The 113145-nt window shown below is 49.0% G+C and carries 117 protein-coding genes, 1 pseudogene and 2 riboswitches (1 of these 120 only partly in view); of the genes and pseudogenes, 42 read left to right on the top strand and 76 right to left on the bottom strand.

The window, feature by feature from the left end; all coding sequences use genetic code 11:
* Window positions 1-211 precede the first annotated feature (211 nt).
* Window positions 212-577: a winged helix-turn-helix transcriptional regulator gene (locus AC6R1A_RS07975; RefSeq protein ID WP_334553241.1), complete on the top strand. Its 366-nt coding sequence runs from the start codon at window positions 212-214 to the stop codon at window positions 575-577.
* Between the two features lie 102 nt (window positions 578-679).
* Here AC6R1A_RS07975 and AC6R1A_RS07980 read toward each other — a convergent pair whose 3' ends face one another.
* From AC6R1A_RS07980 to AC6R1A_RS07990, 3 genes are all read right to left on the bottom strand, one after another.
* Window positions 680-1219, bottom strand: a complete 540-nt coding sequence (locus tag AC6R1A_RS07980) for a redoxin domain-containing protein (RefSeq protein WP_500633408.1) — start codon at window positions 1217-1219, stop codon at window positions 680-682.
* Between the two features lie 87 nt (window positions 1220-1306).
* Window positions 1307-1963: a DsbA family oxidoreductase gene (locus tag AC6R1A_RS07985; protein ID WP_500633407.1), complete on the bottom strand. Its 657-nt coding sequence runs from the start codon at window positions 1961-1963 to the stop codon at window positions 1307-1309.
* Between the two features lie 41 nt (window positions 1964-2004).
* A complete protein-coding gene (locus AC6R1A_RS07990) occupies window positions 2005-2589 on the bottom strand; it encodes an NAD(P)H-dependent oxidoreductase (protein ID WP_500633406.1) in 585 nt (194 codons plus the stop codon).
* 650 nt (window positions 2590-3239) lie between these two features.
* Here AC6R1A_RS07990 and AC6R1A_RS07995 point away from each other — a divergent pair.
* From AC6R1A_RS07995 to AC6R1A_RS08005, 3 genes are all read left to right on the top strand, one after another.
* Window positions 3240-3578, top strand: coding sequence for a hypothetical protein (locus AC6R1A_RS07995; RefSeq protein WP_500633405.1), 339 nt, complete (start codon window positions 3240-3242; stop codon window positions 3576-3578).
* Window positions 3579-3974: 396 nt separating this feature from the next.
* The gene (locus tag AC6R1A_RS08000; protein ID WP_005448240.1) at window positions 3975-4232 is read left to right on the top strand and encodes a type II toxin-antitoxin system Phd/YefM family antitoxin; all 258 of its coding nucleotides are present in this window, start codon (window positions 3975-3977) and stop codon (window positions 4230-4232) included.
* Window positions 4220-4522 carry a type II toxin-antitoxin system RelE/ParE family toxin gene (locus AC6R1A_RS08005; protein WP_086495638.1) on the top strand — a complete coding sequence of 101 codons (303 nt, stop codon included), beginning with the start codon at window positions 4220-4222 and terminating at the stop codon, window positions 4520-4522. The genes AC6R1A_RS08000 and AC6R1A_RS08005 overlap by 13 nt, the downstream gene beginning before the upstream one ends.
* Window positions 4523-4704: 182 nt before the next feature.
* On the opposite strand, the gene AC6R1A_RS08010 is transcribed toward AC6R1A_RS08005, so the two are convergent.
* The 8 genes from AC6R1A_RS08010 to AC6R1A_RS08045 all read right to left on the bottom strand — a co-directional run bounded on the left by AC6R1A_RS08010 (window position 4705) and on the right by AC6R1A_RS08045 (window position 11526).
* The gene (locus AC6R1A_RS08010; RefSeq protein ID WP_500633404.1) at window positions 4705-5043 is read right to left on the bottom strand and encodes a cytosolic protein; all 339 of its coding nucleotides are present in this window, start codon (window positions 5041-5043) and stop codon (window positions 4705-4707) included.
* Between the two features lie 165 nt (window positions 5044-5208).
* On the bottom strand, window positions 5209-6063 hold the full coding sequence (locus AC6R1A_RS08015) for a DMT family transporter (RefSeq protein WP_500633403.1): 855 nt from the start codon (window positions 6061-6063) through the stop codon (window positions 5209-5211).
* Window positions 6064-6183: 120 nt separating this feature from the next.
* Entirely contained in the window at window positions 6184-7941 is a 1758-nt protein-coding gene (locus AC6R1A_RS08020; RefSeq protein ID WP_500633402.1) for a bifunctional lysophospholipid acyltransferase family protein/GNAT family N-acetyltransferase, read from the bottom strand.
* 49 nt (window positions 7942-7990) lie between these two features.
* Window positions 7991-8431, bottom strand: coding sequence for a YHS domain-containing (seleno)protein (locus AC6R1A_RS08025; protein WP_500633401.1), 441 nt, complete (start codon window positions 8429-8431; stop codon window positions 7991-7993).
* A 1-nt stretch (window position 8432) separates the two neighbouring features.
* Entirely contained in the window at window positions 8433-9191 is a 759-nt protein-coding gene (locus tag AC6R1A_RS08030; protein WP_500633400.1) for an NRDE family protein, read from the bottom strand.
* A 1-nt stretch (window position 9192) separates the two neighbouring features.
* Window positions 9193-9756 carry a hypothetical protein gene (locus AC6R1A_RS08035; protein ID WP_500633440.1) on the bottom strand — a complete coding sequence of 188 codons (564 nt, stop codon included), beginning with the start codon at window positions 9754-9756 and terminating at the stop codon, window positions 9193-9195.
* 59 nt (window positions 9757-9815) lie between these two features.
* Entirely contained in the window at window positions 9816-10943 is a 1128-nt protein-coding gene (locus tag AC6R1A_RS08040; protein WP_500633399.1) for an ATP-grasp domain-containing protein, read from the bottom strand.
* Window positions 10930-11526, bottom strand: a complete 597-nt coding sequence (locus AC6R1A_RS08045) for a DedA family protein (RefSeq protein WP_500638886.1) — start codon at window positions 11524-11526, stop codon at window positions 10930-10932. The genes AC6R1A_RS08040 and AC6R1A_RS08045 overlap by 14 nt, the downstream gene beginning before the upstream one ends.
* 246 nt (window positions 11527-11772) lie before the next feature.
* Here AC6R1A_RS08045 and AC6R1A_RS08050 point away from each other — a divergent pair, with 246 nt between their 5' ends.
* The gene (locus AC6R1A_RS08050; RefSeq protein ID WP_334553205.1) at window positions 11773-12102 is read left to right on the top strand and encodes a DMT family transporter; all 330 of its coding nucleotides are present in this window, start codon (window positions 11773-11775) and stop codon (window positions 12100-12102) included.
* A 120-nt stretch (window positions 12103-12222) separates the two neighbouring features.
* Here the strand turns inward: AC6R1A_RS08050 and ribB are convergent, their stop codons facing one another.
* Window positions 12223-12879, bottom strand: a complete 657-nt coding sequence (gene ribB / locus AC6R1A_RS08055) for a 3,4-dihydroxy-2-butanone-4-phosphate synthase (protein ID WP_500630916.1) — start codon at window positions 12877-12879, stop codon at window positions 12223-12225.
* Between the two features lie 95 nt (window positions 12880-12974).
* Window positions 12975-13115, bottom strand: a riboswitch (FMN riboswitch).
* A 110-nt stretch (window positions 13116-13225) separates the two neighbouring features.
* On the opposite strand from ribB, the gene AC6R1A_RS08060 reads away from it, so the two are divergent.
* Window positions 13226-13582, top strand: coding sequence for a VOC family protein (locus AC6R1A_RS08060; RefSeq protein ID WP_500634186.1), 357 nt, complete (start codon window positions 13226-13228; stop codon window positions 13580-13582).
* Between the two features lie 47 nt (window positions 13583-13629).
* On the opposite strand, the gene AC6R1A_RS08065 is transcribed toward AC6R1A_RS08060, so the two are convergent.
* Window positions 13630-14796 carry an OmpP1/FadL family transporter gene (locus tag AC6R1A_RS08065; protein ID WP_500634191.1) on the bottom strand — a complete coding sequence of 389 codons (1167 nt, stop codon included), beginning with the start codon at window positions 14794-14796 and terminating at the stop codon, window positions 13630-13632.
* A gap of 214 nt (window positions 14797-15010) precedes the next feature.
* On the opposite strand from AC6R1A_RS08065, the gene AC6R1A_RS08070 reads away from it, so the two are divergent.
* On the top strand, window positions 15011-15715 hold the full coding sequence (locus tag AC6R1A_RS08070; RefSeq protein WP_500634190.1) for a DUF445 domain-containing protein: 705 nt from the start codon (window positions 15011-15013) through the stop codon (window positions 15713-15715).
* A gap of 105 nt (window positions 15716-15820) precedes the next feature.
* Here the strand turns inward: AC6R1A_RS08070 and AC6R1A_RS08075 are convergent, their stop codons facing one another.
* A complete protein-coding gene (locus tag AC6R1A_RS08075; protein WP_500634185.1) occupies window positions 15821-16735 on the bottom strand; it encodes a DMT family transporter in 915 nt (304 codons plus the stop codon).
* Between the two features lie 85 nt (window positions 16736-16820).
* Here AC6R1A_RS08075 and AC6R1A_RS08080 point away from each other — a divergent pair, with 85 nt between their 5' ends.
* The 3 genes from AC6R1A_RS08080 to AC6R1A_RS08090 all read left to right on the top strand — a co-directional run bounded on the left by AC6R1A_RS08080 (window position 16821) and on the right by AC6R1A_RS08090 (window position 20332).
* Window positions 16821-17732 (top strand): LysR family transcriptional regulator, encoded by a 912-nt coding sequence (locus tag AC6R1A_RS08080; protein ID WP_500634184.1) that lies wholly within the window; start codon window positions 16821-16823, stop codon window positions 17730-17732.
* 179 nt (window positions 17733-17911) lie between these two features.
* Window positions 17912-19867, top strand: a complete 1956-nt coding sequence (locus tag AC6R1A_RS08085; RefSeq protein WP_500634183.1) for an alkyl/aryl-sulfatase — start codon at window positions 17912-17914, stop codon at window positions 19865-19867.
* Window positions 19868-19876: 9 nt separating this feature from the next.
* Window positions 19877-20332 (top strand): hypothetical protein, encoded by a 456-nt coding sequence (locus tag AC6R1A_RS08090; RefSeq protein WP_487903001.1) that lies wholly within the window; start codon window positions 19877-19879, stop codon window positions 20330-20332.
* A gap of 191 nt (window positions 20333-20523) precedes the next feature.
* Here AC6R1A_RS08090 and AC6R1A_RS08095 read toward each other — a convergent pair whose 3' ends face one another.
* Window positions 20524-21372: a pirin family protein gene (locus tag AC6R1A_RS08095; protein WP_500630920.1), complete on the bottom strand. Its 849-nt coding sequence runs from the start codon at window positions 21370-21372 to the stop codon at window positions 20524-20526.
* Between the two features lie 176 nt (window positions 21373-21548).
* Between AC6R1A_RS08095 and AC6R1A_RS08100 the strand changes: the two genes are divergently transcribed.
* Both AC6R1A_RS08100 and arfB read left to right on the top strand, forming a co-directional pair.
* Entirely contained in the window at window positions 21549-21788 is a 240-nt protein-coding gene (locus AC6R1A_RS08100; protein WP_500630921.1) for a hypothetical protein, read from the top strand.
* Between the two features lie 38 nt (window positions 21789-21826).
* A complete protein-coding gene (arfB, locus tag AC6R1A_RS08105; RefSeq protein ID WP_500634182.1) occupies window positions 21827-22240 on the top strand; it encodes an alternative ribosome rescue aminoacyl-tRNA hydrolase ArfB in 414 nt (137 codons plus the stop codon).
* Window positions 22241-22389: 149 nt separating this feature from the next.
* Here arfB and AC6R1A_RS08110 read toward each other — a convergent pair whose 3' ends face one another.
* A complete protein-coding gene (locus tag AC6R1A_RS08110) occupies window positions 22390-22626 on the bottom strand; it encodes an HP1242/YdcH family protein (protein ID WP_334553188.1) in 237 nt (78 codons plus the stop codon).
* A 143-nt stretch (window positions 22627-22769) separates the two neighbouring features.
* Entirely contained in the window at window positions 22770-23075 is a 306-nt protein-coding gene (locus AC6R1A_RS08115) for a DUF6482 family protein (protein ID WP_500634189.1), read from the bottom strand.
* Between the two features lie 179 nt (window positions 23076-23254).
* On the opposite strand from AC6R1A_RS08115, the gene AC6R1A_RS08120 reads away from it, so the two are divergent.
* On the top strand, window positions 23255-23734 hold the full coding sequence (locus AC6R1A_RS08120) for a fasciclin domain-containing protein (RefSeq protein ID WP_500628207.1): 480 nt from the start codon (window positions 23255-23257) through the stop codon (window positions 23732-23734).
* Between the two features lie 202 nt (window positions 23735-23936).
* The gene (locus tag AC6R1A_RS08125) at window positions 23937-24746 is read left to right on the top strand and encodes an SDR family NAD(P)-dependent oxidoreductase (RefSeq protein WP_500634181.1); all 810 of its coding nucleotides are present in this window, start codon (window positions 23937-23939) and stop codon (window positions 24744-24746) included.
* 3 nt (window positions 24747-24749) lie between these two features.
* Here AC6R1A_RS08125 and AC6R1A_RS08130 read toward each other — a convergent pair whose 3' ends face one another.
* The 6 genes from AC6R1A_RS08130 to yegS form a co-directional block, all read right to left on the bottom strand.
* Entirely contained in the window at window positions 24750-25706 is a 957-nt protein-coding gene (locus AC6R1A_RS08130) for a LysR family transcriptional regulator (RefSeq protein WP_500630925.1), read from the bottom strand.
* Between the two features lie 48 nt (window positions 25707-25754).
* Complete coding sequence (locus AC6R1A_RS08135) at window positions 25755-26228, bottom strand: YaiI/YqxD family protein (protein WP_334553165.1); 474 nt, start codon at window positions 26226-26228, stop codon at window positions 25755-25757.
* Window positions 26229-26281: 53 nt separating this feature from the next.
* Entirely contained in the window at window positions 26282-26605 is a 324-nt protein-coding gene (locus tag AC6R1A_RS08140) for a heavy metal-binding domain-containing protein (RefSeq protein ID WP_334553164.1), read from the bottom strand.
* A 55-nt stretch (window positions 26606-26660) separates the two neighbouring features.
* Complete coding sequence (locus AC6R1A_RS08145) at window positions 26661-27542, bottom strand: LysR family transcriptional regulator (protein ID WP_500634180.1); 882 nt, start codon at window positions 27540-27542, stop codon at window positions 26661-26663.
* 96 nt (window positions 27543-27638) lie between these two features.
* On the bottom strand, window positions 27639-29765 hold the full coding sequence (locus AC6R1A_RS08150) for an alpha-galactosidase (protein WP_500634188.1): 2127 nt from the start codon (window positions 29763-29765) through the stop codon (window positions 27639-27641).
* 117 nt (window positions 29766-29882) lie between these two features.
* Window positions 29883-30800, bottom strand: a complete 918-nt coding sequence (yegS, locus tag AC6R1A_RS08155; protein ID WP_500634179.1) for a lipid kinase YegS — start codon at window positions 30798-30800, stop codon at window positions 29883-29885.
* 218 nt (window positions 30801-31018) lie between these two features.
* Between yegS and AC6R1A_RS08160 the strand changes: the two genes are divergently transcribed.
* Window positions 31019-32194, top strand: coding sequence for an MFS transporter (locus AC6R1A_RS08160; protein WP_500625561.1), 1176 nt, complete (start codon window positions 31019-31021; stop codon window positions 32192-32194).
* 94 nt (window positions 32195-32288) lie between these two features.
* On the opposite strand, the gene AC6R1A_RS08165 is transcribed toward AC6R1A_RS08160, so the two are convergent.
* Both AC6R1A_RS08165 and AC6R1A_RS08170 read right to left on the bottom strand, forming a co-directional pair.
* On the bottom strand, window positions 32289-32567 hold the full coding sequence (locus AC6R1A_RS08165; RefSeq protein WP_334553157.1) for a hypothetical protein: 279 nt from the start codon (window positions 32565-32567) through the stop codon (window positions 32289-32291).
* Window positions 32568-32581: 14 nt separating this feature from the next.
* Window positions 32582-33205, bottom strand: a complete 624-nt coding sequence (locus AC6R1A_RS08170) for a LysE family translocator (protein ID WP_500625560.1) — start codon at window positions 33203-33205, stop codon at window positions 32582-32584.
* Between the two features lie 431 nt (window positions 33206-33636).
* Here AC6R1A_RS08170 and AC6R1A_RS08175 point away from each other — a divergent pair, with 431 nt between their 5' ends.
* The gene (locus tag AC6R1A_RS08175) at window positions 33637-34941 is read left to right on the top strand and encodes a dicarboxylate/amino acid:cation symporter (protein ID WP_500634178.1); all 1305 of its coding nucleotides are present in this window, start codon (window positions 33637-33639) and stop codon (window positions 34939-34941) included.
* A gap of 225 nt (window positions 34942-35166) precedes the next feature.
* On the top strand, window positions 35167-36597 hold the full coding sequence (gene nhaD, locus AC6R1A_RS08180; protein ID WP_500625430.1) for a sodium:proton antiporter NhaD: 1431 nt from the start codon (window positions 35167-35169) through the stop codon (window positions 36595-36597).
* A gap of 43 nt (window positions 36598-36640) precedes the next feature.
* Here nhaD and AC6R1A_RS08185 read toward each other — a convergent pair whose 3' ends face one another.
* From AC6R1A_RS08185 to AC6R1A_RS08195, 3 genes are read right to left on the bottom strand one after another with little or no spacing between them, the layout of a single operon-like run.
* Window positions 36641-37036 (bottom strand): hypothetical protein, encoded by a 396-nt coding sequence (locus AC6R1A_RS08185; RefSeq protein WP_500634177.1) that lies wholly within the window; start codon window positions 37034-37036, stop codon window positions 36641-36643.
* 4 nt (window positions 37037-37040) lie between these two features.
* Complete coding sequence (locus AC6R1A_RS08190; protein WP_500634176.1) at window positions 37041-37538, bottom strand: methylated-DNA--[protein]-cysteine S-methyltransferase; 498 nt, start codon at window positions 37536-37538, stop codon at window positions 37041-37043.
* On the bottom strand, window positions 37535-38935 hold the full coding sequence (locus AC6R1A_RS08195; RefSeq protein WP_500634175.1) for an AlkA N-terminal domain-containing protein: 1401 nt from the start codon (window positions 38933-38935) through the stop codon (window positions 37535-37537). Before AC6R1A_RS08195 ends, AC6R1A_RS08190 begins: the two co-directional genes overlap by 4 nt.
* A gap of 183 nt (window positions 38936-39118) precedes the next feature.
* Between AC6R1A_RS08195 and AC6R1A_RS08200 the strand changes: the two genes are divergently transcribed.
* Window positions 39119-39322: a hypothetical protein gene (locus tag AC6R1A_RS08200; RefSeq protein ID WP_334553147.1), complete on the top strand. Its 204-nt coding sequence runs from the start codon at window positions 39119-39121 to the stop codon at window positions 39320-39322.
* Between the two features lie 181 nt (window positions 39323-39503).
* A complete protein-coding gene (locus AC6R1A_RS08205; RefSeq protein ID WP_500630934.1) occupies window positions 39504-40085 on the top strand; it encodes an FMN-dependent NADH-azoreductase in 582 nt (193 codons plus the stop codon).
* 147 nt (window positions 40086-40232) lie between these two features.
* Here AC6R1A_RS08205 and AC6R1A_RS08210 read toward each other — a convergent pair whose 3' ends face one another.
* Entirely contained in the window at window positions 40233-41126 is an 894-nt protein-coding gene (locus AC6R1A_RS08210) for a LysR family transcriptional regulator (RefSeq protein ID WP_500634174.1), read from the bottom strand.
* Window positions 41127-41333: 207 nt separating this feature from the next.
* Here AC6R1A_RS08210 and AC6R1A_RS08215 point away from each other — a divergent pair, with 207 nt between their 5' ends.
* Window positions 41334-41693 (top strand): MaoP family protein, encoded by a 360-nt coding sequence (locus AC6R1A_RS08215; protein WP_334553142.1) that lies wholly within the window; start codon window positions 41334-41336, stop codon window positions 41691-41693.
* 73 nt (window positions 41694-41766) lie between these two features.
* Here AC6R1A_RS08215 and AC6R1A_RS08220 read toward each other — a convergent pair whose 3' ends face one another.
* Together AC6R1A_RS08220 and AC6R1A_RS08225 are read right to left on the bottom strand one after the other, a co-directional pair.
* Entirely contained in the window at window positions 41767-42018 is a 252-nt protein-coding gene (locus AC6R1A_RS08220; RefSeq protein ID WP_487902985.1) for a DUF3081 domain-containing protein, read from the bottom strand.
* A 107-nt stretch (window positions 42019-42125) separates the two neighbouring features.
* The gene (locus AC6R1A_RS08225; RefSeq protein ID WP_500630936.1) at window positions 42126-42821 is read right to left on the bottom strand and encodes a pirin family protein; all 696 of its coding nucleotides are present in this window, start codon (window positions 42819-42821) and stop codon (window positions 42126-42128) included.
* Between the two features lie 258 nt (window positions 42822-43079).
* Between AC6R1A_RS08225 and speA the strand changes: the two genes are divergently transcribed.
* The gene (gene speA, locus AC6R1A_RS08230; RefSeq protein WP_500632694.1) at window positions 43080-45002 is read left to right on the top strand and encodes a biosynthetic arginine decarboxylase; all 1923 of its coding nucleotides are present in this window, start codon (window positions 43080-43082) and stop codon (window positions 45000-45002) included.
* Complete coding sequence (gene speB, locus AC6R1A_RS08235; RefSeq protein ID WP_500632695.1) at window positions 45003-45929, top strand: agmatinase; 927 nt, start codon at window positions 45003-45005, stop codon at window positions 45927-45929.
* Between the two features lie 68 nt (window positions 45930-45997).
* Here the strand turns inward: speB and AC6R1A_RS08240 are convergent, their stop codons facing one another.
* The 3 genes from AC6R1A_RS08240 to AC6R1A_RS08250 are packed head-to-tail and all read right to left on the bottom strand — an operon-like array spanning window position 45998 to window position 47721.
* Entirely contained in the window at window positions 45998-46315 is a 318-nt protein-coding gene (locus AC6R1A_RS08240) for a DUF4144 family protein (protein ID WP_500632696.1), read from the bottom strand.
* A gap of 26 nt (window positions 46316-46341) precedes the next feature.
* Complete coding sequence (locus tag AC6R1A_RS08245) at window positions 46342-47292, bottom strand: endonuclease/exonuclease/phosphatase family protein (RefSeq protein WP_500632697.1); 951 nt, start codon at window positions 47290-47292, stop codon at window positions 46342-46344.
* Window positions 47293-47352: 60 nt separating this feature from the next.
* Entirely contained in the window at window positions 47353-47721 is a 369-nt protein-coding gene (locus tag AC6R1A_RS08250) for an MmcQ/YjbR family DNA-binding protein (RefSeq protein ID WP_500627295.1), read from the bottom strand.
* 131 nt (window positions 47722-47852) lie between these two features.
* On the opposite strand from AC6R1A_RS08250, the gene AC6R1A_RS08255 reads away from it, so the two are divergent.
* A complete protein-coding gene (locus tag AC6R1A_RS08255; protein WP_500632698.1) occupies window positions 47853-48224 on the top strand; it encodes a hypothetical protein in 372 nt (123 codons plus the stop codon).
* Window positions 48225-48238: 14 nt separating this feature from the next.
* Here the strand turns inward: AC6R1A_RS08255 and AC6R1A_RS08260 are convergent, their stop codons facing one another.
* The 3 genes from AC6R1A_RS08260 to AC6R1A_RS08270 form a co-directional block, all read right to left on the bottom strand.
* Window positions 48239-49627 carry an SLC13 family permease gene (locus AC6R1A_RS08260; RefSeq protein WP_500632699.1) on the bottom strand — a complete coding sequence of 463 codons (1389 nt, stop codon included), beginning with the start codon at window positions 49625-49627 and terminating at the stop codon, window positions 48239-48241.
* Window positions 49628-49776: 149 nt separating this feature from the next.
* On the bottom strand, window positions 49777-50625 hold the full coding sequence (locus tag AC6R1A_RS08265) for an alpha/beta fold hydrolase (RefSeq protein WP_500632700.1): 849 nt from the start codon (window positions 50623-50625) through the stop codon (window positions 49777-49779).
* Between the two features lie 96 nt (window positions 50626-50721).
* Window positions 50722-51318 carry a TetR/AcrR family transcriptional regulator gene (locus AC6R1A_RS08270; protein WP_500632701.1) on the bottom strand — a complete coding sequence of 199 codons (597 nt, stop codon included), beginning with the start codon at window positions 51316-51318 and terminating at the stop codon, window positions 50722-50724.
* A gap of 224 nt (window positions 51319-51542) precedes the next feature.
* On the opposite strand from AC6R1A_RS08270, the gene AC6R1A_RS08275 reads away from it, so the two are divergent.
* On the top strand, window positions 51543-52919 hold the full coding sequence (locus AC6R1A_RS08275) for an HD-GYP domain-containing protein (protein ID WP_500632702.1): 1377 nt from the start codon (window positions 51543-51545) through the stop codon (window positions 52917-52919).
* A gap of 241 nt (window positions 52920-53160) precedes the next feature.
* Here the strand turns inward: AC6R1A_RS08275 and AC6R1A_RS08280 are convergent, their stop codons facing one another.
* The gene (locus AC6R1A_RS08280; RefSeq protein WP_500638661.1) at window positions 53161-53958 is read right to left on the bottom strand and encodes an AraC family ligand binding domain-containing protein; all 798 of its coding nucleotides are present in this window, start codon (window positions 53956-53958) and stop codon (window positions 53161-53163) included.
* A 125-nt stretch (window positions 53959-54083) separates the two neighbouring features.
* Between AC6R1A_RS08280 and AC6R1A_RS08285 the strand changes: the two genes are divergently transcribed.
* Complete coding sequence (locus tag AC6R1A_RS08285) at window positions 54084-55481, top strand: SLC13 family permease (protein WP_500632493.1); 1398 nt, start codon at window positions 54084-54086, stop codon at window positions 55479-55481.
* Window positions 55482-55562: 81 nt separating this feature from the next.
* Here the strand turns inward: AC6R1A_RS08285 and AC6R1A_RS08290 are convergent, their stop codons facing one another.
* The 6 genes from AC6R1A_RS08290 to AC6R1A_RS08315 form a co-directional block, all read right to left on the bottom strand.
* Complete coding sequence (locus AC6R1A_RS08290; RefSeq protein WP_500632494.1) at window positions 55563-55769, bottom strand: rhodanese-like domain-containing protein; 207 nt, start codon at window positions 55767-55769, stop codon at window positions 55563-55565.
* A 175-nt stretch (window positions 55770-55944) separates the two neighbouring features.
* Window positions 55945-57261: an NAD(P)/FAD-dependent oxidoreductase gene (locus tag AC6R1A_RS08295; RefSeq protein ID WP_500632496.1), complete on the bottom strand. Its 1317-nt coding sequence runs from the start codon at window positions 57259-57261 to the stop codon at window positions 55945-55947.
* 83 nt (window positions 57262-57344) lie between these two features.
* Window positions 57345-59072, bottom strand: a complete 1728-nt coding sequence (locus AC6R1A_RS08300) for a SulP family inorganic anion transporter (RefSeq protein WP_500632497.1) — start codon at window positions 59070-59072, stop codon at window positions 57345-57347.
* Window positions 59073-59107: 35 nt separating this feature from the next.
* Window positions 59108-59518: a protein tyrosine phosphatase family protein gene (locus tag AC6R1A_RS08305; RefSeq protein ID WP_500630949.1), complete on the bottom strand. Its 411-nt coding sequence runs from the start codon at window positions 59516-59518 to the stop codon at window positions 59108-59110.
* A 15-nt stretch (window positions 59519-59533) separates the two neighbouring features.
* Window positions 59534-60397, bottom strand: a complete 864-nt coding sequence (locus AC6R1A_RS08310) for an MBL fold metallo-hydrolase (protein ID WP_500630950.1) — start codon at window positions 60395-60397, stop codon at window positions 59534-59536.
* 107 nt (window positions 60398-60504) lie between these two features.
* Window positions 60505-61155 (bottom strand): peroxiredoxin, encoded by a 651-nt coding sequence (locus AC6R1A_RS08315; protein ID WP_500630951.1) that lies wholly within the window; start codon window positions 61153-61155, stop codon window positions 60505-60507.
* 206 nt (window positions 61156-61361) lie between these two features.
* Here AC6R1A_RS08315 and AC6R1A_RS08320 point away from each other — a divergent pair, with 206 nt between their 5' ends.
* Window positions 61362-62168: an AraC family transcriptional regulator gene (locus AC6R1A_RS08320; protein WP_500632498.1), complete on the top strand. Its 807-nt coding sequence runs from the start codon at window positions 61362-61364 to the stop codon at window positions 62166-62168.
* Window positions 62169-62215: 47 nt separating this feature from the next.
* Here the strand turns inward: AC6R1A_RS08320 and AC6R1A_RS08325 are convergent, their stop codons facing one another.
* Together AC6R1A_RS08325 and AC6R1A_RS08330 are read right to left on the bottom strand one after the other, a co-directional pair.
* A complete protein-coding gene (locus tag AC6R1A_RS08325) occupies window positions 62216-62557 on the bottom strand; it encodes a carboxymuconolactone decarboxylase family protein (RefSeq protein WP_500632499.1) in 342 nt (113 codons plus the stop codon).
* Window positions 62558-62588: 31 nt separating this feature from the next.
* Window positions 62589-63569: an SLAC1 anion channel family protein gene (locus tag AC6R1A_RS08330; RefSeq protein ID WP_500632500.1), complete on the bottom strand. Its 981-nt coding sequence runs from the start codon at window positions 63567-63569 to the stop codon at window positions 62589-62591.
* 245 nt (window positions 63570-63814) lie between these two features.
* Between AC6R1A_RS08330 and AC6R1A_RS08335 the strand changes: the two genes are divergently transcribed.
* From AC6R1A_RS08335 to nqrM, 6 genes are all read left to right on the top strand, one after another.
* Window positions 63815-64288: a Dps family protein gene (locus AC6R1A_RS08335; protein ID WP_500630955.1), complete on the top strand. Its 474-nt coding sequence runs from the start codon at window positions 63815-63817 to the stop codon at window positions 64286-64288.
* A gap of 131 nt (window positions 64289-64419) precedes the next feature.
* The gene (locus AC6R1A_RS08340) at window positions 64420-66006 is read left to right on the top strand and encodes a cytochrome ubiquinol oxidase subunit I (RefSeq protein WP_500632501.1); all 1587 of its coding nucleotides are present in this window, start codon (window positions 64420-64422) and stop codon (window positions 66004-66006) included.
* A 15-nt stretch (window positions 66007-66021) separates the two neighbouring features.
* A complete protein-coding gene (gene cydB, locus AC6R1A_RS08345) occupies window positions 66022-67158 on the top strand; it encodes a cytochrome d ubiquinol oxidase subunit II (protein ID WP_500630957.1) in 1137 nt (378 codons plus the stop codon).
* 12 nt (window positions 67159-67170) lie between these two features.
* Entirely contained in the window at window positions 67171-67278 is a 108-nt protein-coding gene (gene cydX, locus AC6R1A_RS08350; RefSeq protein ID WP_203514106.1) for a cytochrome bd-I oxidase subunit CydX, read from the top strand.
* A 410-nt stretch (window positions 67279-67688) separates the two neighbouring features.
* Window positions 67689-68207: a NifB/NifX family molybdenum-iron cluster-binding protein gene (locus AC6R1A_RS08355; protein ID WP_500632502.1), complete on the top strand. Its 519-nt coding sequence runs from the start codon at window positions 67689-67691 to the stop codon at window positions 68205-68207.
* Window positions 68207-68437 carry a (Na+)-NQR maturation NqrM gene (gene nqrM / locus AC6R1A_RS08360; protein ID WP_500632503.1) on the top strand — a complete coding sequence of 77 codons (231 nt, stop codon included), beginning with the start codon at window positions 68207-68209 and terminating at the stop codon, window positions 68435-68437. Before AC6R1A_RS08355 ends, nqrM begins: the two co-directional genes overlap by 1 nt.
* Here the strand turns inward: nqrM and AC6R1A_RS08365 are convergent.
* Window positions 68424-68702, bottom strand: coding sequence for a DUF134 domain-containing protein (locus AC6R1A_RS08365; RefSeq protein WP_372068609.1), 279 nt, complete (start codon window positions 68700-68702; stop codon window positions 68424-68426). The two genes, nqrM and AC6R1A_RS08365, sit on opposite strands and share 14 nt — an antisense overlap.
* Window positions 68703-68751: 49 nt before the next feature.
* Here AC6R1A_RS08365 and AC6R1A_RS08370 point away from each other — a divergent pair, with 49 nt between their 5' ends.
* Window positions 68752-69147 (top strand): PaaI family thioesterase, encoded by a 396-nt coding sequence (locus tag AC6R1A_RS08370; protein ID WP_500632504.1) that lies wholly within the window; start codon window positions 68752-68754, stop codon window positions 69145-69147.
* Between the two features lie 383 nt (window positions 69148-69530).
* Here the strand turns inward: AC6R1A_RS08370 and AC6R1A_RS08375 are convergent, their stop codons facing one another.
* The 3 genes from AC6R1A_RS08375 to AC6R1A_RS08385 all read right to left on the bottom strand — a co-directional run bounded on the left by AC6R1A_RS08375 (window position 69531) and on the right by AC6R1A_RS08385 (window position 74348).
* Window positions 69531-72635: an efflux RND transporter permease subunit gene (locus AC6R1A_RS08375; protein WP_500632505.1), complete on the bottom strand. Its 3105-nt coding sequence runs from the start codon at window positions 72633-72635 to the stop codon at window positions 69531-69533.
* On the bottom strand, window positions 72632-73954 hold the full coding sequence (locus tag AC6R1A_RS08380; protein WP_500631001.1) for an efflux RND transporter periplasmic adaptor subunit: 1323 nt from the start codon (window positions 73952-73954) through the stop codon (window positions 72632-72634). The genes AC6R1A_RS08375 and AC6R1A_RS08380 overlap by 4 nt, the downstream gene beginning before the upstream one ends.
* A 124-nt stretch (window positions 73955-74078) precedes the next feature.
* Window positions 74079-74348 carry an EF-hand domain-containing protein gene (locus AC6R1A_RS08385; protein WP_500633139.1) on the bottom strand — a complete coding sequence of 90 codons (270 nt, stop codon included), beginning with the start codon at window positions 74346-74348 and terminating at the stop codon, window positions 74079-74081.
* 468 nt (window positions 74349-74816) lie between these two features.
* Between AC6R1A_RS08385 and AC6R1A_RS08390 the strand changes: the two genes are divergently transcribed.
* Window positions 74817-75839, top strand: a complete 1023-nt coding sequence (locus tag AC6R1A_RS08390; RefSeq protein WP_500633140.1) for an acyltransferase — start codon at window positions 74817-74819, stop codon at window positions 75837-75839.
* Window positions 75840-75875: 36 nt separating this feature from the next.
* Here the strand turns inward: AC6R1A_RS08390 and AC6R1A_RS08395 are convergent, their stop codons facing one another.
* The 10 genes and pseudogenes from AC6R1A_RS08395 to kduD form a co-directional block, all read right to left on the bottom strand.
* A complete protein-coding gene (locus tag AC6R1A_RS08395) occupies window positions 75876-76265 on the bottom strand; it encodes an MAPEG family protein (RefSeq protein ID WP_500630998.1) in 390 nt (129 codons plus the stop codon).
* Window positions 76266-76444: 179 nt separating this feature from the next.
* Window positions 76445-78439, bottom strand: a complete 1995-nt coding sequence (locus tag AC6R1A_RS08400; RefSeq protein WP_500633141.1) for a heparinase II/III domain-containing protein — start codon at window positions 78437-78439, stop codon at window positions 76445-76447.
* Window positions 78436-79869, bottom strand: coding sequence for a glucuronate isomerase (gene uxaC, locus AC6R1A_RS08405; RefSeq protein WP_500633142.1), 1434 nt, complete (start codon window positions 79867-79869; stop codon window positions 78436-78438). Before uxaC ends, AC6R1A_RS08400 begins: the two co-directional genes overlap by 4 nt.
* Window positions 79870-79990: 121 nt before the next feature.
* Complete coding sequence (locus AC6R1A_RS08410) at window positions 79991-81157, bottom strand: oligogalacturonate lyase family protein (protein WP_500630995.1); 1167 nt, start codon at window positions 81155-81157, stop codon at window positions 79991-79993.
* Between the two features lie 71 nt (window positions 81158-81228).
* Window positions 81229-82995 (bottom strand): sodium:solute symporter family transporter, encoded by a 1767-nt coding sequence (locus AC6R1A_RS08415; protein WP_500627916.1) that lies wholly within the window; start codon window positions 82993-82995, stop codon window positions 81229-81231.
* Between the two features lie 202 nt (window positions 82996-83197).
* Window positions 83198-83500: pseudogene (locus AC6R1A_RS08420) on the bottom strand (right-handed parallel beta-helix repeat-containing protein); the annotation flags it as partial.
* A gap of 322 nt (window positions 83501-83822) precedes the next feature.
* Window positions 83823-84458 carry an RpiB/LacA/LacB family sugar-phosphate isomerase gene (locus AC6R1A_RS08425; RefSeq protein WP_334553081.1) on the bottom strand — a complete coding sequence of 212 codons (636 nt, stop codon included), beginning with the start codon at window positions 84456-84458 and terminating at the stop codon, window positions 83823-83825.
* Window positions 84459-84498: 40 nt separating this feature from the next.
* Window positions 84499-84819: a cupin domain-containing protein gene (locus AC6R1A_RS08430; protein WP_487902490.1), complete on the bottom strand. Its 321-nt coding sequence runs from the start codon at window positions 84817-84819 to the stop codon at window positions 84499-84501.
* A complete protein-coding gene (locus tag AC6R1A_RS08435; RefSeq protein ID WP_500633143.1) occupies window positions 84789-85349 on the bottom strand; it encodes a YgjV family protein in 561 nt (186 codons plus the stop codon). Before AC6R1A_RS08435 ends, AC6R1A_RS08430 begins: the two co-directional genes overlap by 31 nt.
* A 52-nt stretch (window positions 85350-85401) precedes the next feature.
* On the bottom strand, window positions 85402-86163 hold the full coding sequence (gene kduD / locus AC6R1A_RS08440) for a 2-dehydro-3-deoxy-D-gluconate 5-dehydrogenase KduD (RefSeq protein ID WP_500627913.1): 762 nt from the start codon (window positions 86161-86163) through the stop codon (window positions 85402-85404).
* Window positions 86164-86418: 255 nt separating this feature from the next.
* Between kduD and kdgR the strand changes: the two genes are divergently transcribed.
* Entirely contained in the window at window positions 86419-87204 is a 786-nt protein-coding gene (kdgR, locus tag AC6R1A_RS08445) for a DNA-binding transcriptional regulator KdgR (protein WP_487902488.1), read from the top strand.
* Window positions 87205-87257: 53 nt separating this feature from the next.
* Here the strand turns inward: kdgR and AC6R1A_RS08450 are convergent, their stop codons facing one another.
* Both AC6R1A_RS08450 and AC6R1A_RS08455 read right to left on the bottom strand, forming a co-directional pair.
* Window positions 87258-87557, bottom strand: coding sequence for an ArsR/SmtB family transcription factor (locus AC6R1A_RS08450; RefSeq protein WP_500630993.1), 300 nt, complete (start codon window positions 87555-87557; stop codon window positions 87258-87260).
* Window positions 87558-87662: 105 nt separating this feature from the next.
* Window positions 87663-88652, bottom strand: a complete 990-nt coding sequence (locus AC6R1A_RS08455) for an arginine deiminase-related protein (protein ID WP_500630992.1) — start codon at window positions 88650-88652, stop codon at window positions 87663-87665.
* A gap of 278 nt (window positions 88653-88930) precedes the next feature.
* Between AC6R1A_RS08455 and AC6R1A_RS08460 the strand changes: the two genes are divergently transcribed.
* On the top strand, window positions 88931-90790 hold the full coding sequence (locus tag AC6R1A_RS08460; protein ID WP_500633144.1) for an ABC transporter ATP-binding protein: 1860 nt from the start codon (window positions 88931-88933) through the stop codon (window positions 90788-90790).
* 64 nt (window positions 90791-90854) lie between these two features.
* Here AC6R1A_RS08460 and AC6R1A_RS08465 read toward each other — a convergent pair whose 3' ends face one another.
* The 3 genes from AC6R1A_RS08465 to AC6R1A_RS08475 form a co-directional block, all read right to left on the bottom strand.
* Entirely contained in the window at window positions 90855-91817 is a 963-nt protein-coding gene (locus AC6R1A_RS08465) for a GGDEF domain-containing protein (RefSeq protein WP_500633145.1), read from the bottom strand.
* Between the two features lie 107 nt (window positions 91818-91924).
* Window positions 91925-92767 (bottom strand): phosphatase PAP2 family protein, encoded by an 843-nt coding sequence (locus tag AC6R1A_RS08470; RefSeq protein ID WP_500633146.1) that lies wholly within the window; start codon window positions 92765-92767, stop codon window positions 91925-91927.
* A gap of 140 nt (window positions 92768-92907) precedes the next feature.
* Window positions 92908-94914, bottom strand: a complete 2007-nt coding sequence (locus AC6R1A_RS08475; RefSeq protein ID WP_500638917.1) for a putative bifunctional diguanylate cyclase/phosphodiesterase — start codon at window positions 94912-94914, stop codon at window positions 92908-92910.
* 220 nt (window positions 94915-95134) lie between these two features.
* On the opposite strand from AC6R1A_RS08475, the gene AC6R1A_RS08480 reads away from it, so the two are divergent.
* On the top strand, window positions 95135-96085 hold the full coding sequence (locus tag AC6R1A_RS08480) for a PstS family phosphate ABC transporter substrate-binding protein (RefSeq protein ID WP_500633148.1): 951 nt from the start codon (window positions 95135-95137) through the stop codon (window positions 96083-96085).
* A 33-nt stretch (window positions 96086-96118) separates the two neighbouring features.
* On the opposite strand, the gene thiD is transcribed toward AC6R1A_RS08480, so the two are convergent.
* Window positions 96119-96955: a bifunctional hydroxymethylpyrimidine kinase/phosphomethylpyrimidine kinase gene (gene thiD / locus AC6R1A_RS08485; protein WP_500633149.1), complete on the bottom strand. Its 837-nt coding sequence runs from the start codon at window positions 96953-96955 to the stop codon at window positions 96119-96121.
* A gap of 91 nt (window positions 96956-97046) precedes the next feature.
* Window positions 97047-97204: riboswitch (TPP riboswitch) on the bottom strand.
* A 156-nt stretch (window positions 97205-97360) separates the two neighbouring features.
* Here thiD and AC6R1A_RS08490 point away from each other — a divergent pair.
* The gene (locus AC6R1A_RS08490) at window positions 97361-98248 is read left to right on the top strand and encodes a LysR family transcriptional regulator (protein WP_500627323.1); all 888 of its coding nucleotides are present in this window, start codon (window positions 97361-97363) and stop codon (window positions 98246-98248) included.
* A 109-nt stretch (window positions 98249-98357) separates the two neighbouring features.
* On the opposite strand, the gene AC6R1A_RS08495 is transcribed toward AC6R1A_RS08490, so the two are convergent.
* From AC6R1A_RS08495 to AC6R1A_RS08510, 4 genes are all read right to left on the bottom strand, one after another.
* Complete coding sequence (locus AC6R1A_RS08495; RefSeq protein ID WP_334553060.1) at window positions 98358-98510, bottom strand: hypothetical protein; 153 nt, start codon at window positions 98508-98510, stop codon at window positions 98358-98360.
* 394 nt (window positions 98511-98904) lie between these two features.
* Window positions 98905-100782 (bottom strand): PhoX family protein, encoded by a 1878-nt coding sequence (locus AC6R1A_RS08500; protein ID WP_500629169.1) that lies wholly within the window; start codon window positions 100780-100782, stop codon window positions 98905-98907.
* A gap of 474 nt (window positions 100783-101256) precedes the next feature.
* On the bottom strand, window positions 101257-102090 hold the full coding sequence (locus AC6R1A_RS08505; protein ID WP_500629170.1) for an arginase: 834 nt from the start codon (window positions 102088-102090) through the stop codon (window positions 101257-101259).
* A gap of 5 nt (window positions 102091-102095) precedes the next feature.
* Window positions 102096-102821: an IclR family transcriptional regulator gene (locus tag AC6R1A_RS08510; protein ID WP_500630968.1), complete on the bottom strand. Its 726-nt coding sequence runs from the start codon at window positions 102819-102821 to the stop codon at window positions 102096-102098.
* Between the two features lie 248 nt (window positions 102822-103069).
* Here AC6R1A_RS08510 and AC6R1A_RS08515 point away from each other — a divergent pair, with 248 nt between their 5' ends.
* Both AC6R1A_RS08515 and AC6R1A_RS08520 read left to right on the top strand, forming a co-directional pair.
* Window positions 103070-104161: an efflux RND transporter periplasmic adaptor subunit gene (locus AC6R1A_RS08515; protein ID WP_500630969.1), complete on the top strand. Its 1092-nt coding sequence runs from the start codon at window positions 103070-103072 to the stop codon at window positions 104159-104161.
* A 134-nt stretch (window positions 104162-104295) separates the two neighbouring features.
* Window positions 104296-104901, top strand: a complete 606-nt coding sequence (locus AC6R1A_RS08520; RefSeq protein ID WP_334568186.1) for a TetR/AcrR family transcriptional regulator — start codon at window positions 104296-104298, stop codon at window positions 104899-104901.
* A gap of 125 nt (window positions 104902-105026) precedes the next feature.
* Here AC6R1A_RS08520 and AC6R1A_RS08525 read toward each other — a convergent pair whose 3' ends face one another.
* Window positions 105027-106421 carry a glycoside hydrolase family 1 protein gene (locus tag AC6R1A_RS08525; protein WP_500630970.1) on the bottom strand — a complete coding sequence of 465 codons (1395 nt, stop codon included), beginning with the start codon at window positions 106419-106421 and terminating at the stop codon, window positions 105027-105029.
* A gap of 237 nt (window positions 106422-106658) precedes the next feature.
* Here AC6R1A_RS08525 and AC6R1A_RS08530 point away from each other — a divergent pair, with 237 nt between their 5' ends.
* Window positions 106659-107084 carry a universal stress protein gene (locus AC6R1A_RS08530; protein WP_500633150.1) on the top strand — a complete coding sequence of 142 codons (426 nt, stop codon included), beginning with the start codon at window positions 106659-106661 and terminating at the stop codon, window positions 107082-107084.
* Window positions 107085-107115: 31 nt separating this feature from the next.
* Here AC6R1A_RS08530 and AC6R1A_RS08535 read toward each other — a convergent pair whose 3' ends face one another.
* Entirely contained in the window at window positions 107116-107763 is a 648-nt protein-coding gene (locus AC6R1A_RS08535; RefSeq protein ID WP_500630972.1) for a haloacid dehalogenase type II, read from the bottom strand.
* 103 nt (window positions 107764-107866) lie between these two features.
* Between AC6R1A_RS08535 and AC6R1A_RS08540 the strand changes: the two genes are divergently transcribed.
* Window positions 107867-108139 carry a nitrogenase-stabilizing/protective protein NifW gene (locus AC6R1A_RS08540; RefSeq protein WP_487902471.1) on the top strand — a complete coding sequence of 91 codons (273 nt, stop codon included), beginning with the start codon at window positions 107867-107869 and terminating at the stop codon, window positions 108137-108139.
* Here the strand turns inward: AC6R1A_RS08540 and AC6R1A_RS08545 are convergent.
* The 4 genes from AC6R1A_RS08545 to AC6R1A_RS08560 form a co-directional block, all read right to left on the bottom strand.
* Window positions 108136-109818 (bottom strand): flagellar assembly protein A, encoded by a 1683-nt coding sequence (locus tag AC6R1A_RS08545; RefSeq protein ID WP_500633151.1) that lies wholly within the window; start codon window positions 109816-109818, stop codon window positions 108136-108138. The genes AC6R1A_RS08540 and AC6R1A_RS08545 overlap by 4 nt on opposite strands.
* 245 nt (window positions 109819-110063) lie before the next feature.
* A complete protein-coding gene (locus AC6R1A_RS08550) occupies window positions 110064-111758 on the bottom strand; it encodes a SpoIIE family protein phosphatase (RefSeq protein WP_500633152.1) in 1695 nt (564 codons plus the stop codon).
* Window positions 111759-111767: 9 nt separating this feature from the next.
* On the bottom strand, window positions 111768-112067 hold the full coding sequence (locus AC6R1A_RS08555) for an STAS domain-containing protein (protein ID WP_334553042.1): 300 nt from the start codon (window positions 112065-112067) through the stop codon (window positions 111768-111770).
* Window positions 112068-112084: 17 nt separating this feature from the next.
* Window positions 112085-113145, bottom strand: partial view of a methyl-accepting chemotaxis protein gene (locus AC6R1A_RS08560; protein WP_500633153.1) — the 3' portion only. The gene runs 112 nt beyond the window's last position; the window shows 1061 of its 1173 coding nt (coding positions 113-1173); the start codon falls outside the window, past its right edge; it ends in the stop codon at window positions 112085-112087.

Here is a 113145-nt window from a genome sequence, read left to right on the forward strand (position 1 = left end):
AAGGTTAAGTGCAACTTTCCCACAGGTAGTTCCAGCACCTATACTGATTGCATTCAATCTCTAGGTAACTAATATATACCGGAATAGACTTGCAATTAGGTGCCCACTCGTTCACCTATTCGATGTGGGTCTTCAATCACTATGAGTGACGTTTTTATTATCAATGCTGATAAATGACGTTATGTCGCTTCTTAAAATGACGCGGTGCTATATGAAAGCAAAAGTTGAAGTTGACCCAAAAGGGCGTAAGAGCGTTGTTGATGCCTGTTCCGAACCTTGTGCGATCGAAAAAGGTATGAGGATTTTGGGCTCCAAATGGAAGGGCTCCATCATCTACCATCTCAAAGATGGCCCAGTGAGGTTTAATGATCTGTCCAGAATGTTGGGCGGCGCTAGCAAGAAGATGGTCGATCAGCGTCTAAAAGAGCTAGAAAGTGAAAACATGGTAATACGTCGTGTGCTCAATGAAAAACCCCTGGCAGTCAGCTACGAACTTACTGAGTTTGGCCGCAGTGCGTTATCGATTCTTGATGAGTTGAGAAAATGGTCTGAAAGCAACAATGTGCAACTCAAATAATGAATGTTCCGCTGAAATAGCGTGCGTAACCTTCATCGCTTCCCTCTATAACGTAACAAGGCAACCAAAACTGTTGCCTTGTTGTATCTCGAACCTAGCGGCTCAGTCGTCTAGCGTGCCACGAATAGGGTAATGGTTGTCTGGATTGCGAATCCATGCCAAACCTCGAGTCAGTGCTCCAAGTTCTGGCCTGACAAACGGGTTATTGGATAGATCAACCACGTGTAGGTTGCCGTGTTCATTGACAACAAACAACGCCGGCTCTCCAAAGTTATGGTCGGTTTCAGCTTCGGAGCGTGGTAGCGATATGTAAAGCCCTAATGTCTTCATTTGTTGCTCAGTAAGACCGTAGGCGATTGGGAAACTGATATCGAGCTTGTCTAGGTGTTGCTCCAATTGTTGCTTCGAGTCAGCAGAGACAGCCAGAATATCAACGCCCGCCTCACTAAAGGCTTGTTTATAGGTATCAATTTCATTCAGATACTTAGTGCAAAGTGGGCAATGTTTACCACGATAGACAAACACCGCTTGCCATGTTGCATCACCTTGAGGCTGGCCTAGCTTGACTGTGGTTCCATCCAGCTTTGTTGCCTCTAATGTAGGAAAAGCGTCACCCGCTTTGAGTTTTTGTGAGTAAGTCATCTCGGCTCCTGGGATTGAAGTCATTACTAACTAGAAAAAACGATAAGATACTAATAGACCAGTTGCAACCAGTATACTTTTAGTAACCTAGCTTTGATTCGTCTGAGCCATTAACTCAGTTAAGATCTGTTTGTAACCTTCCACTGGATGCGCACCAGACACCGCATGTTCTCTGTTGAAAATCACCGTTGGCACACTCGATATGCCCAGTTCTTGCCATTGTTTCTCAGTACTGCGGATTGAGTTACGTCGCTGAACATCATCTAGCCAGCGCATCCCTTCTTCAGGATCTAGGCCTACAGTGATGAGCTCTTGCTTGAGAATCTCACGGTCAGAGACATCTTTCTGTTCACTGAAAAATGCGCTAAATAAACGTAATTTTAGCTCAGTCTGCTTGCCTAAGCTCTTGGCGTAATCGAGTAAAAGGTGTGCATCAAACGTATTTACCATCTTCATGTCATCAAAGTAGTTAAACTTGAAGCCATGTTCAGCGCCAATGCTGGCGATACGAAGGCGCGCGTTGTGACTTTCCTCTGCGGTACTGCCATATTTACGAGCAACGTGATCTCGAAGGTTTTCACCGTCAGCAGGCATATCCGGGTTCAACTCAAAAGGCTGCCACTCGATCTCGATGCGATCTTCAATGCCGAGTTGTTTGATCGCCGCTGTTAAATGGTTGTATCCGATGATGCACCACGGACAGACAACATCACTAACAATGTCGAGCTTAATTGTATTATTCATATGGGTCCCCTACTTAAAGCACTGTGCTCAAAACAATCTTCTCAAAAGTGTGCGTCTAAGTGCGCTTCAAAGCGAGCAAAATCGTTCTCAATGTCGGCGTTTTTCATCACGTCGTAGCAAGCAAAGGTTGGCAGTGCAGACATACCAAAGAAGCGGAAGTTTGCGTGCATGTGGAACATCAAGTCATCGACACTACGACCTTGGAACAGGTACTCGCTATAATCATTAAATGACTCTTCTGGTGCATTGAATGTGAAAGACAGCATGTATTTTGTATTGGTACGAGTGCCGCCTGTTCCATAATTTTTCTTTGGCTCTTCCGGCGTTCGACCATCAAAGGCACACAGCGAACCGCCCATCCCCGCCGTGAAGACATCATCCATGTATTTTTTGAAAGACCACGGAATCGTCATCCAGTTGACAGGCGATTGGAGTATTACTCGGTCTGCCCACTCAAAGTTCGCCAGTTGTTCATCCACTACGATGTCATCTTGCATTGTGACAACGCGAACTTCATGACCCTTTGATTCTAACTGGGTGCGAGCTTTCTCTACTAAAGCCGCATTGAGTTTGCCTTCAGAAAATGGAGATGGCTCGTGTGCGTTAATGATTAGAACGTGACTCATGATATTAACCCTTCAATAATTGGCTGTATGACAAAGCGAGCAATAATCTCGCTGTGTTGCGGTTTATTATGGTTACCTACATTGCGAGTGCAATTAGTTAACTTTTAGTAACCACCCTGAAGGTTGATAAAAATTACATTAACCCAATGTTTAATATAACTTTAATTTTTTGCATTGGAGCAGACATATGAGGGGAAAGGCGAGTCTAGGTTACCAAAAGTAGACTAGTTGAATTCTTGGTCAGGTTGCCGCGGGTTTAGCGTCGGGAGATGCAAGCAGTGCTAAAACAGAGAATAGAAAGAAATGGGTAGTCTGTTATCTTGCGACTAGACATCTCCTGCTGAACATTATTCATGGGCTGTAACTGTGAAATTTTTCGTCGCTCATTGTTGCCTCGCTCCTTCTCAGGACCTGCGAACAGAATACCTGATCAGCACACCAATAGGCCAAGTCAATCTAATCCGTATTTTGATCTCTTATACTACGAAATTTTCCGTAGCTCGCCCCCAAAATTACACGTCGATTCACACAACAGGCTGATATTAACTTGGTTTCATAACAAATGGCAGAAAAATATACGGAATTCAAAGGCTGAAAAAGTCCGCCTATAAAGCGTTAGCTGACACCTACATAATTGAGATAGGAGTATTATGAAAGAGGATTTGAGAATATATGCCAAAGGCTTGGCATTTACTGGAGGTAGTTTTAGCCTGCGCTCTCTCGATGTATTTATTTCAAATTATCGATACATTCTATATCAACTCATAGCTGTTAGTTTAGGAAAGTCTAAAGCGGATAGACATATACGTGAACAAATTGACTATCAAGTAGAAATTAAAGAAGGTTCTATTGAGCTGTTGGTTGATTTCTTTATGAACAACAAGGCGCTTTTTGCGCCTCTTGCCGACGACGGTGGCTATCAACTATCCAATACAATTGTTTCATTGTACAAAGACGCTATTGCGTTAAGGGATGCTGTTGCAACCTGAATGATGGTTCGATCTTAATTGGTGACCCGAAGATTTTACTAGCTGCGCAAACGACCAAATCTGCCGTTGATAATGTCATAAAATCTATAGATGGCTCAAATGTAGAATATGTCGACTTTGGTTCGGGTGTAAATGATCTTCGATTACATGAAAAAATAAGAACTTACTAGGTCGTCGCAAAGAGGAAATACCCACGACACTCAATATTATCGGTCGATTGGATATGATTTCCGTGACAAAGAAATTGGTTTCCATATCGTCGACTGTTCGCAGTTGCAAATTGACTCAAACGTTTAAGTTAATCAGCTAACAAGTTACTCAAGTGGCCGTCATGGAGCTTGCTATACTCAAAGTGATAGAATAGTATCACTTTTGTATTCCTTTGGAGCAGCTCTCATGAAAGTAGAACTAGTTACATCACTCAAGCGTCAAGCAACTAAGATCCTCGCAGATCTCCACGACACAAAAGAACCAGTGTTAATTACTGAACATGGTAAGCCATCCGCGTATTTAGTTGATGTTGATGATTACGAGTTTATGCAAAATCGTTTGGCTATTCTGGAGGGTATTGCGCGAGGTGAGCGCGCACTAGCTGACGGCAAAGTGGTGAGTCATGATGAAGCCAAGGACAAAATGTCAAAATGGCTGAAATAATCTGGACTGAGCCAGCGTTATCTGACCTCAATGATATCGCTGAATACATAGCACTTGAAAATGTCGTAGCGGCAAAGCAGTTAGTACAAACGATTTTCTCTAAAGTCGAACGCCTAGAAACTTTCCCTGAATCAGGTCGTATTCCGCCAGAATTAGAACATTTAAGTTATCGTGAAGTTGTCGTTAATCCATGTCGTGTTTTCTATAAACAGGACAGTGACAAAGTCTATATTCTGTTTGTTATGCGTGCTGAGCGAGATTTGCGTAAGTTCCTGTTGAGTAAGCAATAACCTTTGGGGGTGAGCGCCATACAAGTGTTTAAGGCTACAAGATACTTTTCCTCATCTGACCTGATAGCTTTGGGCAGATGAGCTAAGAAGGTGTTGTCCAAATACGCGTTAACCCAATACAACCCGGCATTGAGATAACCGCAGTGATGGAAAGTCAGTGATTTCAGTGCCCTGATCAAGGCTCAATCTATCCGAGTAATAAACGTCTGCTCGTCTTCCACAAACGCGACAAAGCCGCCGTGATAGATAAACACTCGGCCACGTCCCTCTACGAGACAAGCGAGCTGTGGGTTCAGATCTTCTTGGTTGCCTTGGCTTTGAAAAGTCCCCGTGTCGGTGATAACGCCACTGAGCCTAGGCAAATAACCGTACGTGCGCTTAGCTTGATCAATCAAACTCAATTCGCTTGCGGTAGAAAAGCAACGGGGTATCGCACCTGCGTCTTCAATAAATAACGTTTTAAACTCTTCAAAAGCGGTAATCACCAGCCAGTCGATACCGTTTACATGATGGATGAACATAGTGTTTCTCGTTGATTTTGACGCGGGGATCTTATCACTATCAGGGGCAGCACCTCTATACATAGGTGTTCTTGTTTCAGGTGGAGCGTACGCTTGACTCGGATGACATGGCTTTCGAACCAAGAAGAGTCGAACATCGACATCTGCAAATAGTCTTCACCGCTTTCACTCCGCCTTCGCCACAAAAATCACCGCAATCCCGCCAAGCACCAAAGCCGAAGCCAATACAGCACTAAAGGTGATGGTCTCACCAAGCCCAATAGAACCGGCGAGAAAGGCGATCACCGGAACGGCGAGTTGTGCGATGGAGGCCTTGAGCACGGTGATCTGCTTGAGCACTTGATACCAAAGGATATAACCCAATCCTGAGGCGGCGATACCCGAGGCAAGCGCCCACATCACGCCCGAAGAGGTTAGGGTGACATCCATAAGCAGCGCGGGGCTGGCGAGCAGTGCGAGGAGGCTGGCGAGAATAAATCCGTGGGTAATCGCAACGGATGCGACACCGCTTTTTTTGCCAAGCACGGTAAACATCGCCCATGCAACGCCAGAGGCCAACATCAAACTCGCTGCGCCAAGGCTCGGTGATTGCGCGGAGGGCAGCATCAGAACCACAAAACCCGTCACCGAGGCCAAAATACCGACTTTCTCCAGCTTAGTCAGCGCATTGCCTGAGACTACGTGATAGGCAATTAACGTCATTTGCACCATACCAAACAGCAGTAGCGCGCCCGTCCCTGTGCTGAGTTCGGTATAGGCGTACGAGAAACACACCGCATACACAAACAGAGCGATAGCAGACCACCAACTGAGCGGCGAACGGAGAAAACCGAGCGACGCCTTACCGTGAAAGTGACCGCGCATAAACAGTAAAAGGGCTAAAGTGACCGCACCGGAGAAGAGACGCAGCAAGGTGAAGCTGCCCGGGTCAATCGCGCCGCTTGCCAATGCAAGACGACAAAAGAAGGAGTTGGCGGCAAAGGCGATAAGCGCCAAGCACAAGGTCATCATGTGGGGCATAATGCGAGAAAATCCAATCTAAGAGGGTATGAGCGTCCGTTACGTGAAGCGCCAGTATACCCCAGCACTTAGCGTGCGCGAGCCAATAAGCCCGCGCGGTTTAGTCGAATCGTTTATGACTCATGCCTTTCGGTTATGGTGGCTTAAATACGCCTGCGCGCACTCTCTGCCCATATATTTGCCCAAAGTTCTGGCGGGTAATGACGTCAGTTCAACCACAATCAAACCATCTAAAGCAAAATGAAAAGCAGGGTCAACATTGAAGCAGACCAGTTTGCCATTTAGCCCCAGATATTGCCGCAACAGGACCGGCAACCCTACCCCACGCTCTAAGCGCTGCAACACTTTCGACAATAATGGCAGTTCGGCCAATGAACTGAGCATGTCGGGTCGCCAGAAGGTGTTGCCGCTCTCTTTCAGTGGCGTGGTGGGTCGAACCAGTTTCGCCTTGTCTTGATCGTAATGATGCACCGTCATCACCGATGCGATGAGCTGGCGCGCCACCGGGCTGTAATCGTTGCTAATGCTGACAGGTCCAAACAAATGAGTATAGCGAGGGTGGCGCGCCACAAACACCGCAATCCCTTTCCAAAGGAGCAGCAAGGAGTGCAGATTTTTTTGGTATTGCTCGGCGACCACTGAGCGGCCAAGTTCGATGGATTGCCCCAACTGGCTAACAAACGCGTGATCGTACTCGAACAGGCTGCGAGAATAGAGCGCCTCAATGCCGCCTTGCGCGGTGAGCTCATCCACCAAACCGAGTCGATAAGCGCCCACCAACGCGCGATCGCCGCGATGCCACACAAAGAGTTGATGGTATTTGGGGTCGAAATCATCGACATCACAGCCGCGTCCTGAGCCTTCACCGACGGCGCGAAAACTCTCCTCTCGTACTCGCCCGATCTCTTGCATCATGCGCGGCATCCTCGCGGTGGGCACGCAGTAGACCACAAACTCGCCCTGTTCGAGCAGTTGAAAGTCGCTGAGCGTCGCCATCTCTTGCTCGAGTTCTGCTACTGCAATGGGGGCGATGATCGGCTGCTGGGCACTTTCAGGAGATCGCCGAGTTGCTGTATTCTCCTCTCGACTGCCCATCAAATAGGTGTTCAGCCGCAGATAGTGGGTCAGTTGCTGATCATCATCGAAATGTTGCAGTTCAGAAAACGGGATCGGCGCTCCGACTGAAACAGAAATCGTCTGCCCGGATTTATTGAGCAGCTCACGCCCAAGCATGGCCGTTCTCAATAGCGGATGCACACGACCGGCTTGATAGAACCATTTGCTGTTCATGCCTTGAATAAAAATAGGTACGGTTGTCGCCTCGGCATGGCGGACAAACTTCGCCACCGACTGGCTCCACGCTTTATCGGTGATTTGCTTCGCATCGGCTTGCCATGCCGACACTTCTCCCGCAGGAAAGAGAATCAGCACTCCGCCCTCTTTTAAGTGCTGATTGGCCTCAGCAATCGCGCGCCGATTGGTGGTTCTTGCCCGCTCACCGCCGAACACATCCACGCCGATGAACAGTGAATCGAGCTCTGGTATCCGCTTAAGCAACTCATTGGCCAGCACTTTGACATCTTTGCGTACTTGCGCCACCAGCGAGGCTAAAATAATGCCCTCAATACCGCCAAATGGATGATTCGCGACAATCACCACAGGGCCTTCCTGTGGAATGGACGACACACTGCCGTGATCAACTGAATACTGAGTGCCGATTCTCGCCAGCGCTTCATGCATAAACTCAAAACTGTCTTGTGGCAGCGCCGCTTGTTGATACAAGGCATCCAACTGCGACAAACCGGTCGCCCATTCAAGCGCTCTTTCGCCAACACCGAACGGGGTTTTACGTGGTAAACGAAATGGACTGGCGTACATAATCACATCCTCTTGATGAACAAACGTGGCGCGTCAACTCGCCGCTGGTCTATTGAGCAATCAAACCTGGCCAGTTTTGGTCGGCTTGTTGAATGTGCAGAGTGCGCGCGCTGTCCCATCGCCCTTTGATGTCCGCGTTGTAATTGAGGTACAACTTGCCGTCGTCAATCGCCCACTGCTCAGGATCGGAAGGGGCAAAGTCGCTCTTCTCAGACACCGCCCAAGCACAGTAGCCACCATACTGCGGAGCGTACTTTTCCGGCTCTGCTTCAAACATCGCTAAGTGCTCAGCGGATGAGAACAGCCATTGCGCGCCTTGGTATTCGGTTGTCCATTGGCTGTCACCTTTGACCGCTTGGCCTTGAGTGAAATACGCCACGGTATCGTAACCGCTGACCGCCTTATTACTAAAAAACGAGGTGGAGATAAGATCCGCCGCGTTGGCGGAGACGCTGACCAAAAGCAGCGCAAATAGACGTAGTAGTTTCATGTCATGACTCCTTGATACTGGTGGGTAGGTCAATACTGGTTGGCACGCGGTAGTGGCGTGCATTTAGGGATAAATCGGCCAAAGGGCCTACGTCGAGCGCTTGATAGCCCATGATTTTGTCGGTAGGACTGACATGGACGGTCGTAATACTGACGGTGCGCGCGTCCTCTCTGGCCATCAATGGCGAGAGATGAGGCCGCTGGGTATCGTGTCGGGTATGAAAACGCTCACCGAGCGTGTCATCATTCGACTGAGAGGCCAAGTCAGCAAACAGGCTAGTGCGATAGTCGAGCGCGTCATAAAAGAACCGACCAGACGAGACAATCGGCGCCACCGCACGATGATGGCTGAGCGCTTGGCCATCCCATGTCCACATCACGGTTTCATTCGCGTTGCGACGGGTATCGAACGAGACCACAGTAAACGGGGCATAGTGACTCAAGTTCAGCGCCAACATTCTTCTGTCCACTTCTTGACTCGATACACTGCTGGCAAGCTGCTTAACGATTTGCCCGCGACTTGTCAGTGGTCCTTGGGGCATCTGCCCTTGGTAGAAGTTGAGCAGACACACAGTCACGCCATACTCATTGGTCGCGATCCAACTGCCACCGCCTTCTGGATCAAGTGGCATCAGGCAGTTAACCTCCTCCAACTGCATGGCTTGGGGCTCAGTGGCGGGCTGCCTAGTTCGCTGCTCATCACGGTTAAAGTATACGCGGTAATGACTCACGCCCTGATAGGTCCAAGATAAGGTGCACATGTTATTGAGCCCTCTGATAAGTCGCGGTCGCCGGAGCCACGCCAAAACCCGATTCCACTTCGATGCCGCGCAGAGACGCCACCACTTTCGCCATCGCAAAGTGATGAGTGGCGTGCAACGCGGCAAAGGTAATCTCGCGTGCCAAGGTGGATTCCACCTCTTCGACTTGACGCTGAGACATCATCACTTCCGATTCCACACTCACTCGCGCTTGGAGTGCATCTGGCGACAGTTGGCATAGCCAATCCACCAGCTGCGCTATCTCTCGCTCGGCCACGCGGCAATCTCGCTCGACGGGATGGCCGCGCCGACGCACGTTGTAATCGATTTTGCTCATTTCGCCATGTGGTGGCGCTTGGTCTTGCCCCTGTGCATGGCGAATCGCATGAAACAGATCCAACCAATGGCGAAAATGCTCACCAATCGAGCTCGATACATGGGGCGCGGCTAACGCAACGTAGTCGTCATTGCTGAGCACACTGAGAAACCGTTGACCTTGGTGCAAGGTTTCAATGCCGCCTAGCACCGCGCCAGAGAGGCTCGCCCTATGTTTATCGCTGAGCATCGCTCTCGCGGTGAGAGTGGCGGGAGAAGTCATCGCTTTTTTCATCATCATTCCTTTGATCAATCCGTCATGGGGTAGCGCTGCGTTAACGCTTTCTCCTCTCGCCAAGCGTTGAATAACGCCGCCAGAGAAGGTGTGTTCACCCCGCGTTGCTTATGCTGAGAGCCAATTCGGTACAACAAGCGGTACTGTGTCAGTAAGGTGCTAAAGATGTGCAGCAATGGGGTATCGCTATCCCAGATGTGCGCGGCTTCACTGCTCGCACCATTGATTTCCAAAATATCAAAGCGCTTGCCCTGCATCAGCGCGGTGATGGTGTCGAACTTGACGTCAAGACGGCCGTAGTGAAACCCTTCAAACTCACCCAACACGTCATCGAGCGTCGCTTCCAACTCCGGTGTGATAAAGGCGTTGCCGTTGCGAAAAATCGCGCCTCGAGAATGACTGCCCGCAAACGCCAGCGGATACTCTTCGCCCTTTTTCACCACGCTCTCTAACTTGGCCTCATGACGCGGCAAATAGAGATGTTGCAGTCGCCCAGCGCGCGGGCAGCGGGCGATCAATTCTCTAAGCGTCGAAACACCATCGCCTTCCACAAAGGGGGAGTATTTGAGTGTCATCGAGATGACTCTGCCGCGCTTCTCCCCTGGCTGGCGCACGTAAAAGAGCCCGGCTTCTGCGCGGTAACGGGATTTTTGTTGCAAAAGAAAACGACCACCGGCAGGAAAATGCGCTAAGTAACACGCCAAATCGTCCGAGTCATTGATGAGCTTGACCCCAGCGCCGCGACAACCCAAATCAGGCTTGGCCACCAGCGGGAAATCGAGCCCGGCATCATGCAGCGCCATCATCGCGTTATTGAGAGCTTCGGAGTTTGACGAGTCGCCCACCTCGACAGTGATGTAGGGCAAAATCCACTGGCGAGTTTTCCCTCCTGCACTGGCGAAAATGTCGCTTTTTGACTCGCCCACCATGCCGCTTAACTTGATGGTAGGGTTAGCGATAAGTGGCAGTGCCCAATCTAGGTGCCTTGCGCTGAGGAGCGCGCTTTGCACCACAACCGGCGCATAAAAAAACCACGCAGGCAGAAACTCAAACGGCGAAATCACTCGTTTTGGTTTGCTCAGTACGGGCATCCCTGCATTGACCTTCCCTTGCGGGACCACTTCCACATCACGATTGTGCATTCTGTTCACTTCTCCAATACTGTTGCGCTGCGCGGTTTAATGCCCACAGCGCGAGCAATCCTACAGGTATCATCAACCAGCGAGTCCATGCATCCTCACTGCCTATCCAACCGCCCACTTGATAGAAAGAGGTAAAGATCAGTGCCGTCCACATGGCTGTGGCGATAAAAACGGCCAAAAGAAACACCGGCAACGCTATGCCTAGAAACCCACTGACGGTGTAACTCACGCTGCGCATTCCCGGTACAAAGCGGACGATGAACAAGGTTACAAAAGCATTGGCATTGAGCGTTTTACACAGCCGACGGGCTCTATGATGTCGAAAACAGCGAACCTTCAACCAACCGATGCGCTGTGCTAATCGCCCGAGGGCATAGAGCGCCAAATCGCCGCTGGCAATACCGATAAAAATCGCCAGCAGCGCCCACTCCACCGCCATCACTTGATTAACCGACAAGGTCGCTGCCGTCACCAAAGCGAGATCTTCAAGTAAATAGGAAAGGAGGATCAGCGCGATCATCATCCACCCCAGTGAATGGGAATGAGACAAAATCCAAGCGTTGAGTGTGTGTGCCATGTCCATCTGCCTTCTCTGCTCCATGATAACCACCGCCACTAACGGGGGAGAATCACAGTGAAAACGACTGTGAACCCCGCGATGCAACGATGTCTTATTGAACAAGATAGGGAATAGACGAAGAAAATTTCATTACAGGGTAGATTTGTGTCGGACAAGAAGCATCGACCTCTTAGTCAGACTTGCCGCCATCGATAGGAAATGGCACCATCCCTTGCGGTTTACAGGCGTTCGTAAAGTAGAGGAATGAGTATGGGTTATTGGTATCTAACCATTGCGATTGTGGCAGAAGTGATCGCGACGGGCGCGCTGAAAGCTTCAGACGGGTTTTCCAAGCTCACGCCCAGTCTCTTGGTCGTGGTGGGGTATGGCGTGGCGTTCTATTTTCTCGCCATGGTATTGAAGACCATTCCCGTTGGCATTGCATATGCGATTTGGTCGGGGCTCGGCATTGTGTTGATCACCGCTGTCGGTGCGGTGGCGTTCGGTCAAAAGCTCGATTGGGCGGCAGTGATTGGCATGTTATTGATCATCAGTGGCGTGATTGTGATGAACGTCTTTTCTCAATCGGTCAGTCATTAAAAGGGTAGTGATTGACTCAATCAGGCAACAATGTGTCAAAAAAAAATAGAAAGGTGTGGTTTTGAGGCCACACCTTTTTGCTTATCTATTGGTATTGTAGCTTCGCTTATCGCAGGCGAATTACGCCAGTTTCAACTCGTGTTGCTGGCGATAGAGCACCATATCTTCAATGGTCAGAACTGGCATCGAGTGCAATTTCCCAAACGCGACAATCTCCGGCGTTTTACACATGGTGCCATCCGGGTTCATCACCTCACACAATACGCCAGCAGGTTGCAAACCCGCCATTTGCATTAAGTCGATGGTGCCTTCAGTATGGCCACGACGAGTCATCACCCCACCTTTGCGCGCGCGCAGCGGAAATACGTGTCCTGGGCGCGCTAAATCGTCAGGCTTCGCATTAAGGTTAGCGGCGGTTTTGATGGTGGTGACGCGATCTTGCGCCGACACGCCCGTTGTCACGCCCACTTTGGCCTCAATAGAGACGGTAAACGCGGTTTGATTGGCACTATTGTTGTTTTCAACCATCGGTGGCAAGGCCAATTTGTCAGCTTGCTCTTCGGTCAAGCACAAGCAAACAATACCGCTGCATTCGCGGATCATCAGCGCCATCTGCGCATCCGTGAGGTGCTCAACCGAGTAAATGATATCCCCTTCGTTTTCACGATCTTCATCATCGAGTAACAACACACCTCGACCTTCACGTAAGGCCGTCAATGCGCGTTCAACGCGGGTAATTGGGTCGCCGAATTCGGCAAGTAGTGATGACTGATTCATGGTTAACTCCTAAATTTCACCAGAATCAGGGCATAGAAGAGTTCTGGCGTCAGCGCCAGATAAACGAAATCGCCCCCACGACGGTGGCGGCTTGGTTTCATTCTCTCTCATCCGGACTGTAACCGTCGGCTCTGGCTTCTCACCAGATCTGCTGACCTCGACGTATCGAGCGCTCGCGGGCTCACCCATTCGGGCATACCGCCGGTGGGGAATTTCGCCCCGCCCTGAGAATAAAGTAATCGCTGCTTGTGCAGCGCGCTGATTGTAGCGCGGCAAATGATAAATGCCAACGCTCCGCACGGGGTTTGCGCTAAGATAAAGCCATACACCCTGCAAGGAGCACAGCATGCCTCAACACGAGAAACTCAATTACGTCGAATTGGCCGCCCACGATTTTGAAGCCACCAAAGCCTTTTTTAGCCAAGCGTTTGATTGGCGCTTCACCGATTACGGCCCCGACTACACGGCGTTTGCCGACCAAGGGCTCGACGGCGGGTTCTTCAGAGCCGACGCCAAGAGCCAAACTGCATCCGGCGGCGCGCTGTTGGTGTTCTATAGCCAAGACATAGAAGCAACACTGGCCAAAGTGATCGCCAGTGGCGGCGATGTCATCAAACCCATTTTCGATTTCCCCGGGGGCTGTCGATTCCACTTTCTAGAGCCCAGCGGCAATGAGTTTGCGGTGTGGTCTGAGGGCCGATAAACAGCAAAGCCCTCACGAGGAGGGCTTTGTCATCAATCACAGGCGACTTAGAACGTCACGTTTAGACCAACAAAGTGAATACGGCCGTCGAAGGTGCCTTTGATGCCTGCACGTTCAATGTCTACTTCACCTAAATCAGCGTATTCGTAGAACATGTCAAACGTGTACCCATTCCACTCGGTTGCTGCACCCACTGAGTAGCGCCATTGCTCGCCTACTGGCACGTCAACCCATTGTAGTGAGGCGTCGTTTTGCGGTGAACTTTCGTAAGAGATACCCGCTTTTAGACGCCAGTCCGCGTTGAGGCGGTAATCTGCGCCCAATGCTAGTTTCCAAACGTCGCTCCAATCGCGTTTGATCGGATCTGGGCTAACCACAGTACCATCAGCCATCACAAAATCTAGCGGTAGCTCTTTCCACTCACTCCAACGGTGCCATTGTGCACTGGCTAATAAGTTTAGCTCCGAGTTAACTCCCAAACGGGCACTGATATCGTAGATTGCTGGTAGAGCAACTTCTGTCGAAGCTCCAACTAATGGTAAAACATCGCTCGTGGCTTTCGCGTCGATATTATGTTTCACCTTAGAACGGTAGCTAAAACCAAAATCTAGGTCGTCATTGTGACGGTACATCGCACCAAACGTTACGCCCATTGCCCAATCGGTTTCTTGCTCGATAGACATAGCCGACGTCTCTTGCTCAAACGACACATAGTTGATTTGAGCGCCTGCACCTACAGACCATTGTTCGTTAAGTTGATACGAAATTGTTGGGTTGATTTGCAGCAGCATCAAAGTAGTACTTTCTAGCAAAGCGCTCGCGTACCAATCATTTCCGTAATCTAAGCTAGAACCACCTGCGGCGCCAAAACCAATACCAAAATGCATCTCATCTGTAATCTGACGAGCGTGGAAAACAGCAAGAGCAGGCTGTGTAGAATGACTCGAACCATCTTTATCTTCAATGTCATCACTATAATTGAGTTTGAGATCAAACCCCATCGCGTTCACTGTCGTCTTGCTCTCACCCATAAATGACATCGTCGCTGGGTTGGTCCACATTGCAGCAGCAGAACCGGTGTAAACACCGTCACCTGCACCTGTAGTACCTGCATTCGCCACCACAGCTTCTTGAAGTAGAATACCGCTGGCACTTGCCATCGCAGAGGAGAACGCCACTGCCGTCATAAATGGCCATTTCATTGAACGAGCAATTGAGTTGGGTTTGAACATAAAAAAGTCTCACTGAAAGTGTGCAATTTAAAAACTGCTACTAGTGTAGAGAGAGTTCCCCTTTTTTTCGGAATACCGATTATTCCAACCCTTGCTGTGACGCTTATCACGCACTGGTTGATTGAATCCGCCTTGGTGTATACTGCGCTCCACCCATTAACACCTTGACTGTTATCCTCTTATGAACAAGCAACCTATCAACAAAAGTCTACTCACCAACCTCATCGCCCTTGCACTGCTTGCTGGCGGGATTCAATCCGGTCATCAGATCGCGTTTTATGCGGGTCTGTTTGCCTTTTCAGGCGCCATTACCAATTGGTTAGCTGTCCACATGTTGTTTGAAAAGGTGCCGGGACTGTATGGCTCGGGTGTAATACCTGCGCGTTTTGAAGAGTTTAAAGCCGCCATCAAACAGCTGATGATGAGTCAGTTCTTTACCGATGAAAACATCGACAAGTTCCTCAACAAAGAGATGGCCGGTGAGCACACGCTCAATCTGCAACCTGTAATAGAGACCATCGACTTTAACCCCACGTTCGATTCTTTGGTTGAGGTGATCGCCAACTCATCCTTCGGCGGCATGTTGGCGATGTTTGGTGGCAGTGACGCGCTGGCACCACTTAAGCAGCCTTTCGTTGAAAAAATGCAGCAATCGGTGATTGAAATCAGCCAGAGCGATAACGTCAAGCAAGCGATCAAAGCGCAGCTTGAAGCGCCTGCCATGATGGATGAGATCAAACAGAACATTGAACAAATCATCGATCAACGCTTGAATGAATTGACACCTGCGCTAGTCAAAGAGATGGTGCAAACCATGATCAAACAGCACCTAGGCTGGTTGGTGGTGTGGGGCGGTGTATTTGGCGGCTTGATTGGTGTGGTGTCGTCGTTTTTTGCCTAACTGACACGCCTTTCTACTCCCTATATTGAGCGCCAGCAACACTGGCGCTTTTTTGATCCTCAGTTATTTTGTGTGGAGGCTTGGGCTGGATTTGAAGCGCCAACGCTAGTGCTGCCCAGACTCCCTTCGCAGCGAAGTCAGCATCACACTGAGCAAAATTAACCCCGCGCCGAGACTTTGCGCGAAGGTAAACGTCTCTTGCAACCACAACATGGCAAACAGAGCACCGAAAAGTGGCTCGCTGCCCATCAACAGCGCGACACGAGTGGGAGAGGTGCGGCGCACCGCGTAATTCTGTACATAGAAAGCAAAGAGCGTGCAAAACGCGACCAGATACAGCAGCGTCACCCAGAAGATGGACTCAGTGGGCAGGTGCCATTGAGACTGGGGCAACGTGCTCAAGACCAAGAGAGCGGCAACGCCAGCAACAACCGCTGATTGAATCGCGGTGAGTGTGGTGGTCGTCACGGCGCGACCGAGGCTGAATCGCTTGGTGGTGGTCACCATCAGTGCCCGTAGCAGCGCCGCAATTAGAATCAGATAATCCCCCAGCGTGAAATCGACACGCGCCCCATCGCTACCGGTCAGCAGCAGTACGCCAACCACGCTGGCGACACACAACAATACCAGAGACCAGGCGACCTTCTGGCGGTTCACCAACACTTCAGCCAGCGCAGTGAACAATACGCAAAGACTGATTAAAAACGCCGCGTTCGACGCTGTGGTATGCGCAACACCAAACACTTCACACAGGAAAATAGCACTTAAAATTGCTCCGGTTGGCAGCGCAACCACCCAATCTTTGTTGAGCCCTGCTTTGAAATCTCTCACCACCAATGGCAACAACACCAAGGCAGTGATGGAAAAACGTAACGTAATGAACATTAACGCCGAGGTGTAAAGCAGCGCACTTTTAGTTAACCCGTAGCTGGTGCCCCAAAAGATCGCCACCAGCAGCAGTAATCCTTCGGTAATGGGTAGCCGCTGTGCGAGCCGCAGAGTTTGCGTTCCTTGCATCATTTTCTCCCAGAGTGGTTGACCCTCCCAGTATCCACAAGTAACTTAAATGAAACAATTGGTCGATTTTGCAAAGGATAATTGCACCATGGACACGAATAAACTTATCCCCTTACTGGCTGAAATGGCGGTGTTTGTTACTGTGGTGGAAGAAGGAAGCTTCGCCAATGCGGCGGTGAAATTGGGTGTGGCGCCCTCATCGGTCAGCCGCTCACTGCGGCGCCTTGAGACAGCGCTGAAAGAGCAGCTCTTGGAGCGCACCACGCGTCAGATGCGATTAACCGCCACAGGGCAAGAGGTGTTCCACCTTTGTCAAACCATGCTAGGGCAAGCCAAACTTGCGGTGAGCGCAGCACACGCCAACAAAGAGGCGATCGCAGGGCCGCTTCGCGTTGCCGTGCCGAAAGCGCTTGCCAAGCAAGTGCTTATGTCACCCATATTGACGTTTGCTAAACAGTACCCCAACGTCAATCTGACCCTTAAAGTGGAAGACCGCTATCTCGATCCCATTCATGACGATGTCGATGTGGTCATCCACATCACACCGAATCCTGTGGAAGGTTTAGTCGCGGTAACGCTTGCCCCTTGCCAACTTGTACTGTGCGCCAGCCCAGAGTACCTAGCGAAGCATGGTACGCCCGCACACCCCAATGACCTGCGCCATCATCAATGTCTCTGTTTGGGTGAATCCCCCAAAGATCGCATCTGGCGGATGACTCAAGGAACACAAACGGTAGCTGTCCCTGTCAGCGGTCATCTTGCCGTGAATCACAGTGAGATCCGTCGCCAAGCCGTACTCGAAGGGCTGGGTATTTCGTTGTTCCCTGAATTTGTGGTCAGAAATGAGTGCCAACAAGGCGTTTTACAACCTATTTTGAGCGACTGGCAATTAGCGGGCAGCTATCAAGGTCAAATCATCGCCCAATATCCACAATCGCCCTTTATCCCTTCTCAGGTCAAAGCGTTCGTCACGCACCTGAAATCAGCGCTCGCGCTCTGATCAGCGAGTCAATAACAAGGTAAAGGTGAAATACCATTCCAAAAATTAGGGATATAGAGGTTCACAAATGTGAGATCTTCACAGAAATTTCACATTGAGGTGGCATTTGTAGTGTGAATTGTATCACTCTTCACGTATGCTTAACTTGCTCATAAAAGTGCATATACAAGGAGAGTGCTATGAAGCGAATGGGAGTATTAGCCATGGCGATACTAGTGGCCACCAATGCCACTGCGTCAGAGCCCAAACCCGCGACACAGGCAACGATTGATGCGAACAACCAACTCAAGCAAAGTCTGCCATTCAGTGACACCAAAGATTTCGATAACGCGCAAAAAGGGCTTATCGCGACTCAGGATGTCGTTACCATTAAAAACCAAAACGGCGATGTTGTTTGGGATTTAGAAGCCTACAAAAAGTACATCGGCCTTGATAAGCCATCACCCGATACCGTCAACCCAAGTTTGTGGCGTAATGCGCAATTAAACATGATCAACGGCCTGTTTAAGGTCACCGATGGTATTTACCAAGTTCGCGGCTACGATTTGTCGAACATCACCTTTATTCAAGGGGATACAGGCTGGATCGTATTCGACCCACTCATCTCTCAAGAAACCGCAAAAGCGGCACTCGACTTCATTAACAGTGAACTCGGCGAGCGTCCTGTTGTGGGTGTCTTCTACAGCCACAGCCACATTGACCACTTTGGTGGGGTGCGCGGTATCGTCGATGAGCAAGATGTCATCGACGGAAAAGTGACCATTATGGCCTCCCCTGGCTTTACCGAGCATGCCGTATCTGAAAACGTGATTGCAGGTAATGCGATGGGTCGACGCGCAGTGTACATGTATGGCGCCCTGCTTCCACGTAACGAAAAAGGCGGCGTCAATGGTGGCTTGGGTCAAACGACGTCAACCGGTCTTGCGACCATGATTGCCCCAACCGACACCATTGAGAAAACCGGTGACGAACGCGTGGTCGATGGCGTGAAAATGGTCTTCCAATACACACCAGGCACAGAAGCACCGACTGAGATGAACGTCTGGTTCCCTCAGAAAAAAGCGTTGTGGATGGCGGAAAACACCACCAACACCATGCACAACATCCTTACACTCCGTGGCGCTCAAGTGCGTGATGCGCTGAAATGGTCAAGCTACTTGCAAGAGACCATTGAACTATGGGGTGATGATGTCGAAGTGAAATTCCAAAGTCACCACTGGCCAATGTGGGGCCAAGGCGACATCGTCAAATACTTTAAGAAACAGCGTGATATGTACAAGTACACGCATGACCAAACGGTCCGTTTGATGAACCAAGGTTATGTGGGTTCTGAGATTTCTGAAATCATCCAATTCCCAGAAGAAATCGACAAGACCTGGAGCAACCGCGGTTACTACGGCACCCTACGCCATAACAGCCGTGCGGTTTATCAACGTTACATGGGCTGGTACACCGGTAACCCATCGGATCTGAACAACCTGCCGCCAACCAATGCTGCTGTGAAGTACGTTGAGTACATGGGCGGCGAACGCGAAGCGATCAAAAAAGCACAAGCCGACTTTGACGCGGGTAACTATCGCTGGGTCGCGGAAGTGATGAAACACGTGGTGTTTGCTAATCCACAGAGCAAAAACGGTAAAGCACTCCTCGCTGATGCCTATGAGCAGTTGGGTTACCAAGCGGAATCTGGCCCTTGGCGTTCTGTCTACTTGCAAGGCGCTTACGAGCTGCGTAACGGCACACCAAGTACGGGCGGTACCAACACTGCATCGCCAGATATTATCAAGAACATGCCACCAGAAATGCTGTTTGATTATCTCGCGGTACGTTTGTTACCAGAAAAAGCGGCTGGGAAGAACTACGCCATCAACATTAACTTCACTGACCTAGATGAGAAGTACACCTTGTACGTTGAGAACTCTGTGCTCAATCACACTCATAAGCAAGCAGAGAAGCCGGATGTGGCGTTGACGCTGACCAAAGCGACACTGGATGACGTCCAATTGGGTAACATCACTCTTGAGCAAGCCATTGCTGATGGTTCTATCACGCTCGACGGTGACGGCGATGTGTTCAAAGACTTTGTCGGTATGCTTGATACCTTCAACTTCTGGTTCAACATTGTGACACCTTAAGGAGGCGTTATGATGAAACAGGTCGCGACGTTGCTCACCTGCTCAGTCATCACGCTGGCAAGCCCAATCAGTTGGGCTTGCTCTTACGATGGGTTGTTCAGCAACCCATTTAGTGAGAGCTATCCTGGGGCACTGGATGTCTCCATCGCCACGCAAAAAGCGTTACGTGCACAGTCTATCCAATTGCCTGAAAAGCTTGATGGCGCCCAAGGCCTAAGACGCGCCAGTTGGTGGCTCAATCTGATGGTCGACATCTACCCAGAGTTACCGTCTGGTACGTATGTGTATCTGGTCGACAGACAGTTGTGGTCGCAGCGCAGTGAGCAAAGCATGGTCGTCCATGTCACGCCACCACCGCAGGGTGTTAACGTTGTTCAGTTAAGCGAAGCCGCTTTACATAACTTGATTTCTAACCAGATCTCACTTGAGCAGGCGCGTGAATTAGGCTTGCTGACCGAAAGCTAAGCAACGCATTATCAAAAATAAAAAGCCACACCCTAGGGTGTGGCACAAACAAAAAGTAAGGCAGTGGATTATTCACTTTTTGCACTGACCAGTCGCCAATTCGGCAACCGAAATTCTTCGATTCATTTCGACTCGATTTTGCCTAGCAGGCGCCATTTCTGCCCCTCTCAGCCATGAGCTTTACGACCTAATCAATAGGTCTCAAATACACCCTGATTGTAGTCGCGTACTGCTTGTTCAATCTCTGCCATGCTGTTCATCACAAAGGGACCATAATGCACGACCGGTTCGTTGATGGGCTCACCGACGAACAACAAAACGCCAGAATCTTTGTTGGCGATCAAGGATGCCGAGTCGCCAAGAGTCAACAGAGCCATTTCACCTTGGTTTACGCACTGGCCACCCAATTGGATCTCTCCTTGATAGACAAACAGCATCATATTGTGATGTGCCGGTGTGCCAATGGTGACCTGCTGACCAGCTTGGGTGCGCCAGTCTGTCACGGACAGGGGTACACCCGTATCGGTCAGTGGCCCTCGCTGCACCTCATCGTCAATCTCAATCTCACCCGCTAAGATACGAAACAGACCTGAATCCTTGCCGACATACTCGGTAATGGTTTCTGGCTGAAAATCAAAGTACTTGGCAGGCTGCATTTTGTTCTTGGCGGGCTGGTTGATCCAGATTTGAAAACCATGCAGATCGCCCTCTTCCATAATCGGCATCTCACTGTGGATCACACCACGGCCTGCGGCCATCCACTGAGCACCACCACTGCGTAGCTCTCCAACGTTGCCCATGTGGTCACGGTGCTGGAAGTGCCCTTTCATCATGTAAGTCAGGGTTTCAATACCACGGTGCGGATGAGGTGGAAACCCACCGACATAATCGGCTTTTTGATCAGATTTCAGTTCATCCATCATCAAAAATGGAGAAAATGCCGTGTTGTTAAATCCAGCGACACGCTGAATTTTCACACCATCGCCGTCAGAGGTGGCGTGGGCAGGGATCAGTTGGCGAATTTGTCGTTGGGTGGTCATCACAGGTCTCCTGTTAGGCGATGAAAACAGTGTATCGCCTCTTATCACTAAAGAAGACTCGGTCAGGTTGAGCTAGATATTCGAAATTTTTGAATAATGAGAGATCTCTCGCCACTGCCATCGCAATAAGTCGTTACTATCCAGCCAGTTAGCATAGGGAATAGGGAGCGACCGATATGAGTCTTCGATTCTGCCCGCAATGTCAGAGTGAAACCGAGTACAAAGAGTGCATCAAGCAAAAGCCCTCGCCGTATGGAAAAAGCCGAAAAGAAACCGTAAAAGCCTTTTTCTCTGGCTTTTTTAGCGGTATGGTCGTGGGCCCGGCGTTGGCCTCGTTAGAATTGATTGATCGTTACGAGCAGTGCCAAACGTGCGGGCATCTGACACTTGATAACCACGGAGAAGAATTTAAGTAGCCACAACAGCTTCTGCGCTGTCGGTTCACTGTATTGTCATGTTAGTTATATCCAATACCGTCACCTTGAGTGACTGGGAAATCCAATTAACCGCCATTCGCGCTCAAGGCTCTGGCGGCCAGAACGTGAATAAGGTGTCATCGGCCATTCACTTGCAGTTTGACATCAAACGCTCTACCTTGCCCGATGTCTACAAACAGCGTCTGTTGACGCTTTCGGACTCTCGCATTTCAAAAGAGGGCGTGATTACCATTAAGGCGCAGCAGTATCGCACCCAAGAACAAAATCGTGAGGATGCCCTGACCCGCCTAGCCGACCTGATCCGCAGCGCGATGGTGGTACAAAAGAAACGCCGCCCAACCAAACCGACCCGCGCCTCCAAAGAGCGCCGTCTGAAAGCCAAAGGCATCAAGGCCAGTACCAAGGCGCTACGCGGTAAACCCTCGTTCTAGCGCACCGTAACATCGCTTATACAAACGGTGACTCGGAGAAAGACAGGCCTACGGATCAACAAAGCTCCACGCATGACATGGAGCTTAGATCTACCCAAGTCGGAGCAATACGCAATGCCGCTCGCTCACATCATCAGGTATGGGCGGCTTTATTTATGAAGTTGTTGGAATAAATCGTCTTTCATTTGCGCGCGACGCAATTTGAGAGTGTGCATTTCTTCGTCGCTGATAGGAGAGTCTCGGAGTTCGAGGGTACGTATTTGTTTGTCGATGGCGTTGTATTCTTTCATCTGGTCGTTGAAGTTTAGGTCGGTTTCTGCGAGCGATAAAATGTCATCCTTATGCTCTGGAAACTCTTTGAGTAGAGAATGGTCTTCACCTAGCATATTTGCACCTCGTCCTGTCGGTTGTGTTGTACATTTTTTAACCTTAGCACCTCTTACCGATCAGAAATGGGACATTCATCGATTTGTCAGGATCCGATCCATTATCACTCGGTGATAAACTCGGGTTTAACCGCAAAGACGCCTTAGTAGAGTTGATGATCTTTGAGTGGCACCTCGAGTGCATTGGTCGATCCTTTCTCAGGCCCACCCACCATCTCATCATACGCACTCTCGTGTTTGAGAACCTGCTGCGTCGCATTGAGTTTTCGACAGCGCTTTTGCATCTCCACTAATGAGTGTGTCACTAAGCGCTTGCCAGAATTGTCCATCACAGAGTATCGCTCGCCATCCACTTCGACACTGGCTTGATAAAGTGCCAGATCCAGTGAGTGAATAATCAGTTTATCGAGATAAAAAAACTGCTCCAACTTGCTCAATGGCATCTCCATGTCCACCTCTTTTACCGACTTTACTTGCATGCGATTAAACTAGTCTTTACGTCGGTCACGAGAAAAAGTTCAGCTTAGAAAAATTTAAAAAATAATCCTGATCGGTGCCAAACTGCACACGTATCAACCAGCGAATCCAACACAACACAGGGACATTCGTTATGATTCGCAAAACACTAATGACGTTCGTTATCGCTATGAGCAGCCTTTTGATGATGTCGACTGCAAACGCTAACCACCACGGCATGAAAAAAGACATTGTCGATGTCGCCGTAGAGAATGGTAGCTTCACCACACTGGTCGCCGCTGTCCAAGCAGCAGGACTGGTAGAGACATTGAAAGGGGACGGTCCTTTCACGGTACTTGCGCCCACCGACGACGCGTTCGCCAAACTGCCTGAAGGTACAGTAGAGATGCTTCTCAAGCCTGAGAACAAAGACAAACTCGTATCTATTTTGACCTACCACGTCATTCCAGCGAAAGCGATGGCTGCCGATGTCGTCAAAATGGATAAAGCCACCACCGTCCAAGGCCAAGATGTGATGATTAAAGTGATGGGTGACAAAGTGATGGTCAATAACGCTAACGTTGTCATGACTGACGTCAAGGCAAGCAACGGCGTCATTCATGTGATTGATACGGTCATTATGCCAAAATAGGTAACCAGAAGATTTTATTCAAAGCGGCGCTCTGCGCCGTTTTTTTGTGCCTTTTGAATCACGTAGGCCACAGCTATATTCATCACTGCTGGTTGCTCATTTTGGAACAAACTGTCCATAATGATTGGGCGCCTCGGCTAATGCATCTAACACCGCCTTTGTGCACAATAGCACTGTCATCACTTACCTTCGGAGCACAATCATGAACGAACAAAAAGTTATTCTAATCACAGGCGCGACCGATGGTATTGGTCTATTGACTGCAAGCCAACTTGTAAAGCAAGGGCATCGCGTATTGGTTCATGGCCGCAACCCTGACAAGCTCGCCAAAGTGGTTGAAACGCTTAATCAAGAACATAACACCACACTCACAGCCTTTATCGCCGATCTTTCTGTCCTCAGCGATGTGCAGCGATTGATTGAACAAGTGAGCGCCACACTGGGAGAGACACCACTTGACGTGTTGATCAACAACGCAGGTATCTTCAACGCGCCAGCGGACAAAACGCCCGATGGCCTCGATATTCGCTTTGCCGTCAATACGGTCGCACCTTATCTGCTGACCCAAGGATTGTTGCCACTCATTCCTGCCCATGGGCGCGTAGTGAACCTCTCTTCTGCAGCGCAAGCCAGTGTGAGCATTGAAGCCCTGCAAGGAAAAGGTCACTTGTCTGACAGAGAGGCTTACGCGCAAAGCAAGCTAGCGATTACCATGTGGTCTCGCGCACTGGGTGAAGCACATCGACACTCGGGGCCAATGATTGTCTCGGTTAACCCGAAATCACTGCTCGGTAGCAAAATGGTCAAAGAGGCGTTTGGTATTGCAGGTGGCGATCTCTCCCTTGGCGCCGACATTCTCGTTAGCGCCAGCCTAGATGACGCCTTCAGAGGCGCAGGCGGACGCTACTACGACAACGATATTGAAGCCTTTGCGCAGCCTCATCCAGATGCACTAGATGATAGAAAGGTGCAGGCGGTGATCGATGCGATAGAAGGGATAGTCGAGCGTTAACAGTCACCCCTTACCAAGATACATCCCCTCAAAGCCTTCAATATGCTGCTCCCAAATCGGTGGCAGGCCGATAAAGGCTTTGACGGCTTGAATAAACTCGCGCACTAATACCGTTTGTTTGCGATGGGGATAGAGGGCATACAGCGCTGTGCCTTGGTTACATAGCCGGTAATCGGTCAGCAACGGGGTGAGGTTCATGGTTTCGACAGACTGGGTTAAGTTACTGGATGAGATCATCACGTAACCGAGCCCCGCTTGCACGGCATCGAGTAGAGTGCGGACGTCGTTAACCTTGTATCGCCCTTGCATTTTGTAACTGTGCAGATCGGAGGCGTCGGACATTGCCCCTAAGCGCACTGTGTCAATGGTCACTGAGCCGTTGCTGTAGACCACAGAAGGCAGGCGCACCAACTCTTGTGGTGAGCAAGGCTCGCCATGCTGGGCAATGAAGTCATGAGAGGCGAGGATCACCGGGCGAATCTCTGCGATTTTACTGGCGATCAAGCTTGAGTCTTGCAAGATTCCGAGACGAAATGCGACATCAAAATGCTCAGAGATAATGTCTGAGCGTTTGTCGTCCATCAGCAGCGTCACTTCCACCTCTGGGTAACGGCGCATGAACGCGTTGATCACCGGTTGCAAATATTGCTGACCAATGTGCAAAGGCGCCGTAATACGAATGCGTCCTTTGGGCTCAGCATGGTAGGTGTCGGCAATCAGTTTGACGTCTTCTACCGTTTTACGCAGATTATGCGCTTGCTCTAGGATCTCCTCCCCCGCCGGCGTCAACGAAAAGGAACGCGTGGAGCGATTGAGTAACTGCACACCGAGCTCACTCTCAAGCTTTTTAATTTGCTTGGAGAGCGAGGAGTTATCCATATTATGAAGCGCCGCCGCTTTGGTAAATGAGCCTTGCTGCACCACATCGATAAACAGCGCCAATTGATTGACCAGAGACATCCCCCCTCCTCTTGATGTTGAGTAAACTGATTGTTGGGTAAGCAAAGCCTACTCGGGTTTTGTGGCCTTGACCGAACGTTGCCAATGGACCAGCCATTTGTCGAGATGGTTAGCAAATTGCTGCCTATCCGCCTGACTAAGTGGCGGTGGCCCGCCCATCTGGACGCCGCTGCTGCGCATGGTGTCCATAAAATCGCGCATGTTCAAGCGCGCTTTAATGTTTTCTTTGCTGTACATTTCACCGCGCGAGTTGAGCGCCTGTGCGCCTTTAGTGATCACTTCGTCGGCCAAAGGGATGTCACTGGTGATGACCAAATCGCCCGCTTGGCAACGCTTAACAATCTCATTGTCTGCCACATCAAACCCTTGCTGAACTTGCAACATGTTCACCTTTGGTGACGCTGGCGTGCGTATAAACTGGTTCGCGACGAGCGTCACTTCGACGCCAGTGCGTTGCGACGCGCGGTAAAGCACATCGCGGATCACCACAGGACACGCATCCGCATCCACCCATATTTTCATCAAATTGATTGCCTCATTAATTTACGTTATCGCGAATAAAAAGTTATCGCGCGTTATTGGCGAAATTTAACGGCGGTACCGCTAACACTGACCATCATCATACTGCCGCCGCTGCCAATCACTTCGTAATCGATGTCGATACCGACAATACCATCGGCGCCCAGAGACTGCGCGTGTTGCTCCATCTCGGCAAAAGCGATTTCTCGAGCGCGGCCCATTTCTCGCTCGTAAGCACCAGAGCGACCGCCTACGACGTCTCGAATGGCACCAAACATATCTTTGAAGATGTTGGCACCTAATATTGCCTCTCCGACCACAACGCCAAGATAGGCGTCAACAGGTTTGCCCTCAACCACTGAGGTAGTAGTTTTGATCATACGGTTCTCCTTACCTTGCTTAAGTGCCCTTCGCTGACATCAATGGCGCTGCCGCCTAAAGTGTCAAACGGGGTTTGATAAATTCAATGAACGCCGAAATGCGCTTGGCGACGTGGGAAGATTTGTAATACACCGCGTTGACCTGCTCGCGCGCGGTATTTTCCACTCGCCATTCCTCCAACAAAGACACCAAGGCGCCATTCGCCAAATCTTGATTGACCATAAAACCGGAGAGACACGCAATGCCATTCCCCGCGAGTACCAACTGACGCACCGTCTCTCCGTTCGCACTACGAAGCGTCGGCGCGATGGGCTCTAGTCCTTTCAGTGGCCAATGGTTGAGCACTTTCGGCGCCGTAAAACCAATGATCTGGTGAGAGGATAAGTGTGAGACGCGAGTGGGCGTGCCATAACGCGCGAGATAATCTGGCGAAGCGACTATATAGAGTCGGCTTTTGCCGAGCGGACTGGCGTGTAAAGTGGAGTCTTTAAGGTGGCCGATACGAATCGCAACGTCCGTGCGTTTTTCCAGTAAGTCGACATAACCTTCATTGGACGTCAGTTCGAGCTCGATATCGGGATACGCGACTTTAAACGATTGAATCAACGGCACAAGTTGGTGAAACACAAACGGGCTGGCCGCATCAACGCGCAATGGCCCTTTGGGCAACTCACCGCGAGACATCAAATCCGCTTCGGCTTGACCAATCAGCTGTAACCCTTGGCGAACCGAATCGACGAACAGTTTGCCTTCTACCGTAAGCTCAACACGGCGCGTCGTGCGATTAAGGATGGACACACCAAGTTGCTGCTCGATCTTGCTCACCGCACGAGAGACACGCGCCACTTGGATGTTGAGCGCGTCAGCCGCCGCTGAAAAACCGCCGCTATCGACGACACTGAGCAATATTTGTAAATCATCGGAGCGTGTCAGCATGTCAGACCTAAAGTGGTGACTACGAATGCCCAGAGTATAGCGAAGTCCGCGCTGGCTTTACACTGTAAACCCACCACGAACTTGACACGTAGAACGCTAGTCCACCCGCGTGAGCGCAATCAAAATCGCACTTTCAGGATCCAATATCGGCACTGCTAAACCCACTTGATGTAACCACGCGCCGGACAGGGTACAACCTTGTGCTGTCCAAGGGGGCTGACGGCACACCATGGTGTCAAAGTTGAGGGGCTTATCAAGCAAACTGACATGGTATTGAGCACTGTCGTCCAGCCCTGCAAATCTTAATTGGCCGCTCAGTGCATAAGTAGGCATAGCCAGTTGCGCCACTACGGCCACCGCTTGCGATTGATCGTCTGCAACAACGCAGTAGGCTTGGTGCGCACTATCTTCGGTGGGTAAACGCCAGTTAACGCCATGGTGAAGCAGCGGACGAAGCTGCTTATGCAGCGCCACATAACGGGCAAATCCCGCTTTCTCTTGCTCAGGTTCAGAAACGGGATCAAGCTCTATCCCCATGTGACCAAACAGCGCGGTGAGGCCGCGAAACTCGATACTGTGCCTGCGGCGGGTACTGTGACAGTGGCCAGATCCAATATGGCTCCCCATCACTTCTGGCGGGAACAACAAGCTCATGCCGCGTTGAATGGTTTGTCGCTCGAGCGCGTCGTTGTTGTCAGACGTCCAGAATCGATGGGTGCGCTTGAGCACTTCAAAATCAATCCGCCCACCGCCTGCAGCGCAAGATTCGATCTCCACCTGCGGATGGGCAGCGCGCACTTTATCAACCAGTTGATAATACCGCTCGACCTGCTTATGCCCAGCGGCGCGGTCGTGATGAGCCGGTTGGACCACTTCTCGGTTCATGTCCCATTTGATGTAGGCAATCGCATAGTTGGAGAGAAAATGATCCAAACGCTCAAATAGGTAATCAAACGCCTCAGGGTTTTGTAAATCAATCACATATTGATGACGGCCGGTGGGCTGATGATAGCCCTCCACCGCCAGTAACCACTCGGGGTGGCGACGATAGAGATCCGAGTCTTTGTTGATCATTTCAGGTTCAAACCAAAGACCAAACTCCATGCCTAGTTCGTTGACGTGCTTGACGATGTCCGTCAGCCCTTCGGGGTATTTACGCTCATCCAACACCCAATCGCCTAATGCGGCTTTGTCGTTGTTGCGCCCTTTGAACCAACCGTCGTCAATGATGAAACGCTCAACGCCCATACGTGCCGCTTCAGTCGCCATCTGTTTGATGTATTGGGGATCATGATCGAAATAGATCCCCTCCCACGTATTGAGATGGATAGGCCGAGACTGTTGTGTGACTGAACGGGCGACAATCTGCTCTCTCACATGGCGATGGAACTGCTGACTCATGCGGCTCAGCCCTTGCTCACTGTAGGTAGCATAGAGCCAAGGGGTGGATATCGACTCTCCTTCAGCCAGTGCGATTTCGCCCGGTAAATAGAGCGCTTCGGTCTGCATTACGCGCCGCCCATCCGCTTTGACGTCCACTCGCAGGCGGTGATTGCCACTCCATGCCAGATGAAAGCCCCATACGTCACCCGAAAGCTCACCAAAGCCTGGTGTGCCCGCGATTAGCGCCGGGTAGTGCTCATGCGAGGTGCGCCCGCGTCGATTCTCTTGTTGGTAACCACCGTGATGGAGCGTAAGGCGCTCGGTTTGAAATTCATTAACCCAGCGACCATGAAAGGTGAGCAGTTCTTCAGCGCGCCTATCGAGTGGTAAGGTATGAGCAAAGCGCGTCACCCAATAGGGGCCCTGCGCTAAATTAGTGACCGTTTGACGAGTTTTGAGCACGTCATCCTCACCAAGATGCACGTCAATGGTTAAACGCAGCTCAACCTGTGCGTCTTGGTAGATGAGTGTCAGTGAATGTAAGTCATGTTCGCAGTGGGTAAGAGAGAAAACCGGCGCCCACGCTAGACCATGACGGTGTCCTTCAAGGCCAGGCGAGCCAAACGATCCGCGCCCCAGTTCGGGATGCAAAGAGACCGGCACATCCTTATCAAGACGGCCAAACGGCACCGGGCGTTGCAGCGCCAAAGAGGCGTTAGGCAACCCATGCTCTGGACTTAGCAGACGTTTACCCCAGTGCAAGACTTCGGCGACCTCACCGATCTCCACCAGCAGTTGCGTGCGCGACCCGACTAATTCTATGCGTTGCGTTGGCTCCATCATGACATCCTTTGTATGAATTGAGCCGAATATCATAACGCAACCACGCTGTGATTCTGTGAGCAGAGGCAAAAAGATGGAAACGTTTACATTCGCATCCATCCCCTCCTATTTAGCCTAGGCGTTATTACGCTTTTGATGACGGCTTAATACCGGCGTGCTCTCTGGTAGTACAAGGGCGAGGGCTTGCGGTAACACTTCCATCACCACTTCGGGGCAAGAGAGTGGCTCACCATCGAGGTTGATCGGCATAACTTGGCTGGAGAGCCATTCAATGCGCTTGACCTGTTTACGATGAATAAATTGCGTCTCGCCATCGCCTTGCTGCTGAAGCTCACTGAGCACGACAGGGATGTCGGCCGCGCTAAAGGCTTCAATCGATACCGCTTCGAGCAACCCATCATCAATATAGGCATTGGGTGCCAGCTCTTGGCCGCCACCGGCTAGGCGACCGTTGCACACCGCCCCCACCACGACACCGGCTTCGCGCGTATTGTCATCAAAACGAATTGTGCCTTCAAAAGGCTGAAAATTGATCGCCTGCAACAACCCCGACAGCGTGTACGCGCCGCCGCCCAAGAAGTTTTTCAGCGCCACCGGCGTATTGGCGGTCACCTGCGCGCCAAAACCCGCGGTCGCAATATTAATGAAGTGACGCTCGTTGGCTTTGGCGGCATCCACACGGTAACTCTCTCCACTAAGCGCCAGCTTGAGGGCTTGATACGGGGAATCGGTCGGAATATGACAGGCCGTGGCAAAATCATTGGCCGTGCCAAGTGGTAACACCGCCACCTCCAACGCCAGTTGATGTTTGAGAAGTGCATCGACCACTTCATTCACCGTCCCATCACCGCCTCCTGCAATCACCCGGGTGACCTGCTGCTCAGCGGCTTCGCACACGAGGCGCTCAATATCTCCTGCTTCCCATGTTGGCCGTACTTCGAGCGTGTGGCCTTCTTTGCGCAGGGCCATCACCGCATCGCGAATATCTTGTTGCGCCGCTTTTTTTCCGTTGAGTAGTAGTCGAGTGGTCATGTCAGTGTCCTGTAGTTGTCTTGGCAGAGGTGACGCTAAATCCGTAGGCTTATGGCTCGATTATAGAGAATAACATCGCCGACGAAAAAGCCTCACCGGTCAGTTCACCGTTAATTACCCATAATTTTGACAAAAGTTATTTGCAAAAGGTGCTGTTTTTCACAAAAGAATTCAGCTCGATAATGGCCGCCACTGAACACATCATTGAGAATGAAAGTATGCCTATTGCTCTTTTTGCTCTAACCCTCAGTGCGTTTGCCATCGGCACCACTGAATTTGTCATCGTCGGGTTGATCCCAACCATGGCCGCTGACCTATCGGTCTCGCTGCCCTCAGCCGGTCTGCTGGTCAGCTTATACGCCCTTGGCGTTGCCGTCGGCGCACCTGTGCTGACCGCGCTGACGGGAAACTGGCCCCGTAAGACGGTACTATTGACCGTCATGGCCCTGTTTGTCGCGGGTAACCTACTGGCTTGGCAAGCGCCAGGTTACAACACCCTGGTGGCAGCTCGGATCCTAACGGGTCTTGCTCACGGCGTGTTTTTCTCGATTGGCTCGACCATCGCCACAGGTTTGGTGTCCAAAGAGAAAGCCGCCAGCGCCATCGCGATCATGTTTACTGGCCTCACGGTCGCCTTGGTGACGGGAGTGCCTCTTGGCACCTACATCGGTCAGACGTTTGGCTGGCAAGCGACCTTCTTGATCGTCGCCATCTTGGGTCTCATCGCTTGGGTAGGAAGTGCGCTTTTGGTGCCCAGTAATCTGAAACAGCCTCCGGCGACCAAACTCTCCGCACAACTGAGCGTACTGACTCAGCCTCGCTTACTGCTGGTCTATGCGATCACGGCACTGGGTTATGGCGGCACCTTTACCGCGTTCACCTACCTTGCGCCCATTTTGCAGGAAGTGTCCGGCTTTGAAGCCAGCTCTGTCGGCCTCATCATGTTGGTGTATGGCGTGTCTGTCGCGTTTGGCAACATTTGGGGTGGAAAGATGGCCGATACCATGGGGCCCATCAAAGCGCTAACGATCATTTTCACTGGCCTTGGCGCCGTACTTTTGGTGTTCAACTTTGCCGCTTACGAACCGATTGCCGCGGTGGTGACAATTCTTATCTGGGGTGCGTTTGCGTTTGGTAACGTCCCGGGGCTACAAGTGTACGTGGTGAACTTAGCCGAGCGTTATACGCCTGATGCCGTAGACGTCGCCTCCGGACTCAACATCGCGGCCTTTAACGTCGGTATCGCTCTGGGCTCTTGGGGTGGGGGTTTAGTCGTTGAACAAACTGGGCTGATGAACACACCTTGGGTCGGCGCTATTGTTGTCGCTCTGGCACTCCTGCTGACTCGCTTTAGCGGCGCGCTAGACCGCCGAACTCAATGGGCAAAAATCTAACGCCCTCTCGATAACCAAGAGGCTCCACTCTCTTGGCGAGCCATAATGACCAACCAAAAACCAATCAGGCCAGCGTTACGCTGGCCTGATTGGTTTACTTTACTCGCATCACGCGATGTTTAACGTTCGAGAGTTCTATCTCAAGCACCTGAGAGCGCTTCATCTCACTCACTCTCGCTAACTGCTCGCTAGGGTAACCTTTGCGTTTCATCCATTGCATTGGCTCGTTAAAGCTGTCTTCATTGACGATAAACGCCTCACCTTTGTTGCGCCCTGAGAACACATTCACCACCCAGACACGGGACTGGAACTCCAGCACCTCACGCAATTCGGATTTGGTCGACGTCCACCACTGACCGATTGATCCCAACATATGGCTCCTTTGTCCTAGCTCACCCATAACCAAACACCGACACCCATCATTAAGGTGCCCGCTATTCGGTTCATCAATCGGACATTATGCGATTGACCTAGCATGCGTTTCAAGCCTTTACCACCTGTGGCGTAGAGCGTCATGCAAACAAACTCAAACAGCAGAATGATCGATACCAGCACCACCAATTGCGGTGTCAGCGCCACCGATTGATCGATAAAAGGAGGCAGCAGAGAAATCATAAACGCCCAGCCTTTCGGGTTGGCAATCGCGGTCACAAAACCTTGTACCACCAAATCCCAGTCACTGTGAGGGGCTGATTCGACCGTCTCATCAAGATTTAAAGCGAGCTTGCCTCTCGAACGCCACATCTGAATCCCTAAATAGAACAAATAACCGCCCCCGAGCACCTTGAGCGCGGTAAATAGCCATGGGTAATTGAGCATCACCGCGGCGATACCGAGCACCGCCGCCACTGCCACCAAGCCCACGCCGATCAACTCGCCCACCATCATCCACAAGGTACGACGATAACCAATACTCATCCCCAGCGTCAGCGCCAATGTCATGCACATGCCGGGCGTAATAGAGACAAAAAAGAAAGTGGGAATAAACATCCCTAATAAAGCGGTGTTGATCATGAAAAAAGCCTGATGATGTCATTCTATAGGGGTGAGAGTAACAAGATTTTTCTTGCGAGGCTCGACAAAAATGCACCTAAGGTCGCTGTTCACGGCGATTACGCCGACATAGGCAATAAAGTGAATAAAATATGCTTATCTATGCATTTTCTAAATCAATCAAGTGGACACATCGTCTCTATTCCCATGCGGTGAGAAGAAGCCAAGTATTAATGGTCGGGATTTTAACTGTTAAAAACAATAAAAATACGTCAATTAATTTACATTAAGACGTTAACCTGGCGTTAAATACTGACAAATAGCAGTGACCCAGGTCACATCTCCTTATCGTCAGCGCTTTTTCGCTTTCTGATTTTTCATCCTGCCTGCTAACCTCCCTGCCCGCCTTAAAGTGAATTTTAGGCGCATAACTATAAGGAGTGTTCACTATGAATACCAAGAAACCCATGTCGCTAACCGGCCGAGTGATTTTCGGTATGGTTGCAGGTATCTTGACAGGATTTGCAATTCGCACCCTCTTTGCCGACAACGGATTTGTCGACACATACATCGTCAATGGACTGTTTGAAGTTGGTGGCCAAATATTTGTTGCCAGCTTAAAAATGCTTGTTGTTCCTCTCGTTTTTGTTTCACTGGTGTGTGGCACAAGCTCACTGAAAGATCTTTCTACACTGGGCCGCATGGGCGGCAAAACCTTAGGGTTTTACATTGTCACCACGGCGGTTGCCATCACGCTTGCGCTGACCATGGGTAACCTGTTCCAACCAGGTGCAGGCGCTGATCTTACGGCAGCAAGCTCATTCCAGTCCGCCGAAGCACCATCACTGGGCCAGGTGATCATTAACATGTTCCCGACCAACCCAATCAGCGCAATGGCAGAAGGTAAAACTCTGCAAGTGATCGTGTTTGCGGTGTTATTTGGCGTTGCCATCAGCGCGGCGGGCAAGCCAGGTGAGCGCATTGCGGCGTTCTTCTCTGATCTCAATGAAGTGATCATGAAACTGGTGGCGATTTTGATGAACTTGGCGCCGTTTGGCGTGTTCTTCTTGATGGCGAAACTGTTTACTGGTCTGGGCCTTAGCGCCATCATCAATTTGGCGGAGTACTTCCTTGTCCTTGCTGGCACCTTGATTTTGCACGGTTTAGTCACTTACAGCGTGATGCTGAAAGGCTTCACCGGTCTGAGTCCAATCACCTTCTTGAAGAAGATGGAAGACGCGGTCATGTTTGCGTTTTCGACCGCATCGTCAAATGCCACCATTCCGGTCACGATGGAAACGGTGAAAAACCGCATGGGCGTGGAAAACCGCGTCTCCTCATTCACGGTGCCGCTAGGCGCGACAGTGAACATGGATGGTACGGCCATCATGCAAGGTGTCGCGACAGCCTTTATCGCACAAGCCTTTAACATCGACCTCACCATGGGTGACTACTTGATGGTAATCATGACCGCAACACTGGCGTCTATCGGCACAGCAGGCGTACCAGGTGTTGGTCTCGTGATGCTGGCGATGGTCCTTAACCAAGTCGGTCTGCCGCTGGAAGGTATCGCCCTTATCATGGGTGTCGACCGCTTGCTGGATATGATCCGTACCGCCGTCAACATTACCGGTGATAGCGCAGTGACGGTCATCGTCGCGAAATCGGAAGACGCACTGGATGAGACACGCTTTAACGACCCTCAAGCGGGCGTAAAAGAGGAAGAGGTTCATCTCAAGCAGGTTGAAGCCTAACCGCTCATCTCGCGGACCTTGGGCAATGAAAGTACGCCAAAAGCCTCAAACCTCGGTTTGAGGCTTTTGCTTTCTCATCTACCCATTTAGTCAAACGTCGACAATAACTCATTCAAATTCAGGCATATCCAATCTATCTCACACATCCCCATCTGATAACTCTTTAAAATAGGGACTCAACATTCTCGCTATCTTTCTATAACAACTCTTTCAAGGAGTGAAAGTATGAAATTGCATTGGTCAGCCCTATTTGCCCTTTTGTTGCTCCCTTTTCCGACCCTTGCTTCCACCGCCCATGACACACTGCCTCTTACCCAATCGACCATAGGTTACGCCGCGCTGCTGATCTTTGCGATGGCCTATACCTTGGTGATGCTCGAAGAGTACTTGCAGCTGAGAAAGTCCAAACCGGTCTTGTTGGCTGCGGGTATCATTTGGGCCATGATTGGCTACGTCTATTCTCAGCACGATCAGATAGAGGTCGCCAAAGCCGCGCTGGAACATAACCTGCTCGAATACGCTGAGCTGTTACTGTTCTTATTGGTCGCCATGACCTACATCAGCGCGATGGAAGAACGTCGACTGTTTGATGCGCTGCAAGCATGGATGGTGGGCAAAGGCTTTAATTTCCGCGCGCTGTTTTGGCTGACCGGGATACTCGCCTTCTTTATCTCACCGATTGCCGATAACTTAACCACCGCACTGCTAATGTGCGCCGTTGTACTGAAAGTGGCGGGCAATAACCCTAAATTCATCAATTTAGCCTGTATTAATATCGTTATTGCCGCCAACGCAGGCGGCGCTTTTAGCCCATTTGGTGACATTACCACCCTGATGGTGTGGCAGGCGGGGCATGTCTCCTTTGCTGAGTTTATGCCGCTGTTTGTCCCTTCACTGATCAACTACATTATTCCGGCATTCATCATGTCGCTGTTTGTGCCCAATAGTAAGCCAAACGTGGTACATGAGCACATTGAGCTCAAACGCGGCGCGCGCCGTATTGTCGGGCTGTTTATTCTGACGATCGCGACGGCAGTGGCCTTTCATGCGGTGCTGCACTTCCCACCGGTGATGGGCATGATGATGGGGCTCGCCTATTTGCAGTTTTTTGGCTTTTTTCTTCGAAAAACCCTCAAGACCTCGTTACACAAAAAAGCCGCGCGCGCGATTGCGAACCGTGATGATTACGCACTCAAGCGCCTCGGGTCTGTCGTCCCGTTTGATGTGTTTCGCCGCGTCTCTCACGCGGAGTGGGACACCTTATTGTTCTTCTACGGCGTCGTGATGTGTGTGGGAGGGCTAAGTTTGCTCGGCTACTTAGGCGTGATTTCTGAGGTGATGTACACCCAGTGGGATCCCATGTGGGCCAACGTCATGGTGGGGATTCTCTCAGCCATCGTCGATAACATTCCTGTGATGTTCGCGGTACTCACCATGGAGCCGAGTATGTCGATGGGTAACTGGCTACTGGTCACACTGACCGCCGGTGTCGGTGGTAGCTTACTCTCAATAGGGTCTGCGGCGGGGGTAGCCTTGATGGGGGCGGCGCACGGTAAGTACACCTTCTTTGGTCACCTCAAATGGATGCCGGTTATTGCGCTTGGTTATATCGCGAGTATCGTCTGCCACATGGCGCTCAATGGGGGCTTGTTCTAACGTTTTAACGTTCTAAACGCTCTAGCGCGCGTAACAGACAAAATTAAGGCTTCACTGGCAAAGGCTGCGCACCGCGCTTTTGCCAGATGCTCGCCAACTGATATTTCGCGCACACGCTGCACGTCAGCAATTCATTGTTGCCGTGGATACGCATCACGATGTCTTCTCGCTGCTCTTTTGAGTTGTTGCGCATTTGGATGAACAACTGATTGCCCTCGACATTAAAACTCTTTTCTAAGTTCGGTTGCCCCGCTTTAATAAAGGTCACCATCGCATTATTAAAGCGCAGCACGTCGTCGTTGTACTGGTTTTCGTATTCACCGACAAACTCATAGGTTTGCTTGTTGAGGTAACGCTCAGCGTCATCTTCTGAACAGCCGACAAGAACCAGTGACGCCAGCAGTACCCTCATCCCCCAATTGCATTGTCGACCAACCATAACCTTACCTCGTACTTTCCAATTTCAAGAGAGACGCCTTACGCTCCACGCCCCCCGCATAACCCGTTAATTTGCCACTCTTACCTATTACGCGATGACAAGGCACAATGATCGAAATAGGGTTTTTCCCGTTCGCCGCCCCCACCGCGCGCACCGCTTTAGGGTTGCCTATGGCATCGGCGAGTTGCTGATAGCTCCACGTTTTACCAAAAGGTATCGTCGTTAGCGCTTGCCAAACTTGACGTTGAAATGGCGTGCCCTGCGCGGCGAGAGGCAGGTCAAAACTGTCACGCTGATTGGCAAAGTACTGCTCTAACTGTTTGATTGCTTTAGTCAGTATAGGATCAGAATCGCTGCGCTGGCCTAAATTTTCTGGCTGAGTAGTCTGTGTTTCAAACCACGCTCCAGTCAACCCCTCACGAGTGGCTTGTAAAACCATCTCACCGAGAGGACTGGTCATGGTGGTGTAGACGTATTGAGTTTGCTCGTTGTGCGTGGTCATGCATGGCTCCAACAATGAAAAGTGGCGTAGCTCCCCCAAGGGGCGACGCGTGTCGAGGTGAGAGAAGGAAAGCGCGCCAACGCTTTTTTCACCACCAGATCCGTATCAAGAAAGCAGTTCGCTTGCGACGCGCCGCGCAGTTTGGCGTAGTTGACTGTCCAAGGGCCGATGCCTTTCAAGGTGAGCCACTCATCGGGCTCTGCCTGAGGTTGTTCTAGCATAAACTGGGCAAACCGCGAGAGGGTCTCCTTGCGACTTTGCGGCATTTTCAAAAACGCCAAATCGGCACTCGCCACCTCGGCCGGCGTTGGAAAGTGAGTGACGCCGCCTGGTTGGAGGGTCGAGGCCAATAAATTAAGCTGTCCAATCGCCGCTTTGATGGACACTTGCTGACCCAAAATCGCCCTCACGCCCGCCTCCCAACAATCCCAGACACCGGGAATTCGCAGCCCAGAACACTTAACCAATGACGACTCTATCGCCGTCAAATGCGCTTCGACCGCGGTGATGTCGGTGTCCAAATCAAACATGCGTCTTAGCTGAGTCACTAAAGGGCGTAGCAAGCGTGTGTCCTCAAGCTCAAACTCTACCCTCATCACGCCCAGTTTATGGGGATAAATGCAAATATGAGCGTGATGATGACCGACAGTGACAACGCGCGAATAATGGCGGTCACTGACCTGCTCTAATCCCTCTATTGCGCGCAAACGATAAAAATCCAGCATTTGCGACCAATCCAGTGGGCCTTTGTACGCAAGATCAATCACAGAGTGCGATTGGGCATCACTGCCTTGCCGACGCACTTGGCTCGGCGTTAGTTTCAGCACCTGTTTAAACGCGTCGTTGAAGCGCCGCACGCTTTGAAATCCACTGGCAAACGCAATCGCCCCAATCGGCATCGAGCTCGAGTGGAGCAGTTGTTTGGCAAACAGCAGCTGAGTCGATTGCAGGTATTGTTTCGGTGACATCCCTAAGTATTTTTCGAACAGCTTGCGCAAATAGCGATCGCTGATCCCCAGACGCTCGGATAAATGAGGTAATCCCTTACTGTCTACCTCACCTTGCTCAATCAGAGTGATGGCACGTTGAAATGTGGTTTCCACCCCTTTCCATGCCCACGAACTCGGCGCACTGTCCGGTCGACAGCGTAGGCATGGCCGAAAGCCCGCCTGCAATGCTTGGGCGCGCTCAAGAAAGTAGGTGACGTTTTCCTCTTTCGGTAAGTTGGCTGGGCATATCGGACGACAGAAAATACCCGTTGTTATGACGCCAATGTAGAACTGACCGTCAAAACGCGCATCTCGGCTTAACCTCGCTTGCTGGCATTCGTGCACACTCAATGGGCCGAGCATCGCCATCGGCGATGACACGCCCTGTCCTTTTTCACCTGTGGTCATTATTCCATTGCTCTCTTGGCGCTAAGTCATAGAGAAAGTCTAACGGTTTGCACACGCAATACTAGCCATTTTCGGAACTCAACCTTGTCAACTTTTGGATGAAAACTTTGGGATGAAGATCTTGGCGAAAGTGCGAACCTCATCTAAATTAAAAGATGAACAATAAAAATAAGGTAGTTGGCTATGAATTTACACACTTGCACGATTGTCCTAAAGGACAACATCACCATGATCTGCGACAGCGTCGAACAATCGCTCGGTTACATCGACTCGCATGGCGCAGCCAATATTGACCACATTCTGATTGATGCCTCCGACGGGGCGCATGTGCAGTCGTTCCATCATTTGAGCGTTGAAGAGTCCATCGAAAGCCTGATGAATCTCTGAATGGCCTCTAGTTGTTGAGAGAGTGACTCATTCAAAAAAATTGAATGAGTCACTCAGTTTTCTCCGCTTATCCTTTCTCTGACATAGCGATAGACTGGTTATCAACTAGCCGAGCTAGACACACTTAACCGTTCTGCGATTCGTGTTTAGAGTTTAAGAACCTCATTGAAAGGATAAAATTATGGCACAGACACTCGTTCTAAAATCCAGTATCTTGGGTGAGCACTCTCAGTCAAACCAAATCATTGACAAGGTGCTAGAGGGAAAATCAGGCATCATCGAGCGTGATTTGGCCGCCAACCCAATCCCTGTTCTTGACCTTAACGTCGCTACTGCGCTTCGTAGCCCAGCAGAAGATTTATCTGACGAGCTCAAAGCAGTGCTCGCACTTTCGAACCAGTTGATCGATGAAATCAAAGCGGCCGATCAGATCGTGATTGGCGCGCCAATGTACAACTTCTTGATCCCGACTCAACTGAAGAACTACTTCGACTTGATTGCTCGTGTGGGCGTCACGTTCAGCTACACGGAAAACGGTCCTGTTGGCCTACTTGAAAACAAAAAAGTCGTGGTGGTCACAACACGCGGTGGTCTACACAAAGATTCACCTCGTAACTCGATTGAAAGTTACCTCACCACGATTCTTGGCTTTATCGGCCTTACCGACGTTGAGTTTGTTTACGCAGAAGCACTCAACATGGGTGATGAGCCAGCTGCAGAAGCTCGTGAGCAAGCACTTACTCAATTGGCTGAGCTCGTATAACCCGACTTTCTCGATTGCTAGACACAAAAAAACCTCGACGCTTCACTTAATCGGATCGTCGAGGTTTTTCTTTTCTATCGAGCTCGTTTCTTAACAAACCGTTTTAATCCATCCCGATTCAAGCTATTCCGTTTCAACCACTCAGGCCTACTCGTCTACCGGCCAATCCGCCATCTGCTGAAAGCTGAACGCCGTGACAGGATCGATGGTTTTCACCAACTTCTCTACCTGACTGATGGCATCAATCGACGTGCTCGCCTTGCGATAACTCAAGTAGATCGGACGATACCACTCTGCCACGTCATCCACTTTGACCAATTGCCCGCTGGCTAAGAAGGGCTCGACAAGAGAGGTCGGTAAGTAAGCACTTCCTCCCTTTTCAAGGATGAAGTCTAAAGCGATGCGCGCCGTTGAAGTACGTAGATAAGGCGCTGGGATTTTAGGGTGACGCTCAGCATGTTCAGAGGCAAACTTAGTGCCCCAATCGACATACACGTACTTGTCTTCCAGCACTTGATCCACGGTGCCCTCTGAGGTCGAAACCAAGACCAACACCACATCCGCGACTTTTTTACAATTGAGCTCATCGGCTTTGATTTGGTCAAAGGCGAACGCCATATCCAAGGTACGTTCTTGCAAACTGCGATTGAGTGCTTCTCTGCCCATGATTTCAGCCATAAAGCCATAACCACTGAAGGCATCCGTGATGAGGCTTAAGCCATTTTGCAGATACGCATCCCACACGTTTGGCGTCCCGCCTAGGGTCAGTTGCAGTGCTTTGCCATTTTCTAGGGAGAGCTCTAATTTCGCCTGCTGCAAGGAGCTGACCATCACTTCCGCGTAGCCAATCAAGCGCTCACCGGCGGAAGTCAGTTTGATGTTGTTGCGATCACGGATGAAGAGTTGCGTATCAAAATAGCTTTCCAATTGCTTAATACGTGCGCTAACCGCAGCTTGAGTGATGTACAGGTTTTCCGCCGCACGACCAAAGTGGCGTACATTGGCCAATTCTAAAAAGGTTCTGAAGACTTTAACGTCCATTAATATTCCTCAAAGTGCAAGCGTTCAAGCCTACCAAATCTTGCCATTAAGCAAACCATTGAATGGGCAAAATGTTACCTTAAAACCATAAAAATGTTTAATAGTGACAATAAAAAAGTTTTGTTTTCCTTTTGCTAACTTTGCGCCTAATTTTCGATCTGTACCGCTTAGGTCATTTATCAATTGTAGGTTACAGAGGCTACCACAATGTCTGACACTGAATTTCGTCACGGCAAAAAACGTTTTTACGACAACACTAAGTTTCCACGCGGCTTTGCTAAGTCTGGTGATTTTACGCTCGCTGAAGAAGAAATCCTAACCCTCTATGGTGACACCATGTTGGGCTTGGAGAACGGCGATCTCTCACCTGAAAACGCAGAAGAAAAGCATTTCGTAAAAGTTATCGAAAACCCTGGAAAAGCGAAAACCAAGCTGGAACGTGTGTGGTTAAAATACGTTCAACTCGCTCGTGGTCGTAAACGCTTTCACACCCTAAATGGTCGTTCAAAACCAGATGGCAATGTGGAAGATTACGCCGATGATGTGAGCTTGGTGGAAGAAGATTAATCTCGACCCGCAAGCACAGAATAACAAAACCCAGATTGGCAACAATCTGGGTTTTAACTTTTCTGCGGCTCGGCTATTTGGCCAAAGAGGCGACCTTTTTCAAGAAGCTGTCTCTTAGATGCTCTTGGTCATACTCCAAATGATAGGTGTTGTGGAAACCGATTTTGAGTTCAACGCCGTTACCGCGTAGAAAGACGTTGTAGCCATCATAGTCGGAAAACGCTTCGACCCCTTCATACATCTTGCCAAACTCGGTCGGCGTACCGCGCGCCATTACCATCTCGTAAGCCTGCAATACTTTGGTCGGATCCAGTTCGTTTTTCATCGCTGACCCTCCTGTTATGTTCTCATTTCAAGTATGGCTCTGTGTGTACAATTTAGCCACTGGAGAACGCCAGTGACATCACGCTTTCTCTATTTACTCTTGAGGCGCTAGGGAAGATCAAACAGCAACGCTTTGACGTTGTCAGCGCCGCGGTTGATGAGCGTGATTCGAGAGGTGGACTCTACCTTTGCACCATCTCCCCCTTGTAGGGGATTCCCGTCAACCTCTAACGTGCCGTCGATTTGGTGCACATACACCTTACGATCAGCGCCAAGCGCGTACTCCAGCGATTCCCCCGGTAATAAAATCAGCTGATGTAGTTGGGCATCTTGTTTAATATGTAAGGTACCCGCCTCGCCTGTGGGCGTCGCGATGGTCGTTAACCCAGGCGCTTGACCAAAGTCTTTTTGCTGATAACCAGGCGTTTGACCGAAAGTGTGCGGCTCAATCCAAATTTGCAAGAAGCGCAATGCATCGGTTTTCGACGCATTGTATTCACTGTGATAGATGCCTTTTCCCGCCGACATCAATTGGAACTCACCCGCAGGCAGTGACTTAATATTGCCTTCACTGTCTTTATGTTCGATGGTGCCCTCAAGAACGTAGCTGATGATTTCCATATCTCGGTGACCGTGGGTATCAAACCCCGCGCCGGGTGCCACTTCATCGTCATTGATGACGCGCAGCGCGGAAAAACCCATCTGCTGCGGATCGTAATAGTGGCCAAATGAAAACGTGTGTTTGCTGTCGAGCCAACCAAAATTGGCGCGGCCGCGATCGTGTGCGTGTCTCACTGTGATCATGACATTACTCCTCTTTCTTTTCTCCTAGATTAAGAGATGCTTGCGCTCACAAACAGCGGATAAATTTGGCTTAATAGTTCGAAATTTTTGATGAAGCAGGCGTAAAGTAATCCTTGTCCTATCGACAAATTGTTTTTGTTGGACACCAGGGGGCGTTTGTCCGTTAATGCGCTCGTCGCGATAACCCGGTCATCAAATTAAGCCCGCGACTCGTATGATTTCTAACTACACTGAAGTCATGTTTTATTCTTTATCTTTGTGAGACTTGATGTGGAAAATTCTTCCAAACTCGACCGCGTTCGCGCTGACTACAATGTTCAACACTGGAGCCAAGGCTTTTACGGTATCGATAACCAAGGTGAGGTGTATGTGTCACCTGCGCTTGGTCAAGATCACCAAGTGCCACTGAGCAAAATTGTCGCTCAACTCGAACAAAAACAGCTTAATTTGCCGGTACTGGTCCGCTTCCCTCAGATCCTGCATCAACGTGTGCACGGCATCTGTGACGCATTCAACCAAGCGATTGATGAGTACCAATACCCGAATAAATACTTGCTGGTTTACCCGATCAAAGTGAACCAACAAAAAGAAGTGGTCGATGAGATCCTTGCCAGCCAAGCGCAACTAGAGACCAAACAACTTGGCCTAGAAGCGGGCAGTAAGCCTGAACTTTTGGCGGTACTGGCATTGGCACAAAAAGCGAGCTCAGTGATCGTCTGCAACGGCTATAAAGACAGAGAGTACATTCGCCTAGCGCTGATCGGTGAAAAACTGGGTCACAAAGTCTTCATCGTGCTTGAGAAAATGTCCGAGCTGGACTTAGTGCTTAAAGAAGCGAAAAGTCTTGGCGTTAAACCGCGCATGGGCATTCGTATTCGCCTGGCCTCTCAAGGTGCGGGGAAATGGCAATCAAGTGGCGGTGACAAATCGAAGTTTGGTCTAGCGGCATCACAAGTGCTTAGCGTGATTGATAGGCTAACGAAAGAGAACCAATTGGACTCTTTGCAACTGGTGCATTTCCACTTGGGCTCGCAGATGGCGAACATCCGCGATATTCGTAATGGTGTCAATGAATCGGCGCGCTTCTACTGTGAACTGCGCGGCATGGGTGCCAACATTCAATATTTCGATATTGGTGGCGGACTCGCGGTGGACTACGACGGCACACGTAGCCAATCCACCAGCTCGATGAACTATGGCTTGATTGAATATGCGCGCAACATCGTCAACACGGTTGGGGATGTGTGCACGCAGTACGAACAACCCATGCCGACGATCATTTCCGAATCGGGTCGCTCACTTACCGCCCATCACGCGGTACTGATCACCAACGTGATCGGCACAGAAGCCTACCAGCCGGAAGTGGTCAATGAGCCAGAACTTGATGACCCACTGCTGCTACAAAACATGTGGCGCAACTGGGAAAGTTTGCAAGATGGCAGTGATGCGCGTGCATTAATTGAAATTTACAACGATACGCAAAGCGACCTTGCCGAAGTGCATTCGCTATTTGCTGCGGGGGTGTTGAACCTGCACCAGCGCGCTTGGGCAGAGCAGATGTCATTGCGTATTTACTACGAGCTCAGCCGATTGATGAGCACCAAAAACCGCTTCCATCGCCCTATTTTGGACGAACTGAGTGAGCGTTTGGCGGATAAGTTCTTCATCAACTTTTCGCTGTTTCAATCGCTACCTGACGCTTGGGGTATTGATCAGGTGTTCCCTGTCCTACCTCTGTCAGGGCTTGAGAATGTCGAAGACCGCCGCGCGGTGATGCTCGACATCACCTGTGACTCAGACGGTACTGTCGATCAGTACGTCGATGGTCAAGGCATTGAGACGACTCTCCCTGTTCCGGCATGGAGCAAAGATAAGCCGTACTTTATGGGCTTTTTCTTGGTCGGTGCCTACCAAGAGATCTTGGGTGATATGCACAACTTATTCGGTGACACGCACAGTGCGGTCGTGACCGTAGATGACAATGGTGAACCTATCATCGAGCGTATTGATGAGGGCGATACTGTAGAAGATATGATGCGCTACGTGCATATTGATGTCGATAACATCCGTGAGCACTACCGTGAACTGGTCACGCAGCGCGTCAGTGAACAAGAACAGCAAAGCGTATTGCAAGAACTTGAGCAAGGCTTAAGTGGCTATACCTATTTAGAGGATTTCTAAGTGAACGATTTGTTTAGCAAAATCGATTATTCGCTCTACTCCAACGCGATGACCTTTTGTCGTCGCCCTTATATGCGCGACCCTATCGGCAGTGATGCCGATTTGGTTATCCTCGGCGTACCTTTAGATATGGCGACGTCAGGACGACCTGGCGCGCGTATGGGCCCTGACGCCATTCGTCGTGCCTCGGTCAACTTGGCTTGGGAAAGCAAAAAGTTCCCATGGGATTTCAACGTGTTCAAACGTGCTAACGTGATTGACGCGGGTGATTTGGTGTTCGACTGCGGCGACGCTGAAGACTTCACTTACCGCCTTGAAGCAGCGACCAGTGAAATTTTGCGTGATGGTAAAACCATGTTGGCACTGGGCGGTGACCATTTTGTCACCTTACCCATCTTGCGCGCCTACGCGAAGCATCACGGTGAAATGGCGCTCGTCCACTTTGACGCGCACACCGACACCTACGCGAACGGCAGCTCATACGATCATGGCACTATGTTCTATCATGCGCCAAAAGAAGGGTTGATTTCGCCTAAACACTCAGTACAAATTGGTATTCGTACGGAATACAAAAAGCAAGATCATGGCTTTAACGTCATCAATGCGATGGAAGCCAATGAACTGAGCGCGAGTGAGATTGTTGCACAAGTGCGAGACATCGTCGGCGACAAACCAGTGTATGTGACTTTTGACATCGACTGTTTAGACCCTGCTTTTGCACCCGGTACAGGCACCCCTGTATGTGGCGGTCTGAACTCTGATAAAGTGCTGAAAATCATCCGCGGTTTTGCCGGTATGAACATCGTCGGTATGGACGTCGTAGAAGTGTCTCCTCCCTACGACCACGCAGACCTCACCTCACTCGCGGGCGCCACCATCGCACTAGAGTTGATGTACGCTTGGGCAGCCAATCACATCGAAGAATAACAACATCACTGACCAACAGGGAGCCCACGGCTCCCTGTTTTGTTTTCTGCGTTGTCATTTGAGGTGACTTACGCCACGCTCAGCGATTCGATGGCTTGCTGTATTGAAGTAAAGTGGATTTTCGTCAAGCACATTTCCACCTTGGCAAACTCATGTTCTTGTACCCATTGGGTCACTTGTTCGAGCGTAATAAGCTCGCCGTGAGGCTGGTAGTGATAGCCTTGTTCGTCTGTTGAGATGAGAAAACACCGACCACGGCTATCAATCAGCCAATCGTCTTCACTCCAGATCAGCGACGTGAGTTCACTTTCCAGTACATCTTGAGAGGGCATATAGAGTAGCTCGTAATCGCCGTCTAACTTGAACATGCATGGCCATTCAATCATGGTTGGGTTTCCTTTGTGTTGTCAAACTATAAAACAAACGAGACCGTCACCGAGACAAACGCGTGATCGCTCGCTTGGCTATCTTGCGCGAAGGACGGATTAATCAGATGTTGATCCAACACCTGATAGCCCACAACATCCGCAAGTGAGTATGGCGAGTGAGCTTGAAACTCTTGCGATAGAAGCAGGTAGTCCAACACATTGCCCGTTGCGAAATGATAATGTGTGGCCGCTCGGTCTTTTGCTTTGTCATTGGCTTGGTAGAGGCTCCAGCTGTCTTCAAGTGTGAGTGTCGCACTGTCGCTGCTGGCATTGAGCGTGAGTTGCCCGGTCAGTACGCTGTCCAAACTTTGATTCATATCACCCATCAGCACAGTCGGCACTGGATGTGACCGGTAGGCGTTTTCCATCGCAATTCGAAGCATCACGGCTTCCCAGCCACGTTGTTGATGAGACAACCAGCGCCCGAGAAGTGGATGCTCACTCTCACCACTTGCGCTCTCTGTCGCGCGTTGAGATTTTAGGTGACACACATAAACGGAAACTTCGCCTATATTGGGCACCGAGACCACGGCCGAAATCGGCTGACGACTAAAATCTGGAAAGGGAACGCCATAGCACTCCATTAAAGCGCTAGGGGGCGTCACCGCCTCATAACGTGTGATTGGGTAACGAGACGCCACCGCCACAACAGGCTGGGAGTAGATGTATTCCTGCTCAATATGCGGCGTATCGACGACCGCAAAATAGCCATACCCGAGATCCGCCATCATCTGTCTCGCGGCCTCAATCGAGAACACCTCTTGCAGCCCGACGATATCCGCATCAAGAAGCGTTAATTTCTCCTTCGTCCAGCGACATTTTTCCCCCCACGCTGGCGTCTCATAGATATTCTCAAAATCATAAAACGCGTTGGGCGGCGCGACAAAATTGAACAGGTTTGCGGTGGCAAACGTCAGTGTCTGATGGGTGTGCAAACGACGTCTCTAACAATGAAATCATAGGATGAGTGTACCAAATTTTTGCGCGACCCTGCGTTACTTCTCGAGCTCGATACCCAGCTCTTTACGCACACGCTGACTCAGTCCTTTGCTCACCAGTTGGTAGGAGGCATGCAAATAGTAATGGAGCGCTTCATCGCGCTCGGGCGAGGCATCGATTTGCTGAATCCATTTCATGCCGCGGCTGGCAAAGTACGGCGCCGGAATATAACCGTCACTTTCACTGAGGAAGACAAAGTTTCTCTCTGATGTCTTAAACGTGTAAGCAGGCGTACCACTTGGCGTGCGCGTACCGATGGCAAACACCTTGCCACCCACTTTCCACACCTCGCTGTTGCCCCATTGCACCACATGTGTGGTTGCCGGTAAGGCGCGGCAGAACTGGTTGAATTGTTCGTGATTCATCGCCATTCCTTTTTGATTTAGGTCGCGTGCATAGAGCACAAGATAAATTGATCCATTACAGGTGACAACAGAGGGGATTGATGTAGTATCACCATTATTAACTCTATGATTAAAATGGAATTAGCACCTCGATGCGATTGGAACACGTACTAGAGATCATCGAATTTACCGATTCAGACCACCTAGAAAATGCAATGGCACATTACCAAACACACGCTTGGGTGGCCGACACTTTAATGCCATATCTGCACCCCGTTTATGACATCGCACCCGAGGCGCTGTGCCAGCATCTTTCTCGCCTTGGATTTAAAGGTACATTGAGCATTGTGCCGCATCAAGATGGTAGTGCCCAGCGCAGCTACTTGCTGTTTGACGCTAGTCGCATCGATGCGCACACCGCCATGCAATTATCTGGCGCACTATCGTCATCGAAACCACAATCCACATCCTGCCATTCTACCCAAGCCAAGGTGAATAGCGTGCAAGAAGAAGAGACGCTCTAGGCGCCTCAATTGCGTTATGCCCAAAACGTGAGGGCAATCCCCGTCAGCACTAAGATACAAGCAAGATTGAGCACAATACCGACTTTCATCATCTCACTTTGTTCCACGTGACCTGAACCAAACACGATGGCATTGGGCGGCGTGGCGACCGGCAACATAAAGGCGCAAGAGGCAGCAACCGCAATCAGCACAGATAGAATCACTGGCGATAAGCCAAACGCTTCGGCGACAGTAGCAAAGACCGGAATCAACAAGGCTGCGCTCGCCGTGTTGCTGGCAAACTCGGTAAGGAACACCACAAAAATCGCGATCACCGCCACAATGAACACAAGGCCAAGGTGAGCAATCGCCTCGCTGAGTACATTGGCCAAAAAGACGCTGGTACCCGTCGCTTTGAGTACATTACTCAAGCAGATCCCGCCGCCAAACAGCAGTAACACGCCCCAATCTGCGGTTTTTTCGATGTCCTTCCAGTGCACGACGCGCGCGAAGTTCACCGCGACGATCGCACCGAGCGCCACCAGCGTATCGAACTTAGCAAATCCGCCCAGCATGGCATTAATCGGCTTACTGAAAATCCACAGACAAACCGTGGCAGCAAAAATACCTAACGTGACGATTTTGCCTTTGTCCCACTGTACTGGCTGATAGTTAAGCTCAAATTTCCCTTGCAAGTTGGGTTTGAGCATCAGATACAGCACAGCCATCGCGACAGGCAAAAGCACCAGCGTCGTCGGCACACCAAAGCGCATCCAATCGGTAAAAGTCAGCCCCACTTCCGCTGCGGCGATGGCGTTCGGTGGGCTACCGACGATGGTGGCAATACCGCCAATACTGGCGCTGTAGGCGATACCCAAAAGCACAAACACATAGGTTGGGTGCTCTTTGTCTGCATCGACTTTACTCAGTACGCCGAGCACCAATGGCAGCATCATCGCGGTGGTAGCGGTGTTGCTGATCCACATCGACAACCCAGCGGTCACCCCAAACAGCATAAACACCGCCACGCTCATTTTGCCTTTAGCCAAGATCAACACTTTATCTGCAATCACCTTATCCAAGCCTTGCCTGTGCATCGCCGCCGCAAGGGCAAAACCGCCAAGGAATAGGAAGATAATGGAATTGGCAAAGTTGTTGAGCGCGGTTTGGGTGTCAAACACATCAAAAAACACCGCCATCACAGGGACAAGAATGGCCGTCACCGTCACGTGCAACGCCTCGGTGAGCCATAACATGGCGATAAACAGCAGCATGCTGATACCCAGCACAACAGGCGGATCAAACGGGAGGGTAAAATAGAGCAGCAAAAACAGCGCTATATCCGCCAAGACGATGGCGCTGTTGCGGTTAAACAACCACTCTCGGGTATTGGTGGGCAAAGGGACACTATCATTTTTATGCATTATTATATTTCCTTCTAAGGGCCGAACTGGCCCCTAGATGATCCCACAATGTTGCAGGCGGAAATAATTTCCTTTGCGAATTTGTTAACCCCATCAATATCATGGACATTAATGGCTTAACTATCAGTAATAGGCGGTTAAACGCTTCACTAAGCCGTTAATTTATCGAAACTTTCCATCACCTGCGGGCACTTCATCACGCGACCATGCCCCTGGCCTTGTGTCGCCACCAAGCTGACGTTCGCCATCTCACTGGCCGCTTTTTCTGACACGGAGAAGTGGGTGAATTTATCTTGCTGATCATGAACGATAATGGTCGGCGCTTGGCGCAACTTGAGTTTGTTGTAGGGATCGATGGATTGGATCGGATAGCGATACTGCTCTTCCACTTTCGACACCACCGCATCAAACAAACGCATCGAATAACCGGAGCGAGCAATGCTGCCGAACAGATTGTCGAGGTAGTCCAGCACCGGCGCAATCAGCAACATCGGCTTATCCACCAGTTTTTGGTGATGGCACTCAATCGCAGACGCAGTTCCCATACTGTGCCCAACCAGACCCGCCACATCATCAACACTGTCGAGCACCGCTTCTAAGCCTTGGACAAAGGCAGGAATATGGCCATAGACACCTTCGCTTTGACCATGAGCCGGGTGATCATACGCCAGAGCGGTGTAACCTCGCTTAGCAATATGCGCCATCAAAGGGTAGAACTGGCTTGCGCTGCCCGACCAACCGTGGGTCAACACCCACACCGGCCCCGACCCCAAACGATAGGTTTTCAACACCCCCTCACCACTTTGCACTTCGCCTTCAATCAGCCCTTGTGGCGCGGCGTTTTTCGGTTTGGTGCGCACCGGCGTCAGCAACAGTTTGCGCGCCGTTTTTTCCGCATGCTTAGGCGCTAAGGTGTGATGAAGCCTTGTACTCCAGTTCACCATGCTTTTCTTTAAGCTGAATTTCGTTGATGTGTTGAAATAGATCTTATCACTCATGGTCGTATCCTTATCTGTTCGTAAAAACGAACGACCGTACTATTTTAAGTTAAAAAAACCGCGTCAATCGATGACGCGTGTTGTTTATTCTGTTGGTTAAGTGCTCACTCTCCAGCGCTGCAATAGCGCCTCTACCCCAGACCAGAACAGCACATAACTCGCCTGCTCGCCGTGGATTGAGTAAAACAGATGAGCACTCAAATAAAGCCCATACAACTCGAACGTGGCTTGTTTCGGATCGAGCTGGCTGTCGAACTCGCCACTCTCGATCCCTTTCGCTACCTGAATGCGCAAATACTCAATCCAAGTGGCGATGGTTTTCTTCAATACTTGCTGTGTCGGCGTCGGTTGTGGACACGCCTCTTTCCACGCATCAAGGAACATACAACTGCCTTGAAACGAGTGGTTCCACCCCAGCCAATTGTCGAGCAGGCTGCGCAGTTTGCGCTCGATGTTGTCATCACCTTGCGCCCTCGCTGGCGCGATCACTCGCTCGGTAAACACGAGATTGGCGTACTCCAGCACCGCAATTTGCAAGTTGTCTTTCGAGTTAAAATGGGCAAACAACCCACTCTTAGACATACCACACTGCTTCGCCAACTCTCCGATCGTCAGGCTCTCCAACCCATTTTCACTGGCCAATTCAAATGCCTTGCTCAGAATATTCTCTCGGGTGATTTTGCCTTTACTCATCGGTGACTCACTGTGTGGACTGAACGCCTTTTTAGCACGTTCGTACTTTTTTTCCAAGTGTGAAGTCTTAGCGGAACATCGAAAACGAGGAGGAACGGTCGCTCCTGGATCGTTCGCCAAGCTTTTATCGTTTGTCATTAGGCGATAACGAATGATTGCACTACAATTTTTGTTTACATGTGAATAAGTAGAGCATGATGTTGTTACAGGGTTTAAACCTCAATATGCCTTTGGCGGAACTGATTTCTTCACTGACCGTCGCACTCGATATGACGGAGGGACAACCCCCTGAACACAGCATGCGTTGCTGCTGGATAGGCATGCATATTGGTGAGCGAATGAACCTTTCCTCATCAGAACTGCATGATCTGTATTTTACGTTGTTACTCAAAGATGCGGGCTGTAGCAGTAATGCCGCGCGTATTTGCGAGCTTTACGCCACCGATGATCTGAGGTTTAAACAGCGTTATAAAACGGTCGGCACCAGCCTGACGAGCGCGATTAACTTCGTACTTAAAAATGCAGGCTCGGGAGAGCATTGGCGCAAGCGTATTTCGACCACCATTGATATCTTAAAAAATGGCACCGATTACGCACAAGAGCTGATCCAAACACGTTGCACAAAAGGCGCAGAAGTCGCCCGTGAACTCTTGTTCAGTGAAAACGTGGCGCAGGGTATCAAACATTTGGATGAACACTGGGACGGATCGGGCCGTCCTGAAGGGCTGCAACATGATCACATCCCACTCTTTTCAAGAATTGCACTTCTCGCTCAAGTAATGGATGTGTTCCAACGTGAACATGATTTGAGCATTGCCTTTTCTGAACTGGAACGTCGCTCCGGAAACTGGCTGGACCCTAGCTTAGTGACCATCGCTAAGCAGTTGGAAGAGAACGCGGATTTTATTGAGGCACTCAACGCCCCATCCATCGTCTCTTTTGTCCTCTCCATGTCACCCGCACTAGCAATGATTCCCTTAGACGATGATTATTTCGACCGAATCGTGACCACGTTTGGCAAGATCATCGACGCCAAGAGTCCTTTTACCTCCGGACACAGCGCCAGAGTGGCTGTTTTTAGCACCCTCATTGCCGAAGAACTCGATATTGACCAAGAGGATCGACTATGGCTGAAACGCGCCGCACTCTTGCATGATCTCGGCAAACTTGGGGTCAGCAACACCATCTTGGATAAACCAGGAAAATTGGATCACGACGAATGGGCACAAGTGCAAAACCACGCGGTGCTGACAAGAGAGATCCTTGAAAAGATATCGCCGCTCAGACACTTTGCCAAAATGGCGGCGGCCCATCACGAGAAGTTAGATGGAACAGGCTATCCCGACAAGTTGGTTGCTGAAGAAATATCGATGATGACACGGATTATTACCACGGCTGATATTTTTGACGCCATTACCGCTGAACGCCCTTATCGAGGCGCCATTCCGATTCCAAAAACATTAGAAATCATGGAAGAAAACGTCGGCACAGCCATCGATCCATTGTGCTTTAATGCGCTCAAAGCCGCATTAAAAAAACTCCCAGAGAAATACATAAAAGACATCGGGATGAGTGAACTCCCCTCTTCGCCAACGCTTTAGATTGATGGGCAAAGAGTATCTTCATCCCTTCGCTCACTGTGGCTGTGCCGTCTGTGTGCTTCAGTTTGATAGCTTGGTTTTGGACAAAACCTTGCTAGAGTTTTTGTTTAAATTAGCAAACCACAAATTACTACAGATAATGGAAAAATAATTGTATAGATTTTATATTGCAGTTGACGAATAAACGAGGTCCTATTCCTATAGTCGTTGAAAATCAACTCAGAATTTCGTAATAAAATAATTACCTCTGAGCATATTCCTGCGGTGTACAACCAAACAATTTTTTAAAAGAAGAGAGAAAGCTGCTCACACTGCTATAACCCAACTCATGCGCAACCAAGGTTGTGTTATACCCCTGAGAAATCTTGTCCAGTGAACTCATCAAACGAAAGCGGCTACGCCATTGACGGAATGTGAGTCCCGTTTCTGCCTTAAACAACCTTTCGATAGTACGAACACTTGCCCCTACTTGATTTGCCAGCTGTTCAAGTAACAGAGATTGGTCAGGCTGATTAACAATAAGACTGATCAACCGTTGCAGGCGAGGGTCATGTCCTGATGGAATATAGAGCTCCAATGCTTCCAATGATTCAAGTTCATCAAGGGCGACCAAGCCCAAATTATGTGCTCGTTCTTTTGCGAGGGAACCTGCGCTTTCAGTAAGCTTGAGTATCACTTCTCGCAGTAACGAGCTCATTTTTAACATGATGACTTTATCAGAGTTCTGACGTACACAAAACGGAGGATCAACGTATAAATTCCGAGTCTGAGTGGCAGTTTCATTACTCACCTGATGGTAATGACCGCCAGGAATCCACACAGCATGCGTAGATGGAACGACCCAGACAGCTTTTTCACTGGTTACGCGCAAAATTCCCTTAGAGCCCCAAAGAAGCTGCCCTCTGGGATGAGCATGCGGTTCGATAGCAGACTCAGCAACCATACTGCGACTATGGGCAAGCACGGGTTGAGTTGGGTCTAAGACAAAGGCAACGTCGCTGGGCGATAACATTGTCGTGTTAGGAATATGTTTTGACATCCTGTCTCGTTAAAACGTATCAAAAAAAAAGGTATTTTAGGAATAACTAAAGAATATATCTAGAGCCTGTTGATCTTTTAAGTCAACGGAACCTAATAGTTATAAAAGTTCAGGAGAAAACACATATGGTCAGCCGGCTCAATGTAAAGTCAGTCGCTGTAATTATCGCTTTGATATTTGCACTTGTGATTAGTATCTTTCCACTTCCAGGTCAGTCCGAGATGTTTTCTCGGAGTGCCGCAGTTGTCTTAGTCACACTCGTTTTTTGGAGCTCAGGATTCGTTCCGCCCTTTCTGGCTAGTTTGATTTTCTTTGCTTTAGTCACGATATTGGGCCTAATTTCACCATCGATAGTATTCGCGGGTTTTGGTTCTACCGCTGTATGGCTCATCATTTCAGGGTTTATCATTGGTGCAGCAATTTCCAAATCCGGGTTGGGCCAAAAACTTGCGACAATGATTTCACCTTACTTAACAGTTAGTTACCCGCAACTTATCGCCGGTTTGGTATTTAGTGCCATGCTACTGGGGTTTATCATGCCCTCTTCCGTAGGCAGAGCAGTGGTGTTAATTCCCATTGGTATGGCATTAGCTGACACCATTGGACTGAAAAAAGGCAGTAACGGCCGAATTGGCATTGCTACTGCCCTTGCAATTTCGTGCAATATGCCAAGTTTTGCAGTGTTACCTGCCAATATTCCCAACATGATTTTAGCTGGCTCCAGTGAAAACCTCTTTAATGTTACCTTTGGCTACACTGAATACTTGCTACTTCATTTTCCCATATTGGGTATCGTTAAATCTTTGGTCGTCATTTGGTTAGTACTGCGTATTTTCCCTGACGAAATTTCGGCCCCATCAGCCGCTGAAGACACCAGTAGCGAAAGTTTTGTTTCTGACCAAAAGATGCAGAAAAAAGTGGGTATTTTGCTCGCTATCACGTTGCTATTCTGGATAACAGATACCATTCACGGCATTAATCCGGCCTGGGTAGGTTTAGTGACCGCAATTATACTTCTATTACCTAAATGGGGAATTGTAGAACCCAAAGCGTTTAATAGCTCAGTTGATTTTGCCACAGTGATTTTTGTCGCAGGTGCTTTAGGGCTGGGAGCTCTTGTTAATGAATCCGGAATTGGCTCAGCATTAGGGCAGTTATTTGGACATATACTTCCAGCAGACCAAAACAGCTCATTCCTGAGTTTCATGGCACTGTCTATCATTTCAACTCTCACAGGATTAATCGCAACAATCCCTGGTGTTCCAACAGTATTAACACCGATGGCCGGAGATTTCGCTCAAATAACCGGGTTCTCTCTACCCGCTGTTATAATGACTCAGGTAATTGGTTTTTCGACCGTAATTTTCCCATATCAAGTAGGACCACTAGTCGTTGCAATGCACTTATCAAAAGAGCCTCTGTCTAAGCTATTAAAAATTACTCTTCCGTTAACGGCCATTACGGTTGTTATGCTGATGCCTTTAGATTTCCTATGGTGGCAACTACTAGGCTGGATTGGTTAATAACCTGCCACTAATACTTTATACAATCAATATGCTAAATAATAAGAGCCTGACCACATTGAATTGGTCAGGTTCTTATTACTAAATCACTTGTGATTGCGTTTTCAGCTTACTACTACTTTGAGCTATTTTTCCCCGAGTATATGGCCAAGCCATTACGCCGCCTTCCATTACTTTTACATTTTTCCAGCCATAAGCACTACGTACCAATTGAGCTTCATAACCTCTTAACGAGATTTTGCAATAGCAGATAATCTCCGTTTCTTTATCTTGTGGCAATTCGTCCAAGCGCTACCTTAGCACAAGGAATTAACGTTTCACCAATACCAAGCCGCATCTGCTCATATTCATCCTGGCCACGCACATCAAGAATGAATGGTTTTTCATTATGCTTACACAAACTCATTAACCACAATACTGCCGGTTGCACCGTGGGAAAGCCCCACCTATCATTTGAAAATGACTAAATCGGTGTATATCCTTTAAGCATCACATCATAAACTGGTCTCAGAAGCGTTTCTTCAAAACGCCAGGCGATCGCACTTTCATCCAATGGATCAACAACCTCAAAAGGTAAGGCGGTTACTGGCTGCAAAGCATAGTTAAATTCCCACAACATTGCATGGCCGACATCCAAAATCATTGGGCAAGAAGTATAACCATCCCAATTAGCGGTTAACGACTGCCCCTTTATTAAACTGCATAAATTTTCCGCCACAACAGGAAGCTGGGATTTAACTGATGCCGCTGTTTTACCAATTGGTGTACCAACACAATCGCCAATGCCAAAAACATTAGGATAACGGTTATGCTGCATAGTAAAATTATCAACATCCAAATATCCTAGGAAATTTTTATTGTCTGCTAACGCAGAATCACGAATAACCTTAGGCGGTGTCATCGGCGGTACGATATGAATAAAATCCCAGTTAATGCGTTGGCTTGAGCCATCTGGCTGAGTAAAGATTGCCGATTTATTACTGCTATCAATAGAGGTAAGTACTTGCTCATAATTTGGTGTTATGTTCCGCTTTTGCCAAACCTCTTTCAACTTGTCATTGAACGCCTTAACAGAAAAAAGTATGTTTTCTGACGTATAGTAGTTGAAATTAAATTCGTCTCTTCGCCCACTTTGAGCAGCAAAATATTCAACTAAGTTTGTGGCTTTCATTGGTGCACCGGCGCACTTCATCGCACCAACTGGACGGGTGAACACTGCCTGACCATTTCCTGGGTTTTCAACAAACTGTTGCGCCTGCTTATAGCTCGCTAGACCAGCTTCTGGACTGTGATAGATACTCGCTATTCCACCTTTTCCTATTAATCCAGTTTCCATTCCTTCAATAAGATCATAGCGTAGCTCAATACCAGTTGAAACGATTAGATAGTCATAGCCAACTTTTTCACCGCTTTCAGTTATCACTATGTTCATATCTGGTTGAAACTCAACCACTGTACCGCGTTTCCAGTTTATCTGGCGATCTACATAACGGTTTAAGGGCGCAACGACATCACTTTTACTATCATAAGATCCAGCAAGAAGTAATGTTTGTCCTGGCTGATACCAATGGAAGTCGCGTGGCTCAATAACCGTAATCTGCGCGCCATCAAGCTTGCGTAGCAGCATGTTTGCAATGCCAATTCCTCCGGCTCCACCACCAACAATAACAATTTTAGCTTTGCTATCGATTTTACTTGCTTCATTATACCCGACACCAACAGCGCCTAAAGCGCCCAAAGTGAGCCCGGACTTTAATAATGTTCTACGTGTTATAGGCATAAATAGGTCCTTTAGAAATGCACAAATTAAACAAAGAAACAATCGCTTATCTCAGTCCTACACCTTCATTGAGTAGCAATAAATCAACGATTGCAAATCGAACTATCCAAATCAGCCATCGCTTCATAATGGCTGATATATACCTTGCCTTTTAAGTGTTCAAAAAAATCTGACTTTAGAATGTCATCCATGACTGGGCCTTTAACTTCTGATAAGTGCAGTTGAATCTCGGATTCTTTCAGACGTTCGTGAATCAACGTGAGGCTTTCCAGCGCACTGGCATCCACCATGTTTACCCCAGATAACATCAATACCAAGTGTTGGATTTGTGGGTACTGTTCCAGATATTCCGGAATCTGATCTTCCAGATAGCGAGCATTGGCGAAATATAAGCTTTCGTCAATTCGCAGGCTGAGTACTGTTTTACTTTGGATCACATTAAAGCGCAGGATATTGCGGAAATGTTGAGTCCCTTCAATTAAACCGACCACTGCAATATGTGGCCGACTGGTGCGCCAGAGAAATAGCGCCAGAGAGGCAGCCAGTCCAGCCAGTACGCCAATCTCAACACTAAAGGCCAGTACACCAATAATGGTAAGAAACATGGCGATAGCGTCACTTTTGGCGCTTTTCCAGGTATGGATAATGGCTTTCACATCAATCAATGCGGATACTGCTACGATAATGGTTGCCGCTAGCACCGCATGTGGCAAGTAAGTAAACAGCGGTGTGAAATAGAGCACGGTAATACCGATGCCGATGGCAGTAAATGTGCCCGCTAATGGTGTTTCTGCGCCGGCATCATAATTGACTACTGAGCGCGATAGACCACCGGTAACCGGGAATCCACCGTTAATAGCGGAGGCAATGTTGGCACCACTTAAGGCAATCAGTTCCTGATTAGGCTCAATTCTCTGGCGACGTTTTGCTGCTAATGTCTGCCCAACGGAAGCTGACTCGACGAAACCGATAATACTCAGCAAAATAGCGGCTGGAAACAAGTCACCGATTAGTGCCAGATCGAGTGATGGAAGTGAAAAGCTGGGCAAACCGCTTGGGATCTGGCCGACTACGCTGACGCCTTTTTTGTCCAAATCAAACAGGGCTACCAGTACAATACTCAATATCATCACCATCACTGGAGCCAGTTTGGTTACATGACTTGCCAATTCTGACGAAAGCCCTAGCTTAATTAAACTAGTTTTGAGGTTCTTACGTGCGTAGATCAGGGCAATCAAACAGGAGGTACCAATCAGCAAGGTATAAAAATTGGTTTGAGGTAATGCAAGAATCAAATTAGTCAGGCGTTCAATTACATTTTCTCCGTGCAGCGGCACGCCAAGAATATGTTTAAACTGTCCGATAGAGATAAGGATACCGGAGGCGGTCATAAAGCCGGAAAGCACTGGATGGCTTAAAAACGTCGTCAGAAATCCCAGTCTTAGTACCGACATCAGAAATAGCACGATACCGGAAAGAAATGCCAGGGTTGCAGCCGCAGTGATATAACCTTGACTACCCATTTCAAACAGAGGAGCAACGGCTTCTGCGGTCATTAGTGAGATGACTGCGACCGGACCAACAGCTAGTGTTTTACTAGTACCAAACAGAGTATAAGCGATCAGCGGCAGAATACTGGCGTACAGACCAACAACGGGCGGCAGGCCAGCGACCATCGCGTATGCAAGACTTTGTGGAATTAACATCAAAGTCACGATAATAGCCGCTAAGCCATCTTTAGTAGCATCATGACGCGAATAGTCAGGCAACCAAGACGATATCGGCAACCATTTCAACCAGGAATTTTTCATGCCTTGGTTATCCTAAGCAATGTATGTGAATTCGTTCAATCGGGTTGCTTAACCCAACTCAGGTCAAAACCCACTTCGGCGGCTTGGGCAATACGGTGATCAAATGAGCCTAATTCGTCGCTGCTCATCGACCAAAGTGCACTGCAACGTGTGCCTGTACGACAGAAAGCAAAAATAGGCTTAGGGGCCTGTGCAAAGAACTGACCAAACTGTTTCCCCTGCTCTTGAGTAATATTTCCGGAGATCACTGGTAAGTGGAAATAGGCTAAGCCCTGTTCTTTAGCCAGTCGTTCAATTTCTCTATTCAGAGGCTGACCATTTTCTTCCCCGTCAGGGCGGTTATTGACGATAGACTTAAATCCCATCACAGCAAGACGTGCTACATCGCTGGGTAGAATTTGTGATGAAACGGTAATTGAATCGGTTAGATAGATTGGTACCAGCATAACAGAAACTCCGCTTCAGACTTTATTCAATGGTATTTTCAGATAGCGCACACCGTTATTTTCTTCCGGTGGTAATTCTCCGGCTCGCATATTGACTTGAACCGAAGGCAAAATCAGGGTCGGCATATTCAGCGTGGCATCACGTCCTTCACGCATTTCAACAAATTGCTGCTCAGAAATACCCTGTTTGACGTGAATATTGTGTAAACGCTCATCACCGATCGTCGTTTCAAACAGATACTCTTCGCGGTGTGGTGCTTTGTAGTCATGACACATAAAGACGCGTGTATCATCAGGCAGAGCGAATAACTTCTGAATTGATTGATAAAGGGTCGCTGCATCTCCGCCGGGGAAATCGCAACGGGCAGTGCCGTAATCGGGCATAAATAAGGTGTCGCCAACAAATACACAGTTCCCAATCACATAAGCCATGCAAGCAGGTGTGTGGCCCGGAGTATGAATTGCCTGAGCTTTAATACCGCCAAGGGTAAAACTTTCCTGATCAGCAAACAGGTGATCAAACTGACTGCCGTCCATTGCAAAATCACTACCGGCATTAAACAGTTTGCCAAACGTATCCTGTACCACCGTGATTTTGTCACCAATGCCCAGTTTTCCGCCGAGTTTCTGTTTGATATAGGGAGCGGCGCTTAGATGATCGGCGTGGACATGGGTTTCAAGAATCCACTCAACCTGTAAGTCACTTTCCACTACAAACTCAATCAGTTTGTCAGCCATTTCGTATGAAGTTCTGCCTGATGCTGGATCATAGTCGAGCACTGAGTCAATCACAGCACATTGTTGACTGTTAAAATCAACGACGACATAGCTGTATGTGAAGGTTTTTGAATCAAAAAATTCATAAACGTTGGGAGTCATGTTTCCTCCGTTGCTGTAAATATTGAGTTTCTCGGCATTGGAATGATGGGCACCGGAAGGTACCCGTTAAAATGTCATCTCAATATAGAGTGGGTGGAGCTTGCCGATTACAGCGTTTTTTTGCTGAAGTACCAGTCAACATAATTGTAACCTTGATCTTTACGCACTTCGGCTTCTTGAGTAGTTGCTGGTGGTGGAACAATCACTTCATCGCCGGGAGTCCAGCTCTCCGGAGTTGCACAAACATTAGAGTCTGTAGTTTGTAACGCTTTAACCAAACGAAGAATTTCGGCAACTGAACGGCCGTTGCTCATGGGGTAGTACAACATTGCACGTAAAACGCCTTCAGGATCGATAACGAAAGTGGCACGTACAGCAGAAGTATCACTTGCTCCTGGCTGAACCATGCCGTAAGCGCTAGCAACTTTCATATTCAGGTCGGCGATAATCGGGAAGTTAATTTCTACTCCAAAGTTATCTTTAATACTACGAGCCCACGCGATGTGCGCGTGAACACCATCAATAGACAGCCCCATCAATTCACAATTTAGTGTTTTAAAGTCATCACTGGCCTTCGCAAAAGCCATAAATTCGGTTGTACATACTGGTGTAAAGTCGGCAGGATGAGAAAATAGCACGAGCCATTTTCCTTTGTAGTCTTCCAACTTTAACGTCCCGTGTGTTGTCTTGGCATTGAATGCCGGTGCTGGTTTGTTTAACTGTGGCATTGCTACCATTTGTTTTTCATGTTCGCACATAGGTCACCTTTCATCATCTTACAATCGATTAGTTATCATCAGTTCAGTAATAACTGGCTAGTTAAAAAGCTATGGTTTAATCTGATCGATCTCTAATAATCACTTTAAGAACAAAGTGGACGTATTCGACTCACTGTATACTGTTGAATAATCGACCAACCATACGCACAGTATACAACCCTCAATGACATAAAACTCACCAAAAAATGACAAGAAACTATCTCAACACGACAAACCTTCAGCCAAGCGCCAAAGCATATATCCTTGATAGTGCAAAGCCCGTACTTATAGAAAAAAGGCAACTAGAAGCGGGTACTGGCGTTCCTGAACACCAGCATCCTAGAGGACAGTTTATATGGGCTAAATCAGGTACCTTCAGTATCCTTAGTAGTAACAAGGTATGGATAGTACCAACATCATGTGGGATATGGATTCCTAGTAACGTCTTTCATGAGCTATCCAGTGACACAAACACAGTGTTGTTGAGTTTATATGTTGATCCTTTTTATGACGTTCTTCCAGGAAATGAGCAAGCCGTCGTAATGAAACTCAGTAGTTTATTGAAAGATGTTATGGAAAGGCTTGTAAGTGATAAGACAAATCAAAACTACAGTCGCTTATTGGGTCTTGTTGTGTTGGAAGAGTTATCTTCTTTAGAGCAAACAACTTATTGGATGCCATCTGGGGCAGACCCTCGTTTGAAAAAATTACTAAGTTTACTAATTAACGAATTTTCTTCTAACCATCAGTTGTTCTCCCTTGCACCTAAGGTTGGCGCAAGCCCGCGTACGATAGAGAGACTATTTGTTAAAGAAACAGGACTAACGTTTAGAACATGGAAAAGTCGGTATAAGTTGATTCTGGCGCGAGATCTTATAGAGCAAGGGATGACAAGCAAAGCCGTAGCACATCAAATCGGATATAAGAGTGTTCCGAGCTTCACTAGAGAGTTCAGCAAATTTTTTGGTGTTCCTCCTCAGCAATGTATCGAGTCCAAGCAAAATGATGGTTAACATGGTGTATCCGTCCTACTTGTACCAAGTAGAGCGGATACAATTAATTAGCGGCTAAATTCGTCCACAGCAGCTAGCGCTTGTGTTCCATAAATAACAGCAGGGCCACCACCCATCAAGATCGCAACATTTATGGTCTCAACCAGTTCTTCTCTGGAAGCTCCCGCTCTAACCGCTGATTCAACGTGGGAACCGATACAGCCATCACAACGGACATTGATGGCAATCGCAACTGCGATAAGCTCTTTATACTTGGTTCCCATAGCGCCCGGAGCAAAAGCTGCTTTGTGAAGGCTTAAAAAAGCGTTGAGAGTATCAGGGCTCTCTTTTCGAAAAGCGGAGCCTAGTTCGCGTTGTTGCTGATTAATATCTGTATAATTTTTGCTCATAACTTTACCTTAGTTGTATATTTAAATTTATTTACTCTGGTTTGCAGATTTCACCGTACTTTATGGCTTTGAGTGTATTAAATAAAAGCCAAAAAATTAGAAGGGTTAGACATCCTAATAGCGCTATTCCCATATAGAAGTATTCAGGTAAATGAACTAGCTCGGCATATCTAAATAACGCAACATTAAAAGCTGCTACCGGAAATGAAAAAGCCCAAGATGAAAGATAAAAACCACCTTTTCTAAATTCATTGATATTTAGCACCAGTAAAATAGCGGTGAATAGTGCCACAGAAGCAAGTATTCTGGATAAGTCAGTCAGCTCTGGCACTAGTGAGCTATAGGACACAAAACCAATAGATGGTGGTGCTAACAAGATAAACAGCATAGGTTTAAAACGTTTTGGCAGAGCTTCATGAAAAATCAAACGGTTGATAATGATGGTTAATAGTACCATCCAAAAAACAATACCAACGCCGAAAAAGAACCAGCTTACCTCCATATATCCCAACTTAGTTCCAGTGATTGGAGCAATAATGTTACCAACAACCGGAATAAACCAACTAGGATTAGCGTGCTCTAGTCGATAGTGATCGTGGTGTATCCAGCTATGCATAACCAATAAAGTTAACGATAACTGGACGGCCGATCCTATGCCCCATAAAAAATAGGAAAGCGATTCAAACCTATGCCAAACGACGGAAAGGAGTAATAGGCTGATTGAGAAAGCTGAAAAGAAATTAATCTTGACCGGGTGTTTTGTTTCTGCGATCACTGCATTTGGATAGCGAAAGAGTTTTAGTAGATAAAGGCTGCTCACCAGCAGCATAACGATACTTGCCAAAGCACTGGTGAATGTTGTCACCACAGGAAAAGACATCCCCAGAGCTTTTTGCCACGCAATTGAAAATCCACTCAACCCCATAACGATGGAAAACATTGAAATAGGGAAATGTATTAACCGGCTTTCTACCTTTGCAGAGGATGAGTGGTTTATGGATACGTTATTCATAACAAGCCTTTTAAGAAACTGACTTTAACTATTAGTTGCATCTTAATATAACCGCATATTAGTGACGCTTTTGACAAAAAATACGACAATTTATATTCCTAATACGACAGCCGGTATTTTAAAAAAAATTAATATTGTAAAGTAGTTGTTAGCCCAGTTTCAGCATAGGTCGATTCCCAAACTATATTTTCGATAGAGATGCTGATACTTTCTCTCTGGGTTTTATTATTAATCAAGGAGTTACTATGGATACTATCAATATAGGAATTAATGAACCTGACCGTATTGCTATTGCTGATGGCCTAAAGCGATTGTTGGCAGACTCATACACCCTTTATTTACAAACTCACAACTTTCACTGGAATGTGACCGGTCGCCAGTTCCGCGAGCTTCATTTGATGTTCGAAGAACATTACACAGAACTTGCAACAGCTGTAGATGATATCGCTGAACGAATTCGTTCATTGAATATCATAGCTCCTGGTACTTATAAATCCTTAGCAGCACTAAGCTCCATTGAAGAAGTAGAGGAGATCCCGCTAGCAATGGATATGGTGAAAATTCTCACTCAAAGTCACGAACAAGTCATTAGGACTTGCCGTGAAATACTAACGATAGCTCAGGAAGCCAATGATGAATCATCAGCGGCACTGATTTCAGATAGAATGCGCGTGCATGAAAAAACGGCATGGATGTTAAGGGCTATTTCAGCCGAGTAGAGTAAATTAATTCGCGCCTAATCTGACACTTACGACTTTATCTTAGCACTGTCAGATAATTACTGGCTCAGCATTCTCTCGATTTAATACAACAGGTATCTGTGTCGTTTAACCGACAAATAGGAGTAACTATGATTGACATAGTTGATCTATCACGACTGCAATTTGCCTTTACAGCGATGTATCACTTTTTGTTCGTTCCATTGACTTTAGGTTTAGCTTTCTTGCTCGCCATCATGGAGTCTGTCTACGTTATGACAGGCAAAGAAATCTATAAGGACATGACCAAATTTTGGGGCAAGCTGTTCGGTATAAACTTCGCACTAGGTGTAGCAACCGGTTTGACTATGGAATTTCAGTTCGGAACGAACTGGTCGTATTATTCTCATTATGTCGGTGACATATTTGGTGCACCACTAGCCATTGAAGCCCTCGTTGCCTTTTTCTTAGAATCTACTTTCGTAGGCCTTTTCTTTTTTGGCTGGGACCGTCTGTCTAAGCGCCAGCACTTAGTTGTTACCTGGTTGGTTGCCTTGGGCTCAAACTTTTCTGCTCTATGGATCTTAGTTGCCAATGGTTGGATGCAACACCCTGTTGGTTCAGAGTTTAACTTTGAGTCCATGCGTATGGAAATGGTCAGTTTTGCAGAACTTGTTCTTAACCCAGTAGCTCAAGTTAAGTTTGTTCATACCGTAGCAGCGGGCTACACAACAGGCGCAATGTTCGTACTTGGCATTAGCTCATACTACCTCCTCAAAGGACGTGACATTCCTTTTGCACGTCGTTCATTTGCAATCGCATCATCATTTGGTCTAGCGGCGGTACTTTCTGTAATCGTACTTGGTGACGAATCTGGTTATGAACTCGGTGACGTACAAAAAGTTAAGCTGGCAGCAATTGAAGCAGAATGGCATACAGAACCAGCTCCTGCTGCATTTACTGTCATCGCTTTTCCAAATCAGGAAACGATGCACAATGACTTCGCAATCAAGATCCCTTGGGTTCTAGGTATCATAGCGACTCGCTCCCTAGACGGACAAGTAACTGGTATCGCTGATCTCAAGGTGGAGCATGAAGAACGTATACGTAACGGTATGCACGCGTATGAATTGCTTCAAAAACTGCGAGGTGGAGAAACCTCAGAAGAAAACATGCTCGAATTCGATCATGTCAAAGACGATCTAGGTTACGGTTTACTTCTCAAGCGCTACACCGATGAAGTGGTCGATGCTACAGATGAGCAGATTGCGTCTGCAGTTGAAGATTCTATCCCAGCCGTGGGGCCATTATTTTGGTCTTTCCGCCTGATGGTCGCTATCGGATTCACGATGCTGTTCGTGTTTGGTGCCGCGTTTATCCAAACGTGCCGACAGAAAATCACTCAGAAGCCTTGGATTCTCAAAGCATCACTTTTGAGCATCCCTTTGCCTTGGCTTGCCGTTGAACTAGGTTGGTTCGTCGCAGAGTATGGGCGTCAACCTTGGGCTGTAGGTGAAATCCTGCCAGTTGACCTCGCGGTATCGGGCTTGACTGCCGGCCAGTTGTGGGGGTCACTACTTGCAATAGCAGCCTTGTATACCGTATTCCTGATCGTGGAAGTTTATCTGATGGTTAAATTTGCACGTAAGGGACCGAGCATCCTCAAGACGGGTCGCTACCACTTTGAAAAGAACGGTGAACTTGCACAAGACGAAGTTAACCGCCAAGTAGACATGTAACAAGGGAGAATGACAATGTTTGACTACGAAGCTTTTCGATTTATTTGGTGGGTACTAGTCGGTGTGTTGCTAATTGGTTTTACCATTGCAGATGGTTTTGATATGGGTGTGGGTGCCCTGGTACCAATTATCGGTAAAACGGACAACGAACGCCGTGTGATGATCAACTCCATTGCACCTCACTGGGACGGTAATCAGGTATGGCTGATCACGGCGGGTGGTGCTTTGTTCGCAGCATGGCCACTAATATATGCAGTCTCATTCTCTGGGTTTTACTTTGCTATGATAGTGACGCTGGCAGCTCTTTGGTTACGTCCTATAGGGCTGGATTACCGATCTAAAATCGAAAATTCAAAATGGCGTAGTAACTGGGATATAGCTATAAGTATTAGTGGTTTTATCCCACCGATAATTTTTGGTGTAGCATTCGGCAACTTAATTCAAGGAGTACCGTTTACACTGAATGATCTGATGATGGTTACTTACCACGGTTCTTTCTTCGGTCTGCTCAATCCGTTCGCACTGCTTTGTGGTGCAATTAGTTTGGGTATGTTTCTGATGATGGGGACTACTTGGTTGCAAATGAAGACAACCGAAGAAGTTTATTGTCGTGCACGTAAGTATACGACGCAGTCGTCGCTGTCAGTTGCTGTTCTATTTGTTCTAGCAGGTTTTTGGGTTCAATTTATTGACGGTTATGTAATTGTTGGTGAGCTAAACACTCTAGCTGCATCTAACCCGCTGGCTAAAGAAGTAGTACGTGAGTCTGGTGCGTGGATGGGAAATTTTGCGGACTACCCTGCTATGTGTATCGCACCACTTTTGGGGGTACTAATGCCACTGTTGACCATTTTAGCAACCAAAGTTGAGAAGAACGGTTTAGCTTTCCTGTTCTCTAGCCTTACATCTACTGGAATTATACTGACCGCGGGCTTCTCAATGTTCCCGTTCGTTATGCCTTCTGATCTGGAACCAAATCACAGCTTGACAATGTGGGACTCAACGTCAAGTGAACTGACGCTTCAAATAATGACAGGTATAGCTGCTATATTCGTGCCTATTATCCTTATGTACACTTCATGGGCATACTACAAAATGTTTGGCCGTCTCGATAATGAATTTATTGAAAATAACAAGAATTCACTTTACTAGGGAGCAATTCACATGTGGTACTTTGCATGGATTTTAGGTGTGTTACTAGCGAGCTCATTCGGCATTATTAACGCTCTATGGTTAGAAAACTCAGAAATGATGGATGAGGATGGTTCATGAGCTGCCGAACACGATGCACCGTTATCGAAAGGCGTCGCAAAGGGAACGTAGAGATCCCAAAACATCTATCTCAGTAAGTTGCTGTTCCTGCCCTTAGTCAAATCAAGTTCTCTGATGTGAGGTGTATTTGGCCCAGTCAGATCAGGATTTTTCTCGCTAGTGCCATCGTTCTATTCGCGAGAAAGCTAACTGGGTAGTATCGCCAGATCGCAAGTTTACAGGAAAGACATTCTCCATCGTGTTTGAATCACGGGGCAAGCCCAAAAGCATAAGCGTCACAGTCAAGGTGTACTGAATAGCCGCTCAAACTAGTAATACGGTGATGGATCTTAATATTTCACAATTAGTTATTGGCATATGCCAATAACTAATTGTATGGTGTCTTTTATACACAGATAAAGGAGAGCACTATGTTGTTTGCCATTCCCTGCCGCGGATCTTCTCTTTCCAATCATTTTGCTAAAGCCCCTCAAATTATGCTGTGGGACAACCAAGCAAATACCAAACGAATCCTTGAACTGCCTAAGTCATCATCGTGTTGTGGCCATAAGCACTTTTGGCGCGAGGTATTGCAAGATAATCAGATTCATGCTGTTGTCGTTCGTTCAATTGGTTCTAATATGCTAAGTACACTGTTTAAGCTCAATGTTCGTGTTCTGAGTGCACCGCGTGGGTTCTCTCTGGAGAGCTTTGATGAAAGCCAACTGACTCCTGTTACTCAAATTGAATTTGCTCGGCCGTCAGCGAATAAAAATAGAGCGAGGTGTTCAAGCCGGAGTACAATACGCGCTACTGCAATTGGTATGCGAGAAACATACAGTGAAGGAAAAGTTACAGGCCCTAGAATAATCACCAATAAGCTTTCACCACAAACGATGAATCACTTGGCGAAAACGTTCAACTTACTCGATAAACAAGAGAAAAAATAATGATTTACCTAATCAGCTTTGCGACTTTTTTGGCCTTCGTGGTTTTCATGGCGATAGGCGTAATGCTAAAACGTCAGACTATACAAGGCAGTTGTGGTGGGCTGGCTAGTATTGAAATAGAAAGAGAGTGCAACTGCGTCGAAACGTGCGATGAACATGCGCGTACACTTCACCAAATACAGGAACCTCAAGCATCAGGCGATAAGGTTCTGGCTATCACTCTCGACTAAACATGAGTGCCTGACCATGAACTAAGCTCTGAGCTACTTTGGCACGAGCATGCTTTACGATATTGCCAAATGTTTGCCTAGAGACTCCCATACTAGCCGCAGCTTCTGCTTGACTGAGATCTTCGAGATCGGCCAATCGCAGAGCTTCGAGTTCCTCGGCTAACAACTCAACTTTATTGAGTTGAGCAAGAGGCACGCCATTAGGTTTAAAACACTCGTATGGCGCGCCTTGACAAATGTTGCGCTCTTTTTTTGGTCTTGCCAATTTGTTTACACCTCTAGTCTTATCGCCTTTTCTAACCGAGTAGTATTTTATGTCTATTTATATACCCAAAAATCACCAACAATGTGCGGTTTGCAGCCAGCCTTTTTTCAACGATCATAGTGCCATCCACTTTGAGTTAACGGCTGACGGAGGTGTTTTGGGGCAAATTGTACCAACTAAAAAAGTGCAAGGCTATCAAGGTGTGATGCAGGGCGGTGTGATTGCTACATTGCACGATGCAGCAATGACGCATTGTCTATTTGCTCGTGATGTCTGCGCTATGACAGCTCAACTTGATGTTCGCTATCTCAAGCCAATCCCTCTCAATTCAGTAATTCAGGTTCAGGCTCATTGCTTCATGGAAAAGAGAGGTATGTATTTAATGCAGAGTCGCATTTTAATCGGTGAGGACTGTTACTCATCTGCTGAAGCTAAATTTATGTAATACCCGAGACATACTTGAGATGTCGATAATCGCTTTGTGATACGACTGACATCGTAGTAAACCTCCCTGTAACCATTCAAATGCCATTCTGTGGAGAGTGATTTCGCTTAGATAATATATACCAACTACTAGTTCCAGAATTATTAGCTAATCTAAATTGCTTTGGAGCACTTATGAGCTGGGAAGTGGCTCTAGTACTAGCGATCTGCCGGTAAATTTAAATTATGCCATAAATATTGGCCGAGACGCAGCAAAAGTCAGATTAACGGTAAGCAAAAAAAACAGCAGTCAGTGATAGGGTTTAATCGCCAAATAAATTCTACGCAAACTACCATTTTCATGCCGGGCTAAATGACATGGTTCAGCATGCACTCCCAGGGGCCTCAAAGGGAAGATTGAGCACCTTCTGCCCATTTGGTCAGCTTTAAATCGTCCAAAATAAGCAGCACGCAAGGCACAACAATTGACGCGAGTAACGTAGCCGAGACTAAGCCAAACGCAATACTGGCAATTAACGGGATCAGAAATTGCGCTTGCGTACTGGTTTCGGTTAACAGTGGAAGCAATCCTGCAAATGTGGTTAACGAGGTGATAAATATCGCTCTAAATCGGTCACGTACCGCCTCTCGACAAGCGTCTATCAAGCGCTCGCCTTGGGCGATATTCTTCTTAATAAAATTGACCAACAGAATGTTATCGTTAACGACGATACCCGCTAAGGTAGCAAAGCCAACCAAGCTTGGAATAGTCAAATCGAACCCCATGCCCAAGTGCCCCCATACCACACCAATCCAGCCCATAGGGATTGCCAGCAGCACAGCAATCGGTTGAGTGTAGCTTTGTAACAGGAACACTAAAATAAGATAAATCCCCACCACGCCAAGAGCAAAGAAGGTCGCCAGCGAGGAGCCCGTATCTGAGCTTTCTTTATCCTGACCTTGCGAGGTGAAGGTGATGTCTGGGAATTTGTGTTGAGTTTGCGAGACAAATTCGCTATTGAACTGCAGCATGATTTCACGCGCATTGGCAACCCGCGTATCGATATTGCCTTGCACAACCACAGTGTTCATCCCATTAATGCGGTGAATTCGCGAGAAGGCTTGTTTTTTGTCAAACGTCGCAACACTTGATAATGGAACTAGGGTTCCATTGCCTGCCGTCACCATCAAGTTATTCAACTCATACAGGCTAGCTTGGTGCGTAAACTCATCCAGTCTCACACTAATATCCACCAGCTCGCCTTGTTGGAAAACCGTCAGATCAGTACTGCCTTTTACCGCGCTGCGCAGCGTTTGAGCAATGTTGGAAGCATTAACTCCCATCACGCCAGCTTCATCTTTAAGGTTAACGTGAAATTCGGTTCTGCCCTCACGCAGATCGGTGGAGAGGTTATAGACACCGTCAAATCCCTTCAACCATTTCACCAGCGAGCGGCTGACTTGATTGAGCTCTTGTAACGACTCCCCCTGAACCCGAATATCAATGCCATTGCCAGCAATGCCCCGTTCTTTATCGGTAAACTTGAGTGAAACCACATCCGCCGTAGGGCCTACTTTTTGTTTCCAATCTTGGATCAGATCTTTAATGCTCTGCTGCCTAAATTGCGCTGGCAATAGATCGGCACTGACGGTTGCCATATGCGGCCCCGACTCATTAGCATCAGCATTTGAGTTGAACATGATCGTGGTGCTCGCGACCAAAGGTTTTGAGCTTGGGTATTTCTCTGCGTATTCTTGGTTGAGTTCATCAAGCGCGTTTGAAACCTTCTCCACCACCGCCTCTGTCTGGCTCAGTAAACTGCCTTGAGGGAGCAAGATACGCGCCTGCAGCACATCACTTTCCAAGGCAGGCATGGCTTTGAATTTCAGCCAACCTGACGAAATGGAAGCGGTTGAAATCATCACCACCATCACCAATATCCCTACTGAAAGATAAGGTGCATTCATCGCCTTGACACTCACTGGCACAAAGAATCTGTCTCTGATGTTTTCAAAACCGGCAATAAACTTGTCCCGTATAGGATTAGAGCGAGATTCAGTATGGCTATGTGCCAAATGAGACGGCAAGATCAAGAAAGCTTCTATCAGACTAACAAACAAGGTAATCAATAACACGATGGGAATATAGCGTAGTACTTCCCCCATCTTGCCTGTGAGAAACATCAGCGGCCCTATCACCATGATGGTGGTAGCAAACGATGCAATCACACCTGGGAAGACTTGTTTGGTACCTTCAACTGCAGCGTCAAACGCGGGTAGCCCTTGTTGCCTCTTGGCAGCGATGTTTTCTGCAATGATCAACGAGTCGTCCATTAGCAGACCAATCGCAACAATCAGCCCGACCAGCGTCATCATATTCAGGGTATAACCGAGAAGTTGTATCGCAAAAATGGCGCCAAGGAATGAAACCGGCAGCCCCATGGTGACCCAAAAGCTAAAGCGAATATTAAAAAACGCCCACAACATCAAAAATGCCAGTGCTAATCCCTGTGCGCCATTGCTGGTGAGGATTCTCAGACGCTCAATAATATTGGTGCTGGAATCTTGGGTGATGGTTAAAGCGACGCCTTCAGGGGCTCTCGCCTGTTCTTTTTCAACGATGCTGACGATCGCATCTTTGACCGTTAAGGTATCTTGAAATTGCGTTTTGGACACCTGAAGCAAAGCGGCACGCTGACCATTGAACAGGATTTGATTTTCATCGCTAGTGAACTTCTGCTGAATAACGGCAACATCACCGAGGCGAACCTGAGTCCCCGTCTCACTAGATTTAATCACGATATTTTCGAAGTCTCTGACGTTGCTGCCTAAGTGGTCGAAGCGGACGCTGATCTCTTCCAAGTCATTACTAAATACGCCAGCAGGAGTGCTGATACTTTGCTGTTGTACTAGATTGGACAAGTCGGACACACTCAGGCCGTACTGCTGCAGCTTCCACTGCGATACACGAATTTCTATTTCTTGATCCGCAAAACCGCTCACGGTCACCTGAGCGATCAATGGGCTCTCTTTTAACTTGTGCTTAATTTGTTGGGCATAGAGATATAAGTCCCTATCTGACATATTGCCGGTAATCGCGACACTGGCCACCGTTGCCACTCGGTCCAGTTTCGATACCGTGATCTGCTCAACTCGATCCGGAAAATCACTGATGGCGTTAACCTGCTGTTGAATATCGCTGGTTAAAGTGTCAATGTCTTCATCATCGCCGATTTCCACATTGGCGATGACCAAACTCTCTCGGGCATCACAGCTTAACTCTTTAATTCCACTCAGCTTATCGAGAGAATCTTCCAACGGGTAACACACTGCTTCCATCATCTCAAAAGGTGACGCGCCCGGATAAACGATCCGAACCTCAACATTTTTGGTCGGCGTCAACGGAAAAGTGTCTTTCTGCAGTTTGGGCAAGGCAAAAGCCCCTAACAGCAGTACCGCCATCATCAGGACATTGGCGCCAGTGGTGTGCCGAGCAAAAAAAGCGATCATAATTTGCCCTCTTTCTGAATCGCGTTTAGGGCTTTAAATCCGCTCTGCGTATCCAACCAAAGGCCGATTTTCTCATCCGGTTGCGGTTGTAAAGCCATCCCCTCAACGGCGGGTGAAAGTTTACTTAGCACAACCACATCACCGAATTCCACGCCAGATTTGATCACCGCAACCTGCCCTTGGACGAAATCTATCCTGACAGGTTTGCTTTTCAGTTTACCTTCAGAGACAGTGTAAACTTTACCATCATGGATGGCGTTTATCGGTAGCAGGACTTGTTGCTCCATCATTGGTGCTTTAATCGTGACTTTAACGAAAGTCCCACGAATAAGTGGTGGCTTCTCCCCGGGAATGGCTTGCTGATATGGCTGATTGATTTGTGCAACCAGGCTTTGGCTTTGAGTCTGGGCATCGATTTCACCGCCGGAGCGACTGATCTCGGCAGGCCAAGTAATTACTTTATCGCCTGCTTGGAGCTCGACTGTCGCGCTCAAGTTGCTATGAACATCTTCGTCAAGCGAGTCAAAGCGATTGGAAATTCTTAGCGGACGCATTTTACCAAGCGGAAACTGCGCGCGAACCTCAACGGCATCGATGTCATCCGCTTTGAGCAGCAATTCCCCCTTGTTGACATACTCGGCGAGTCCAACCAAGGTTTCGACAATGCGAATATCAAATGGGGCTTTAATTACGGTTTGTTCGAGATCTCGGTTTGCAAGTGCTAGTTCCGTTTGCAAAACCTTTTGCTGCGCTTGATTAATGGCCAGTTGGTTTTTCTGTGTCTGGAGCTGTTGCTGGCTACTGAGCAAGTCTTTGGTCGCGCGGTCTTTCTCTGTTTTGGAGATATGCCCGGTTTCACTCAATTTGATTGAGCGGGCATATTCTGACTGTTGTACCTCAAACTCTTTCTCTGCAATCTTGAGCGAATCGATAATGGTCTGATTCGTTAGCATTAGCACTTCAAGCTCAGCTTGCAAACGGGCAATAGTAAGTTGATAAGAGGTGGGGTCAATTCTAAGGAGTTCGCTGTCTTTGCGGATAATAGCGCCCGTTTTGTATTGCTCAGAAACCCACACAACCGCGCCGTCAAGTTCAGACTGTGCCTGCCAGTCTTGAACAGACTCGGTATGTCCATATCCGATGGCAGAAGGTTGGATATTTCGCGGCTCGACTTTCAACACCCGAACCACCTTTTTAGCAGCCGTATTACTCGCTTTAGGCGGTTCAGCCTTCATCCCTGGTGCGATCACCAATAACGCGATGCCCAACAAAACAGGAGGAACAAACAGAGCCCTTTGTAACCAGCTATACCTAGTCATAGCGATTCCCTTACTATATATTAGCTTTTCCTTAATCAAAAGGTAGCACACCAACATAAGCGGATTTGCTTCCTTGATCTCAAAGTAAGTCAGGCCTCACAAATGGAGGCCTGATTGAATTGAGCTACTGATTGTTTTTGCCTTTGTCCATGGTATTTTTGGGGTTCACCATGCCTTGATGAGCATTAAACTCTTGTTGAGAGATAGCGCGATCCGCGTTGCTATCTAACGAAGCAAAACTGTGGCTTTGATTGATATTTTTCAACGTACGTCCCTCTTCTGCTCGCTGGGCAATACGTTCTGAGCGTGCTTGATTGAACTCGGCTTCGGTTATCTTGCCATCACCATCGAGATCAAACTGTGAAAATACTGGGCGTGACATATTGTTATTCATGCCTTTATTCATTCCACCAGCCATTGCTCCGAAGGCAATAACGATACCGAGTAACGCGATTATTGTGCTTTTGATTTTTATGACGTTTTCCTTCTCTTTGTTTCACTACTTAAGAACATACTAATATAAGTAAGATAACGTCATGTGATGTAAAGGCATGTAAAGATGGCTAAGTAGATATCGATTTACGTTCTTATCGGTTTGTAAGCGCAGCGCAACAGAAATTATGAAACTTATGCCGCTAGTACTCTGGTAAGAGTACAGGCATCTCATGTTGGTTTCATGCGCTCTAAACACGTCTTGGGGCAAAAATGAGTCACGCTACTGCCATACCAACCAAACATTTGAACTCCCCCACAAAAACAACACACAGCCCATCCTTCCTGCCCGACTCCTTGATTTCACCCCGCCTTGCCTGCGCGGTGAGCTGATATACCTAGGGGTCTGTTGCTAACAATGATAATTATCATGCGGAAAGAAAAAATCCAGAGTATCGAACTTGGCCGTGTGGTGGCGATCATCGCGATTGTTGCTATGCATGGGCAGCCATTTCTCTCCTACTGGCTATCGGATGGCACCCCATGGTTTGGGTACATTTTCAATCAGGCGACACGCTTTGCTGTGCCGCTGTTCTTTTTGATTTCGGGGTATTTGATTGCCCCTAAACTGGACGCCAACCCCATCGCGACGCTCAAAGCCTACAGCGCACCGCTACTGCGCATTTTTGTTGTGTGGAGTGTGATTTGTCTTGTGATGCCGTTTAACCTCAATGTGGTGATGAAACAAGGGTACTTGGCCGATCGCATGGGCTACTGGCAGTTTTTACTCTCTACACCGCTTAATACCTTGCTTGAAGGCGGACTGGTGCACTTGTGGTTTATCCCGGCGTTGGTGTTAGCGGCGGCGATTGCGTCAGGGTTGGCGCACCTTTCCCAATCCCAGTGGTTGATTCCGTTAGCGTTGCTACTGTATGTCCACGGCGTTTTGGCAGGCAGCTATCAAGGGGTAACGGATCTGTGGTCGCCGTTTTTCACCCGTAACGGACCATTTTTCTCAACGCTCCTGTTCGCATTGGGCATCGTGATTCGCCGTCAACAATGGCGCGTGAGCAGTGCACAGGCACTGACGATGGCGGCGCTGGGGATGTTGGTTCATTTCGCTGAAGCGTACGGATTGTCGTTTTATGACCAGCCTTTCAACACCAATGATTTTCTGTTTGGCACGGCGCTGTGGGGAACGGGCTGTTTTCTCTGGTTATTGACCAAGCCTTCGCTCGGCCAAGGTCATTGGCTGACGGGGCTCGCCCGCTACGTGTTGCCGGTTTACGTCGCGCATTTACCGATGATGATAGTGATGTTCAACATCGCCGGGGCGTTGGAATTAGAGGGGTTGATGCGAGATGCCAGTATCTTTGTGGGTACACTCACTTTGACGTTTCTACTGGTGAAAGCCGTGGATGGCACCAAACTCAATACTTGGTTGTTCCGTTGATACTCAAGCGCCGCTGATACGCGGCGCTCTTATTATCTATCCGAGCAGTTTCGAGTACGGCAGCGCGATGAGGTTTAACACCATCAGCGCGGCCATGACGAAGAAGGTCAATTTCATTCCAGTGATACGGTGCTTTAGCGTATCGGATAAAATCGCTTTCGCGTGCAGCACTCGCCCAATCACAAACGCAATCCCCGCCAAATGAATAAAGCCGACATGCACACCGTTGTATTCCGCCAAGGCCATTAAAATCAGAGTGATCGGAATATAGTCAACCGCATTGCTGTGTGCGCTGCGAGCTAAAACCAGCGCTTCGACGCCGCCGTCAGCGTATTTTATGAGCTCTGCGCGTCGTTGTTTGATCACTTGCCACGCAAGCGAAATCAATAATCCGGCTAATATCACCGCGTATAGCGCCGTTACCATAGTGTGTCTCCTTGATTGATGTCATCTCTAACATAATGGGGAACGATGGATTATGCCAGCCGAAACAAAAGGCAGCGCCCAATGAACGCTGCCTTTTTCACATCACCGATCTAGGGTGGCTGTCACGTTAGTATGCACGTTAAGTGCACATGACGATGACATGCGTGTGCGATGCTTGCTTATACCACCTGACACTGAGTCCAGTCATAACGCAGCTCATGCCAATGCCCATCACGTTGGTAACGCACGACCACTTGCTCCGCTTGCCACTCAACATTAAGCCCTTGGTAGCGCCCGTCTAAAGACAAATCGTGCAGTACCGTAACCTGACACAATGTCGCTTGGCTTCTGAGCACACTGTAGGCCAAATCACTGGTGGCTGGGTTATCTGGGGCGTAGCCCGTGAGCAAGCCTAGCGGCGTGTCGCTGGCGATGAATTGACTGAATGTCGGCTGATCTTCAATCTCATAACGTAGCGTTAAGCCGCTCTGTTCTGCCAACCACTGGGTGTCTGTCATGCGGGCTAATGGGCCTTCAAGTGGATTGTCGATGGCCTCACCACGTTGAGCCAACTGGTGTTTTCCGCGCACGTGATAGGTCAAGTCTAGGTGCTGTTGGTGCGGGTTCTCGATGCGGTTAAGCTCGATCGCTGCATCGCCTAGCCAGAGTAAGGTACGACGAAAACGCACATCTTGGTACGCTTTGCTGTCCCAATGCTCCAGCGTGTGGCTATCGACTTGCGCTGGCGGCTTAGACCAATCGACTTGCGTATCAATCACCGTCAGTGCATCGCTCTGCTGATAGGCCAGCAAGGTCGGGTTGATAGGAGACTGGTTTTTCTGGTTCACGACTAAGGTGTTGTGCGTCGCGCTGTTTTTGTAGTAGCCGTAGTGCAGCTCAGCGCCGTAACCTGTGGTGCCAAGATCTGGCAGAATCTCTTTGCCTGCGCGGGTTAAGACCATGCCAAGGCGGTCATAGTGATCGTGCTCACCGCCATAGGGCGCGTGTTTAAGTAGCAAGGCGTTGTCTTGTTTGTCATCGTACACCAAGCTGATCCCAGCCTCTTTGGCGTGTACCGTGTGGCAGGCAAGCGGCGTCGCCTCCGGTAAGGTGTCTACGCCATAAAGCAGCGCATCAATGTTATCGCGCTCTATGTTTTGGTAGATGCTGCTGAGCATGCGTGCAAACGGCTCACATGGGGTTTGTCGGTAAGCAAACTCAAAAATGTGCGCATGGGTAAGCTGCTCTTGCCCTGCGATACAGTCATTAAGACGCGGGAAGGCGCCGGTGTTCATCACCAAACTGAGCGGGAAAGTCAGCAACTTGAGGTAATTCGGGTTTGAGGCGACCGAATAGGGCGTGTTGCACGCGATCTTCTCAAAATTCATTAACGCTTGCAGCGCGTAGTAGTGGTAGTGAATCGAGCCTTCAAACCACATTCCCTCACCCAAACAGCCATGATTGAGCTGATAGTGCAGGCCGTAATCGGTATTGAGCGCGAAATCGAGGTAACGCGAATCATCGAGAATCAGACCAATCACACCCACGGTGGCGTTGATTTTCATCTCATGGTTGTGCAACTGCGGAGTGCGGTATTCCATCAGGAACTCGGCCCCTTCACGCAACAGGCGCGTCTCAATTACCGCTTGTTGCTCTGCGCTGAGCGCTTCACGGATGAAATCATAACCTCGCGCCATATCAATATGGCAGTTGGCCTCACACAGGGTTTGCGCGTTGGCTTTGCCTGGCCCGTTGTACGGAATACCGCCGTGAATTTCGTAATCTGGGTAGTACTTGGCGTATTCAAGCAAAATCGCCGTGACTTTCTCAAGGTAGAGCGGCTCTTTGGTGATCTGCCACAGCAAGCCAAGGTCGTAACACGCTTTGGCGTTCAGACCGTTCATCCAGCGCCACCATGCGCCATCATAGGGTTCGCCGGTAAACTCTTTGCCGTCCACTGGGCAGCAGTGTGAGAGCGGCTTGTCGCGATCCCACGTCAAACGCACACCGTGCTCTGGGCAGTAGTAGTAGAGGTTCCACGTTGCGCGGCCATCGCACGGCACGAGGATATCGTTCTCGAGCACAATCTGATTATTGGATTTGAGCGCCTCAATCACCTTAGGGGTGGCGCGCTCGCGGATGAGGCCCATGTCAGAGTGAGAAAATTGAATCATGAAGACGTCTCCAGCTGAGTCGTTGAGAAGCCGAAATAGCGCTTGGCGTTGTAATAGCAAATGTTTTCAATCGTAGTTTTGAGCAGTGACTCATCGTAAGGAAGCTCACCCTCGCTGACCCACTTCGCCAACAGATCGCACAATACGCGGCGGAAATATTCGTGGCGGCTGAAAGAGAGCACATTGCGTGAGTCGGTCAACATGCCGACAAATCGCCCTAATGCGCCGAGGTTTTTCAGCGTCGTCAGTTGCGCCACCATGCCATCTTTGTGATCGTTGAACCACCACGCCGCACCGAACTGGATTTTACCTGCGGCGCGATCGCTGTCTTGGAAAGCGCCAGCCATGCAGCTCAGCACCGCGTTGTGGTTAGGGTTGAGATTGTAGAGCACGGTATTGGGCAGCTCGGCACTTTCATCAAGCGCACTGAGCAACTGCGCCAATGGCTGAGCAATCGACAAATCGTTGATGACGCTAAACCCGGTGCCACCACCCAGCGCCTGTTTGCGCCTTTGATTGACGTTGACCAACACGCCGATGTGCAGTTGCATGCTCCAGCCATAGTGGTGATAACGTCGGCCAAGCTCAATAAACAGACGAGTGCGCAGCGCCACTTGTTCAGACTCGCTCAGTGCTTGTCCACTGAGCAGCGTCGAGAAGGCTGCTTTGGCCTCTTCTGGCGTGCATGGTGTATACACCACCTGCGTTAAGCCGAGATCAGACAAGCGGCAGCCGAGCGCGTGGAAAGTCTCTATGCGCGCGTCAATGGCAGCAAGGTAGTCATCCCAGTGTTCGATTAGATTACCCGTCAGCGCCGCCAATTTCCCCGTCACCGTCTGCAGCGCAGCAGGGGTATCGAACGCCAGCAGCTCATCGGCGCGAAACGTCGGCAGCACTTGTACGGAAAAATCAGATTGCTTGAGCGCGGCGTGCGCGCTTAAATCGCTCAGCGGAGAGTCGGTAGTACAGAGCGTTTTAACCTTGAGCGAGGTGAGCACCTCGCGGGTGGTCAACGGCTGAGTCGCCAGTCGCTGTTGGCAATGTTGCCAAATCGCTTGCTCGTTGTCAGGGTTTATCAGCAAATCACACTCAAAAAAGCGCTTTAACTCAAGATGCGACCATTGGTAGAGCGGGTTACCGAGCAAGTACGGCACAGACTCGCACCACTTGGCAAATTTCTCAGCATCACTCGCCGCACCGGTAATAAAGTGCTCATCCACGCCGTTGCTGCGCATCCCACGCCACACATAGTGATCGCTGTGCAGCCAAGCTTCGGCCAAGTTTTGAATGGGGGTGTTGTCTAAGATGTCCTGCGCTTCCAAGTGATTATGATAATCAATAATGGGCATGGGCGCGGCGTAGTTGTGATAGAGGTGCTGAGCGAGTGTCGAGTTGAGGAGAAAATTGTCGTGAATATAGTGATTGTTCATTGAACCAGCCTTAAGTATTGAGCCTTAAGTTATGGCATCCCCCCAGCCGCGTGTGCGAGTGGGGTGAAAGCAACGAAAAGGCCAACCGATCGGCGGCTGGCCTTGGATTCGTCAGTCAGAATCAGTTCTTGTACTCTTCTGGTAGGTCTGCGATGTAGATTGCAGGCACACCTTCAAAGTCACTGGTGAACAGTACGCCATCGTCGTTTGGTGTGAACGATGGGTGTGGGTGAGTGATCTGACGATCACCGTCTAGCACGTCCCAAGAGGTACTGTGCTTAGCCAGTTTCGCAAAGCTCTTATTCTTGGTGTTCATGATGTATAGGAACGGGTCGTTCTCGATGTTGTAGCTTTCTGCGTCTGCCACATCCACCGGCGCATCACAGCCGTCACCCACCATCAAAGAACCGTCGAAGTTACTCATTAGGTGAGAACATGGTGGCATCACCATTACTTCTTCATTCTCAAGCGTTTCTGGGTTCGCTTTGTAGATCACGCGATCCGTTTGACCTTTGAAGTAAGACACGTAAGCCATTGCGCTGCCATCTGGAATCCAGAATTCGTGCGTGCAAGATTCGCCTTCTTCATGCTCTTTGATCTTACGAACGTTTGAGCCATCTTCGTTCACTAGCCACATACGTGCGTCAACCAGATCGTGTGGACCTTCGTGACAGAAGCCAACGGTTGAGTCGTCAAATGGACGGTAGATTGGGTGGCCTAGCCATGCGTTATCTTGGTGAACTACGTCCAACTCACCCGTTTCGATGTCCACTTTGATTAAGCGACAAGTTGGGTTGGTGTGGTAAAACTCAGCGAATTTTTCCCAAGAAGTCAGTGGTTGCCAATCCGCTTTAAGGATCTCAATGCCCACCAACTTAGTGCACTCTGAGTTTGCTACCCAAGTGCCGTAGCCTTTCCACTCTTCATCAACGGTGTAAACGACAGTTTCGTTTAGTGTTTCGAGGTCAACCTTCATCAGGTTGAGTTCGTTTTTCACGTAGAAGAAAGAGCGGTCGTCGTCAGAGATGAAACCGCCGAATGTATTATCGCCCGCACCTTCTGTCAGCTGAGTCGCTTGCTGAGTTTTTAAGTCCAATAGGTAGTAGTTGCGGTTGCCGTCAAAATCGCCAGCAAATAGGAGCTTTGAGCCATCCTTGGTGAAGCATTTCTGGTAGAAGTAGTTACGGTGACAAATCACATCAGTCGGTGTCAGACGCGTTACCTTCACTTGGGTATCGCTATCAACGAAGGTTTCAAAGCCCAGTTGAATCACATTACCTTTGGCCATTTTAAATTCTCCTAAATTCTTAATTGGTATAGCCACCTCCGAGGAGGTGGCCAATCATGATTTAAACGTGATTAGTTGGTTTGCTCAGTGAGCTTTTTTTCATCACCAACCTGAGCACTCTTCTTCAGTGCATAACCCACGGCGAATATAGCGGCCGCACAACAGGCGAACACGAAGCGTCCCCACAGTGGGTTTGGAATCAATACCATCAAGCTCAAGCCACCCGCCATGTAGATAACCAATGTACCTAGCTTGTTGCGCTGCATGCGGTCAACGATGTCTTGACCTTCAGACGCGACCACTTCAGTTTCCACATCGTTGAAGAACTTCTCAGTTTCCGCCAACTGCGTGTCTGTCTCTTCTTTGTAGAACAAGGTGGTTGCCCAGAAGAAGCCCGCGGTTAGGAATAGGTGCGCTGCGATAGTGATCATCGTACGCATCTCAGAGATTTCACGCCCTGTTAGATCCGTCATGCCGAACCAGCCGCCAACCACTTGTGGTGTGAACACGTTGATCACAGACCAAGAGACCAAACCACCGAATACTACGGTTGCCCACGGTGCCCATTTTGGCGTTCTACGGATAATCATACCGAAGAATAGAGGAACAAGAATTGGACCTTGTAGCAAGGTAGACACTTGCATCATTAGGTCAAATAGGCTGAGTTCTTTTAGAGATGTGAAGAACTGCGCCATCATGATAACCATTAGGCCGTTCGCGACACACACTAGCTGACCCGCGCGTAATAGTTCTTTGTCAGACGCTTTACCTTTACGAACGATCGTTGCGTAGAAGCTGCGGACAAAGATACCTGAGTTACGGTTTAGTGCTGAGTCCATTGAAGACATGGTCGCAGCAAATAGACCCGCCATCAGCAGACCAACAGTACCCACAGGCATGATTTCACGAGCAAAGACTAGGTAAACCGCATCGCTGGCTTTCGCGCCAAGTGCTGGGTACTGAGCCGCTGCATCTGGGAACACAATCGCAGTTACCCAAGGTGGGATGAACCAAATCACCGCACCTGCAAGCATCATTGCGCCTGCCATTAACGCCGCTTTGGTTGCGTTGTTTGAGTCTTTTGCGTTTAGGAAACGGTAAGAGTCTTGCATGTTGTTGATACTTTGCAGCTGTTTCACCACAAAGAACAGGAACACACAGATCGTCATCAGTGGGTAGTTCATGTCAGGACCAATGAAGAAGCCTGATGGGAACTCAGTAATGATCTCACCTGGGCCACCGATGTAAACCAGCGCCACGATTGCACACGCAATCGAAATGATCGCGATAACCAAGGTTTGAATGAAGTCCGATGCCACTACGCCCCAAGCACCACTCAATAGAGAGATGATCAGAACCGCAATACCGGTTGCCCAGATAGTGGTGATGATGTCAGCGTCAAATACCGCTGAAGCGAATACGCTCAGACCGTTTAGCCATACACCGCCGTTGATCACACTAAGAGGGATGATAACCCAAGTGAAGAACTGCTCGTTGGTGTTACCAAAACGACGACGAATACCTTCCGTTGGGGTGTCGACACGCATTTGGCGGAAACGCTTAGCAAAGTAGAGGTAAGCCACGACGTACGCCATGATGTTACCGAAGAATACGCCCAGTACCGCAAAACCATCATTGAAGGCTTTACCGGCTGCGCCTGTGAACGTCCAAGCAGAGAACTGCGTCATAAACGCCGTTGCACCTACCATCCACCACAACATTTTACCGCCCCCGCGGAAGTAGTCACTGGTGCTGTTGCTCGCCATCTTTTTGAATAGCAAACTGATCGCCACCATTAGGCCGAAATAGCCCACGATGACAAGATAATCAAATTCCATAGCAGAACCTCGAAATACCGTTTTAATTTAAGTGTATTGTAGTTTTGTATTACGTTTAGTTCCGTGACCAAAATCGAAACATCGGTTCATAAACAAAAAAATCTCGCTAAACATGCTCTAGATCACTAGCCATTCGGCACTAATTGAGTTTTTATTTATCAGTAACGGTTAAAGTGTCATCACTTGATATCAAATGTGAGACAAAAGGGACGCCTTCCACGTAATCCACGTGGCTTAGGCGGTTACCTGCGGTGCCCCAAGGTTGGTAGACACCTTCACGGAAAGAGGCGTTGATGATGGTCATACCATCGTTGGTGCGCGTGTGTGAGCGCATCAGGTTCATCACCATGTTTGACGCCGAAGGGAACTCTTCGTGGCCCTCTGGTTGTGGCATCAGACGCTCTGCGCCTACGATGTCACGAACCATGATGCCTGCGCCTTCCTGGCGGTTAGGTGTTGCGCCCGTCTCTGGGCCTAATTGTTCAAGTTCGATGTCAGCAGTCAGTTCACTCACAATCGCTTGTGGTGTCAACGTCATGGCAACGCACAGGGCAAGAGTCTGTTTTCTCATTTGACTTACCAATATTGAAGCATTGTTTTGATTTATGGTTTCTGGCGCACGCTTTTACTCGTTCTAGAGAGGGGTGAGAAGCAAAAAACCAATAAAATGCATTCTTAGAAACGGCATTTCATTTTTGTACAGACGCCACTTATCAGTGGCCAAAAAGACATAAAAAAAAGCACCCATTCATCTGGGTGCTTATTTGGCTAGATTCGCCGGGAATGGGCAGGCTTAACGGCCCTCCTCTTCCCTTAGCAATCCGTGATTAGTCGATTAGAGACTTCACGTATTCTGCGATTTCTGGCACTTGGCAGTTAGAGAAGAAACACTCTTGGAACTGCGCGCTGCCCACTGCTTGCTTAACAAGATCTTGGTCAATCGCACGTAGAGACTCAACTACGTCTTTACATACTGCTGCTTTCACGTTGTTTAGGATAGCCGCGTTTGCTTGCTGAGGTGCAGCACGCTCGATTGGGTAACCTTCGCCACGCGCGCCAGTGAACGCTTTTTCGAAGATGTAACGAACGTTCAGTTCACCAGCCCAACCAAAGCCTTTTGCGAACGCTAGAGAAATCGCGTTGCCGTTGTTGATTTGGTTGAATAGGAACGCGTCAGATGGCTCTAGGCAGTAACCACAAACAACACCTGGGTGTAGGTTGCTTGCCATTAGTGCGCCTTGACCTGTACCACAACCCGTTACGATGAAATCCACTGCTTTAGAGTTCAGTAGGATGCTCGCTTGGATACCTAGGTGGATGTACGTTAGGTGATGATCGTTTTCGTCAGTCATACCTACGTTGAATACTTCGTGACCTAGACCACCAGCAACCGTGTTTAGCTCAGCAGCAACCATAGCGTTTTTAGGTGCTTGGCTGTTTTCCATAGTTAGTGCAATTTTCATTGGATTCTCCTGCGGCGAACCGCGTAACTAATTTTAAAACTTATACGAAATCTTTGCGCATTGGCGTGAAGTTATCAATCAACACACCCGCTTCTAGACACACACAACCGTGCTCGATGTTTGGCTCTTTGTACATGGTGTCGCCCGCTTCAACGATTTTCTTCTCATCGCCAATAGTGAATTCGAACTTACCAGACAGTACGTAAGTCAACTGCTCATGTGGGTGGTTGTGCATTGAACCAACAGCACCTTTTTCAAAGTGCACTTCAACGGCCATCATGTTGTCACTGTGCGCAAGCACTTTACGTGAGATACCGTCACCTAGGTCTTCTAGTTGGATGTCTTTGTTGTATACGAACATGGGTCTTCTTTCTCTTCGTTATCGACAAGCTTCACTTTCTTTTTCTCTCTGAGCAATTTTGCTGTGGTCATTAAGTTAACGCTGATCAGCGTCATTTCCAGCAGCGTTCCACCCATCGATCCTATGATGAAATTATTGGTCAGCCAGCATAACGCCCCGACCAAAAAACCGATTCTCATCGCCACGCCCTTGAGGACAAACACCGAGAATGTCCCGATGACAGTGCCCAAAATTGGCCAGATGTCCTGTGGCGATTCCATAATATAGAAACCACTGGCCATACTTATGGCGATGAAGATTGCTGCGACTCTTTTCGATGAAACGTAAATAGCGGTGGCCGTTCGAAGCGCTGAAAGCACTGAACTGACCACCGATACTAAAGAGCCAAGCAAGAAAAAATGCAGTAGATGGTTTAAATGAAAAACCAACATCAAAATCTTCAGCTTCTTATCGTCTTTCTGATAAAAGGTACACACCCCTAAGAAAAAGCTTAAGAATCCAAGAATTTGTGCAATCGTGTTTTGTTCCACGCGATCTACTCATTTTTCAGCGCCTAACCAAGGTTAGGCGCTAGATTGCTAATTAGCGAGCTAACCAACCACCGTCTACAGCAACAGTGTAACCGTTGATGTAAGAAGCAGCGTCAGACGCTAGGAATACACATGGGCCAGCAACGTCCTCTGGCGTGCCCCAACGGTCAGCAGGGATACGCTCTAGGATAGCGGCGTTGCGATCTTCATCCGCGCGTAGTGCTGCTGTGTTGTTTGTCGCCATGTAACCCGGTGCGATTGCGTTCACGTTGATGTTGTGACGAGCCCATTCGTTTGCCATTGCGCGAGTGATACCCATAACCGCACTCTTAGATGCAGTGTAAGAAGGTACACGGATGCCGCCTTGGAAAGAAAGCATAGAAGCGATGTTGATGATCTTACCGCCAGTGCCTTGAGCAATAAACTGACGCGCGACTGCTTGAGACATGAAGTAAACCGTTTTCGAGTTGATGTTCATCACGTCATCCCAGTTTTGCTCTGAGAAGTCGATCGCATCTTCACGACGGATGATACCTGCGTTGTTTACTAGGATATCCACTTTACCGAATTCAGTCACAGCGCTGTCGATGATGCTTGGGATATCGTCTTGTTTTAGTAGGTTAGCGCGAACATCTAGGAACGTGTAACCTGCTGCATTCATTTTTTCGATGGTTTCAGTTGGTTCAACGTAGTTAACACCAACAACTTTACAGCCTGCTGCTGCAAGACCTAGTGCCATACCTTGACCAAGGCCAGTGTCACAACCCGTTACGATAGCAACCTTACCTTCTAGGTTAAATGAATTAAGAATCATGTTTATTCCTCAAAAGCTGTCAAATTAACGTTCATTACGATGGCTCGCCATCCTGTGACGCTAATATAGCAATTTTTAAAACCGCATTTCAATTATTTTTAAAACAGACTTTCAAAAAGCATGACCTAGATCGTCTTTTTGTATGACAAATAGCTGCGTGGTTTCAAAATTTTAAAAACGTTTTTTGAAATAATCTGGCGACTCATCGTCTCATAGGTATAATCACCCCTAGACAAATATAACTAGGGTAAAGAGATGGAAAAGAACACCCAACCTGAAGCCGTATCCTCGGTTCTCAAGGTATTTAACATTCTTCAAGCATTGGGCGAGCAAAAGGAAATTGGTGTTTCAGAGCTGTCACAGCGTCTGATGATGTCGAAAGCGACAACGTACCGATTCCTGCAAACCATGAAAACGTTAGGCTATGTGGCACAAGAAGGTGAAGCAGATAAATACTCCCTCACCCTGAAGATGTTTGAGCTCGGCGCGAAATCACTCGAATACGTCGATCTGATTGAACTGGCCGATAAAGAGATGAAGTACATCTCGCAGCAAACCAATGAAGCGCTGCACTTAGGTGCCCTTGACGAAGACGGCATCATCTATATTCACAAAATCGACTCCAACTACAACCTACGCATGCAATCACGCGTCGGTCGTCGTAACCCTCTCTACAGTACTGCGATTGGTAAGGTATTGCTGGCGGAGCGTGATGAGAGCTTCGTACGCGATATTCTGGCGAATGTAGAGTTTGTTAAACACACAGAACGCACACACGAAAACGTTGATCAGCTCTTATCTGAGCTTAAAAAAGTGCGTGAGCTGCATTTTGGTCAAGATAACGAAGAGCAAGAGCCAGGTCTGCGCTGTATCGCTGCGCCAATCTACGACCGTTTCGGCACGGTCATCGCTGGCGTTTCGATTTCGTTCCCGACCATTCGTTTTGATGAAAAGCGCATGTCTTACTACATTGAGCTGCTACACAATGCCGGCCGCAATATTTCTGAGAAGTTGGGTTTTAACGGCTACCCTGTGAAATAGTCCCCGTTACAGACAACAAACAGCGCCCACTCGATTTACACATCCTGTGGGCGTTATTGATCGCAGCGTTCGTCACTACAACACTCGGCACGCAAAAAGCGGATCACCTGATCCAAACATTCATACTCCGCAACGCAATACAAAGTGCGCCCTTCTCGGCGCTGGCTGAGCAATCCCGCCGATGCCAAGCTAGAGATGTGATGAGACAAAGTAGAGCCCGGGACAGACAACCGCTCCTGAATCGCGCCCACCGCCACCCCTTGATAACCCGCCTTAACGATGGTTTTGTATATCGCCAATCGAGTCGGATGGCCCAATTCTTTTAGCGCTTTGGCAACCGATTCCAGTTCCATAATTCACTCCACAGAAAAACATTTCCATTATTGTGGAACTATTGCGTATTTGCAATCGCAAAAAAGGCAGCGAACGCTGCCTTATGACTGAAATCGCGACTAGCACTACAGTGCTCGACTGCGGGTAGGTAAGAAGACCTCACCCAGCATGCAGCGTACGCTGCCGCCACCGATGGATTCGATGGTCGAAACATCAAACGCCAGCACCTTACCGTGGCTAGAGAGTTGCGCCAGTTGCGCGGGCTCAAACGCCTGATAGGCCGATTGCGACATGGCGATCACCTTGTCGCCATTGACGGTTTCAAGCTGAAGAAGGTTGCCACAAAACTGGTTCATCTGTTCCAAGCTGATGGAAATCACCTGTTTGTCTTTTGCCAAGGATTTCAAAACAAAGCGGCGCTCGAACTCAGGGATCACTTCATCACAGATGACGCAAAAGCCTTCACCAATCGCCATCATCACATTGGTGTGATAGATAGGGTTGCCTGACGGCAACGCGGTTTGAAATGACACCACTTTAGGGTAACCAATACGCTCCGCGTAATCCTCCAACACTTCACGATCGCAGCGCTGCGACAATGCCGCATAAATGGTGCGATTGATGTGATCCATCACCATGACACCCGTACTTTCAAGGTGCGCGCCATGCTCAAGGTAGCTCACTAAGCTATCTTGTTGAGTCACGCTTCTTCCCGCAGCTTGCAGCGCCTCGACCAGCGCTTTGGGTCTCACTTCCTGTTGGCGATTTTGGCAAGCCATTGGGAAGGTATAGAGCGTGCCCTCAGCTGTGGTGCTGAACCAGTTATTGGGAAAGACCGCATCTGGCGTCTCAATCTCCGAGGTGAGGTAGTCAAACTCAATCACCTGAACGCCCGCAGCACGCAGCTTCGACACCATAGCGTTAAACTCCGCCATCGCCTTGCGGCGAATCGCGCTCGTTTCAGCCTGAATGACATGCTGAAATTCATTGTCTTTGGCGGTTTGCGCGTTAAAAGCAAACTCTTTCGGTGGCACCATCACAACGCAGTTCGCGTTCTGTGCCTGTAACATGTCGTTATTCGCTAAGGAATTCACTACAGATTGCTGTTCCAACATGATGACCAACTCGCATTTTTCCACTTGATAAAGCCAATTGTAGACATAATGTTAAACAAAAAATCACTGAAATCACGCAGTACAACGAGTGTAAATCAGTAATATTTTCTGAATATAATTTTCAATGCAGCAAATATTACTGCCACCAGCGCAACTCAGAGTTTCAGCATGAATAATATGCACAAATAAGAATATCGCACTGGTTACATTCTGATTACTAACGCGTTACCATTGCGTATCCTTTCATATTGAGCCATTTTTGCCTTTAGGAAACACGCATGTTTAACAAGTTTGAGCAGTGGACACACCCTTTTCCACGTCAAGAGCCCGACCAGCCGCCAATGGGCATTTGGGCCTTTTGCCGCCACTACACCCGAGGCTTTGAAAAGCCACTGCTGCTCATGTCAATTCTGTCAATGATCGTCGCGGTGGTAGAGGTATCGCTGTTTGGTGCAATGGGCAATCTCGTCGACTGGTTGACGCATAGCGACCCTGCGACATTCTGGCAAGAGAACCAAACGCAGTTACTGTTTTACGCGGCGCTGCTTCTCATCATCATGCCGTTGCTGATCTTGGCGCACTCTTTGGTCATCCACCAGTCACTGCTGGGTAACTACCCTATGGCTATCCGCTGGCTAGCTCATCGCTATTTACTCAAACAAAGCCTGACCTTCTATCAAGATGACTTTGCCGGCCGAGTGGCAACCAAAGTCATGCAAACGTCCCTTGCGGTGCGCGAAACCGTGATGAAAACCATGAACGTGTTTGTTTATGTCGCGGTCTATTTTACCTCCATCGTCGTGCTACTCGCTCAGGCAGACTGGCGCTTAATGATCCCGATGCTGATTTGGTTATGCTGCTACGTGGGGATTCAGCTCTATTTTGTACCAAAGCTGAAAGACATCGCGTCACACCAAGCCGATGCGCGTTCCACCATGACAGGACGCATCGTCGACAGTTACACCAATATCGCCACCGTCAAGTTGTTCTCCCACAGTCAGCGGGAAACCGACTACGCCGAAACCGGGATGCGCGGCTTTTTGGATACCGTCTATCACCAAATGCGCTTAGTCACAGGATTCAATGTTGCGGTAGAAATCACCAACTATGTGTTGGTCTTTACTATCAGTACGCTCTCAATCGTACTGTGGATGAACGATGCCGTCAGCGTCGGGGCCATCGCCATCGCCATTGCCCTCGCGCTGCGCATTAACGGTATGTCGATGTGGATCATGTGGGAAGTGGGCGCGCTGTTTGAAAACATGGGCACCGTGGTGGATGGGATGAAAACCCTCTCAAAACCGGTGGATATCCAAGATGCGCCCAACGCCAAAGCGCTCAATGTCACTGATGGCGAAATCAAGTTTGATAACGTGAGCTTTCACTATGGTGATAAAACTAAAGGAGTGATCTCTCACCTTAATCTGACCATAAAACCGGGTGAAAAAGTGGGTCTGGTGGGCCGCTCTGGCGCAGGAAAATCCACCCTAGTGAACCTTCTGCTGCGTTTTCATGATGTCGAAAGTGGCCAAATCACCATTGATGGCCAAGCGATCAATGCGGTAACCCAAGACTCGCTGCGCAGTAACATCGGTATGGTGACGCAAGACACCTCCCTGCTGCATCGCTCTATTCGTGACAACATCGTTTACGGCAACCCTGAAGCCAGCGAGGAAGCGCTGTTACGTGCCACTCAACAGGCGCACGCGCATGAGTTTATTGAAACCCTGAGTGACCCTTTTGGCAATACGGGTTACGACGCGCAAGTCGGTGAGCGAGGGGTGAAACTGTCTGGCGGGCAACGTCAGCGTATCGCTATTTCTCGCGTACTGTTAAAAGACGCGCCATTACTGATTTTAGATGAAGCCACCTCAGCACTCGATTCGGAAGTCGAAGCGGCGATTCAAGAGAGTTTGAATGAGCTGATGGAAGGAAAAACCGTCATCGCTATTGCGCACCGACTCTCGACCATCGCTGCGATGGATCGCCTTATCGTCCTCGACCAAGGTCAAGTCGTCGAGCAAGGCACCCACCAAGAGCTGATCAGTGCCGGAGGGATCTACTCGCAGTTGTGGGCACATCAAACCGGCGGTTTTATTGGCGATAATGAGACGCTTGATGAGGCCTCATCGAAATAACTCGCTCATTGATTCTCTTTGCGAGTTATTCCCTAGCGGACCTTATCTTTTACGAGATTTGTCTTTAACGGGATTTGGATTGCTTATCTTGATACATGCGCTTGTCGGCCAGTTCGACAAGCTCTTGTATCGACAGTTTAGCGTTGGAGCTGGCAGAGGTAATGCCCACGCTAAACTCTATTGCATAGGCATGACCGCTGCGTTGATTGTACGCCTCTATTGCCTGCTTAAACCGCTCTATCACCACAGCCGCAACCGGCTCTGACGCGCCAGACATCAACACAACAAACTCATCACCGCCAATACGAGCAAACACATCGGACTCACGAAAGGAGTCTCGCATCGTCGCAGCAAACGCTTTGAGTAGCGCATCCCCGGCACTGTGACCGTGGGTATCGTTGATGTGCTTAAAGTTATCGAGATCAAAATAGGCCAAGGAGAGGGGTAACTGCGCCGCGCGGCAGTAATCGACCGACTTTGCGCCCAAGGCGAAAAATCCGCGCCGGTTTGAGATCAGCGTTAGAGGGTCTAGAGTCGCGGTTAAACTGTTCGACAGCTCCTGCTCGGCAATTTTGGCCAAATCCAGCAAGTCGTTGATCTCATCCGGTAAGAAGTGTCTCGGTTTGGTGTCGATAATGCACAGAGTACCGAGCTTGGTGCCATCGTGATACACCAAGGGCACGCCAGCATAAAAGCGAATATGGGGCGCACCGGAGACCAAAGGATTATCAGCGAATCGCTCATCTTGCGTGGCATCTTCAATCACGAACGGGGCATCGCCCAAAATCGCATGACCACAAAAAGAGACATCACGCCCGGTTTCTTTCGCCTCCAAGCCAAAACAAGATTTGAACCATTGACGGTTCACATCCACCAAGCTGACCAAGGCCATTGGCACGTCAAAAAACCGCTTCGCAAGGCGAGCCACGCGGTCAAAACGCTCCTCCGGTTCCGTGTCGAGAATCTGAAGCTGGTGAAGGCTTTGGATGCGTTGCTGCTCATCGGGTGGTAAATCAGGCGCTTTCATCTCTGTCTCGTGTCTTATTGATAAATGAGTAAGGTACCTTAAAGAATAGCACCGAAAGTTCGCCTTGCTTGCTCCGCGACAAACCCGTGGTTCCCCCAAGCAAAATACTAGCGCTTGACATGGCCCAAGGTGAGCTTCTCTTGCCATCTAAGTGGCACAGTTAACCGCGGCACCAGCATGTAAATCAACGCTGCCACCGCCACAGATCCAACAAGGTCAATGGGTCGATGCATACCAAGCCACAGTCGGCTGTACGCGACCGCTAGCGCCCAAATCAACACACCGGCAGCCAGGCCATAGTGCTTACGCTCAGCAAACAGGCCGCCAAAAAAGGCCACGCATACCGCGACAAACAACGTATGGCCGGAAGGAAAAGAGTAATCTTTCTCGCCATGCCAATGGCGCGTACGCCAATCACTCACCCGAGTATCCAGGGCATCAATCACCTGATCTTTTTGCTCGGCATCGAGCTTATAAAAGTGCGCGGGCTGGGGAATCAACAGCTGATGACTTAACAGTTCCGTGTAAGGACGCGGGCTTTCTGTCGCGAGCTTCAAGCCACTTTTGGCAAAAAAGGCAAACACCAGCACCAGCGCCAGTTGCGCCGCTTTTCCTATCAGCAACACACCAAGCTGACGACGAGGTGAAACGCTTGGACGAGGTGGAACGCTTGAGTAATCCGTGGTCAAAAGAGAACGATGAGAAAAAGAATAACGAGAAGAAGCCGAACGAATGACCCAAAGAGCCAGAGCCACCAGCAAAGCGAGAGTAACGAGAAAGCCTTGCGATCCCGCGGAGTAAGTCAACCATGTCATCCCTTGCCCGATGGGGTCTGAGACGTCACTCAGCAGATCCACTGAGCTAAACATCAGGCTCATCAGCGCAATGGCACCCGACAGCACCATCAGCAGCCCTAACCCTTTTTGCTTCTCACTAACTCTATGTTTCACACTCGCCTCTCACCTCAACTCTCGAGAGATGATCTTAGGCGTGTGGCGTTAATGATTTTATCAACCGCGTGTCAATTCGCTGCAAGTTCGCATCATGCCAAATTATCGGTGTTCAACAGCTGATAAGGACAAGAATATAACTAAGACCATCGGGTCATAGGCACCACGTTTCCACGCTCTCTGAGGTACGCTTCTGGAGCAAGCAATTTGGCTAGCGCCTCTGCATTAACCGGTTTAGTGAGATAGAAACCTTGGCCGATCGCGCAGCCCATTTTGAGTAGATCCCGCTGATGGGCAGCGGTTTCAACGCCCTCAGCAACCACAGAAACACCAAGCTCGTTGCCAAGCGAGATAATGTTTTTCAGTAATACCGACGAGGTGGCATTATTGGCATAATCGATAACAAAACTGCGATCGATTTTGAGCGTTTGAAACTCAAAATCTTTCAAGTAAGAGAGTGATGAAAATCCGGTACCGAAATCGTCCAATGCCACGCGCACACCCAGTTGCTGCAACTCTTTGAAAATTACCTGCGCGAGTTCGGTATTCTCAATCATCACGGTCTCGGTGATTTCCACCTCTAAGTAACGTGTCGGAACGCCGGACTGAACAATGACCTTTTTCAAACTGTCAAAAAAGCCCGGATGCTTTAAGCTCTTCGCGGAAATATTCACCCCCACCACCCCAGTTTCGACGCCGTCATCTAACCACTTTCTCTTGGCTTGCAGCGCTTTTCGCATCACCAACAAATCAAGCAGGCGAATCAAACCGGTGGATTCGGCTACGGGAATAAAATCATTGGGGTACAACCGCCCTTTGGTGGGATGGTTCCAACGCACTAAGGCTTCAACGCCGACCACTTTCTCATCGTTCAACTGCCACTTGGGCAGAAAGTGCAGCTCGAATTCATCACGCTCAATCGCTTTATTGAGATCGCTCTCGGTCTCTTTTTGCGACATCGCAATGCGGTTGAGCTCTTTGGAGTAAAACTGAAAATTGTTTTTGCCCATCGCTTTGGCGTGATACATGGCGTTGTCCGCGTAGCGTAGCAGGCTATCTTGCGTCGCACTGTCTTCCGGATAGAGCGAAATACCAATACTGGCGGACACATTCACCGCCACACCCTCTATATGAAACGGCTGCTGCAAGGTATCTATCAACTTCGAGGCGATACGGTTGGCAACACTGATTGCGCTATTGACGCTGTTTAAGTGACTCAGCACCACCACAAACTCATCGCCACTGAAGCGCGCCGACAAGTCGGTGATGCGAATGCTGCTCTCAATCCGCTTTGCGACTTGCTCAAGCAAGCGGTCGCCCATCTCATGCCCATAGAGATCGTTGACGTCTTTAAAATGATCTAAATCGATGAACAGTAAAGCAAACGGCTTTTTCGAGCGGTCCGCGTTGAGGATGGATTGGCCTAGTCGGTCTAAAAACAGTGCTCGGTTTGGCAACCCAGTTAAAGGGTCGAAGTAAGCTCGGTTGTGCAGTTGCTCATTTTTCTCCTCTATTGCGGCTTTGGCTTGCGTGAGAGAGTGGAGCAATTGATCGCGGTTTTTCTCATAGCGGTGCTGCAATCGTATCGAGTAGGCAGCAATCACAATCACCGCAATAATCAGGGTGATGCTGGTTTGCGTGTAATTGGAAATCCCAGATTCATAACTGGCTTTGATCACGCGCTGGATCTCATCCGCTTGGCTGGCAAACTCCAAAAATTGCTCGTCGCGTCCGGCGCTTAAAAACGCATCCGCTCGCTGCGCCTGAATTTTTTGGTAGGTGGATTCCACATGAAGGCGAAATTGCGCCAGCGTTTTGCGAAGCTCAACCAGACGCTCACGTAATTCGGTGTCCGTGACTGGCTCATAATTGCCCATGATGCTCTCGCCGCCTTCAAGCAGCGCGACCACATGCCAATCAGCGATTTCTAAGTAGTACCACACTTCCTGAATCGACTGAGCGGTATCGCCCGACATGATCTCATCAAACCAAAGATAGGCCAGCGTGCCGTTGACTTTAATTTCAGCGGCCGCTTCCGCAAGCGGGGACTTTTTCACTAACAGGTGGGTCGCTTGGGTCACCAGCGCCGACGTAAACGTGATCACCAACAAGGCGAGAATGGAAGTAAAAATGAATTTGCGCTTCATAGCATCACACGAACGTTTACCCACGTATTTTGCGGGCAGGAATAAAAACATAGGCGAGTCAGCCTAGTGAAGAAATGTTACATCCCCATGAAAATATTCAGCGTAGTTATTATTAATGAGTGATTGATGAATCTTTAGTGACAGTTCACGTGAAGATATTGAGCTCAAAAGTGCTAGCTCGTATAGTCGCGGTATGTTGATTCTTCCTTTGTGCTCAACCATGACTTTTCGATTGCGTTCGACTGTTCTTGCTTCTGTATGCCTAGCGCTGATGAGTACCACGGCACACGGGAAAGATCTGATCAAAATTGAAGGGTCGAGTACCGTTTACCCGATTACCCAAGCCGTCGCCGATCACTTTATGCGTGCCGAGCGGCACAACACCCAAGTGGTGGTGGGCATCACTGGCACAGGTGGCGGATTTCGTAAGTTTTGCCGAGGCCGCACGGATATTTCTAACGCCTCTCGCCCGATTAAAGAGAAAGAGCGAGCGCTGTGTGAGATCAACCACATCGACTATATTGAGCTCCCTGTCGCACTCGATGCAATAACCGTGGTGGTGAACAAAGAAAATCAGTGGATCGATGCGCTCTCTCTTGATGAACTGAAAACACTCTGGGAAAGCACCGCTGAACGCACGATAACTCACTGGCAGCAAGTCAATCCGCACTTCCCTGATCGCCCCATCGTCCTGCACGGCCCTGGATCAGACTCAGGCACTTATGACTATTTTGTTGAGGTGGTGCTGGATGGCAAAGCGAGTCGACAAGACTACACCGCAAATGAAGACGATGAAGCCTTAGTCGCCGAAGTGGCCGCCGATCCCAACGCCATGGCGTTTATCGGCTTTGCCTACTATTTGCAAAATCAAGACAAGTTGAAAGCGATCGCCATCTCTCCCTCAGGCGCCAACGCCGTCAAACCCAGTGTCGAGAACGTAATTATGGGGCGATATACCGCACTTTCCCGCCCTCTGTTTATTTACGTGAACAAACAGGCGCTAGAGAAACGGCCATCATTGAAACGCTTTGTCGATAGTTATATCGACAGAGACAACATCAACAAAGTCGTCTCCCATTCTGGCTACATTCCTCTCTCCAACGATCGCTATGACGCGGCGCGTTTTATTCTCAACTCTAGCCGCTCTGGCTCGGTCTCGATGCCCAAATAAGGGCCCTTATGTTGTGACTGCACACCATCGCGATTAACGCACATTTTGGTGGCCAGAGAAAAAGTGGTGCACAGGCCCATGTCCTTGACCAACAGAGAGTTCGTCGGCATGCGCAATGGCTTGTGAGATGTATTGCTTAGCCAAATGGACCGCTTTGTGCAGCCGATACCCTTGGGCAAGATAGGACGCAATGGCCGATGACAACGTACAGCCCGTACCATGAGTATTATGAGTGGCGACTCGCTTAGCGCGAATCAATTCACTGCCACTCCTTTCAATCAGCAAATCGTTGCTGCTTTCGCCCTCTAAATGCCCGCCCTTAAGAAGCACTGTTTTGGCGCCCAAGGCGCGCAGGGCGTCAATCATCGATCCCATCTCTTCTTCCGATGTCGGCGTTGCTCGCCCAGTCAGCGCCGCCGCCTCGGGTAAGTTTGGTGTGATCATATCGGCAAGCGGTAGCAGGTCTTTCTTGAGCGCACCCACCGCACTGGCGTGCAGTAAGCTGTCACCACTGGTGGCCACCATTACCGGGTCCACCACTAGAAACTTGGGCTGATACGCCGACAAACTTTGTGCCACGACACGGATGATTTCAGCGTCAGCCAACATGCCAACCTTCACCGCCACGACATTGAGATCGCTCAATACCGCATCGAGCTGCGCTTGAACATGGTCGATAGGGATAGGATGAATGGCGTGAACGCCACAGGTATTTTGCGCGGTAATTGCCGTAATAACGGAGCAGGCGTAACTGCCTGTTGCACTGATCGCTTTGATGTCGGCTTGGATGCCCGCGCCGCCGCCACTGTCGGAGCCAGCGATGGTTAGGACAATCGGAGTTTGAGGGTCATAAAATGCGGTTTGGTTCATCGGTGTTCCTCACGCACGCGCCAGGAACTGTGTGCAGAGCGCGTTGGCCAAGCACAACACATAACGGGCGAGATTGTGGCGACCCCACGACACCGCGTTATGAATAGTTCCCTACGTCAGTGCTAACTGAATCAGGTTCAACGGGTCTCGCGATGCGATCTCAGCCCTCCTTCTATGCTTCTACGACAGGCTCGTTAATCAAGCTATCGTTATGACTCGAGCAGAAGGAACGCTCCCCGACTATGTCGCCAACCTTAACCCTGTGATAGCGCAGATGCAACCTATTCAGATCACTTAAATAACCCGAGTGAATCGAGGAGTGGGCGATACGAACGCGACGTTTGGCACACAGAACATTATCGTTTACTCTTAATTTTATAAATTTTCGTTATTGATTTGACGGTTATGCTCAATCCACTCTGGCTCAAAACGTTTCAAACCTTGGTCGAGACCGGCCACTTTACTCATACCGCAGAAAAGCTGTTCATGACTCAGCCCGGTGTCAGCCAGCACATCAAAAAGCTCGAACAGGCTTGCGGCTACCCACTGATTGCGCGTCACAACAAGAGCTTTGAAGTAACGGAACAAGGCAGACAGGTCTATCAGTACGCAAAGCAGCGCGCCAAACAAGAAACAGACCTGATTGCTTCGTTATCTCAGGACGACGCGCATCGCGGTGAGGTGTCGGTCTCTTGCTCTGGCGCGTTGGCGCAGCTTATCTACCCGCATCTGCTCGATTTACAGTGTGAATTTGCACAACTGGTCGTCAAGCTGGAAGTCGCCCCCAACCGTAAGATCATCGACGATTTGGCTGAGGGGCGCGCCGATTTGGGCCTTGTCACTCACATCCCGCTCGACCCGAGAATCGAAGCGCAAGAGATAGGTCAAGAAACCATGTGTTTGATTGTGCCGGCAAACGTCGACGAGCCTATTACCCCTGAACTTCTCCTTGAGATCGGTTTAATTCGCCACCCCGACGCGGAGCACTATCTCTCGCTCTACTTTTCGCAGTGTGGCGACAAAGCGCTGGCGGGGATTGATATTCGCGCCCTGCGCACCTCGGGCTACATCAACCAACTCAGCCAAATTCTTCTGCCAGTTGCCAAAGGGCTCGGTTTTACGGTGCTGCCACACAGCGCATTCAGCTCTTTCACTTTGCGCGATCAACTTGCTGTGCATCAGCCAAAGAAAGCCGTCGTCGAGACCCTGTATTTGGTGAGCAAAAAACAAAGAGCGTGGCCAGCCCGTTTTCATACGGTGGTGGATAAGTTGACGGACGTGATCTCGCTATAACCCAACGCACTGCCATAGCCAAAATTTTCGATAGGCTTGAAACGCAAAATGGAGCCCAAGGCTCCATTTTTGCTGCTGCTTCAACGCTCATTATCGTCGTTATTTGAGGTCATGCCTCTAAGACGTCTTCGCCAGCGAGTTCAGAAATAATCAGTAGATCGGACTCATCCAGTTTAAGCCCCAGCATAGGGAGACCATGCTGAGCACTCCAACAACATAAGAAGACCACACAACCTAATGCTACCCAAAGTAGTGATACCATAGCCTAACCTCCTCCTCAGTTATCATCACCGTACTTAATAACCTAAAGGTGCCACTTCTCTCATCAGAAGGCGCTCAGATAGACTTTATTCTTTTTACGTTGGGGCGTCTGCGCCAATAGAAATGGGGTAGATTCGCCGGGTCAATCGCTCAATGTCGTATTGTTATCTGGAGTTTATTCGGATTAGAACACCTTAAGGTTATGCTGAGTACTCTTTCAATATAGGGATTGCGATTGTGAAGCGCAACACTCTTTGCGGTGAACACACGAAACCTTGACGTTTTTTATGCGAGCGATCGCATAAATATGCCAATGTGGATATCGGCAATAAAAAATGGGCGCTCGTGGCGCCCATCTTGATGCGAATGATTGTTGATGCAAACAGTGAGACAGCTTAAGCGCCAATAACGCCGCCATCTTCACGGGTAATGGCAACGATGGTGGAGCGAGGCTTGCTGTCACCACCACCAGGGTAGTGAGAAGGCGCACCTTTCTCGCCCGGATGCTGAACACCCACAAACATGGTTTTGTAGTCGGCGGAGAAGGTCAGCCCCGTGATCTCACAAGCAATTGGCCCTGTCAAGAAACGTCGCACTTCACCAGTATTAGGATCGCCGCACAACATTTGGTTGTTCCCTTGACCTGCAAAATCGCCCTGATTTGAGTAGTTTCCGTCCGTTTGAATCCACAAACGACCGGCTTTATCAAAGCCGATACCATCCGGGCTATTAAACATGTTGTCGGCGTTGATGTTGTCACTACCCGCGTAGAGCGAATCTTTGTGCACCGTTGGGTTGCCAGCAATCAGGTACAAATCCCAATCAAACTCTGCTTGGGTGTGATCGCCCGAGGTCGGTACCCAGCGAACAATTTGTCCGTAGTGGTTCTCAGCGCGAGGGTTAGGACCACCGACAGGTTGGCCCTCTTTTACGCCGCGGTTTTTGTTATTGGTGAGGGTACAGAACACGTGTTGGTTGTCTGGGTGCACCGCCACCCACTCTGGGCGATCCATCGTAGTCGCGCCAACTTGAGTCGCAGCGCGACGTGCAAAAATCATCACCTCGGCTTGATCGTTAAAACCGTTCTCTTTAGTCAGACCATTTTTGCCATAAGTCAGTTCAATCCACTGCCCCTTGCCTTTCAACTCGTTGTCGTCCATCTCGAACTTGGCGACATACAAGGTGCCCTCTTCAAGCAAGTTGCGATTGGCAGCATCATTGCCCGGTTGGTAGCGATCGCGAGAGACAAATTTGTAAATGTGCTCCCCACGCTCATCATCACCTAGGTACACCACGACATGACCATCATCGTTGATCAACAGTGCCGCATTCTCGTGCTTAAATCGCCCGAGTGCAGTGCGCTTAAGCGGCGTCGACGTCGGATCGTTTGGATCGATCTCCACAACCCAACCAAAACGGTGTGGCTCATTCGGATGCTTAGCGACATCGAAACGCTCATCGGTGTCATGCCACTGGTAACTGCTCTTCGCTGCTTTGATTCCGTAACGTTTATGATCGTCGCTCAACTCTGCCGTCGTACTGGTGCCAAAATAGCCGTGGAAGTTCTCTTCACAGGTTAAGTATGTGCCCCAAGGCGTTTGACCGTTGGCGCAGTTATTAAAGGTGCCGAGTGGCGCTAAGCCTGAAGGATCCAATTTGGTTTTCATCAACGCATGACCCGCCGCTGGGCCTGTCAGGCGCATTTCTGTGTTAGCGGTAATACGGCGGTTGCGTTTCCCTGCTTTATCCACTTTCCACTCTCCGCCGGATTTGACGATTTCGAACACCGTCACACCGTGTGCCGCTTGCGCTTTTAATACGTCGTCCGCCGTCATCGCTTTACCGCCATGTTCGAACAAGTATTCGTAATTGGTGTATTCGTTGTTCACCGCAATAACAGCGCGATCGTCACTGATAGGGAATAGGCTCATCCCGTCGGTGTTGTCACCAAACTGACGCGCCTGCGCGGCTGAATCTTGCTTACCGCTTTGATCAAACTCTGGCGCATCAGCAAAAATAGGATCACCCCAAGAGAGAAGCGGCGTGGCTTTATAACCTTTAGGTACGATGATCGCATCTTTTGTCGAGGCTGGCACTGCTTCGAAGTTGAGCAAACGACTATCACTTGATGCCGCTATCGCTTTCGCGATCGGGTTGAGGGAAAGAAACGCCCCTGCACTGACGGCAGCGGTTCCGGCTAAGAAACGACGACGAGATAGTCGCGCTTCGATCATCTGGCTGAATTGTGAATCCTGTTCATCACGATCCCACATTGCTGACTCCTTGCTGAGTTATCATTATATAAGCGAGCAAATGTTAGGCGAGTAAGGTTACACATCAGTTAAGGTTTTGTTTAACAAATACAAAGTAAAGATGATGCTTTTACTTCGATTACATGACAAGACCAATAAATGGCGATCTCAGTCACATGTAAATTAGAAATTACGCCAATTTCGCGAAAAATTTGTGATCAAAACACTGGTGTTTCGCGCATTTCGCCGCTAAATTGAAATTGTTCATGAGGAACTAGATTCACATCTGCTCAATGAAGAGCATGGTATTTAACGTGAGGGATTATCATGAAGAAAATGAGAAAAGCACAATTGCATCGTGTTCGTATTCAATACTGGAAAGATTCGAACAAAAACACGAACAGCAAACCTCAATAACTGTGCAACCCCAACAAAGCTGGCTTAACCGCCAGCTTTAGTAGTTTTATAGGCCCCCGTTTTTCACCCACTTGAGCATTACGCTGCTCTATGATGACTGGGAAACAGTGACGCCAAGCCATTCACCACACCCAATGTCTCTTTCGAATAAATGTGCTTGTCTTTGTAACCGACAAATTGCACTAAGCGCACCTTGCCTGAAAGCAGAACTTGGCGTAACACTCGATTGACCATCTGCACTTCGATCAACGTATCGGATTCCAACCGCGTCACGGGCTGTAAGCTGGCGAGATCAATATTGATCACCACGTCATCACAATGTGACAAGTAGTGGCTCAACTGCTGCTTCACAGTAAAACGAGAGCGAAAGTGGCACTCGTTGACGGACAACCAATCACAGCCGAGATCTTCTGCATAATCAAGCAGCTTCGGATCTTGATTGTCCGAATCCACGCCAAGGCAGAACAAGCGGCTTTGCTGACTGCGCTGCAAGACAAAATGAAACAGCGAGCCTTTCTCAGGCTCTAGAGTCGGTTTGATATCCAAGCTGCGGCTGATATGGATAAACCCCAACTCTCTGCCTTGACTCGCCACCATCGGCAGCGCATGCAGTAAGCTTTCACCGTCATTGGCAAAGAGCACAGGTAAACTGGCCGACTCCATCAACGCAGCAACGGTATCAAGCAAGTGATGTTTGGCCGCTTGTTGGAGATTGAAATGACCGCCATAGCCAATATTGGTCGAGACTTTGTCCGCCAGCCAATCGTAGAGCTCTTCCAAGCTCTGGTTGGCCATATCAAACTCCACTTGGCTCATCGGTTTGATCTGTTCACTGACACTGAGCAAGGTGAGTTTGTCGCAACAGAGCCCAGTAATACTGTGTAGCTTGCGCCGTTGAAATAGCCTAAACATATCCTTTACCTTTCAGGAGGCAGAGCTCTCGCTGCCTGCAATACATGAAGTACAATTTTTTGCTCGTTCATCTCAACGCGATGAGCCGGTGCCATTACCGACACAGCGCCAACAAGTTTGCTACCCTTTAACACCGGCGCGCTGATACCAGACACCCCGGGATCAATTTCAGAGGTACTGACCGCGTACCCCTGGGTTCGAATCGCGTCCAATTTGGTCTGCCAAGCGTCCCATTGCGACTCTTGGCCAAAGTAACGCAAGATTTTCTCGCAGCGCGCACTCGGCATATACGCCAACATCACTTTCGATGAAGCGCCATGCAGCAGCGGCTGACTCTGCCCTTCGACATAACTGCACCTAAGCGCTTGCATGCTCTCTTTTCGGCTGACGCACAGTGCACGATAACCAACAGGCACCATGTAAGCCGCCATTTCGCCCGTCTGCTTTTGTAAGCGTCTGAGCACCGCGGACACTGACTCCAGCTCACTTTGACTCGATTGGTAACTGCGCATCAACATCAAAGCCGCCGGACCGATGATCAAGGTTTTGTCGTGCGTACTCTCTTCAATCAGGTTCCACTCTTTCAACATTTTGAGGTGGCGATACAAACTGCTCAGTGGTGTCCCGAGCTGATGACTTAAGATTTTGGCGGTCACCGGCTCGTCGTTGACCGCTACCTGCATGAGCAGTTGTAAGATTTTCTCGTTCACTTGGCCGCTGCCGTTTTTCATGGTCAATTCTTTTCTAACTGGGTCATAGAGTGAGTTCAAATTATATTCTTATAAGGCGAGAATAGTGAGCACAAAGAGCACCTACATTTTCACTGAGTGATAAAAAGCACGCCCTACGCAACCCATTCAAACCATCAATATAACTTTACTTAACGGTAAAGTTAAAATAATCTATGTTGCATAATCATCTCGAGCCGCCCAGCGGCCATCTCGTTTTGGGATCAACGACCACAAGGTTTAGGGATAACATGAAGCCTCTAGCACTCACCCTCAGCGTTCTGTTTGGCGCGGCGGCCACTCTCAGTGTCACCTGCCAACTGTCTAACGCCAGCGAACGTTATCAATCCAACGCGTATCAAGTTCAGTTGCCGATAGAGAAGCAAGCGATCCGGCTCGAGAAGCTCTCCGGTGAATTCCAAGCGTCTGAATACACGAAGATTCTGTCGGATCAGGAAGGCAAAATTACCAATGTCTTGGTCAACGATGGTGCGGTGGTTAAAAAAGGCACGCCGCTGTTTGAATTTAATACCACCTTCGCTCGTTTAGCGGTTCAAGCCGCCCAAGAGGAATACCAACGCGCGCTCGACAATATCCTTGATTTAACGAAATCCGGCGTGACGCGCGGTGAACGACTCGACGGCGCTCGGCAAGCCATTGACGCGACGAGAAAGAATCTGCTTGTCGCCCAAGAAGCGCTCGTCGATACCACCATCGTCGCGCCCTTTTCAGGTAAAGTGGGGCAAATTCTGGTCAGTGCCGGGAACTTCGTCACCAAAGGTCAGGAGTTAACAGAGTTGATCGCCGTCTCTGATGTGGAGCTCCATTTCAGTGCGCCGAATGACGTGCTCTACCCCTACCTAACGACACTGAGTGATCCCGCAGCGCAAACGCCACCGACAGTGTCGGTAAAAAATGCCCACGGCCAATTTATTGATGGCACGCTCAGTTTTGTCGACAGCAAAACCACCGAACAGGCCCAGACACTCTCCGCCTATGCGACCTTTACTAATTCTGATAATCAGTTACTGGTGGGAAGTAAAACCGAGCTCTACCTTAACGCCATAGAACGCCAGGCGACCCTGTTTGTCCCTAAACAGGCGGTGCATACCAAAGAGACCCAAAGCTTTGTCTATGTCCTTGATGGTGATAAGAAAGTGCTAGAAGTGCCGGTCGCGCCGCTGATGGTCAAATCTGAGATCGAGGGCTATCTCGCGGTCACCGGGTTAGAGGCCAACCAGTTTGTCGTCAACGATCCTTACGCGTATGAGCTGGTCGGGCGCAAGATTGAGCCCATTGTGAATCTGGTTGAAGGGCTAAACCAAATCCTTAGCCGCGGATAATCTCGGCAATAGAGTGTCGCAATGTTGAGTCAGCTCTCAACTCTCAGCGACGGGCATACTGGTAGGACCATGCTTATGGTAGCGTTAACACAATGACCACATGGAAGAAATTAGAACACTGCTCTGACCTTTGTATGGATAAAAGAAGTCAACGAAGCGAAAAAACTCGGCAGAATATTATTCAGGCAGCAATGGAGTGCTACCAGGATTTTGGTGTGCAAGGCGCCTCGCTTGAAGCTGTCGCCAAATGCGCAGGCACGTCAAAGCCCACCATCTATGCCCATTACGGCTCGAAAGAGAAGCTCTATCAGAATGTCGTCGAACACATTTTGCACCAAGAGCAAGAGACGCAAAAACTGCCGCCATTTGATCCGACCCGTAGCATTAAATCTCAGCTGTTTGATATTTTCGATCAGCAGTTGGATTTTGTCTTAAGCTGCGAGCGCCGCCGCCTGCTGGTGGCCATCACGATTGAAGCCATGTGTCATGGCAGTTGTCATCTCAACGATCTTGAACAGATCAAAACTTGTCCAATGGAGCATTGGCTGAGCGACGCCATGGCACACAACACACTGCCGCAGCAAAACGCGCGAGAACTGGCGACGAATCTGCTGGCATTAGTGAAAGGTCGCACCTTCTACCCCACATTTCTTGGTATGAATGACGATAATATCGAGCAGCGCCGGGCCAACCTTCACTCCGCGTTGGATTTCTTCCTCCAGACGCAACAAGCACAATAAGAGGCGCAGCAGCGCCCCTTGTTGCTATGTTTATGTGTTTCTGTGTTTATGCGCTTCTCAGTCGCTCAATCTTCTAAGCGATCCGTCCTAAGGATGCCCAATACTACGGCATCCTGCTGACTTCATCACTCTTGGGCCAAGAGCGCCTGCCCATTGGTTTTGATGACCTCTTGATACCAATAGAAGCTCTTTTTGCGCAGGCGCGTCAAGGTACCCGAGCCGTCATCGTGGCGATCGACATAGATATAGCCATAGCGCTTGCTCATCTCTGCAGTAGAGTTCGCGACTAAGTCAATTGGCCCCCAGCTGGTAAAGCCCATTAGCTCGACGCCATCTAATATCGCCTCATGCGCTTGCACCAAATGATCACGTAGATACGCGATACGGTAGTCGTCGATCACCTCACCTTCGTCAGTCACGGTATCACGCGCACCGAGACCATTCTCAACGATAAACAGTGGCTTTTGGTAGCGATCGTGGAGGAAGTTGAGCAGAATGCGCAATCCTTTAGGGTCAATCAACCAGCCCCACTGACTCTTTTCCAGATACGGATTTGGGACACTGTCGACGATATTACCCACCTCTTTTTGTTTCGGATCAGCACTCGCACACCCACTGGCGTAATAACTGAAAGAAATAAAGTCGACACTCGCCGCCGCTAGGGTTTCGATGTCCCCCGCTTCCATCTCGATGGTGATTCCGTTATCACGGAAATAACGCAACATATAACCTGGGTACTTGCCGCGAGTCTGCACATCGCCAAAGAAGAGCCACTTATTGTTCTCATCCATCGCCGCCAAAACGTCATCAGGATTACAGGTGTAAGGGTAGTTAATCGCGCCGAGCAGCATGTTGCCGATTTTCGCGTCAGGGATGATGTCGTGACAGAGCTGCACAGCTTTGGCGTTGGCCACCAGCTGATGGTGGATCGCTTGGTAGATCGCCTGTTCGCTCGCGTCTTCTTGGAGTCCAACCCCAGTAAACGGCGCATGCAACGACATATTGATTTCATTAAAGGTAAGCCAAAGCTTCACTTTCTCCTTATAGCGCGTAAATACGCTGCGCGCATAGCGCTCAAAGAAGGTAATCACTTCTCGGCTACCCCAACCGCCGTAATTTTCCACTAGGGCGTAAGGCATTTCGTAGTGTGAAAGCGTGACAAACGGTGTCATCCCGTGGGCGGCCAATTCGTCAAATAGTCGGTCATAGTAGGCGAGCCCTTCTTCACACGGCTCGGTTTCATCGCCTTGCGGAAAGATACGCGTCCAAGCAATGGATAGACGAAGGCAGTTGAACCCCATCTCCTCAAACAAAGCGATGTCTTCTGGATAACGATGATAAAAATCGATGGCAAGATCTTTGATCCCCTCAGTACGCGCTTCGCGGGTCTGATGTGGGTTTAAGATCCCTTTTGGCAGCATGTCAGCGGTGGAAAGCCCTTTGCCACCAGTGAGGTAAGCGCCCTCTACCTGGTTAGCCGCAATGGCTCCGCCCCAAAGAAAATCGGATGGAAAAGTCATAGTTCATTCTCTTTATTTATGATTTTGACTTGAGTGTACTCGAACCATTAGACACTAAATAAGGTTAGATATTTATCAGGATATTTCCCATTTTTAGGCCAGAGCGCAGCGACAAAAATCGGCAAAATCTGAATGATAGCTCGGTATTTTCAAGCCATTACGAGACCTATCCGACACATCTTTTTCCACAGAAATACTATGCTTATAGAGTAAACAATGACGTAAGAGGGCGTGGTTATGAAATACAAACATATCCTAGTTGCACTAGAGCTGTCTGAAGAGAGTAACGTTCTCATTGAACGCGCCGCGTCTCTCGCTGAGATAGTGGGTGCACAAGTCTCGTTCATCCATATCGATGGCACACATGGGGAAATCTACCCTGATTTGGTCGATATTCAAGCCGATCCTAGCCGTCGACCTTTGAACGAAAACAACAACCAATGGCTAGAGAAGTTTCAAACCGATTCACCTGTCCCGATCAAGCACTTCCTTGTCGGTACCGGCGATCTCAGTGAGAAATTAACGTACACCATTAAAGAACACGGCTTTGATCTGTTGATTTGTGGCCACCATCAGGACTTTTGGAGCAAAATTGTTTCCTACTCCCGCCACCTCATCAATAAGTCACCGATTGATATCCTCGTCGTGCCAATCACAAGCTAACTGAGATAGCCGCCCTAGGCGGCTATCTTTTTTACAGCTCGGTCAAACGACGAATAACGCGATCGGGCTCAACTCCCCACGGATCAAAAGGCACATCCACGCTGCGCTGCAACCAGACGGTTTTAATACCGGCTGATTGCGCACCCAGCACGTCAAACGGATTGCTCGAGACTAAATAGGTGTCGTTGTCTTGGGTGACCGACAGAAGATGCTGATAGACAGATGGGTTGGGCTTAAAGGTTTTGACCTTTTCACAGCTGATTATCTGCGCAAACTCGTCCCGAATGCCCGCGCGGCGCAGCAACGTCTCAACACTGTGTTGTTCACCATTAGAAAAAGCGACCAGCCGATGCCCTTTCGCTACCAGTGAGGCTAGGCTCTCTTTGACATCATCAAAACAGGGTAAGCGAAGATAGAGGTCGAGAAGCTGCGCTTTCTGTTCCGGCGACAAGGTTGTTTGATGGGCGGCGCATGTGTAATCCAGCGCTTGTTCGGTGCAGGTTGAAAACGGCACATACTCGTTCATCAACCCGCGTCGAAACGCGTATTCGAGCTGCTTATTTCGCCAAGTCACACTCATGGCCTGCCCAAGCCCCGGACGCCACGCTTCCAGTTGAGTCGCCACAAAATGTGTGTCAATCAAAGTGCCATAGACATCAAACGCATAAGTCTTCGTCATTGTTGCCGTATCCATTGTGGAGAGTGTCTTACTATCGTAGACAATGGTGAACGAGTGTTCAATAATAGGACACCCATTCTGAACGAAAGAAGCGATTAAGCGAATGACCGACTCGATAACAGAAACCCTCGCCAGTTTCACCTCTATCGAACAGGCATTGGATTATTTTGAGATAGGCTATGACCGCACGTTTATCGAGCAGAATCGTACCGAGTTGGTGAAGCGGTTTGGGGGTAATCTTATTTTACAAAAGCCTGATGATTGGTTTTCAGCGCGACGTGCGCTAAAAAATGCTTATTGTAAAGTACAGCGCAGCAAGCTGGATAAACACACTCGCTCGGCCTGCCGCGGCTGCACATCTTGTGAACGTCGTTAGGCTTCTTGTTCGATATCCTCTTCTTCGAACATAGATGAGCATTTGATTTCAAACTGATTGAACGAGAAGATGCTAGGGCCATGAACGCGCTTAGTGATCACTTTCTCTTCCCCATATTGCACCGTAACATGGGTGAACACCTTACCTTTTACCTCGATGGTGTTGTCTTCGAGTGCAGAGGTCAATTCCGCTTCATTGCCATCACGGGCACGTTTGACTTTCTCAAGGTGTGCGTTGCTCTCTCGTTTGAGCGTTTCTACCTCTTCTTCTTGCTCTGGCGTCCGTTGAGATTTCGGAATTTTTTTCAACTCCAGCTCTTTACGCACCACCGCCATGGTCGCTTCTTGTGCTTGAGTGTATTGTTCTTTGAGCTTGGCTTGGCGCTCTTTATACATCTGAAAGCGCGCAAACGCCTGAACATGTGTCGCGGTGTCGCCTTCCACACCCAGCTCGACGCAGGTGATTTTTCCACCCACCTTGGCACTGCCGCCGCTTAAGGTGCCGTGTTTTTCGCTGCTATCGGCGACAACGAGGTGGCGACCACAGCGAATGGCGTTGTTCATACTGTGGACATTGAGAATAATATCTTGTCCAGCTTGTAACTCACTGAACTGTGCATAATTGGCCTTTATGCTGCCGCCCGACTTCACCACACAGCTCTTTTCTTCGCCTTCAGAGACATTGTGACCAATGATGCCTTTGGCAACTTCAATGTCACCTTGTGCTTGAACATCCGCCGATTCAATAAATCCACCCACCGTGAGTGATCCGGTTGCCCGAACGACCATATCCGATTCAATGTTGCCAAACACCACCACGTTGCCTTTGAATTTAACATGACCCGTCGCCACACCTATGGTCGGTAAGCAGAGTGCATCTTCCACTTCCACGCTGCGCTCTTTGAGCACCGGCATACCGGATACCTCAGCCAGCAATACATTGGGATTGTTGGGATTCACTTTCGTGCCTTTGCCCGCTTTGAGCATGGCATCGTTACCAGGCTTAGGCGGAATCACCTTACCTTGTACTGTCATACCTGGTGTCCCTTTCGTCGCAGGTACACGTTTCATAAGGGGATCATTTGCTGAGACGGTGATGGTCTCGCCTAAGTTGAGCATGTCCACTTTGCCCCCATCTTGATCTGATTCTTTGGGAGCGAGCACTTGTCTAGCAGGGTCTTTGACTAAAGGAACAAACTTGGCGTCTTTGCCTTGGATGGGATTTTTGCCTTTGGCGACAGGTTGAGTGAAGGTTTCACCGGGTTTGAGTTGATGGCTCATCACCAACACTTTTTTCAGTGCGAGCTTATTGATGCCTTTAGTGACATGGGATTGCGCCAAGGCATGCACGATTTGCGGTCCTTTCAGAGGTTGGCCTTTGTAAGCGCCGGTCACCACCATACTGGCCAGCATGTCGTGTTCTGAGAGCACCACTTCCACCGTCGCGTCACGCACTTCAGCGATAGGAAAGCCCACATACGCTTCACTTTTCGCTTCTCGCGCACACTTGATAAAGCGGTTCACCGCCTCTTCCATCAGATAAAAATCACTGGCGCCAATATTGGCTAACGCGGAATCTAATCCACGCGTATCGAAATTTCCATCCACACTGATGTCTGGCAATAGCTTCGCGACCACTCCCTGCTCATCTTCTGACAGAGATACTAACTTGTCCCACATAACTGACCTGCTTAACCCACTTAACCTGTCCAGTCTATTCAATTTGATACTGACACAGTATGGAATGTGTGACAAATTCAGGCATAGGTCACTGAACTTTTGTTGTAGAAACGTCCATCAACGCTATTTACAGTGTAAAGTTTACCAGTTCCGTTTATCGGCCCATCTTATGGTTGAGTGCGCCATCCACTCATTGGGTGGATAATCAGTCGGTCGCGATGCTTCTCTTCAGGCTTCTCTGCGCATCATGCGGAAAGCGGAAAATGGTGCGGCGCGTTTAATGAATAGATCGCGGTCACTTTGCGCCCTTGTTCGCTGTATTGCAGCGAGTCACACAGTTCTGTGGCGAGAACGATACCTCGGCCATAGGTGTGTCCGTCTTGAACTTGCTGGCGTTTTTCGTAGTCAAATCCCTCGCCGTTATGAAGCAAAATCATGGTGACCTTCTCACTGTCAGGCTGATAATCGAGCTCAAGTTTGACCCAGGCACTGTCTTCAAGCTGCTTGAGTTTATCCTCTCGCTGCTGGTAATAGGTAAAAAAGCCGTCGGGGTCATCTTTTACGGAGGAATCAAGCTTGAGCAAACCATGCTCGATGGCATTAGAAAAGAGCTCAGAGGCCACCGAACAAATCAGATCCAGATGTGGGCCACCCGATAACATTCCCTGTAAAAATTGCCTAACTTCGGCCATTACCGACAGGTGGCGCAGCTTATGGCCGTCAAATTGCAGACTGGCATGTATCGGCACTTGACGTCTCTGCTGTTCCACCGTTTGACAAGCCTCTTCTTCCGCGACGGTAATGGGGAAATGCATGGTCAAAATGGATAAATCGTCACGCACCTCTTGATTGCTAAAGGCTTGTACCGCTTCATACAGCGTTGGGATGACCGCGCGCTGACCTGTGAAACAGGCCTCAAGGCGCTTGGCGCCAAACTGTTCATTGTTGGGGCTGGCGGCTTCAATCACGCCATCGGTGTAGCAAACGATCTGCTGATCAGGCTCCAGTTTGTAGTGCATAATGTCGGCTTCAAACTCGTGCGGCTCAAGCACGCCCAACGGCATGTGGCTTGAGACTAAACGGCTGACAATCTCGCCTCCAGGATCGACAATATACCCATCAGGCAAACCACCTCCCCACCAAGAGACTTCAAAGCCATTGGCTCTTACTTCAAACACGCTGGCGGCAAGCATCATTCCCATCGGAAGGAAACGCACCAACACTTCGTTGATTTCGGTAACAATTTCCCCGAGCGGTAATCCTTTCGCCGCCATCGTAAAGAATGCGCGCGTCGCAGGTAGCGCGGAGATCGCCGCCGGTAAGCCGTGTCCTGTGGCGTCAGCGATCATCACATAGACACCACCGTGTGGCCGCTTTGCAAGAACAATTAAATCACCGTTAAAGATGGTTGAGGGGGTCGACAAATAATGGATGCCGTACACATTGCTGACCTGGCGGCTCATCTCTTGAGCGAGATTGGCAAAAATCGACTCGGCAATCGAATAGTCGTACCGTACTTGTTCATGGAACTGGCTCAGTTCATCACGCTGCTGCATCACTTCATTGTGCATTTTGACAATCCGATAGTGCGCTTGCACTTTGGCAATGAGGACATTGCGCTCCACCGGTTTGAGGATAAAGTCATCACCAAAGGCAAGGCAGCGCTCAAAAGAGGCGCGATCATCCAAAGCGGTTAAGAAAATGATCGGAATGTGGACGTTAGGAAAGGCTTCTCTGACTTCTTGCGCGGTAGTGAACCCATCTTTCACCGGCATCATGACATCCAACAAAATCAGATCCGGCATCGAATCCATCTGTTGCATCGCCTCCACCACCCCTTGGCCATTTTCAAACATGGTAATGCGTTCGGTGATATGATCGAGAATAAAGCGACACAGCTCACGGTTGGTGGCGTGGTCATCGATGATCATGACATGCATAGGCAGTCCTTACTCTATCGAGAACTTCTTATCGAAACGGGAAATGGCGAGGATTTTTCGCACCTGTGGCAAGGTGTTAGTGATGCGAATCGCCCCATCGGGCTGCCCGAGATAATTGTGCATGTTTAACAGCATCCCAAGCCCTGCACTGTCGATATAGTCGACTTTGCGTAAATCAATGGTAAACCGATAACTGTGTTTGTCTGTATAGCAGCGCCGAAAATCTTGAACGAGGTTAAACCCAAATGCCCCTTCAATGGTAATGGTCACCTCACGTGAGCCTGAATTCACTGTAGACTTAACCGACATATTGCCCCCTTGGTGGATTAAAACAGCTCAACTTCGCCTTCATCAATGTTTGCTTGCGTTGCCGCCGGTGAACCTCTTTGCTCAACCTGTTCAAGCAATGCGTGCAGTTCACTCGCAAACTCAGCGTCACTGAGGGTGCGTTCTGTCCATGCCAGCGTCAGATCGGCCAGCTGTTGGATAAACGCCACGCTACCTTGCGCGTACTCCCCTTGCTGCGTAATGATGTCAGCAAATTGCAGGGCGCGAATGCCGTTGGCAACCTGAACACTGAGCAGATCACCGCTGTGCTTGATTTTGTGGACTTCTTGTTCAACCGACACATTGAGCTGCTGCACGCCTCGCAACATGTCATCGACTTTTTCTTTCGATTCGATCGCTTCCGTCATATCGATGGAGGCCATCTCTCCAACGGTTTTGTTGGCCTCTTGTACCGTAGCTTGCGCGGTGTTAATTTCGCGCTCAATTTGGTTATTCAGCTCTTCCGCTTTGACCGAAAGGTGTCGTACTTCATCGGCAACGACGGCAAACCCGCGCCCAGCCTCACCCGCTCGCGCCGCTTCAATCGCCGCATTGAGCGCCAGTAGGTTGGTCTGCTCGGATAACCCGCGAACTTGGTTGAGTAACTTAAACACCGAATCGAGCTTGTCTGACATATCGTGAATGCTGTGCACCGCAGAAATACTTTTTTCCGAGACGATCACTAAGGTGTCCACAAAGTGGCGAATAATGGCTTCGGTTTTCGGTAACACTTGGCTGATGTCATGATCGCTGCCGTGATTACCCAGCAAGGTTTCCACCAACTCACTCGTCACTTGGCTCTGCTCTTCCGCCAGCTTTCGCAATTCAAAATAGCTTTCATTTAAGGTGTCTACTGACTCGTCTACCACGCTGCGTTGATGGCTAAGCGGATCCGATAATTGAGGGATAACACGTTGCAAGATGTGCCCCAACGCCGCTTCCCGAGCAAGGTTGGGATCATCGCTCGAGGGGGCCTGTGAAGACGCAGCGCTCTCAGTTGGCATCGGGCGAGGCTTGGCTAAGACAATCCAAGGCACCGCCGCCACGGCGATCATTAAGG

It is taken from the genome of Vibrio sp. R10-SG3-ISO3 (genome assembly GCF_059834225.1).

Bases quoted from the DNA above. Each gene is read 5' to 3' on its own strand.
- AC6R1A_RS07975 (WP_334553241.1), top strand. From the start codon at position 212: ATGAAAGCAAAAGTTGAAGTTGACCCAAAAGGGCGTAAGAGCGTTGTT.
- AC6R1A_RS07980 (WP_500633408.1), bottom strand. From the start codon at position 1,219: ATGACTTACTCACAAAAACTCAAAGCGGGTGACGCTTTTCCTACATTA.
- AC6R1A_RS07985 (WP_500633407.1), bottom strand. From the start codon at position 1,963: ATGAATAATACAATTAAGCTCGACATTGTTAGTGATGTTGTCTGTCCG.
- AC6R1A_RS07990 (WP_500633406.1), bottom strand. From the start codon at position 2,589: ATGAGTCACGTTCTAATCATTAACGCACACGAGCCATCTCCATTTTCT.
- AC6R1A_RS07995 (WP_500633405.1), top strand. From the start codon at position 3,240: ATGAAAGAGGATTTGAGAATATATGCCAAAGGCTTGGCATTTACTGGA.
- AC6R1A_RS08000 (WP_005448240.1), top strand. From the start codon at position 3,975: ATGAAAGTAGAACTAGTTACATCACTCAAGCGTCAAGCAACTAAGATC.
- AC6R1A_RS08005 (WP_086495638.1), top strand. From the start codon at position 4,220: ATGGCTGAAATAATCTGGACTGAGCCAGCGTTATCTGACCTCAATGAT.
- AC6R1A_RS08010 (WP_500633404.1), bottom strand. From the start codon at position 5,043: ATGTTCATCCATCATGTAAACGGTATCGACTGGCTGGTGATTACCGCT.
- AC6R1A_RS08015 (WP_500633403.1), bottom strand. From the start codon at position 6,063: ATGCCCCACATGATGACCTTGTGCTTGGCGCTTATCGCCTTTGCCGCC.
- AC6R1A_RS08020 (WP_500633402.1), bottom strand. From the start codon at position 7,941: ATGTACGCCAGTCCATTTCGTTTACCACGTAAAACCCCGTTCGGTGTT.
- AC6R1A_RS08025 (WP_500633401.1), bottom strand. From the start codon at position 8,431: ATGAAACTACTACGTCTATTTGCGCTGCTTTTGGTCAGCGTCTCCGCC.
- AC6R1A_RS08030 (WP_500633400.1), bottom strand. From the start codon at position 9,191: ATGTGCACCTTATCTTGGACCTATCAGGGCGTGAGTCATTACCGCGTA.
- AC6R1A_RS08035 (WP_500633440.1), bottom strand. From the start codon at position 9,756: ATGCTCAGCGATAAACATAGGGCGAGCCTCTCTGGCGCGGTGCTAGGC.
- AC6R1A_RS08040 (WP_500633399.1), bottom strand. From the start codon at position 10,943: ATGCACAATCGTGATGTGGAAGTGGTCCCGCAAGGGAAGGTCAATGCA.
- AC6R1A_RS08045 (WP_500638886.1), bottom strand. From the start codon at position 11,526: ATGGACATGGCACACACACTCAACGCTTGGATTTTGTCTCATTCCCAT.
- AC6R1A_RS08050 (WP_334553205.1), top strand. From the start codon at position 11,773: ATGGGTTATTGGTATCTAACCATTGCGATTGTGGCAGAAGTGATCGCG.
- ribB (WP_500630916.1), bottom strand. From the start codon at position 12,879: ATGAATCAGTCATCACTACTTGCCGAATTCGGCGACCCAATTACCCGC.
- AC6R1A_RS08060 (WP_500634186.1), top strand. From the start codon at position 13,226: ATGCCTCAACACGAGAAACTCAATTACGTCGAATTGGCCGCCCACGAT.
- AC6R1A_RS08075 (WP_500634185.1), bottom strand. From the start codon at position 16,735: ATGATGCAAGGAACGCAAACTCTGCGGCTCGCACAGCGGCTACCCATT.
- AC6R1A_RS08080 (WP_500634184.1), top strand. From the start codon at position 16,821: ATGGACACGAATAAACTTATCCCCTTACTGGCTGAAATGGCGGTGTTT.
- AC6R1A_RS08085 (WP_500634183.1), top strand. From the start codon at position 17,912: ATGAAGCGAATGGGAGTATTAGCCATGGCGATACTAGTGGCCACCAAT.
- AC6R1A_RS08090 (WP_487903001.1), top strand. From the start codon at position 19,877: ATGATGAAACAGGTCGCGACGTTGCTCACCTGCTCAGTCATCACGCTG.
- AC6R1A_RS08095 (WP_500630920.1), bottom strand. From the start codon at position 21,372: ATGACCACCCAACGACAAATTCGCCAACTGATCCCTGCCCACGCCACC.
- AC6R1A_RS08100 (WP_500630921.1), top strand. From the start codon at position 21,549: ATGAGTCTTCGATTCTGCCCGCAATGTCAGAGTGAAACCGAGTACAAA.
- arfB (WP_500634182.1), top strand. From the start codon at position 21,827: ATGTTAGTTATATCCAATACCGTCACCTTGAGTGACTGGGAAATCCAA.
- AC6R1A_RS08110 (WP_334553188.1), bottom strand. From the start codon at position 22,626: ATGCTAGGTGAAGACCATTCTCTACTCAAAGAGTTTCCAGAGCATAAG.
- AC6R1A_RS08115 (WP_500634189.1), bottom strand. From the start codon at position 23,075: ATGGAGATGCCATTGAGCAAGTTGGAGCAGTTTTTTTATCTCGATAAA.
- AC6R1A_RS08120 (WP_500628207.1), top strand. From the start codon at position 23,255: ATGACGTTCGTTATCGCTATGAGCAGCCTTTTGATGATGTCGACTGCA.
- AC6R1A_RS08125 (WP_500634181.1), top strand. From the start codon at position 23,937: ATGAACGAACAAAAAGTTATTCTAATCACAGGCGCGACCGATGGTATT.
- AC6R1A_RS08130 (WP_500630925.1), bottom strand. From the start codon at position 25,706: ATGTCTCTGGTCAATCAATTGGCGCTGTTTATCGATGTGGTGCAGCAA.
- AC6R1A_RS08135 (WP_334553165.1), bottom strand. From the start codon at position 26,228: ATGAAAATATGGGTGGATGCGGATGCGTGTCCTGTGGTGATCCGCGAT.
- AC6R1A_RS08140 (WP_334553164.1), bottom strand. From the start codon at position 26,605: ATGATCAAAACTACTACCTCAGTGGTTGAGGGCAAACCTGTTGACGCC.
- AC6R1A_RS08145 (WP_500634180.1), bottom strand. From the start codon at position 27,542: ATGCTGACACGCTCCGATGATTTACAAATATTGCTCAGTGTCGTCGAT.
- AC6R1A_RS08150 (WP_500634188.1), bottom strand. From the start codon at position 29,765: ATGGAGCCAACGCAACGCATAGAATTAGTCGGGTCGCGCACGCAACTG.
- yegS (WP_500634179.1), bottom strand. From the start codon at position 30,800: ATGACCACTCGACTACTACTCAACGGAAAAAAAGCGGCGCAACAAGAT.
- AC6R1A_RS08160 (WP_500625561.1), top strand. From the start codon at position 31,019: ATGCCTATTGCTCTTTTTGCTCTAACCCTCAGTGCGTTTGCCATCGGC.
- AC6R1A_RS08165 (WP_334553157.1), bottom strand. From the start codon at position 32,567: ATGTTGGGATCAATCGGTCAGTGGTGGACGTCGACCAAATCCGAATTG.
- AC6R1A_RS08175 (WP_500634178.1), top strand. From the start codon at position 33,637: ATGAATACCAAGAAACCCATGTCGCTAACCGGCCGAGTGATTTTCGGT.
- nhaD (WP_500625430.1), top strand. From the start codon at position 35,167: ATGAAATTGCATTGGTCAGCCCTATTTGCCCTTTTGTTGCTCCCTTTT.
- AC6R1A_RS08185 (WP_500634177.1), bottom strand. From the start codon at position 37,036: ATGGTTGGTCGACAATGCAATTGGGGGATGAGGGTACTGCTGGCGTCA.
- AC6R1A_RS08190 (WP_500634176.1), bottom strand. From the start codon at position 37,538: ATGACCACGCACAACGAGCAAACTCAATACGTCTACACCACCATGACC.
- AC6R1A_RS08195 (WP_500634175.1), bottom strand. From the start codon at position 38,935: ATGACCACAGGTGAAAAAGGACAGGGCGTGTCATCGCCGATGGCGATG.
- AC6R1A_RS08200 (WP_334553147.1), top strand. From the start codon at position 39,119: ATGAATTTACACACTTGCACGATTGTCCTAAAGGACAACATCACCATG.
- AC6R1A_RS08205 (WP_500630934.1), top strand. From the start codon at position 39,504: ATGGCACAGACACTCGTTCTAAAATCCAGTATCTTGGGTGAGCACTCT.
- AC6R1A_RS08210 (WP_500634174.1), bottom strand. From the start codon at position 41,126: ATGGACGTTAAAGTCTTCAGAACCTTTTTAGAATTGGCCAATGTACGC.
- AC6R1A_RS08215 (WP_334553142.1), top strand. From the start codon at position 41,334: ATGTCTGACACTGAATTTCGTCACGGCAAAAAACGTTTTTACGACAAC.
- AC6R1A_RS08220 (WP_487902985.1), bottom strand. From the start codon at position 42,018: ATGAAAAACGAACTGGATCCGACCAAAGTATTGCAGGCTTACGAGATG.
- AC6R1A_RS08225 (WP_500630936.1), bottom strand. From the start codon at position 42,821: ATGATCACAGTGAGACACGCACACGATCGCGGCCGCGCCAATTTTGGT.
- AC6R1A_RS08240 (WP_500632696.1), bottom strand. From the start codon at position 46,315: ATGATTGAATGGCCATGCATGTTCAAGTTAGACGGCGATTACGAGCTA.
- AC6R1A_RS08250 (WP_500627295.1), bottom strand. From the start codon at position 47,721: ATGAATCACGAACAATTCAACCAGTTCTGCCGCGCCTTACCGGCAACC.
- AC6R1A_RS08255 (WP_500632698.1), top strand. From the start codon at position 47,853: ATGCGATTGGAACACGTACTAGAGATCATCGAATTTACCGATTCAGAC.
- AC6R1A_RS08260 (WP_500632699.1), bottom strand. From the start codon at position 49,627: ATGCATAAAAATGATAGTGTCCCTTTGCCCACCAATACCCGAGAGTGG.
- AC6R1A_RS08265 (WP_500632700.1), bottom strand. From the start codon at position 50,625: ATGAGTGATAAGATCTATTTCAACACATCAACGAAATTCAGCTTAAAG.
- AC6R1A_RS08270 (WP_500632701.1), bottom strand. From the start codon at position 51,318: ATGAGTAAAGGCAAAATCACCCGAGAGAATATTCTGAGCAAGGCATTT.
- AC6R1A_RS08275 (WP_500632702.1), top strand. From the start codon at position 51,543: ATGCCTTTGGCGGAACTGATTTCTTCACTGACCGTCGCACTCGATATG.
- AC6R1A_RS08280 (WP_500638661.1), bottom strand. From the start codon at position 53,958: ATGTCAAAACATATTCCTAACACGACAATGTTATCGCCCAGCGACGTT.
- AC6R1A_RS08285 (WP_500632493.1), top strand. From the start codon at position 54,084: ATGGTCAGCCGGCTCAATGTAAAGTCAGTCGCTGTAATTATCGCTTTG.
- AC6R1A_RS08295 (WP_500632496.1), bottom strand. From the start codon at position 57,261: ATGCCTATAACACGTAGAACATTATTAAAGTCCGGGCTCACTTTGGGC.
- AC6R1A_RS08300 (WP_500632497.1), bottom strand. From the start codon at position 59,072: ATGAAAAATTCCTGGTTGAAATGGTTGCCGATATCGTCTTGGTTGCCT.
- AC6R1A_RS08305 (WP_500630949.1), bottom strand. From the start codon at position 59,518: ATGCTGGTACCAATCTATCTAACCGATTCAATTACCGTTTCATCACAA.
- AC6R1A_RS08310 (WP_500630950.1), bottom strand. From the start codon at position 60,397: ATGACTCCCAACGTTTATGAATTTTTTGATTCAAAAACCTTCACATAC.
- AC6R1A_RS08315 (WP_500630951.1), bottom strand. From the start codon at position 61,155: ATGTGCGAACATGAAAAACAAATGGTAGCAATGCCACAGTTAAACAAA.
- AC6R1A_RS08320 (WP_500632498.1), top strand. From the start codon at position 61,362: ATGACAAGAAACTATCTCAACACGACAAACCTTCAGCCAAGCGCCAAA.
- AC6R1A_RS08325 (WP_500632499.1), bottom strand. From the start codon at position 62,557: ATGAGCAAAAATTATACAGATATTAATCAGCAACAACGCGAACTAGGC.
- AC6R1A_RS08330 (WP_500632500.1), bottom strand. From the start codon at position 63,569: ATGAATAACGTATCCATAAACCACTCATCCTCTGCAAAGGTAGAAAGC.
- AC6R1A_RS08335 (WP_500630955.1), top strand. From the start codon at position 63,815: ATGGATACTATCAATATAGGAATTAATGAACCTGACCGTATTGCTATT.
- AC6R1A_RS08340 (WP_500632501.1), top strand. From the start codon at position 64,420: ATGATTGACATAGTTGATCTATCACGACTGCAATTTGCCTTTACAGCG.
- cydB (WP_500630957.1), top strand. From the start codon at position 66,022: ATGTTTGACTACGAAGCTTTTCGATTTATTTGGTGGGTACTAGTCGGT.
- cydX (WP_203514106.1), top strand. From the start codon at position 67,171: ATGTGGTACTTTGCATGGATTTTAGGTGTGTTACTAGCGAGCTCATTC.
- AC6R1A_RS08355 (WP_500632502.1), top strand. From the start codon at position 67,689: ATGTTGTTTGCCATTCCCTGCCGCGGATCTTCTCTTTCCAATCATTTT.
- nqrM (WP_500632503.1), top strand. From the start codon at position 68,207: ATGATTTACCTAATCAGCTTTGCGACTTTTTTGGCCTTCGTGGTTTTC.
- AC6R1A_RS08370 (WP_500632504.1), top strand. From the start codon at position 68,752: ATGTCTATTTATATACCCAAAAATCACCAACAATGTGCGGTTTGCAGC.
- AC6R1A_RS08375 (WP_500632505.1), bottom strand. From the start codon at position 72,635: ATGATCGCTTTTTTTGCTCGGCACACCACTGGCGCCAATGTCCTGATG.
- AC6R1A_RS08380 (WP_500631001.1), bottom strand. From the start codon at position 73,954: ATGACTAGGTATAGCTGGTTACAAAGGGCTCTGTTTGTTCCTCCTGTT.
- AC6R1A_RS08385 (WP_500633139.1), bottom strand. From the start codon at position 74,348: ATGAATAACAATATGTCACGCCCAGTATTTTCACAGTTTGATCTCGAT.
- AC6R1A_RS08390 (WP_500633140.1), top strand. From the start codon at position 74,817: ATGCGGAAAGAAAAAATCCAGAGTATCGAACTTGGCCGTGTGGTGGCG.
- AC6R1A_RS08395 (WP_500630998.1), bottom strand. From the start codon at position 76,265: ATGGTAACGGCGCTATACGCGGTGATATTAGCCGGATTATTGATTTCG.
- AC6R1A_RS08400 (WP_500633141.1), bottom strand. From the start codon at position 78,439: ATGATTCAATTTTCTCACTCTGACATGGGCCTCATCCGCGAGCGCGCC.
- uxaC (WP_500633142.1), bottom strand. From the start codon at position 79,869: ATGAACAATCACTATATTCACGACAATTTTCTCCTCAACTCGACACTC.
- AC6R1A_RS08410 (WP_500630995.1), bottom strand. From the start codon at position 81,157: ATGGCCAAAGGTAATGTGATTCAACTGGGCTTTGAAACCTTCGTTGAT.
- AC6R1A_RS08415 (WP_500627916.1), bottom strand. From the start codon at position 82,995: ATGGAATTTGATTATCTTGTCATCGTGGGCTATTTCGGCCTAATGGTG.
- AC6R1A_RS08425 (WP_334553081.1), bottom strand. From the start codon at position 84,458: ATGAAAATTGCACTAACTATGGAAAACAGCCAAGCACCTAAAAACGCT.
- AC6R1A_RS08430 (WP_487902490.1), bottom strand. From the start codon at position 84,819: ATGTTCGTATACAACAAAGACATCCAACTAGAAGACCTAGGTGACGGT.
- kduD (WP_500627913.1), bottom strand. From the start codon at position 86,163: ATGATTCTTAATTCATTTAACCTAGAAGGTAAGGTTGCTATCGTAACG.
- kdgR (WP_487902488.1), top strand. From the start codon at position 86,419: ATGGAAAAGAACACCCAACCTGAAGCCGTATCCTCGGTTCTCAAGGTA.
- AC6R1A_RS08450 (WP_500630993.1), bottom strand. From the start codon at position 87,557: ATGGAACTGGAATCGGTTGCCAAAGCGCTAAAAGAATTGGGCCATCCG.
- AC6R1A_RS08455 (WP_500630992.1), bottom strand. From the start codon at position 88,652: ATGTTGGAACAGCAATCTGTAGTGAATTCCTTAGCGAATAACGACATG.
- AC6R1A_RS08460 (WP_500633144.1), top strand. From the start codon at position 88,931: ATGTTTAACAAGTTTGAGCAGTGGACACACCCTTTTCCACGTCAAGAG.
- AC6R1A_RS08465 (WP_500633145.1), bottom strand. From the start codon at position 91,817: ATGAAAGCGCCTGATTTACCACCCGATGAGCAGCAACGCATCCAAAGC.
- AC6R1A_RS08475 (WP_500638917.1), bottom strand. From the start codon at position 94,914: ATGAAGCGCAAATTCATTTTTACTTCCATTCTCGCCTTGTTGGTGATC.
- AC6R1A_RS08480 (WP_500633148.1), top strand. From the start codon at position 95,135: ATGACTTTTCGATTGCGTTCGACTGTTCTTGCTTCTGTATGCCTAGCG.
- thiD (WP_500633149.1), bottom strand. From the start codon at position 96,955: ATGAACCAAACCGCATTTTATGACCCTCAAACTCCGATTGTCCTAACC.
- AC6R1A_RS08490 (WP_500627323.1), top strand. From the start codon at position 97,361: ATGCTCAATCCACTCTGGCTCAAAACGTTTCAAACCTTGGTCGAGACC.
- AC6R1A_RS08495 (WP_334553060.1), bottom strand. From the start codon at position 98,510: ATGGTATCACTACTTTGGGTAGCATTAGGTTGTGTGGTCTTCTTATGT.
- AC6R1A_RS08500 (WP_500629169.1), bottom strand. From the start codon at position 100,782: ATGTGGGATCGTGATGAACAGGATTCACAATTCAGCCAGATGATCGAA.
- AC6R1A_RS08505 (WP_500629170.1), bottom strand. From the start codon at position 102,090: ATGTTTAGGCTATTTCAACGGCGCAAGCTACACAGTATTACTGGGCTC.
- AC6R1A_RS08510 (WP_500630968.1), bottom strand. From the start codon at position 102,821: ATGAAAAACGGCAGCGGCCAAGTGAACGAGAAAATCTTACAACTGCTC.
- AC6R1A_RS08515 (WP_500630969.1), top strand. From the start codon at position 103,070: ATGAAGCCTCTAGCACTCACCCTCAGCGTTCTGTTTGGCGCGGCGGCC.
- AC6R1A_RS08520 (WP_334568186.1), top strand. From the start codon at position 104,296: ATGGATAAAAGAAGTCAACGAAGCGAAAAAACTCGGCAGAATATTATT.
- AC6R1A_RS08525 (WP_500630970.1), bottom strand. From the start codon at position 106,421: ATGACTTTTCCATCCGATTTTCTTTGGGGCGGAGCCATTGCGGCTAAC.
- AC6R1A_RS08530 (WP_500633150.1), top strand. From the start codon at position 106,659: ATGAAATACAAACATATCCTAGTTGCACTAGAGCTGTCTGAAGAGAGT.
- AC6R1A_RS08535 (WP_500630972.1), bottom strand. From the start codon at position 107,763: ATGACGAAGACTTATGCGTTTGATGTCTATGGCACTTTGATTGACACA.
- AC6R1A_RS08540 (WP_487902471.1), top strand. From the start codon at position 107,867: ATGACCGACTCGATAACAGAAACCCTCGCCAGTTTCACCTCTATCGAA.
- AC6R1A_RS08545 (WP_500633151.1), bottom strand. From the start codon at position 109,818: ATGTGGGACAAGTTAGTATCTCTGTCAGAAGATGAGCAGGGAGTGGTC.
- AC6R1A_RS08550 (WP_500633152.1), bottom strand. From the start codon at position 111,758: ATGCATGTCATGATCATCGATGACCACGCCACCAACCGTGAGCTGTGT.
- AC6R1A_RS08555 (WP_334553042.1), bottom strand. From the start codon at position 112,067: ATGTCGGTTAAGTCTACAGTGAATTCAGGCTCACGTGAGGTGACCATT.